Genomic DNA, 114785 nt, shown 5'->3' on the forward strand with positions numbered 1-114785 from the left:
ATGGCTCGGGTGATTGCCACCTGGCTGCCTCGGTGCCCCACCTGCCACCGCTCCAACACCCGGCAGCACCCCTCGCGCACCCCAGCTGGCCTCCCTGTTCACCCTTCGGGCCCCTGACGCAGTAGTGATAGGAGATCTTCCCCTTGAGCACGCCCGCCTCGGTGTTCTCCTCGCCCTGCACCTTGGCGATGCCGAAGTCGCTCAGCTTGATGGCGCCATCGAGCGAGATGAGGATGTTGTGGGGACTCACGTCGCGGTGCACCACCGGGTGGGGCACGCCGGCCGGGTCCACGTAGCTGTGCGCGTAGTGCAGGCCCGCGGCCGTCTCGGCGACGATGCGCAGCGCATGCTCGAGCGGCAGGGCGAGCCCCTTGCGCCGCAGCTCGTTCATCAACTTCTTGAGGTTCGGGCCGCGCACGTACTCCATGAGGAGGTATGCCACGCCGTCGTTCATGCCCACGTCGAACGTCTGCACGACGTTGGGGTGCGTGAGGCGCGCGTTGGCTCGCGCCTCGGCGAAGAGCATGTCGACGAACTCCGCATTCTCCGCGAACTGCGGGAGAATCTTCTTCATCACCACGAACTTCTCGAACCCCTTCACGCCCACCTGCTTGGCGAGGAACACCTCGGCCATGCCGCCCTGGCCCAACCGGCGGATGACCTGCAGCGTGGTGGCGCTGATGGAGTTGCTGATGTCCGAGCCGCTGCCCTTGTGGGTGCTCGGATCCACGTTGGAGGAGCCGAACAGGTACTGGCTGAGAGCCCTCGGCTCGAGCGCCTCGATGTCCTCCAGAGGCCGCTTCACCAGCGGCGAGCGGCTGAGCAGCGGCACCAGTTGGGGAATGGAGGGCAGGCGCGCGCTCCCGCCGCAGATCGGGCACTCGCGCTCGGGGCTGGCCTTGGCGCGCAGCCGGGCCAGGTACTCGGAGGCCAGGGCGCGCTCGTGGTGTTCGTGACCGCAGTTGCGGCACTCGCATGGCAACCACAACGTGCCGAGCTGCGCGGTGAGCAGTTGGGTGAAGCGGGCCAGCGCGTTGAGCACTGGCGGGGGCACCCGGCACAGCACCACCTTGGCGCCCTGCGCCGCCGTGGCCAGCATCTGCTCCAGCTTGGAAACCGCCTCGGGCTCCACCTGGATGACATGGGCGAAATCGAAGGCGACGCGCCCCTCCAGGCCCGAGGCCAGCCGCCGCACGTTCAGGCTTCCCTTCAGCTGGCTGGCGAGGGTGATGTACGTGATGTCGTCCTGGACGATCTTCAGGGGCGTGGTGAGCGAAAAAGGCGCGCTGGGCGTGGTGGCGCGCAGGTAGCGCATCACCACCGGATCCACCGTGCCGAACTGCTGGCGCTTGACGTAGTCGAAGAACTCGCTCGGCTGATCCGCGAGCTCCAGCTTGCCAGTGCACACCGGGCAGGAGTGCTCGGGGGCACGGCCCTCGGCGATGATGGCCGCCTCCGCCTGCAGGTCCACCAAGCGCAGCCGGTCCTCGCCGCAGGCGCGGCACGTGTAGGGCGCCAGCACCGACAGCACCCGCGCCATGCCGGCGAAACCCTCCACCATGTTGAACTGGTCCACCATCACCGGTGGCGCGTTGACCACGTAGAGCGAGATCCCCCCGGGAGGCAGCTTGCTGGCGAACTCGCTCCACCGCCGCACGCCGAAGGAGCTGATGCGCTCCACCCGGCCAAGGTCGACGATGATGAGCCCCCCGAGGTCTGGCGAGGAAGACGTCAGCGGGAACGTCTCATCGATGACACCAGCGATGCGCACGTGGTTGATGGCCCCCACGTGCACGCGGCTGATAGTGGCATTGGAACCTTGCTGCGTCTCCATCGTCCCGCTCCTCATTCCGCAGCGTCTACTTGATCATCGTCCCGTAGCCCATGATGACCTTGTCATCCCAGGCCATCGTGCGCCGGGTGACGCTGTCTGAGGACCTGCCGGAGTTGCCAGAGATGTACGTGATGTACTTCTTGCCGTTCTTCTCGAAAACCTTCTCCACGATGCCGACGTGGTCTGCTGGCGCCTTGGAGTTTCCCTTCCACTGGAAGGTGACCGCGTCGCCCTTCTTGGGATCGTGGCGTCCCTTCCACTGGCCCTTCGCCTTGAGCTGATCAGCAATCCCCTGCGCGAGGGAAGACTTCGGCTTCGACAGACCGGCCTGCTTGGCCGCCCAGCTCACGAAGTCCGCGCACCACGCCTGGCCATTCTTGCCGGCCATCTCCTTTGAAAACTTGTTGCTGTTGCCGCGCCCCTCCTTGTAGCCGATCTGCCCCTTGGCCGCGTCGACGAGCTTGTCGATCTTCTTGTCCTTGTCGCTGGAAGACTTGCTGGCCCCCTTGGGGCCGTCGACGAATGTGTCCCGGGTCGAGTGGCCCTTGGGCTTCTCCTCCGTCTTCGCTGGACGTGTCGTCGAGCTGGCGATGGAGGGTTGGAGTACCTTGACGGCAGTTTCATACTTCCTGGGCGCAATGGTGATATCCATGATGCTTCCTCGTGTGTGATTGAGTTGGTGGAGGCTCCAATCCAAGACAGGGCGAAAAACCACCCGTAACACCCTGGGCGCGGCGGGCGGCTCGGGCCCGGCCCACACGAGAGCTGGGCGGCAATCCGCCGGGGATGGAGGAACGGCGGGGCGAGGGATACCAGCGGGCTTCAAAAATCCAGGCAGGCTCATCTTCCACTCCGTGCGTGAGGCAACCAAAAGTCGTGCTCCCGGCTTTCGGGGGTAAAAGAGGAAATGGCTCGGCCCGCGTCCCAAAAAACCTTGGGCCGCTCGCGTGCCCCTCCTCTGACGCACTAGAAAACAAGAAATCCTCGCAAACCCCACCCCATGAAGGCGTGTCCCCAAGAAACGACGCTGAGCGACTTCCTGGCCGGGTTGCTCTCCGAGGAGCACAGAGGTCTCGTCCTGGCGCACGTGGAGCACTGTCCTGACTGCCAGTGGGTGCTGGCAGCGGGTGATGGCGCTCGGGCCCTTTCCAGCCCCTCGGTGGTTCTCACGGAGGAGCTCTCCCCACTGCCGCTGGCCCGCGGCACCACGGTCTCCCGGTACGTGGTACGGGAGCGCATCGGCTCCGGGGCCATGGGGGTGGTGTACGCGGCGGATGACCCGGAGCTGGGCCGCCGGGTGGCCCTCAAGGTGCTACGCCCCGAGGGCCACCAACGGGAGGAGTTGCAGCAGCGGCTGCTGCGCGAGGCGCAAGCGCTGGCCCGGCTCTCCCACTCCAACGTCGTCACCCTCTATGACGTGGGCACCTACGGGGACGGCATCTTCCTGGCCATGGAGCTGGTGGAAGGCACCACGCTGGCGGAGTGGATGAAGGAGCCGCATCCCTGGAAGGAGGTGCTGCGGGTCTTCCTGGAGGCCGGGCGGGGACTGGCGGCCGCGCACGCGGCGGGCCTGGTGCACCGCGACTTCAAGCCCGCCAACGCCCTCCTGGGGCGGAATGGCCGGGTGTACGTGACGGACTTCGGCATCGCCCGTCTGCTCCACCAGGAGGACGGCCCCTCGCCGCAGGTGAGCCCCGAGGCCCCTGCCCATCCCGTAGGACAGCTCACCCGGACAGGCCTCGTGCTGGGCACGCCCGCGTATCTCGCCCCGGAATTGCTGCGGGGCCAGCGCGCGGACGCGCGCTCGGACGAGTTCAGCTTCTGCGTGGCGCTCTACGAGGCCCTCTTTGGCGTGCGTCCCTTTCAGGGACGGACCCTGAGGGAGCTGGTCCTGGCCGTGCAGGAGGACCGGGTGACTGCGCCCGAACGCGAGGTGAAAGTCCCCGCCTGGGTACGGCGCGCGGTGCTCCGAGGGCTGCGAGCCGAGCCCGAAGAGCGCTTCCCAACCATGGAGGCCCTGCTGGCGACCCTCAACCCGCCCCGGCGGATGCTCGCGCGGGTGGTGGCCACGGCGACCGTGGCCGGCGTGCTGGGGGCCCTCGCGGCCTACGGGGTGACGCATCGGCGCGAGGCGCGCTGCGAGCAGGAGGTGGAGAAGCTCGCGGTGGCATGGAGCCCCGCGCGGCGCGAGCGGGTGCGTACAGCCTTCCTCGCCACGGGCACGCCCTACGCCGCGCCGGCCTGGGAGCGGCTCGCGGCGGTGCTGGACGCCTACGCCGCCCAGTGGCGGACGTTGCGTACCGAGGCCTGCATGGCCGCGGGCGGTGACACGGGGGATGGCGCCTCCTGGCAGACGGCCGCGTGCCTCGACGCGCGGCTCTGGCAGCTCGCCGCCACCACCGAGGTGCTGGAGAAGGCGGACGCGCTGATGGTGCAGAACGCGCCACAACTGATGGCCTCCCTCGAGGGGCTCGCCGGATGCCGGGACTCTCCCAGGCTCACCAACCGCCCTCAGCCCCCTGACAACCTCCGATCCCGGGTGGATGCGGCCCGACACAAGCTGGCGCAGGCCCGGGCCCACCTCGTGGCGCGCCGCTTCCCCGACGGCCTCGCGGTGACGTCGGCCCTCCTCGAGGAGCTGAAGGGGCTCGACTACAAGCCGCTGGAGGCGGAGGTACTCCTGGCCCACGGCGAGTTGCTCGGAGGGGGCAACAAGCCGAAGGAGGCGGAGGAGGTCCTCTACCAGGCCCTTTGGGCCGCCGAGGCCGGGCGTGACGACGAGACCGTGGCGCGCGCATGGCTGGAGCTCATCTATGTGGTGGGCGAGGAGCTGTCCCGCCCCGCGGACGCGGAGAAGCTCGTCCGGCACGCCCAGGCCGTTGTCGAGCGACTGGGGCGGGAGCGCTTCCCGGACATCACGACGGACCTGCACCTCCGCCTGGCTTCGCTGAGGGATCAGCAAGGCAAGCTCACCGAGGCGGAGCAAGAGGCGCTCCAGGGCCTGGAGTTCTCTCGCAGGAGGAATGGCCCGGACAGCCTCCGCACGGCCGATCTCCTCCACCAGCTCGGCCGGATCCGCCATGCCCAGCGCCGCTTCGCGGAGTCGCTGGAGTTCCACCTCCAGGCCCTCGAGCAGCGCAAGCGGCTGCTGGGCTCCGACAACCCGGCCCTCATTACTTCGTACAACCGAGTCGCCTCGGCCTACGGGATGCTGGGCCGGCGCACCGAGTCCATCGGCGCCTGGCGCACAGCCCTGGCCCTCCGGGAGTCGGCCGGCATCCCGGAAGACACCACCCTCGGGACCGCGCTCCTGAACCTCGCCGTGCCCCTGCGCGTCGACGGCCGGCTGGAGGAGGCGCGGTCCATGGTCGAGCGGGCGCGCGCCATCTTCGAGAAAGCCCGTGGACCCAACCACGGCACCGTCGTCCACACGCTCGTGGAGCTGGCGATCCTGTCCGACGAGTCAGGCCAGAACGACAAGGCGCTCGCCCTCTCCACCGAGGCCCTGGAGCGTCTCCAGCGTTCGATGGGCCCTGACACACCGCGCGCCGCCCTGCCACTGACGATCCGGGGGCAGGTGCACCTGAACGCGGGCCGCTACCCCGAGGCACGGCGCGACCTGCTGGAAGCGCTGAAGCGGCTGGAGAAGGAGCATGGCCCGGAGAGTGGGAGCACGATGTCAGTGCTGCTTCCCCTGGCCGAGCTGGCCCTGGCAACCCGAGCACCCAAGGAGGCGCTCGAGTACTGCGAGCGTGCGCGGAAGATCACCGAGAAGGCCCAGGGCCCGGAGTCCATGGACAATGCCAACACCCTGGCCTGTGCCGGGAAGGCGCACCTGGCGCTGGGCGCCGCGGACGAGGCCTTACCGCTGCTCGAGCGCGCCTGGCGCATACAAACCCGATGGGGCGAGCCCAGGGACCCGGCGACCGCCGGGGGAATCGCCTTCCTGTTGGCCCGGGCGCTCGTGGAAACGCGCTCCGCGCCAGACAGGGCGCGTGCGCTCGCGATGGCCGAGGAGGCCCGGGCGCGGCTGGAATCCGTGGGAGTCCGGGGCCGGCCGGAGCTCCAAGAGGTGCTGGCCTGGCAGAGGCGGCAGGGGAAGCGATGAGCGAGGAACAGAAGATGACAGACTCACTGGCGGCGCTGCTGCGGGAGCACGTGCCACTGGCGCAGCTCGCGGAGCTGGAGGCCGTGGAGGGGCTCGAGGCGCTGCTGCACAAGCACGTCGAAGCGGCCCGGGCCGCGTGGCCCACGTTGAAGCTCCCGGCCGAGGCCTTCGTGCGGCACATGGCCCGGCACCTGCCCGCGGGAAAAGCCTCGGAGGTGCTGCGCATCCTCCACGGCGCCGACCTGTACCTCGCGTGCGCCTGCGCCACCGGGGAGCCCTCGGCCCTCCGGGCCTTCGAGCAGAACATCCTCCGGTTCATCCCCTACCGGCTCGGGGCGTTGTCACCGAGCATGGTGGAGGAGGTGCTGCAGGTGCTCCGCGAGCGGCTGCTGGTGGGCACCGAGGAGGCGCCTCCCAAGATTGAGAGCTACGGAGGCCGGGGGCCGCTGCTGACCTGGGTGGGCATCACCGCCGGGCGCATTGCCGGCGAGCTGGTGCGCCGCAACGGGCGCGAGCTCCCCGTCACCGATCCCCCGGAGGAATTCGCGCGGATGCTGGCCTCGGGCAACCCGGAGCACGAGATACTCCGCGAGGATGCGCGCCAACTCCTCGTCGAGGTGGTCCGGAAGGCGGTGGCGGCGCTCCCCGAGCAGGAGCGCACCCTGCTGCGCCTGCACCACTTCGATGGCTTCACCATGGACCGGCTCGCGCTGATGTACGGCGACTCACGCTCCGGCGTGGCGCGCAAGGTCGCCAGTGCCCGCGAGCAACTGCTCGAGCGCGTCCACGCGGAGCTGGCCCACCAGCTGAAGCAGGACCACCTCGCGATGGAGAGCCTCCTGGGGCTGGTGCGCAGCCAGCTGGAGATCAGCCTCCAACGGATGCTGAGCTGACTCCATCACCTCGCCGCTCGCGGTAGTGCTCGCCACCGGGTGTTCTCGCTCCTGGTCATACCTGGAAGCGCTTGAACTCGCGATCCTCGCCCGTGAGCGGAGCCTGGACGGCGGGACGGGGAGCGGGAGCCTCGGGGCCGTGGGCGTTCGCCGCGGCCCGAAGCGCGTGCGCCGCGGACGAAGCCTGCCCATGGGGTGCTCCCCCTCGAGGAGCAGATTGCACGCGAGCGCCGCGCTGGTGGTCATCCACCACGCGGAAGTAGGACACCAGCTGGGTGAGCGCCTCCGCTTGGGCGGAGAGCTCCTCGGCGGTGGTGGACAGCTCCTCGGCGGACGAGGCGTTGCGCTGCGTCACCTGATCCACGTGCAGCATGGCCTTGTTCATCTGGACCACCCCGTCGGCCTGCTCGGTGGAGGCGGCCACCACCTCCTGCACCAGGTTCGCTGTCTTGCGGATGGAGGGTACCAGCTCCACCAGCAACTGCCCCGAGCGCGTGGCCACCTTCACGCTGCTCGTCGCCAGCCCGCCGATCTCCTGCGCCGCCGTCCGGCTGCGCTCGGCCAGCTTGCGCACCTCGGTGGCCACCACCGCGAAGCCCCTGCCGTGCTCGCCGGCGCGCGCCGCTTCGATCGCCGCGTTGAGCGCCAGCAGATTCGTCTGGTAGGCGATCTCCTCGATGATGGAGACCTTCTCCGCGATGGAGGCCATCGCCTCCACCGTCTCCTTCACCGCCCGGCCACTCTCCTCTGCGTCACTGGCTCCCTTCATGGCCATCTGCTCCATCTGCCGGCTGTTGTCCCGGTTCTGGGTGATGCTGGCCGTCATCTGCTCCAGGCTGGAGGTGGTCTCCTCCACGCTGCTGGCCTGCTCGCTGGTCCCCTGCGAGAGGCTCTGCGAGGAATCCGACACCTGCATGGAGGCCGCACTGAGCGTGGCGGCCCCCATACGGACCTCCGCGATCGTTTCGGAGAGCTTCCTCACCATCTCCTTCAGGGCGAAGAGAAGGCTCGTCCCGTCGTTCTCCTTCGTCTCCACCTTCACGGAGAGGTCTCCGTCCGCCACCCTGTGCACCAGCTCCGCCGCGTATCCCGGCTCCCCGCCGAGCTGCTGCGCGATCACCATCGTCGTGAGCAGTCCGCTCCCAAATGCGATGATGAAGGTGGCGAGGACGAAGCCCAGGACGAACCGCCTGAACTCCTCGTACGACGCGGTCGACTGCTCCACGAACCGTTCCATCGCCGCGAACTTGTGCGTCTCGAGCTCCTTGAGGACCTCCTCGATCTGGTTCTCGACCGCTCGGACATCCTTCACGCCCGCGTCGACGTAGAGATCCTTGCTCGTGGCAAGCATCCCGGGCAGCCGCCCGTCCGCCGCGAGTCGCAGGACGTCCTGCTGCTCGTTCTGGAGCTGAACCAGGAGCTGCTCCATCTGCGCGGCCTTGAGCTGCTGGACCGAATCCGAACCGGGGATCGTCTGTCGATAGGCCGCGAATGCCTTCTCGAACTGCTTCCGGTTCGCCTCGAGTTCCTCGGTCCGACTCGCGAGCCGCTGCGTGCCCACATCCAGCACCATGTTGCGAACGGTGCGGGACATGTGGAGCATGTACACGTCCGCCTCGAGCAGCTTCACGATGCCGAGCGCGTGTTGCTCGTGTATCTCCTTGAGGCTCTCGTCTGTCTGCGCCATGCCACGCAGACCCTGCACGCCGACGAGCAGGGCGAGCATCGTGAGCAGCCCGAATCCGAGCGTGAGCTTCGTGACAACCTTCAAGTTGCGAAACCAGTTCACAGTGACGTCACCCTTTGATTGGCGCGCAGGGGTTGCGTGGCAACGCGACCACCACTGTCGGCATCGACCCGAGGAGCCTTCATGGAACCCTGCTCATCCTGCATCAAGCATCATACGGGCCCCGCTCGATGAGAACACACCGGGCGCGCGGGTGACCTGCACTCCCGCTCCGACCTCCACTCGAACCGGACAGGCATATTCCCGAGGGGAGAATTGTCTGTGTGCCAAACAACGGGGGGAGTAGCTCCTGAGCGCCAGCCTGGCGAGTACCCGGGCGGCACCTGCTGCCGGCCGTGCCCGACGTCACGAGATGCTTGCCTCTTCGCCTGGCCGGCAGGCTGGACGGCTCGGCATGAGTTATCCCTTACAAGTTTTCTGACAGCCTGGGGCGGGCGCAGAAATTACGGCAGATGGCCCGCTTCGAGCTTGTGCTCGATACGGATCAACCGAACCCCCCGAGGCGTGTTCATCAAGGTGTCCCACCAGTTCGCCCCGGCGTACCAGTAGCGGAGCTGCACCCCGACGACCCGCCGCTCGCGGAGGGCCTCCAGGGCCTCGGTGAGCGGAACGGACTTCTCGGAGGCCATGGACAGGAGACCCCCCTTGAGCAGCACCTCGTCCAAGACAGCACAGTGCTGGATGTCACGAAACAACTGCGCCAGCGTCTCCTCGTCGAGAATCGCGTCCTGCAACTGGGGCAGTGGGGTGTTCTCGAGAGTGGCGTTCACGAGGCGGAGACCGGTCGTCATGGCGAGGAGACCTGCGGGCGGGAAGGAAGGAACTCGAGGGCATTGAGCGGAGCCGGGCAGACCTGGACGCAGAGGCCACAGCCGTTGCACCGCGATTCGTCGACGCGCGGGCGGCCCAGCTCGACGGAGATGGCGCCCTCGACGGGGCAGCGCTCGGAGCAGGTGCTGCAAAACGAGCCCTGCCAGGCGAGACAGAGCTGGGGCCGTACCCTCACGGCCATTCCCGCCACGGGAGCGGCGCTCCGGGCCGGTCCGGGAGCGGAAACACGCTCCGGGGTACAACGGGCCTCGGGAGTCTGGGCCACGATGGGAGGCTCGGACGGAGGAGCGATACCGAGCCGGCTGATGCCCTCCTGAGGAACGACGAGCCCCTCGCGCAGGGAAAAGACCGGGATGCTGATGCCCGTCGCCTCACCGGCCTGAGCTCGGGAGGAATAGAACGCCTCGAGCGAGAACCCACCACCGGGAGCGGACGCGGGCGCGGGAGCCGAAGCCTGAGCGGGCTCCACTGGAACCGGAGACCGGGGCTCCTCCTTCTTCCGAAGGAACCCCAGGAGCGCACGGCGGCTGAGCGTGGACTGGGAGCTCACGGGTGCACCTCGCTGGCCACGCCCGGAGGCGGGGTCTCTCCTGCCCCGAGAGACGGCTCGGGGAGCACCTGGACGCGCTGATCGAGCCGCGCCGAGGACGCATGGCACTGCTGGCAGTTCTGCCGCTCGGGGTGCGAGGTGCGCAGCCCGGGGAGACCCTTGGGCCCGTGGCAGCTCGCGCAGTCGTTCCGCATGAGCGTCGGGTGGGGCATGGTTGGCGGAGCCCCCTGCCAGGCCCGCTGGCCCGACCCGGCCGAGGCCAGCCCGACGAAGCCATTCCCCGGCATGTCCTTGTACGGAGCCAGCGGACGGGGCGAGACCCCCACCACATGGCACTGCGTGCAACTCTGATACGGCGGATGGCTGATCTTCGGGGCCTCGCGGTTGCCCAGCTTCATCCCCTCGCCGTGGCAGGCCAGACAGCCGGGGACCTCGCGCTGATCAATCTCATGCGGGATGGTGGGCGGTGCTCCGTCATAGGCGCGATGCGTCTTTCGCTGGGCCACGGCCTGAGCGCGCTGCTCGGGGGTGGCCATGGGCAGCGGCTTCACCGGGAACGTCCCCTCGGACAGCGAGGCGATGGCTCCCTCGTACATGCGCGCGTTGGCACCGCGCCGCAGCTCGCGCAGCTCGCCATAACTCGGAGCGCGCTCAGCCCGTTGCGCGTGCGGATCCGAGGCGACCGGACGCTCGGGCATCTCGGGGTCGCGGAGGCCCGCGAAGTAACCGGTGGCCGCGAACGCCACCGCCACGGCGGCGCCCACGTGGAGCCAGCGCGCCCCGAGCCCACTCCCCTGTTCGCCGCCGGTGCTCATCCCTGTTTCTCCGCGACCCGCTCGCGTCGGCGCACGCGCGCCGCGCACTTCTTGTAATCAGGCTGCTTGGAGAACGGATCGTGCTCGTCGAGCGTGAGCTCGTTGATGAGCAGGCGCTCGTCGAAGAACGGAACGAAGAGCGAGCCCTCGACGGGCTCACCGCGCCCGCCGAGCCACACCGGCAGGTCGAGCGACCCGCGCCGCGTCTCCACCGTCACCCAATCCCCGTTCTCCACCCCGAGCCGCCGCGCGTCGGCGCGGTTCATCTCCACATAGGCCTGGGGCATGGCGCGCTGGAGCTGCGGAATCCGCATGGTCACCGAGCCCGTATGCCAGTGCTCGATGACGCGGCCGGTGCACAGCCAGAAGGGGAAGTCGGCGTCGGGGGACTCGGGTGGGGGTTCGTAGGGTTGGAACCAGATCTGCGCCCGATCGTCGTGCGAGGGCGAGTGGTAGAACTGGATGGCGCGGCCCTTCTTCACATACGGGTCGTCGAAGCCGGAGAAGCGGAAGCGCGTCTCGCGCCAGCCGCCATCCGGCTGCTGCACCACGGGCCAGCGCAGGCCGCGCGCCTTCACGTACTCCTGATAGGGCGCCAGGTCCTTGTGCTTGATGCGAGTCGTCTTCCGGTACTCCTCGAAGAGGTGCTCGTCGACGTTGACGTCGTAGTAGTGGGCGAAGTCCCAGGTGGGGACGGGCTTGCCATCCTTGCCCTTCACCTCGAAGAGGAAGCGGCCGTCCTTGTCCTTCATGCCGGCGAAGCCGAGCTCGAGGAGCCGGTGGGCCACTGCCTGGAGCTGCCACCCATCGTCGCGGGCCTGCCCGGGCGGCTGCACCATCTTGAACCACTGCTGGGTGCGGCGCTCGGAGTTACCGACCATGCCATTCTTCTCGACCCACATGGCCGAGGGCAGCACGAGGTCGGCGATGCGCGTGGTGGCGGTCGGATAGACATCCGACACGATGAGGAACTTGTCCGCGAGCTTGCGGCTGGGGTCCACCAGCTTGTGTGTATTGGGAAGGCTCTGGGCGGGGTTGGTGACCTGGACCCAGATGGTGTGGATGTCGCCGCCCTTATCGGTGGGCGTGGAGAAGCGCTTCCACATCTCCACGGTGTGGTAGCCAATCTTGTCGGAGACGCGGCCTGTGGGTACGTTCCAGATCTCCTCCATCTGGGCGCGGTGCTCGGCCTTGGCGACCACGCGGCCACCGGGGAGCGCATGGGAGAGCGTGCCCACCTCACGCACGGTGCCGCACGCGGAGGGCTGGCCGGTGAGGCTGGTGGGCGCATCGCCCGGCTTGCCGAAGTGCCCGCTGAGCAGGTGCAACCCATGGAGCAGGCTGTTCATCGCCGTGCCCCGGGTGTGCTGGTTCGGACCCATGCACCACAAGCTGGTGATGCGGAGCTCCCTCCGGCCGAAGAGGTCGGCCAGCATCCGCAAGTCCTTGGCGGAGACACCCGAAAGCTGCTCCACCTTCTCCGGGGTGTAGGGTTTCAGCAGCTCGCGGTACTCCTCGAGGGAGATGGCCTTGCCCTCGAGCGTGGGAGGCGTGCTCGCGGCGCGGAAGGCGCAGTTGGCCTCGACGAATTCCTTGTCATAGGTGCCGTTCTCCATCAGCAGGTGGGCAATGCCACACGCGATGGCGAGGTCGGAGTTCGGCTTGAAGCGGAAGGAGTAATCACAGAAGCCGCTGGTGCGCGTCTTCCGGGTGCCGATGTCGATGAGGGTGACCTTCTCCCCGCGCGAGCGCCGGTCGATGACGCGCGAGAAGAGGACCGGGTGCATCTCCGCGGGGTTATTGCCCCACATGATGAGCACGTCGCAGGCATCGAGGTCGTCGTAGCAGCCGGCGGGCTCGTCCACACCGTAGGTGGCGAGGAAGCCCGTCACCGCCGAGGCCATGCACAGACGCGCGTTGGCGTCGATGTGGTGCGTACCCAGGCCCGCCTTTACGAACTTCGAGGCGGCATAGCCCTCGGGGATGGTCCACTGGCCGCTGCCATAGAGGCCGAAGCCCTTGGGGTCCTTCAGCACGCGGCGGGCGATGATGTCGATCGCCTCCTCCCAGCTGATGGGCACCTGCTTGTCACCCTTGCGCAGCAGCGGCGTGGTGAGCCGATCGCTCCCATACAGGGCGAGCCCCACGTGGTAGCCCTTCACGCACAGCAGGCCCTTGTTCACTGGGGCCTTCTGATCTCCGGCGATGGCCACCACCTTGCCGTGCTGCACGCCCACCTGCACGTGACAGCCGGTACCGCAGAAGCGGCAGGGCGCCTTGTTCCACTCCACGCCGTTGCCGTTGCGCGCGGCGATCGACGGCTCCACGGCCGCCTTGTCCTGCCCGTACGCGAGGCGGCTCGCGGCGAGCGTCGCCGCCGTCATGGCCGTGCCCTTGAGAAAGTCCCGGCGATCCATGGCTCAGCGCTCCTCCTCGGAGAAATCCACCATCACGACATCCACGAAGCTCACCCCGGGCAGTTCCCTCAGTGATTCGGCGAGTGCCTCACCTTCCGGGAGGCTGTCGGTCTCGGTCACCACCGGCAGCCAGCGCTCCTCCACCGGAGCGCCCACGGTGATGCGGGGATCTCGAGCGACTCCGGCGAGCGCGAGTGCCCGCCTGTCGGGCGAGGCATCGAGGGTGAGCACCAGGCTACTGATAGGCATGAGGGCTCCGTCCAATGGGGCATGGCCCCCCAGAGCAAGAGGCGGACCATCCCGGCCACGTGGGAGGAACCCACGTGCGGAGCGGCGACCGGACACGGACGTGGCGCAAAGACTGCGCATAACGTTGCCACTGCGATGCAGGGTTTTCGCGAGCGAGCGGGAGCTCCGGCCGTGCGCACGGGGACGAGCGGCGCTGGCACGGGCGCTGCTTTGCGCAACCGTCCGTGGAGAGCCCTCTCGACAGATTGATGCGCCCGGCACTCGCGGCCGTGCTGCTCGCGCTCGGCGGGTGCGGGAAGGACCAGCCCGCGCGCTTCCAACCGCCCCCGGGAGCACCGACCGGCAAGGAGACCATCCACCAACCGGCGAAGCTCACCTCCGTCGAGAGCGACCAGAAGGACGCGCTGGGCCGGCCGCTTCGCGTGGCGTGCGAGACATGCCATTCGATGCGTGAAACGAAGCCCATGCCCTCGAAGCCCGAGGAACTGAAGGAGTTCCACCAGGGCCTCCAGTTCCGCCATGGGGAGCTCGCCTGCACCTCGTGCCACCAGGCCCAGCAGCCCCGCTCGCTGCACCTGGCCACGGGCGAGCCGCTGCCGATGACGGAGGCGGTGACGCTGTGCGGGCAGTGCCACGGGCCGCAATACCGCGACTACAAGGCGGGGGCGCACGGCGGCATGACGGGCCACTGGGATTTGTCGCGGGGAGATCGCACGCGGAACAACTGCGTGAGCTGCCACGACCCGCACACGCCGAAGTACGCGGGCGCGCATCCGGTGATGCCTCCGCGCCACCCATCCGCTCAAGGCGAGCCGGATACCCAGGAGGCCCAGGGCCATGAGTGACACCGTCTCGCGCCGAACCGTGATGAAGGGCGTTGGAGCCACGCTCGGGGCCGCGGCCTTCGCTCACGCGATGGCCCCGCTCACCGAGTGGTCGCAGGACCTGAGCGTCGACCAGTTCCTGCAGAAGCACTACAAGGAACTGACGCGCGACGAGATGGCGCGAATCCTGGTCCACCTCAAGGCCGAGGCGAAACAGAAGTACGGCCGCGACGTGGACATCCGGGACCTGCCGCCGCAGGAGGGCGTGTCGTTCGGCTACGCGCTGAACCTGAGCATCTGCATCGGCTGCCGGAAATGCGCCGAGGCGTGCCACCAGGAGAACAACCACGACCGGCGGACGGGAAACTCCTACATCCGGGTGCTGGAGATGCAGCAGGGCAGCCTGGACCTGGAGCACGGGAACGCGAACTACGATCACCCGGTGCCAGCCGAGGGCAAATACTACCTGCCGGTGCAATGCCACCAGTGCGACAACGCGCCGTGCGTGAAGGTGTGCCCCGTCCAGGCGACGTGGAAGGAGCCGGACGGCATCGTGGTGGTGGACTACAACTGGTGCATCGGCTGCCGGTACTGCGAGGCGGCGTGCCCCTACCACGCGCGGCGCTTCAACTGGACGAAGCCGGAGATTCCTCCCGAGGAGCTCAACCCGGACCAGGGCTACCTCTCCAACCGGGTGCGTCCGCAGGGCGTGGTGGAGAAGTGTACCTTCTGCCTGCACCGCACGAGGGACGGGAGGCTGCCGGCGTGCCTGGAGGCGTGCCCCACGGGGGCGCGGGTGTTCGGCAACCTGTTGGATCCGAAGAGCCCCATCCGCTGGGTGCTCGAGAACAAGCGCGTCTTCGTGCTGAAGGAAGAGCTCGGGACGCGGCCTCGCTTCTTCTACTTCTTCGACAAGTGAGCCATGGCTGCTTCCCGTCACCTGCTCGACTACCCGCGGTTCCTGGGCCGGCTGCTCTGGATGAGCACCGACGGGACCTGGCGCTTCTACACGTGGATGACGGTGCTCACGGCGATCACGCTGGTGGGCGCCAATGCCTGGGCCCATCAGCTGGCCGACGGCATGGCCCTCACGGGGATGAGTGACCATGTCTCGTGGGGCCTGTACATCGCCAACTTCACCTTCGGGGTGGGACTCGCGGCGGGCGCGGTGATGATGGTCATCCCCGCCTACCTGTACCACGACCACGAGATGCACGACGTCACGCTCATCGGCGAGTTGCTCGCGGTGGCGGCGATCTTCATGTGTCTGTTGTTCATCGTGGTGGACATGGGGCGGCCGGACCGCTTCTGGCACATCATGCCGGGGCTCGGCCGGTTCAACTGGCCGGTGTCGATGCTCTCGTGGGACGTGGTGGTGCTCAACGGCTACCTGCTCATCAACCTCCACATCTGCGGCTACCTCATCTACATGAGGTTCCTCGGCCACAAGCCCCACAAGAAGTGGTACCTGCCGTTCGTCTTCCTTTCCATCTTCTGGGCCATCAGCATCCACAGCGTGACGGCGTTCCTCTACAGCGGGCTGGGCGGGAGACCGTTCTGGAACTCGGCGCTGCTGGCACCGCGGTTCATCGCGTCGGCGTTCATCACGGGCCCGGCATTCGTCATCGTGCTGCTGCAAGTCATCCGCCGCTTCACGGGACTGCCCATCGGCGAGGGCCCGCTGCGCACGCTGACGTCGGTGATGCGGGTGACGGTGCTGCTCAACCTGTTCATGCTGGGCTCGGAGCTGTTCACCGCGCTCTACACGGGAGGCTCGCACGCCACGGCGGTGCGCTACCTGTTCTTCGGCTCACATGGGCACCACGCGCTGGTGCCGTGGATCTGGACGGCGGTGGCGCTGAACCTCGCCTCGGCGGTGGTGGTGCACCTACCGGCCACGCGGCGCCACGTGGGGCTGCTGAATCTGGCGTGTGCGCTGGCCTTCGTGGGTGTCTGGATTGAAAAGGGAATGGGCCTCATCATCCCCGGCTTCGTCCCGAGCACCCTGCACGAGCTGGTGGAGTACGTGCCCACCCTGACCGAGTGGAAGATCACCGCGGGCATCTGGGCCTTCGGGCTGATGGTGCTGACGGTGGCGGTAAAGGTGGCGCTACCGGTGCTGAGCGGCCAGCTCGCGGCCTCGCACGCCGGGCACGGTGACGAGACCCCGAAGGCCCAGCAGGCCGCATAGCGCCGCACCGGTTCGAATCCCGCCGGGGACGAGGCGACTGGATGGACATCAGCGCCAGAGGCGCATGGCTTCGGAGCAGCGACGCACGCCTGGGCGCGGCTGACATGTCAACGGGCCGCGCTGACGTGTCAGCACCTCGAGCCGTCACTCCGTTCGCGGGCTCTCAGCGCCCCAACTACTGAATTGTGCTGCTCTCAGCCCCACCGGCACGCCGCGCTGGAGGCTGGCACATGGGTTGCTCCATGGCTCGCTCGCAGCGAGCGCTGACGTCACTGTCTGCCTGGCTGCTTTCAGCCTCGAAGGCCCCAGGAGCTCAACGACATGACACGGATGGGTTTCATTCTCCTCTGCACCCTGGCGACCGCGGCGACGGCGCAACCCGCGGCGCAGCTGAGCACGGACAAGGCCCGGGACAGCTATGCCCTCGGCCAGCAGACCGCGGACTCGATCAAGCTGCTCAACGCGGACCTGGACATCAATGCCTTGCTCCAGGGCATCCGGGACAACCTGGAGGCAAAGCCGTCCCTGCTGAGCGGTCCGGAGCTCACCAAGGCCCGGGACAGGGCCCGCGCTTCGATGGTCCAGAACCTCCAGAAGAAGCGCCAGGACGAGGGCGCGAAGTACGGCAAGGCGGGGCAGGCCTTCCTGGCGGCACACTCGAAGGAGAAGGGCGTGGTCACCACCCCGAGTGGCCTTCAGTATGTGCTCCTGAGCGCCTCTCCCTCGGGCCCCCGTCCCGGCCCCAAGAGCCGCGTGCTGTTCGAGTACAAGGCCTCGATCGCGGGAGGAGCGGAGTTCGACAGCACCGCCGCCCTGGGCAAGGCCGCCCTCATGGGCGTCAGTGATGGAATCAAAGGTCTGGCGGAGGCCTTCCAGCTCATGACGATCGGCAGCAAGTACCGCTTCGTCATCCCCCCGCAGCTGGCCTACGGCGCCGAGGGGTTCCCCAGCAAAATCCCGCCGAATGCCACGCTGATCTACGAGATCACGCTGCGCGAAGTCGTGCGCTGAGCCACCGGAGACCCACGATGAACTTCCTCCAGAACAGACAGGTGGGTCTGGTCGCCGTGCTCCTGCTGGTCAGCACGACGGCTGCCGCGCAGGTGACGTTCGACTGCCAGACGACCCAAGAGAAGATGCCCGCCACCGGCCTGGTGGCGAACCCGAAGGCGGTGGCCACGGTCCCCCTCGACAAGCAGCGCCAGGGCTACGTCCGGGTGGGCGGCGGGTGCGAGGTGTCGCGCATTGGCTTCGACTCCGTGCACGCCGCGGTAATGGTGCAGAACTCCCCTGACGGAGAGTACGGCTGGCGGTGCAAGGGGGCGGATCCGGCGCTCATCTCCAACCCGGCCTGGGCCAAGGCCTCTGTCATGTACTGCCGGGCCAGCGACCCGGCCGTGAGCAGCCTGCGCCTGCAGTGCACGACCCTCAGCAAGAAGGTGGGCCCTTCGCGCAACCCGTCCGCCGAGGTGACGCTCACCAAGGCCCTCTTCGATGACGGCTACACCGTCGTCTCCGGAGGCTGTGACAGCTCACACTTCCTCAATGGCTCCACCCATGCCGAGAACGTGGTGATCTCCCGGCCCTCCTCCAGTGGCCAGGGCTGGTTCTGTCAGGCGGCGGACCCGCCGAACCACGGCCAGGATGCCACGGTCGAGGCCTCGCTCGTCGCCTGCCGGGTGGCGATCGATCCCGCACAGGCGGCGACGCTCAACCCGAAGCCCGCCCTGCGTTGCACGGTGAGCCAGGGCCCGATGGCCTCGGGGGTGTCCTATCCCAAATCCATCTTCCAGGCGCCGGCGCAGGTGTTGGGGGGCGGGTGCGCGCTCTCCTATGCTGGCAATGGCTCCGCCCACGCCGAGTTCATGGTGCAGCAGGGTCCTCAGAATGGCTCGTGGGCCTGCCTGGCGGCGGATCCGCCCCTCATCCCCAACCCGGGCAGCGCGCAGGCCAGCGCGGTGTCCTGCAGCATCACCACGGCCCCCGCGCCGCCCCCCCCGGCGACGGCCCAGAAGAACCCGGTCCTCATCATCGGCGGAACCCTGGCGAGCGAGATCGTCTACTGGCTCCTGGAGGCCCGGCTCGTGGCGGACGGCTATCGTGTCGAGTTCTTCGAGCTCCCGGGGGGAGGCTTGGGCGACATGCGAGAGAGCGCGAGGCAGCTCAAATACAAGATCGCGGACATGCTGTTGCGGACCGGCGCGGAGAAGATCAACCTGATCGGCCACAGCCAAGGGGGCATCATTGCCCGGACCTATATCCACGACTTTGGCACCAGCACCGTCGAGAGCCTCATCAGCCTGGGCGCTCCCCACCAGGGTGCCATTCAAAGGACAGACCCCTTGTCGGCCCTGATTGGCGCGATCCTGTTCCAGTGCTACGTGGATCCGTCGCTCCCCTCCTCGCCGATGTGCACCCAGATGAAGCCTGACTCCCCGCTCATCCAGGAGATCAACCAGCGGGACCCGGCCGACCCCATCTTCTACACGAACATCAACAGCACGAACGACGTCTTCACGGACCCGAATTCGAACGGGAAGATGAGCAACTGTGATCGCACGAGCGCAGCGGGCGAGCTGCTGCAGTGCAACGTGACCGTGCAGGACTTCTGCCCGAACAACCTCGTCGAGCACGCCGGTCTGGCATCGAACGGCGCCGTCTACAGCGGCATCCGGCAGGCCCTGGCGCACAAGAAGATCGCCCTCAACTGCCTGGAGCTCTGATACCGGCCTGTCACGAAGTCGGGGACTCGAAGAAGAAAAAAGCCCGTTGCCCGGATTTTCCCCTCACGGGTCCAAGTCGATGTGCTCCCGCTCAGTTCACTCACCTGAGCGGCGGGCACGGCAGCTCCCGGTCTTCATTTCCCCACATGGAGCGGCCCCACCCCTATCGCAAGGAATGCCTGTCATGCGCAATGTCCGCACGTCCACTGTCGTGTCTCGCCCCATGATGCTGGGTCTCGCGGCGCTCCTCTGGAGTGGCTGTGGCGGTCTTCCGGAGGCCACGGACTCCGACTCCGAGCTCCAGTCGCAGCAGGCGGCCCTCGCTCCCGACCAGTGCGCTCCGGTGCCCGCGGCCCAGACCGCCGCCGGCGGCATCGTGTATCACCGCTACTCCACCGGCATGACCTGGGCGAACGCCAAGGCGGACTGCACGGCCATGGGCGGCCGGTTCGCCGTGCCCTTCAACTCCGCCAGCAACTCCGCCATCTACTCCATCATCGGGACGGACCTGACGTACATCGGCCTCAAGCAGGCCAGCGGGCAGTCGTCCACCTCCGCCGGTTGGCAGACCCCTGAGGGCAACCCCGCCCCCTACTTCAACTGGAGCTCGGGCGAGCCCAACGACATGGATGGCGTGGAGAACGACTTCCAGAACTGCGCCCGCATGTACACCACCGGCTACTGGGATGACGTGGCCTGCTCGCAGGTCAGCCCCTACGTGTGTGAGTTCGCGTTCGCGCCCCTGCAGTGCGCCGGTGGCTCCGCGTGCGCCCTGGGCACCGATTCGGTCTACCACTGCACCTGCCCCGCCGGTCAGCACTACGACGTGCAGCACAACGCTTGCGCCAACGGCCCCTGACACAGGGGGAGAGTACCCCTCGAATAACCTGCCTCGGTGCCCGCCGTGGCCTTGTCTCCGTTGAGATCGAAGTACGTCTTGTCGACGGTGTTCGGGTCGCGCGTGCCGAGGTTCCAGCTGCTGCCGGCCGGAAGGGACGGGTTGAGCATCGCGACTCCATCCGCGTCCAACTGGGGCGCCGAGGGCGTGGTCGCTCCGGCCTCGGAGGTCACCGTCCCGGAGCCCGAGGCGCCGGGCGCTTCCACGGCGGGAGTCCCGGCTCCGGGCGCTGCCTCGGCGGCTGGCGAGGCCGTTGCCTGCTCCGGCTCGGCGTCGTCTTCGCTCGCGTTGATCTCGGTATTGTTCGCCGGGGGCTGGCTGGTCTCCTGGCTACCACATCCCGCCAGGACCGAGCCCAAACATAGCATGCTTCCCATTCCCATGACGAGGAGTCACTTGTTTTTCATGCGCGCCCCAACCGTGCACGGCGCGCTCTCTTCCTGCGCCGTGGCCGGCGGGTCCGTTCCTGTCTGCCCGGCATGAGGTCCGCCAGGGAGCAAGCCCTCCCGCCTCACGCTCAGTGGACCATGCTCCCCTCCGTGAACCCCGTCTGGGAGAAGCCTGACGGCACATGGCTTTCGACGGTCCGATGCACTTGAATGTGTTCTGGCTCCCTGGTGGATGTCAGTCGCAGGCCGCTCGCGTGCTATCTCTCATGATCCGTCCAACAGATTCCCGCCCCACCCTCGCGCGCTCGACGCTCATCAACATGGCGGTGCGCATCGGGGTGGTCATCGCCCTGACTACCCTCGTCAGCTACATCCACATCCTCAACACCATGCGCGAGGAGAGCCTGGAGCACCTGGCGCGGCATGTCGAGGAGCGCGGCCAGCGAGAGCAGGCCATCTTCGTCTTCGCGCAGGACTCCCACGCCCTCCTCAAGAAGGCCTTCGAGGAACGGCTCCGCGAGCTGAGTCAGGAGGATCCCAACCCCCGTTTCGACAAGCTGTTCGAGCTCCGGCCCGACGGGACGATCCGCTGCCGGCGCCAGGGCTTCGATGGGACGCGGATGCCGGGCGTCTGGGTCGCCCCGGGCGTGAATGCCGATATCGGGTTCCGCCGCCGGCTCCTGGCCGCGTATGACGTGGTCGCCCAATATGGGCCCGCCTTCCGCACCCGCCTCATCGACACCTTCTTCATGCTGACGGAAGGGGTGAACGTGCTCTACTGGCCGGAGATCCCCAACTGGACCCAGGACGTCGGAGCCGACTTCCCGATACTCACCTTCGAGTACTTCCTCATCAGCCGGACCCAGGACAACCCCCTGCGGCAGATGGCCTGGACCCGCAGCTACAAGGACGACACCTCCGGGAAATGGCTGGTCTCGCCGGTCACCCCGGTGGACGTGGACGGCCACCATGTCGCGACGCTCGGCAACGACGTGCTCGTGGACGAGCTGCTCTCACGCACCCTCGTCGATCACCTGCCCGGCGCCTACAACCTCATCTTCCGCGATGATGGCGAGCTCATCGCCCATCCCGATGTGAAGCTGGATAGCGTCGCGGGCGGCTACAACGTCCTGACTCCCGTGAAAACGGAGGGCTCGCAGACAGGGCTCCCCACCGGGGAGCAGCAGGCCCATCTGCGGAGCATCTTCGAAGCGTTGAAGCGCCGTGCGCCCGGGCAGACCGTGGTGGAGCTGCCCGAGTACGGCGAGTACGTCGCCGTGGCGCGGCTGCGGGGCCCGGAATGGAACTTCATCACGGTGCTGCCCGAGAGCGTGGTGTCCTCGAAGGCCATCCAAGCCGCGCGCTATGTGCTGCTGTTCGGCCTCGCGTCGCTGGTCCTGGAGCTGATCATCATGTCCTGGGTGCTCAGGGATCAGATCTCCCGTCCGCTCCAGGCCTTCTCCCAGGCCACGGCACAGGTGGCGGCCGGCGACTTCGGGGTCTCCCTGGAGACCTCGCGCCAGGACGAGCTGGGGCAGCTGGCCCAGTCCTTCGAAAGTATGGTCCGGGAGGTCCGGCAGCGCGAGGAGGCCCTGCGGCAGGCCAACGAGGGCCTGGAGCACCGTGTCGAGGAGCGCACCCGGGAGCTGAAGGACGTCCACCAGCAGCTGGTGAAGACGGCGCGGCAGGCGGGCATGGCGGAGATCGCCACCAACGTGCTGCACAACGTGGGCAATGTCCTCAACAGCGTCTACACCTCGGCCCAGCTCGCCCGGGAGCGAATGAGCGGGATGAGGATCGCGCACGTGGGCCGGGTGGCCCACATGCTCCAGGTGCACCAGGGCGAGCTCGCGATCTTCCTCACCCAGGACGAGCACGGGCGGCACCTCGTCCCCTTCCTGGACAGGTTGGGGCAGAACCTGGTGGACGAGCGCGGGGAAATCCTCGAGCTGCTCGACGACATCGGCCGGTACACCGAGCACATCGGAGACATCGTCAAGGTGCAGCAGACCCACGCCCGGATGCCGCGGCTCCAGGAGCCGGTCAACCTGGCGGACCTGGTGGAGGACGCCCTGCGCATCAACGAGGCCGGTCTCTCCCGCCATCAGGTGAAGGTGGAGCGGCAACTGGCCCCGCTCCCTCCCGCGCTCACCGACAAGCACAAGGTGTTGATGATCCTCGTCAACCTGTTCAGCAACGCCAAATACGCCATGGATGGGGTGCCGCCGGAGGCGCGGAGGCTGGAGGTGAAGCTGGAGTCCTCCGCCGGCCGCGTCCGCATCGAGGTGCGAGACTCCGGCGTGGGAATCGCGCCGGAGCTGCTCACGCGCATCTTCCAGTACGGCTTCACCACGCGCCAGGACGGTCACGGCTTTGGCCTGCACTCCAGCGCGCTGGCCGCCCAGGAGCTGGGCGGCTCGCTGACGGTCCACAGCGAGGGGTTGGGGCACGGGGCCACCTTCCTGCTGGAGCTGCCCCTGACCTCCTCAGAGTGAGGTTGAGGTTCAGCCCCACCTCAAACCCTCGGTAGCCACACCGAGAAGATGCTTCCGCGACCGATTTCGGTGTGAACCTCGATGTGACCTCCGTGCGCCTCCACGAGCCCCTTGGTGATGTAGAGGCCGAGCCCGAGCCCGGTCTTCTTCTCACGCGCACGCTGCGACTGGTAGAAGCGATCGAAGAGCAGCGGCAGCTCATCCGGGAGGATTCCAGGACCCTGATCTTTCACCGAGATCATCGCGCCCGAACCCGCGGGGCAGATGTGGACGGAGATCGGGGCTCCCTCCTCCGAGTATTTCGCGGCGTTCTCGATGAGGTTCGTGAGGATCTGCTCCAGCCTCGTGGGGTCCGCACGCACGGGCGGTGGCGCGCGCTCGACCTGGACTTCGATGGGGTGATTTCCCAGCGTGGGTCGGATTCGAGCGATGAGCGCATTCACCGCCTCGGGTAGGGAGACCGCCTGGGGCCGCAATGACAAGCGTTCCGCCTCGATGCTTGTCGCATCCTGCAGATCGTCCACCATCTGCCCGATACGGTCTGTCCCGCGCTCCAGCCGCTCGAGTGTCGAAACGGGGACCTTCGCCTCGCCGTCGCGAGCATCCCGAAGGAGCGCCTGCACCTGGAGCAAGATGGCTTGCAGGGGGTTGCGCAGGCCATGGGCCACCACGGCCGCAAACTCGTCGCGCAGTTGCTTGAGGTGCTCCGCGGAGATGTGGAGGTTTTCTTCGCGGCGACCGAGCGCCCTGCCAAAGAGGCCGAAGACAATGGGCGTCGAGATGCCCATGTAGACCAACGCCAGGCCCTGGTCGGCCAGCGCCGAGGTCAGCCACCGGCGCCCGGGGCGTCTCCCCTGAAGGATGCGCTTGAGCGCGATGAAGCCGACAGGTGCCCCGAATCCGAGAAGCGCGCCGATGGCGATATAGGTCCTTGCGGAACGCCAGCGAGGCACCTCGCGACGCAGCGCGGCTGCCGCGATGGCGTCCGTTGGCCAGCCCCGTGGCTCGACTCCCTCATGTTGCTCCGTTTCAGGTCGCACGACGTGCCTCCTGCTGGGGAGCGACCGGTGGTGTGAAATGGAACGTCGTCTCCCCGGGCGCGCTCCCGGTCCGGATGCGCCTGCCTCCGGCACGCCCGAGGCGCGTTCACTACCCACGACGCGCCGACAGGAAGGTAGGTGCACCCACCTGCGCTGCAAGAGACACGACCCCGGAAGGCCGAGCGCACGTCGTGGCGTGAACAGGCACGATGGAGACGTGTTCGCCTGCTCCTGGCAGGTGTGGCGCGGGCGGAGCTCCCCACCAAGCAATCCAACGCGGGAGACATCATGTCCCAGGGCTCCGGCGCGGATGGGTGGCCCGGAGATCACCCGAAGCTGAGCTGGGTGCAAGGCACCTCCAGCAACGTCTACTCGGTGTTCATGCGGTCAGCTGCCCGAGCAGCCGCCGCGCCTGGCCCCGGCGCTGGGGCCACCGCAGCAGGAGCTCTGGGAGTAACTCTCGGCTGAGGGTTGCACCCTCTCGAGCTGCTCGCGGCAACCTCTCGCCCGCGCAAGGCAGACCCTCCAAGTCCTATGATGACTGTTGCCCTGACAGGCAAGAGCGGTCCAACCCGCAATGGACCATTCCACCGGTGGAACAATGGATCTGAACCTCCTCGGACTCTTCGTGGCCGTCGCGGAGACCGGCACCTTCTCGGAAGCGGCCCGCAAGCTCGGGCTGCCCAAGTCCTCCGTGAGCAGGGGCGTGGCGAGCCTCGAGGCGTCGGTGGGGACACAGTTGCTCCACCGCACCACCCGCCACGTGTCGCTGAGCACTGCTGGTGCCGCGCTGTACGAGCGGGCGGCTCCTCTGCTCGCCTCGCTGAAGGAAGCCGTCGGCACCCTGCCCGAGCGGGAGGAGGAGCCCTCCGGCGAACTCCGGCTCACCGCGCCGCATGACATGGGCGCAACCTTCCTGTCCGAGGTCATCGCCCGCTTCACCGCGCGCTACCCCTCGGTGCGGGTCGACTGCCGCCTCACGAACCGGAACGTGGACCTGGTGGCGGAGGGGTTCGATCTCGCACTGCGCGCCTCGGGAACGAAGCTGGCGGATTCGTCACTGATGGTCCGGAAGCTCGGGGCGCTCGACGTGCAGCTCTTCGCCTCGCCGACGTACCTCGCCCGCCGTGGGACCCCCCGCACACCCGAGGACCTGGCCCAACACGACTTCGTCGCGTTCCGGGGACTGAAACACCTCAACGAGCTGGGCCTCTCGGAGAGGCATGCGCACGTGCTCGCCGACGACATGCTCTTCATCCGCGAGACGGTGAAGGCAGGGGCGGGAATCGCGCCCCTCCCCACGTTCCTCGCCCAGACGGACGTGACGTCCGGGCAGCTCGTCCGCGTGCTGCCGCGCTACACGCAACCGTCGACCACGCTCGTGATGCTGCACCCGCGCACCCAGCATCTCCCGAGGAAGGTGTCCGCCTTCCGGGACTTCCTGCTCGAGTTCCTCAGAGGACGGCCGCTCTCGGCCCCCTCCGCCGGAGGCTGAATCAGCCGAAGAGCACCGAGCGCATCGACAGCGAGCCGAGATCGAATCCGCTCACCGGGAAGCGCACCGCATCGCGGCCCCCAAAAGACATGGGGAGATCATGCTCAGCGGGCCGTCGTTCCACCAGGGCCGCGCCGGACAAATCACCGTTCCCGGGGTGGAACGCGCTAATCGGCTCCTGCGTCGTTCTCCGTTCCAATCCAGCAACAGTGATGTGCTTCGAGGTCTTCTAGTTGTAGGAGAGCAACAACGGCATCTTGCCTTTCGACCAGCACGGAGCAGGGCCCGGCCCGGCGTGCTGCCCCCACGAAAGGAACGACCATGAAGACAAACAAGACCCCGCAGAAGTCCCGCCTGCCCCTCCGCACCTCGTTGGCCGCACTGGCGCTGCTGGGCTCCGCCGCCTGTGCCACCCCGGAGCAGGAATTGGAGCGGTACCAGGAGAACGAGCGACAGGTGGGCGAGCACCTCGTCACATTCGATGCGCTCGACTTCGACGTGTTCACGGGCCAGAAGTGGGACCAGCTCCACCACAGCCACTCGCAGGATGTCATCGTCCACTGGCCCGATGGGCATCAGACACAGGGCATCGACGTCCACATCGAGGACCTGAAGGCGATGTTCGTGTACGCACCGGATACGCGCATCCTGGTGCACCCCATCAAGTTCGGCACCGGCGAGTGGACCAGCGTCATCGGAGAGATGGAAGGCACCTTCACCCAGCCCATGCCGCTCCCCGATGGCTCGAGCATCGCCCCCACCGGAAAGCCCTTCAAGCTGGTGATGAATACCGTGGGCCGGTGGAAGGATGGCGTCATGGTCGAGGAGTACCTGTTCTGGGACAACCAGACGTTCATGAAGCAGCTCGGACTTGCGGAGTAGGCACGCCGCACCCTCCGGCAGGGGTTTCTTCACTTTGCGACTGGGCGGCTCGGAAGGCCGTGTTCAGGGCCCCAGGATCTCCAGACCTGGGGCCTTTTTCCTTATGAGTTATCCCTTACGAGTTGTCTGCCCCCTCGGGCGGACGAAGAAAAGAGCCGCGGGCTGCACGAAAAATCTGTAATCAATGCCAGTGCTGTTCGTCCTGGGTGCCGCACGCACTGTCGCGTGCATCACTCAAGGAAACACATGCGTCTGAGTTCTTTCTCTCGTACATGCCTCGCAACGATGGGTCTGGCCCTGGCGGCCTGTGGTGGTTCCGAGAAGAAGCCGGAGGAGCTCCAGCCCAAGGATTGCAACATGGAGACCGGCGTTACCCAGCTCGCCGACGGGTTCACGGGGAGCCTGAAGTACACCGTGACGTATGAGGTCACCGGAAGCGGGGAAGGGACGATCACGAAGATCTACTACTACGACGGTCCCTCGACCCCGAAGGTCGTGGAGAACCCAACCCTGCCGTGGACGAAGACCGTCTCCCTCTACTCCGACCAGAACGTGGGGATTGCGATGGAGGGCTCGGTGACCAACGGGCACTTCGAGGTGAAGTATAGCGGCGAGGGAAAATCCCTCTCTGGAGGGAGCAGCACCAGCGTCAAGGTGTCGAAGAACAATGTGTGTGAGCAATTGCAGAGCACGACCGTGAACTGACGAATCAAGACCGGACGTGCCGCCCGCGCTCTTCCTCCCGAACCGGGTGGCACACGGGCGAAACGAGTCCTGCGACAGACGCAGGAGAAAGGTGCCAGAAATGGAGACGGGCTGGAGACCCAGAAGTCCTCCAGCCCGTAACCGAATGATTCCGACTGCTTAGATGGTCGGGGAGACAGGATTTGAGCCTGTCTCCCCTTGGCCCTACTTCACCTCGCCGCTCGCGGTGGTGCTCGCCGCCGGGCTCACCAGGATGGGCGGGCGATCCTTGCCCTCCATCGCGCGCTGCAGTTCGATCTCCTGCAGCAGCACCGCCGGCGCCACCGTCGACACCGGCACGTTCCCGCTCTCCGCTCCGCAGAAACCGTTGAACACGCCCTGCTTGCGGCCCGTGCTCAAAATCCGGTTCACCGACGACAGCGGCGTCCCCACGATCTCCACTCCTCGCACCAGCGTCTCCTGCCCCGTCTTCACGTCCACCCGGTACACCATCCTCGGCACTCCCTTGAATGCCTGGTACCCGTAGCTCGACGTGTTCGTGTTCCCTCCCGTGATGTCCCGGATGATCAGCCCGTACGGCTTGCCCTGCCGCTTCGCCTCCGCGATGAGCTGCTTCTTCAGCTCCGCGTCATCCACCTGCTTCGTCGATTCGGCGATGAGGTTCGCCATGCGCGCCACCGGCTTGCGCGTGCCCTGGCTGCGCCCGTGTCCGTTCGACTGCAGGAAGCCCTCCAGCGGCCGCCTCGACACCAGGTAGCTCTTCAGCACGCCCTTCTCCACCAGCACCGTGCGCTGTCCCTTCACGCCCTCCTCGTCGTACTCGTAGAAGCCGTTGAGCGGCTCTCCCTGGAGCGAGCGCACGGTCGGATCGTCCACGATGCTGATGAACGTGGGCAGCACCTGCTTGCCCACCTGGCCCTTGAAGGTCTTCCCCTCCCCGTCTCCATCCTGCCGGTCTCCCTCCAGCCGGTGCCCCACCGCCTCGTGGAAGAGCACGCCCGCCGCCTCGGGCGCGAGGATCGCCGGCCCCGTGTACGGGTCGATCGCCGGCGCCTTGCGCAGCGCCAGCAGCTCCTCGATGACCTTGGAGGCGGCCTCGTTCACCGTCTTCTCGTCCGGCAGTCCCGCCTCGGTGGGTGCGTAGTAGTTGCGCGAGTCGTCCAGCAGCTGTCCGTCGTCCGCACGCGTCACCGCCGTCACGTGCAGCCCGTACATCGTCTCTTCCGTCACGATGCGGCCGCCCTCGGTGGACACGAACAGGCGCTTCACCCGGTCCGCCGTCACCCGCACCTCCGAGTCGAAGATCTCCGGGTGCGCCTTGAAGCGTGCGGACACCTCGCGCGCCACCCGGGTCCAGCGCTCATGGTCGAACGGGTAGGCCACCGGCGACTGCACGTACTTCACCGGCTTCTCCTTGGAGAAGGACGGGGCCTGCTTCGGATCCTCCACCGCGTAGACGTTGTCGCCCTTCTTCTTGAGGAACTGGGAGAGCGCGGCCTTGTACTTCTCGTCCGTCACCAGCCACAGCGCGGTGCGCAGCGCCAGGGGCGAGTCATCCAGGGGCGCGTCCTTGTTGGCGATGTAGCTGGAGCCCCTGCCTCCGCCGAAGAAGTCGTACTCCTCGGGGCCCGAGTTGTCGAAGTCGTACGAGCCCACCCGCACGTCCACGTACAGCTTGCGCTCGCGGGACGTGTCATCGAAGAAGATCGCCCCGTACCGGGCGACGATGCCTTGCTGCTCCGCATCCTTGAGCTGGTAGCTCATGAAGTACGGAGGCTCGTGGTTCTGCAGCTTGAGTTGCTGCTGGTTGCGCTGGAGCTCCTCCGCCATCGCGTCCAACAGGCTCACCCGCGGGTCCGGCGCGGGCGCGGCGGCGGTGAGGAGGACGGAAGCGGCGAGCAGCGGAAGGACTGGCCAGTTTCGGGTTCGCACGGCCCGACTCTACCTCGCCCGGATGGCTTGCGTCCCCGGGTCCTATCTGAGAGACCGCTGGCCCAGCGAGGAGGCATTCATGGACAAGAAGGTGGTGGTGATCACCGGAGCGAGCGCGGGCATCGGCGCCGCCCTGGCGGAACAGGCGGGCAGGAAGGGATGGCAGGTGGTGCTCGCCGCGCGGCGCGAACCCGAGCTGCGCCAGGTGGCGGCGCGCGTGGGGCCCGAGGCGCTGCCGGTCGTCGCCGACGTCTCCCGGCGTGAGGACGTCCAGCGCGTGATGGACGCGGCGCTCGCCCGCTTCGGACAGGTGGATGTCTGGGTGAACAACGCGGGGCGAGGCATCAGCAAGCTCGTCTCCGAGCTCACCGACGAGGACTTCGACGAGATGATGCGCGTCAACGTCAAGTCGGCGCTCTATGGCATCCAGGCCGTGCTACCGCACTTCCAGTCGCGCGGGCGCGGGCACATCATCAACGTGTCGTCCATGCTGGGGCGGGTGCCGTATGTCCCCGTGCGTTCGGCCTACAACGCGGCCAAGCACGCGCTCAACGCGCTCACGACCAACCTGCGCCAGGAGCTGCGCGAGCGCTACCCGGGCATCCACGTCACCACCTTCCTGCCGGGCGTGGTGGCCACCGAGTTCGGGGTGAACGCGCTCGGGGGCGGTATGGACTCGCGCAAGATTCCCGGCGCTCAGTCCGTCGAGGAGACCGCCTCCGTCCTCGTGGAGGTGATCGAGCGGCCCCGTCCCGACGTGTACTCGCGGCCGGAGTATCGCCAGCAGGTCATCGCGTACTACTCCTCCGAGGACCTAGCCATCCCCGAGCCCGGAGCACCGGGCGTCAAGCGCCCGTGAGACACAGGGAGGAGCGGCTCGTGCATCGCCGCCCCTCCCCGCTCGAAAAAACGGAGGCCCCGCCCCAGCGCCCCCCCTCCCTCCTGGCGCCTCGGCGGAGCCTCCTGCGTCACCGGACGGCAACCGGGCCGGCCGGCGTTACCTCAGGCCTTGGTGACCTTCTCGCGCCCCGGTCCCACGTTCTTGCAGGCGTTGCGCGTGTCGACGACGCACTTCGACTGCTTCACCACCATGTTGTAGTCGATGCTCGAGTGGTCCGTGAGGATGAGGACCGCGTCGTACTGGCCGATCGTCTCCGGGTGCAGCGGCACCGACTTCATCGCGTAGTGGAAGCCGTGACCCTCCTCGAGCCGGGGCACGTATGGGTCGTGGTAGTCGACCTCCGCGCCCTTCTCCTTGAGCAGCGAGATGACCCGCAGGCTCGGGCTCTCGCGCATGTCGTCGATGTCCTTCTTGTATGCCGCTCCCAGGCACAGCACCTTCGCCCCGTTGAGCGTCTTCTTGTTCTTGTTGAGCGCCTCCATGGTCCGGGTGACCACGTAGTACGGCATCTGCTGGTTCACCTCGCCGGCCAGCTCGATGAACTTGGTGTGGAACTCGTACTCGCGCGCCTTCCACGTCAGGTAGAAGGGATCGATGGGGATGCAGTGTCCGCCCAGGCCCGGGCCCGGGTAGAAGGGCATGAAGCCGAAGGGCTTCGTCCCCGCTGCCTGGATGACCTCCCACACGTCGATGTTCATCCGGTCGCAGAGCATCTTCATCTCGTTGACCATGGCGATGTTCACGCACCGGAAGATGTTCTCCAGCAGCTTGGCCAGCTCGGCCACCCGCGTGGAGGACACGGCCACCGTCTCCTTCAGTGCGCTGGCGTAGAGGGCCTGCGCCACCTCGAGGCACGCCGGCGTATGGCCGCCGACGATCTTCGGGATCGTCTTGGTGTTGAAGTTCTTGTTGCCCGGATCCTCGCGCTCGGGGCTGAAGGCCAGGTGGAAGTCCACGCCCGCCTTCAGACCGCTCTTCTCCAACAGCGGCTTGAGCACCTCGTCCGTGGTCCCCGGGTACGTGGTGGACTCCAGGATGAAGAGCTGCCCGGGCCGCACGTGGGGCGACAACATCTCGCCCGTCTTGACGATGTAGCTCATGTCCGGCTCACGCGACGCCGTGAGCGGCGTGGGCACACAGATGATGATGCAGTCCAGCTCCCGTGCCTTCGCGAAGTCCGTCGTCGCCTTGAGCTTGCCCTTGCTCGTCAGCTCCTTCAGCGGCTCGCTCGGGATGTGCTTGATGTAGCTCTCCCCCTTGCCGATGCTGTTGACCTTCCGCGTGTCCACGTCGAGACCCGTCACCGGGAAGCCTGCCTCCGCGAACGCCATCCCCAGCGGCAGCCCGACGTAGCCCATCCCCACCACACCCACCCTCGCCTCCCGCCGGCGGATCCGCTCCAGCAGCGGGCTCACCATCACGCGCATCTGACTTACCTCTCCTATGAAGGCATGCCGGGTCCCCCCGTCACGCCCCGTCCGTTGCCTTCACCTGAAGACGACCACCCACCTCAGCCACACCGGGGGCGACAGCCGCACCCCGAACACCACCACCTGCGACGGCACCACGAGGCCGTACCCCGGCGAGTACCGGGACGGTTCCAACCGCGGTTCCATGCCCGCCGCGAAGAGCACCAGCGCCACCGGTGTCTCCGCCGGGCCCAACTCCACGCCGAGCGGCTCGAAGCGCCGCGGAGCCTCGGGCACGCGCAGCGCCCGGGTCAGCTCCTCCGGCGTGGGCGCCCTCAGCCGCGCTTCGCGGTCCGGAAGGTGGAGCCGGCTCACGACGTCGTGAACCCCCACCCCCACCAGCGCGTCCGTCACCCCGAGCGCGCGCTCGCGCTTGTCCAACAGGAAGGTGCGCTCCACGCCCACGGGCGAGGCCAGCGTGCGGTAGCCGTCGTGCCGCACGGTGAGGCGATCCAGCTCCGGCCCCGGCTGGAACACCTGCACCCGTGCTCGCGCCGCCTCGGGCAGCGCGAACAGCCGGCCCGCCTCCAGCGGCACCTGCTCCCGGCCGTCCACCTGCAGCGTGTTGTGCGCGGCCGTGGAGCGGAACGCGTTGCGGACCTTGGGCTCGCGCGTGTACGTGCCCGTGCCCGGATCCACGATGATGGGGCGCCCGCCCAGGTGCAGCTCGAAGGAGAGCTTGTCGTTGTGGCTGTGCCCGCCCACCCCGCGCTGTCCCTGCGCACCGGCGCTCACCGTCACCACCGCCCCCGCCCCGCGCAGCACGTGGAAACCTCCCGCCGGGAAGCTCACCGACTCCACGGGCCTGGCGCGTGGCAGCGACTGGAAGCGCTCGAGCCCGGACAGTCCCAGCAGCCAGGCGGCCTCGTCCGGGAAGGGCCCCTCGGCCAGCTCCGCGGCACCGAAGAGCGCGGCCCCCAGGGGCGCCAGGTAGCCCTGGTCTCGCGAGTCCCGCTCCTGGAAGGGAAAGACCCGGCCCGAGTCGTTGTCCCCCACCTGCGGCGCCAGCCCCTGCTCGGAGCTCCAGGCGCGCGAGGCCGCGAACATGCGGCGCAGCCGTGTCTCGTACCGCACGCCCAGCTCCACGCCCAGGCCGCGCGCCACCACGAGCGCGAGCGTGAAGAGCTCCACCGCCAGCCGGTGGTACGGCACGGAGCCCTCGAAGGACGTGCCCTCCGCGTGCACCTGCGCCGCCATCTGCGCCCGCAGCCCCGCCACCGCTCGCGCCACCTGTCTCGGCGCGTCCGGCAGCTCCGGGAAGAGCAGGCCCGCCACCAGCAGGCCCACGTAGTTGGAGACGAGGTGGTTGTTGGGCACCGCCCCGTGGTCCTCCAGGTGCGCCTCCACCCACGCGGTGTGCTCGGCCAGCGACTCCAGCACCGGCACGAGGAACTCCGGCCTGTGCGCCTCGGGCGCGTCCGAGAACATCACCAGCGCCTGCGCCAGGTTGGCCGCTCGCAGCGCCACCTCCATGGCGCACGTCCAGTGCACCCCCTGCCCCACCGGGTTGGCCAGGAGGAAGTCCAGCGTCCGCGTCACGAAGGCCCGGGCGAATGTCCTCCGCGCCTCCTCGTCGTCCGCCACCCAGTACCCCTGACCGAGCGCCACCAGACAATCCAACCGGCCGAGCACCCAGGGGTACTTCGGATCCACTCCCGGCTGCGCCAGCCGCAGCCGCTCCACCGGGACGACCGGGTAGCGGTAGCCGCTCACCAGATCCCTCGACCAGTCCACCGGCCGGCCCTCGCCGAAGCACACGCGTGTGCCGAAGACGTCGAACTCGCCCCTCAGGGCCGCTCGCGCCCGCTCCAGGGCTCGCGCCCCGGCACCCGGCAGGGCCGCGAGCGCCTCCAGGACGGAGGCCCTCTGCCCCACCTCGCACCAGGCCAGACCGGGACGCGCCGACAAGACCCGCGCGGCCAGCTCGTCCGTCGTGGAGGCCCCGAAGGCCGCCAGCAGCCCCGGCTCATCGAGCCGCCCGCGCCTCCGGTAGAGGGCCTGCCGCGCCACCCCCTGGACCCGCCGCGCCACTCCTCGGGCGAGTCCTCCCGGCGCGAGCCGTGCGATCGTCGAGTAGTATCCCAGTGTTCCCATCGCGCTCCGTCCCATCCCGGACGTCAGCGATAGCAATTGGTCGGCCAGCGGCCCCCGAGGGAATTGCCGGTTTCGAGGCCTGGGAATCCCCGCAGTCCAGTAAAAAAGTTGGGTGGGTAGATGGAGGAATGGGAAAGGGTTTTCCGTCCGTCACGCCTCGGGTTCCCATGGAGGGCCGCGTTGCGCCCTGGGCCCACCGTGGCCATTCCTCCTGATGTGCAGGCGGGTGCTTGGAGTGGGTGGCGAGTGGGTAGGCGTGTCAGCGCCTCCGATGTGGAGCGAACAGTCTCGGCCGTGGCCGAGCGGGCGCTGCACCACGGGGCGAGGACGGGCCTGGATGTGCTCGTGGAGGCGGCGGTGCACCTCACGGAGACGAGCGGGGCCGCGCTGTACGCGGGCCGCTGTCGCGTGGCGATCGCGGGCCTGGCGCCTTCAGCGCTGGAGCATGCGCATCCGTTGCAGCTCGTGAAGGAGGGGCGCACCACGCTGGTGCTGGGCGAGCCCTGTGTGGACGCCTCGGATCGGCAGAGCCTCACCCGGCTGGCGGTGCTGGGCAGCGCGCTGCTGGCGTCCCTGTCCCGAGAGGACGAGGCCCGGTGCGAACGCACGCGGCTGCGCCAGGAGCGGGCACGGCTGATGGAGCAGCTGGCACACCGGGAGCGGGCCTGGTCCCGGGCGGCACACGACCTGCGCACGCCTCTGCTCGTGTTGCAGGGCTACATCGACATGATGACCAAGGGCATGGCGGGCGTGCTCACCCCGTCCATGCAGCGCTACCTCGAGCGCATGAGCCGGGCGGCGGGAGAGATGAATGTCCGCCTCCAGCAGAGGCCCACGGGCGAGGACGCGCCGGTGGAGGATCTGCGTCCGTTGTTGAGCGCCACCTTCGGGCCCGGGCGGCACCGCTCCGTGAGGTTGGAGCTGCCCTCGGAGCCGGTGCGCCTCCGCGCCTCCCGGACGGCGCTGGCCCTGCTGGTCCGGACCCTGGAGCGGCTGCTGTCGGGAGCGCGAGCCTCGGACGTGGAGCTGCGGGTGAACGTGCCGGAGGGGACACAGGGGTGGAGGGTGCTCGTCCAGGCCCGAGCGGAGCGTCCGTTGCCGGAGCGCGCGCGCGAGACCCTGGAGCGACTCGCGCGGAGATGCGAGGCCCGGCTCTCCGTGCAGGAGTCGCCCCGGCTCGAGCTGACCCTGCTGTTGCCGCGCCTCCTGGTTTGAGGCGTGGAGGTGAGCGGCGGGCTCAGGCGCTCGCGGGCAGGAGCTGACGCACGAGATCCAACAGCTTGCCGCGCTCCACCTCGCGCTTGACGAGGTAGCCATCCGCGCCCGCATCCAGACCGGCGGCCCGCTCCTGCGGACTGTCCAGCGACGTGCAGAGGATGACGGGGATGTGCGACAGCTTCGGATGGGCACGGATGCGGCGGGTGAGCCCGATGCCATCCAACCGGGGCATCTGCCAGTCACTCACCACGAGCTGGCAAGGCGTGCGCTCGAGGATGCCCAGCGCCTCCTCACCATCCCCAGCGGTGACCACCGAGTAGCCGGCGATCTCCAGCAGCGACTTGATGGCGAAGCGGGTGGTGAGCGCGTCGTCGCACACGAGGATGTGCGAGCGGCGCACCTCGGTGGTGGTACGCAGCATCATCGGAGCGGCGGCGACCCGGAGCAGCTCGGGCGCGTTGAGCACCGGCACCACGCTGCCGTCATCCAATACGGCGGCCCCGGCCAGGTGCGTCACGGTCTGCAGGTGCCGCCCCAGCGAGCGGACGACGATCTCCTGCTGCCCCACCACCGCGTCGATGGCGAACACCGCGCGCACGCCGCCGAGCGACAGCACCATCGCCGTCTGCGGTTTGCCCGACTCGAGCGCCAGCGGCAGGCGGGGCTGGCCGATGGCCACGGAGAGCGGATGGAAGGGAAGCTGCTCGCCCTCCACGTTGGACACCACGTGTCCGGCCACCGTGCCCACGTCCGACGGCGCCAGCCGGAGCACGCGCTCCACCGCGTCCGAAGGAATGGCCACCACCGCCGTGCCCGAGCGCACCAGCAGCCCCAGCGCGCCCGCGAGAATCAGCGGCAGATCGATGGTGAAGCGCGTGCCCTGGCCCTTCTCGAAGGAGATGTCCACCGCGCCCTGCATGCGCGTGGCCGTGGTCTGCACCACATCCAGACCCACGCCGCGGCCGGACGTCTCCGTCACCTGCTCGCGGGTGGAGAAGCCCGGCTCGAAGACGAGCCGCGCGGCCTGCGTGTCGGTGAGCTTGGCGGCATCCGTGTCGGTGAGCAGTCCGCGGCGCACGGCCGTGGCCCTCACATTCTCCGGTGACAGGCCGGTGCCGTCGTCCTCCACCACCACCGCCAGACGCGTCCCCCGAGGCTCTACCCGCACCGAGAGCAACCCCCGCGCGGTCTTGCCCGAGGCCACGCGCTCGGCCGCCGGTTCGATTCCGTGGTCCAGCGCGTTGCGCACCAGGTGCAGCAGCGGATCCTTCAGGATGTCCACGATGCGCCGGTCGATGCGCACGTCCCCACCGGCGAGCACCAGCTCCACGTCCTTGCCCAGCCGCGCGGCCAGCTCGCGCACCGTGCGCTTGAGCGGCTCCAGCATCTGAGAGGCCGGCACCATGCGCAGATCTCTCAGGTCGTCGCGCACCACCTGGGCCACCAGCGCGAGCTGCTCGCCCTCGCGGTGCACGTCCTTGGAGAGCTGCAACAGGCGCTTCTGCACGCCGCGCACCTGGCCCACACCGGCGCGGAGCGATTCCAGCGCCCCACCGCCTCCGGACAGCGCGAGCTGCTGGGCCGCGCGCTCCAACTGCAGCAGGGCCTGGTTCGTCTGCTCCATCAGCTCGCGGTGAGCCTCCGCGCGGCGCAGTTGCTGCGCCCGGCCCGCCGCGAGCTGCTCCACCTGCAGTGCCAGGGAGTCGAGCGTCCGCACGGACACGCGCACCGCCCGGTCCATGTCCTGCTGACGCCGGCCGGCCGCCGAGCGCGCCGTCACCTCGGGCTCGGCCTGGGGCATCGCGGGCTCAACCGGAGCCTCCTCTGCCAACGACTCCAGCGCACCGCGCAGCTGCACCAGGGCGCCCGCGATGTCCGAGGCCGCCACGCTGGCGCCGACACCCGACTCCTCCATGCGCGCGAAGCCAGCACGGATGGAGCTCGCCAGCGACTCCACGGCGGAGATGCCGACGGTGTTGGCCGCGGCCTTCAGCAGCTCGGCCAGGCCCACCGCCTCCCAGACGGCACCCGGACGGTCCTCCAGGCCCGGCGAGCACAGCCGGGTCAGCGACGACTCCAGCTTCTCCAGCGTCTGCAGCCCGTCGCGCCGGAAGTGCGCCGGCGCCTTGGGCTTGGACTCGGTGGCCTGCTCGAAACCACCCCGCCCGAGCGCGGACAGCAGCGGCCCCAAGCCCTCGATGGTCGGCATCTCACCGGCGTCCCCGCGATTGAGCGCGGACTCGATGGCCGACAGGCTCCGCAGCGTGCACTCCACCAGGCCCGGAGGCGGGACGTGGCCGGGAGCGCAGCGCGCCAGCCCATCCTCGATGGCGTGCACCAACTGCTCGATGTCCGACAGGCCCAGACTGGCCGCGGACCCCTTCAGACTGTGCACCTCCCGCTTGAGGGCGGTGAGCTGTTCAGAGGCCTGATCGGCCGTGCCCTGCTCCAACCCCAGCACGGCCGTGCCGATGGTCTGCAACTGCTCGCGCGTCTCCGCGGCGAAGATGGGCCAGAGGCTCCGCAGAACCCGAGGATCCATGCGTCCGAGTCCTATCCCCGCCCCACCACGGAGGGATCGCTGAGTTGCACGAGGTCGAGCACCATCAGCCGATTCCGGGTGAGGAACGTGAAAGGCCCTGGCGGAGGGTGAGACAGGTCCGCGCGAGGCAGCTCCTGCCGTCCGTCCACCTCTTCCGCCGCCAGACCAAAGAACTCCTCGGACACCTCCACGACGACGACGCGCGTCAGATCCGACACGCCTCCCTCGAGACCCAGCACCTGACGCAAGTCCAACACCGGCACCACCCTCGAGCGGGATACCAGCGCGCCCAGCACGTGCCGAGGCGCGCCCGGCAGCGGGCACAGGCCCTTGGACTCGAGCACGTGGTCCACCGCGTCGATGGGCACGGCGTAGCGCTCGCCGCCCACGCGGAAGGCGAGCACCGACACCGTCTCGCGGCGCTCCTCGTGACGTGACTCGGCCAGCGCGCGCGCACGCTCGGCGAGCACCTCGCGACGGCGCTCAGGACTGAGCACCTGCGCGCCCTCGAGCACGGCCTGCGCCTCGTCCAGCTTGCGGCGCAGTGCCGTGTAGTCGATCTTCCCGCTCGACTCGTCGCCGGCCATGACCCCTCGTCAGTACTTGCTGGCGGGAAGCTTCAGGATGCTGCGTACCTTCTCACGCAGATCATCCACCGCCACGGGCTTGTTGAGGAAAGCGCTTGCACCCACCAGCCGTCCGCGCTGCCGGCTCGCGTCGTCCTTGAGCGAGGTCAGCATCACGAAGGGCGTGGCGAAGAGGATGGGATCCGCGCGCACCGCCGCACACAGCGCGAAGCCATCCATCTCCGGCATCTGCACGTCCGAGATGACCAGGTCCGGTTTGATCTCCCGGGCGCGCGCCAGCCCCTGCACGCCATTGCTTGCTTCGAAGAACTCCAGTCCCCACCCCATCAGGTACACCTGGATGAGGTTGGTGATGGTCTTCGTGTCCTCGACGATGAGAACCTTCATACGGCCCATTCCTCCACGTACACGCCCCGGGTCATAGTTGGTACTTCCCGACGAGGTCGGAGAAGCGTTTGGAAAGATTGGAGAGGTTGCCCGCCACCTGCTCGATGCGCTTGGTCCCCTCCACGTTGTCCTGCATGGCGATGGTCAACTCATTCATCGCCGCGGCGATCTGCTCCACGCCGATGGTCTGCTGGCGGGTGTTGCCGGCGATCTGCCGGGCCGCCGACGAGGACTCGCGGATGAGGTCGGACAGGCCCTTGATGGCGGCACCCGCGCTCTGGGCCAGCTCCATGGCGGCCAGGGCCCGGCGGCTGCCCTCCTCGGTGGCCGTCACCGCGGCACGAGTCCCCTTCTGCACCTCGCCCAGCAGGGCTCGCACCTGGTTGGCGGCCATCTTCGACTGCTCGGCCAGGGTGCGCATCTCCATGGCCACCACCGCGAAGCCACGGCCCTGATCTCCCGCCTTGGCCGCCTCGATGGAGGCGTTGAGCGCCAGCAGGTTGGACTGTTCGGCCACGTCCTTCACCGTGGTGATGATGTCGCCGATCTGGAGCGTCTGCTCGTTGAGGTCGGTGATGGCCAGGGCGATGGCCTTCACCTGCTCGCTGAGCTTCTCCATGGCGGCCACGCTCTCGTCGACGACCTTCTGGCCCTCGGCGCTCAGGGCGTCCGAGCGGCTGGTGCCGCTGATGACGGTGTCCGCGAAGGAGGTGGCCTGCTTGGACGTCTGGGCGATCTCCGCCACCGTGGCGCCGGTCTCGTGGATGGCGGAGGCCTGCTCGTTGGCCATGGCGGACTGCTGCGAGGAGGTGCCGAGCACGTTGGTGGCCTCGCGTTCCATGTCCGCCGCGGCGCCGCGCAGGTCCTTGAGCAGGTTGGTGAGCATCTCCGCCATGGTGGCGAAGCTGCGCGCCAGGTCGCCCACCTCGTCGGTGCCGCTGGAATCAATCTGCTGCCGCAGGTCTCCCGAGGCCATGCCGGCCGCGGCGAGCGCCAGGCGCTCCAGGGGGATGATGAGCATGCGGCACAGCCAGGCCACCGCCACGAGGCAGCCGACGAGCGCCAGCAGGCCCAGGCCGAGCCCCCGCAGGGCCATGCGCGACACGGCCTGATTGAGGACGTCCAGCTCCAGGCCCACCTGCACGGAGCCCACCTGCAACTGAGCGCCGTCGGTCCGCGGAGCGCGCGGCTCGAAGAAGACGGGAGAGGACGTCTCCAGCACCGGCCGTCCGCCCACGTAGAGCTCTCGCTGGCTGGCCTGCGGAGCCAGGGCCGGCAGCAGCGCCGGGCTCACCAGACGCGCCACCGTGGCGTGGCCGAGGATGTCTCCCTGCCGATCACGCACCACCACGTAGGCCACGTCCGGGTTGTTGCGGAGCGTGGCGGCGGTGGCGAGCCGCAAGCCCTCCTCGTCCCGGGACCAGGTGGCGATGGCCAGGTGGTGGGCCAGCTCGTGGCTCGCCGCCGCGGCGCGCTTGGCGAACTCCGCCTTCAGCGAATCCCGCATCTGCAGCGAGAAGACGGCCACGAGGATGACCGTGACCAGCGCCCCCGACGCGCCGGTGATGGCCACCATCTTCGTCCGCAGACTGAGCCGACGCATGTCCAGCCTTTGGATGGTGGGCGGTCTCATGCCTTGGGCTTCCACAGGACCTCCCAGCTCCTACGAGCGCCGCTCATCGCGCACCCGACTTTCCCATCTTCGTTCCCGGCACGACGAGCGCGCTCCGCAGACCGCCCACCGTCATCGTCTCCACTCCGCGGAGCACGTGCTCGTCATCCAATCCTTCCATCGCACGAAGCGCATTGCGCCGGGCCCGCTCTGCCTCTTCGGGCTGACCCAACCGTCCGTACATCGCCACGAGCATGGCATGACCGATGGCCAGTTGTGGCTCCAGATAGAGCGCCTTGCGGACCGCGGCCACGGCCCCCTGCACGTCCCCCCGCCCTTCGTACATCATGGCCAGCAGCAGGTAGGCCTCGGGCGTCAGCTCGCGAGCGGCCATGAGGGCGAGCTCCTCGGCCAGATCGAACTGGCCGGCGCGCGCCGCGGCCGTCGCCTGCTCCATCACCTGGGGCACCGAGGGCCCGGCTGGCGGCTGGGCGGCCGGGATGGGAGACGCGGGTGGAGGCACCTGGGAGGCCGGGGCCACCGGGGCGGGCGTGGGCACCGGGGAGGAGATGGCCGGAGTCCCCCGGGCAGGAGACATCCGCCGCAACGGGCTCGAGGACCGCGCGACGACCCGGATGGGCCCGGAACGAGCGAAACGGGAGGAGGGCCGCTCGGGAATCCGCTCTCCCGGGAAGGGCTTGCGCAGCACGGGGAGCCCATCCACCTCGCGCTCCTCCAACCCCAGGCCCTTGGAGAAGGGCAGCTCGGCGGGAGAGAGGAAGAGCCACCCTCCAGGCGCGAGCGCCAGGACGAGCCGCTCCATCACCGTGGGGATGACCTCGGGCGGGAAGTAGATGAGGACGTTGCGGCAGAAGACGGCGTTCGCGCTGGAGACGGGCGGCGGATCCGTCACGAGGTTGTGACGCCGGAACTCCACCCGGGCGCGCACCTCGGCGGGCACGGTGACGGACTCCGGCTTGAGGGAGAGGAAGCGCTTCTCCAGCTCGGGCTCCATGCGCCGCACGGACCAGGGGGAGTACGTGGCCTGCCGGGCCTTCTCGAGCGCCCGGCCCGACACATCCGTCCCCACCACGCGGATGTGCTCGGGGGAGAGGCCGGCCTCCAACAGGGACATGGCGATGCTGTAGGGCTCCTCCCCGCTCGCGCAGCCGGCGCTCCACACCAGGAAGGAGCCCAGGTGGGTGGAGGCCAGACGCCCCAGCTCGCGCAGCTGCTCGGGGTGGCGGAAGAAGTACGTCTCGCCGATGACGGCGTAGCCGATGAATGACTCGACGGCTGAGGTGTCGCGCGCCAGCACCCGCTGGAGGAAGTCGGAGGTGGGTATCCCCTGGGACTCGGCGGCGCGCGTGAGGGCGGTGCCCAGCGAGCGGCGGACGCTGGGAGCCAGCACCATGCCGCACGCGGCACGCAGGACGGACTCGAGCCCGCCCAGCGTCGCCTCATCGAGGCGTTCCACGCGCACCGGATCCTTCACGGCTCCTCCGGAACGGCCAGGATGGCCGAGGCCCTGAGCAGTGGGCGGATGCCCTCGGGGGTACGACACAAGCCCGCCATCAACCCCGTCCTGTCCCAGGGGTTGGAGGTCTCGCCGGAGATCGAGCCCTCCACCAACACCGGGGACTCGACGAGGTCGCGCACCCGATCCACCAGCACCGCCACCGTGCGCGCGCCGCCACAGATGACCAGGTGCGCGTCCAGATCCGGCTCCCGCGGCACCCCGAGCAACGCGGCCAGGTCCACCACCACCGCGGGTGTACCCCGGTAGAGCATGGTGCCGCGCACATGGGGGAGGGCCGCCGGCAGGGGCTCGATGGCCACCAGCCGGACCACCTCCATCACCGCCTCCACGGGCAGCAGGGCGGTAGAGCCGGCCACTTCCACCGTGAGGTAGAGACCGGGCAACCGTTGATCCACGCCGAGCGTGGCCAACTCCCGGCGCAGCCGGACGATCTCCTCTTCCAGCAACGCCAGGCGTTTCTGTACCGACGCACGCCTCGCCTGGGCTTCAGCCATCATCGAAGGGGAATCGACCATCGCGAGCCCGCCTGAACAACGCCGCGGGAAGAATTGGACGGTAGTCCGACATTGCGGGACCCGTCAATGCGGGCATCACCCATCTGCCCGCTCCCCCAGCACACAGTGAAGGGGAGCGGACAGGTAGCGGGCAAGCGCCCATCTACCAAGTCGCGTGTTTCCGGGAGATGTGGTTTCATGGCGAACCTACGAATGGTTCCCACCCAGGCATGGACCGGGGGAGCAGAACGAACATGGTGACCGGCGACTCGCAGGGTCCGAGCGACAGCGGCTCGGATCCTCTCATCGGGCGGACGCTCAACGGCCGCTTCAGCATCCTCGAGCCGATCGGCGTGGGAGGAATGGGTCGGGTCTACCGGGCCCAGCAGGCCCCCCTGGATCGGGTGGTCGCACTCAAGGTGCTCAACCCCAACTTCCCCACCAGCAAGGACCCCGGTTTCCAGAAGCGCTTCCTGCGCGAGGCCTCGCTGACCTCCAAGCTCCGCCACCCCAACACGGTGACGGTGATCGACTACGGGCAGACGGACGACGGCATCTACTACATCGCCATGGAGTACCTGGAGGGGCGGACCCTCGGGCAGATCCTGGCGGAGTCGGGGTTTCTGCCCTGGGCGCGGGCGCTGAGCATCGCCCAGCAGATCTGCCGCTCGCTGCGCGAGGCCCACAACCAGGGCATCGTCCACAGAGATCTAAAGCCGGCCAACATCATGCTGCTCAACGAGGCCGATCAGGACCTCGTGAAGGTGCTGGATTTCGGACTGGTGAAGTCCATCGCCGCCGCGGACGACAGGCCCAGCCCGGAGATCACCCAGAGCGGCACCTTCCTGGGCTCGCCGGCCTACATGGCCCCCGAGCAGGCACGCAACGAGTCCGATGTGCGCAGCGACGTGTACTCGCTGGGCGTGGTGCTCTACCAGATGCTGGTGGGGCGGCCGCCGTTCATCTCCAAGGACCACATCGAGCTCATCTTCGCCCACCACAAGGAGCTGCCGCCCGCGTTCAGCTCCGTGAGGCCGGACGTGCCCGTGCCGCCGGAGATCGAATCGCTGGTGCGCAAGTGCCTGGAGAAGAATCCGGCGAACCGCTTCCAGACGATGGACGAGCTGCTGGAGGCGATGCGCGGGGCCAGCATGGCGGCGGGCGGCCACAGCGGCATCTTCAAGCGTCCGGGGGGACAGAACACCACGGGGCCGCACAAGACGCCGCTCTTCGCCGGCATCACGGGCGAGCCCCCGACGGAGAACAACACGATCGCGGTGGACATCAGCGTGGTCGTGCCGCCCGACATCCAGAAGGCGCGTCGGCGCACGCTGCTGCTCGGAGGCCTGGTGGGCGGAGGCATCGCCGTGGCCCTCACCGGCGGCCTGCTGCTGTCCTCGGGAGTCTTCTCCTCCGCGAAGCCCAAGCCGGAGCCGGTGGCCCCGATCACCCAGGTGGCGGCGCCCGCCGAGAAGTCCACGGCGGATCAGGTGGTGCGCTTCCGGCTGATGAGCCAGCCCACGGGCGCGCGCGTCGTCTACAAGGGCCAGGAGCGCGGCACGACGCCGCTGCTGCTGGAGATTCCCAAGGAGAAGGGCCAGGACACGGTCACCGCCGAGTTCACCTTCTCGCTCGACGGCTACCAGACGGAGACGGTGATCACCGGCGGCTCGGGTGAGGTGGTGTTCGCCCAGAAGCTGCAGCGTGCGCGCGGTGGCGGCTCCAGCCGGAGTGCATCCGCGAGCCGGGTGGAGCATGCCTCGGGCACCGCGGGCGAGTCCTCCACGGTGGCGGCCTCGGGCTCCATGTCGGCGCCGGTGATGCTGGAGTCGGATCCGCCGCCCGCGCCCGTACCGGCGTCGGCTCCGTCGCAGGTGGAGCAGAAGGCCGCGCCCGCGACCCCGGGCAGCCTGGCGGTGCCGGTGATGGCGCTGTCCAAGGGTGTGGCCCCCACGGGTGATGGTCCGGTGCCCTTCCAGGACGGCATGCCGCGCCCCGTGGAAGTCGAGGGCAAGGACATCGTCTACACGCGCGAGGCGCTCTCGGCCCGCGTGGAGGGGACGATGCTCGTCAGGTGCGTCATCACCAAGAAGGGCTCGGTGGAGAACTGCCGCGTCATCAAGGGCCTGCCGCACATGAACGAGGCGGTGGTGCAGGCCCTGCAATCGCGCACCTACAAGCCCATCACCCTGCAGGGCAAGACGGTGGCGGTGGACTACACCTTCAGCATCCGGCTGGTGGCCCCGCGCCGCCGCTGAGAGTCCCCTCCCCTTCCCTCCGCTCCCCCTGGGAGCGGAGCGGTGACGCCCAGCCCGAAGGAGCGTCCCTGAACGGTGTCGCGAGGTCCGCGCCGCGCGAGTGTCCGAACGTGCTCTCGCTGCGTCCGTTCGTGCGCGCCCGTTGAACACGCCCGCGACAGGTTTCCCCTCGAACTCTTTCACCCTCGAGGGGAGACCCCCATGTCGTTCCACGTCGTCGTCGGTGCCGGCCCGACCGGAATCGCCACCGCCCACCAGCTCGCCGGCTCAGGTGAGCGCGTCCTCCTGATCACCCGGCGCGGCAGCGGGCCAGAACACCCGCGGATCGAACGGGTCGCGGCCGACGCCACCGATGCCACCCGCATGACGGAGTTGACCCGGGGCGCGAGCACGCTGTTCAACTGCGCCATGCCGCCGTATGACCGGTGGCCCACCGAGTTTCCGCCGCTCGCCGCCGCATTGCTGACCGCGGCCGAGCGCACGGGCGCGGGCTACGTCATGCTGGGCAACCTCTACGGCTATGGGCCCGTCGACGGGCTCTACACCGAAGACCTGCCCATGGCACCGACCACCGAGAAGGGACGTGTCCGGGCGCGGATGTGGAACGACGCGCTCGCCGCCCACGAGGCCGGCCGGGTACGCGTCACCGAGGTGCGAGCCAGCGACTACATTGGCCGGGGAGCCGCATCGCTCTTCACCCTGATGGTGGCGCAGCAGGTGCTGGCTGGAGAACCCGCGAGCATCCCCGGCGACCTCGACGCGCCGCACAGCTGGACATACACCGGCGATGTGGCACGAACGCTCGTGGCGGCCAGCCGGAATGAGCAGGCGTGGGGCCGGGCGTGGCACGTCCCCTCCACCGCACGGCTCTCCATTCGCGAGCTGGCGACGCGGCTCGCCCACGTGACGGGCGCACCCGCCCCGAAGCTGAGTCGCATGTCCGCCGACGAGGTCGCCCTCCTGGGCCGCTCCGATTCCATCATGAGGGAGGTGTCGGAGATGCTGTACCTGAGCGAGCGTCCGTGCCTCCTGGACTCCACGCGCACCGAACGGACCCTGGGCCTCGAGCCCACGCCGCTCGACGACGCCTTGCGTGACATGGTCAGCGGCGCATCTCCGAGCCCATGAAGAAGGTAGACTCCGCCCATGCGCTTCCAGCCACCATGGGGCGGAGCCTTCCGCCTCCACACCTTCCATCACCACAAGCCCGAGGCCCTGCCCGAGGGCACCGTCGATGCCATCCGGTCGGCCATCCTGGGCTCCTCCCTGCTGGGTGAGACCAACCTGACCGACGCCTTCGCGGGCACCTATGGCTTCACCATCACGTTCCGGCGCGAAGGCCTCTCCAAGTTGACGGGGCACTTTCCCGCCTTCGTCCCCTTCCTCGAGAAGGCGCTCCTGCCGGACTGCAACGCCTTCCTGCTCAACCCGCTCCTGATTCAGAACGGACGCGGAGTGGAGCCCCACCTCGACCGGAGCATGGAGTTCTACGGGGAGGGCATCGGCAGTCCGCTCGCCGTGAGCGTGCTCTACGTCCACGTGCCGGAACACCTCGAGGGGGGAGAGTTGCGGCTGTATCACCGTGGCAGGAAGGTGGCGGCGGTGAAGCCCACGCCTCGCACGCTGGTGACGTTCCGGGGCGATCTCATGCACGAGGTCGTGGCGGTCCAGGCCGGAGCTCCGATGCTCTCGGCGGCGCGCGTCAGCCTGGTGGTCGAGCAGTACCGCGTGCCCCAGGCCCTGCTGGCGGGAGTGCCGCATTTCGAGTTGAGGACCCGCGACGGAGCGAGCGCATGAGCGAGTTGACGATGGACGTGTGGGTGGCCCAGCCCCCGGCCCAGGTCTTCGAAGCCATCAAGGAGCCCTTCCTCCTGCGGCGCTGGTATGGAGCCCCTCCGGGCGCCGTCCGTCTTGGGGAAAGCGGCGGAGAGGACGCGGGCGAGCCGTTCCGGGTGAACCTGCTCGATGAGCACGGCGTTCCCTTCGCACAGACCGGGCGTCTCCTCGAGGTGTATCCGGACGAGGGGCTCTTGCTGGAGCTGGCCTGGGACGGCGGGAACCTCGGCCGCGAGACGACCCGGGCTTCGCTCAAGCTCCGCCCCCACGACAACGGCACGCGCATCGAGCTTCGCCAGGGGCCGTTCTCGAGTTCTGAGACACAGCAAGCACACCGGGTGTACTGGGAAACCTGCCTGGGACGGCTGGCCCGCGTCGCGTCCGGAGAGGCCGTGCCCTGTTTCGAGGAGTTCTGGGAGGAGTCGAGCGGCTTCGCCGAACCGATCGGTCTGGCGGCCTACACGGTGCTCGTCGGCATGAGAGAGGCCGGAGCGGCACCGGAGACGCTCGCCCAGCTCGAGGAGATGCTCTACACCCACCTCGCCCGATTGCCCGAGGAGACCGCGAGGGTGCTCGGTGCGGTGCTTCGCGAGCGCCTGAAGGGAGGACTCCCGAAAGGCTGAGGCCCGCGCGGACGATGCCATCCGTGTCAAAGCCGGTGGTATGCGACTCGCGCACAGTGAGCGCTCCGAGAGCTGATCTGGTTTTGACACGAGTGGCAGGCATGCCTTGCGCCCGTCGTCTCGCCAGGCTGGGTGGGTGCTCCCCGCGCTGAGCTCCTTCGAAGCTTCGCGGGGTGCTTTTCGCGGAAAAGTGCAGGATGATCGTCGGTCGACTCACTCTCTTCGACACGAGGTCCTTGCATGAGAACAACGCCCACCCTGATCGCCCTGCTGGCCCTGGCAGCCACAGCCTGTCCTGGTACCACCGAGCCGCCGGACCCTGGCACGACGGACGCCTACGCACTGAGCCCCGTCCCGAAGGGGCAGGGGTTCCAGTTCGTCACGAATGAGACGCAGGTCCCCCAGGGCGTCGAGCAGCAGGACTGCTACTTCTTCAAGGCGGGGGAGATCGCCGCGGCCAACGGCATGCCGAACGAGCCCATCAACCTGCACCGCGTGCAGATCTCCCAGCGTGATGGCTCGCACCACATGAACATCTTCCGGGTGCGCACCATCACGGGGCTGGATCCAGCCAATGGCACCTTTCAGCCAAACGCCAACGGGTCCGGTCCCTGCTTCAACAGCGCCAACTGGGCGGATTGGCCTTTGCTGGCCAACACCCAGCAGGATGGAACCATCGACTGGACGTATCCGGAGGGGGTGGCCAACGTCATCCAACCGGATGAATGGCTGATGTTGCAGACGCACTTCGTCAACGCCTCCACCCAGAAGACGCCGCAGGACTACGGCAGGGTGTGGGTGAACTTCTGGAGCATCCCCAAGGAGGAGGTGAAGTACGAGCTGGGGACCATCTTCGCCACCAAGCAGTCCGTCCGGGTCTGCACGAAGAACCCCACCCCGACTTTCGACGGCACCTGCCACATCAACAACAAGACTCCCGTGCAGATCATCGGGGCCAACGGCCACTTCCACAGCCGGGGCAAGGAGTTCCGGATCTACGCCTGGGATGGCTCGAGCCTCGAGCGGCCCCCGGAGAGCGAGCGCTTCTACACCTCGGAGACGTGGGATGATCCGCCCATGAAGCGCTCGCCCGAGTTGGACCTCACGCTGCCCCCTGGCAGTGGCGTCTGGTACACGTGCTCCTACGAATGGCTGCCTCCGCCCGTGGGCTGCCAGGCCCTGAACGAGTTCGATAAAAAGAAGTACTCGACCCCCGACCGGTTGCTCGACTGCTGCTACACCTTCGGACCGCAGGTGGATCAGAACGAGCACTGCAATGCCTTCATCTATTACTACCCGAAGCAGGACGACGTGAACTGCTTCTGACGTGGCCGTCATGCGAATGCATTTCATGAAATACGTTCCGGTCGTCGTGCTGCTGTCGCTCTATCTGGCCATGAGCTGTGGGCCGGAGGGCGGCGATCCCTCCCATGACGCGGGCACGGTCCAGGACTCGGGCACGAGTCAGGACGCGGGTACGAAGCCTGACGCGGGCACGGGCAAGGATTCGGGTACGGACCAGGACTCGGGCACAATCCCTGACGCTGGCTCCTTGGAGGACGCGGGCACAACCCCCGACGCCGGCACGACCTCCGACGCGGGGACGGCCCCTGACGCCGGCACGACCTCCGACGCGGGGACGGCCCCTGACGCCGGCCCGGTCACCTCGTGCGGCATCCCCTACCTGGGAGACATCAATGGTCCTCTCGACTATACGCCCACGGCGCTGGGACCCGACTCGAAGTCCTCACCGATCGGCGCGGGAAGCACCGTCACGATCAAGGAGCCGCCCCAGGGCGGGCGTGTGTCGTTCATCGGGGTTCGCGACGCGATCAACATGGACCCCTGCAGTGCGACCCTGATCGGCTCGCTGAAGGACCCCAGCTCCGGCAAGCTCGTGGCCGACTATCGAACCACAACCCTGGAGCGGGGGACCGACGGCCGGGGGGCGAGCATCGACGAGGACATCTCCTCGTTCTCCAACGTGACGCTGTGCCCCAACAACTGGTCCAGCAAGGACATCTTCGACCAGGACTACGAGCTCACCATCATCCTCAAGGATGGCCGGGGCAAGGCCCTCCAGAAGGTCTTCACCGTCCGCCTCGCCTGCAACGTACCGGGGGAGGACGCGTACTGCCGGTGCATCTGCAAGCAGGGCTACAAGTTGGGAGATCCCTGCCCGCCGTAGCGCGGCGATGAGTGGCCCACCGCGTCCCAGGGCTCTCACCTGGGGCGCGGCATTCCTTCCGCACGCCGCGCACTCCGGCGCAGCAGGGCGAGCAGGAGCAGCGGGGCCATCCCCGCGCTCCCCGCCGCGGCACCACACCCCTCTGGCTTCGGAGGGGTCTCCTCATCAGGCGTTCCGGCATCCGGTTGCACGGGCGTGAGCGGTGCGCCGAGCTGCTGTGCGAGCTGGGGCCAGAGCGAAGAGCACTGCTCTCTCACGAGCGTGCCCGCCGGGCACTGGTGGACGCCCTGGACATCGCGGAGGCTGAAGAGCGGCTCCCACGAGGTGCCCTCGTCGGAGCTGCGCGCCAGGGCCCACTCGTGCAGCCAGGTGGAGCCACAGGCGTAGAGAGAGCCGCCCACGCGCGTCACGCACGCATTGCCCGTGGGCAGGGGCAACGACAGGAAGGACTCCCCCTCGCGTCCCCGGTAGAAGTGATTGTAGGTCGCCACCCAGGTGGTCCGGCCATCGGCCGAGACGTCCATGTTGACGAGCGGGTCGTCCTGCTCCAGCACGGACGTGAGCGTGCGGCCACCATCATCACTGCGCAGCACGGTGTAGAGGATGTTGCCGGCCGTGCCTCGCGAGGACACGCGCACCCACAGCACATCTGGATTGGCCGGGCTCACCGACAGCAACTTCAAGTCGAACGCGCCCTCGAGCCACCAGGGGAAGGATTGAGGCAGGTCCTGCCACGTCTCGCCCGCGTCGTCGCTGCGGAAGAGGTACATCGCATAGTCCACCCAGCCGCCGACATAGAGGCGCTTCGGGTCGGAAGGAGCCACGCGCACCGAGGAGAAGACGGCGTCGCGCTTCAGCGCGGTGGGCGTCCACGTCTCCCCGCCATCCTCCGAGCGGTACAGGAGATTGGTCACCGAGGGCCTTCCCGTGGCCACATAGAGAAGGCGGTCGTCCGTGGGGTGCTCGGCGAGGCTGGTGACCCAGGCGTCCCCGAACGCCGGGGAGGGGGCCCAGGAGCAACCCCCATCGCGCGAGCGCAACAGCACCTTGCCGGTGGCCGTGAGGATGTCCCCGCCCGGGAGCCACGCGTAGCTCTCGGGAACCCAACCTCCGTAGCCCATGGCCTCCGCGCATACCCAGCGCCAGGACCCACCACCATCGCGGGAGATGAGCGTGCCCCGGGTGATGCTCATCAACTGGTCTTCCGGATGCCCGCGGCGCTGGGTGTAGCTCTGGGTTTCCATCAAGCCACCGTGTGCATGCACGGAGGCAGCGGACAGCACGCCCACGCAGGCGAGGAGTCTCCAACTGGCCATGGAGTCGAGCTTCGGGAAAAGGGTGAGAGGCCCTCCGAGTCTACTTCACTTCGGGTGCTGCCTCGCCGGAGGGCCGCTGCCCGGGCAGGCGGGAATCTCCCTACTCGAGCACGGCGCCCTGTTGGATCCACCGCTCCAGCAGGTCGATGTCCTCCTGGGGAAGAGGCGTGCTGCGCTGGGGCATGCGCTCCCCACAGGCGTTCGGACCGCACGACAGGCCCGAGAAGTCACCCGTCACCTTCCGCAGCAGGAAGCTTCCCGAGGGATTTCCCGGATCCACCAGCGGCAACGAGGGCTCACGAACGCTCTTGGCCTTCAACCGCTCCAGGAGGGCGGCGGCGTCCCCCGAGCCGGTGATGAGTTGCACGTAGCCCGCCGGCTGGGCGGTGCCATGACACCCCGAACCGAAGCCGCACGAGCCCTGGAGGAGAGGAACCACGTCACGGCTGAAGGTGGGGCGCTCCTCGACGGGCTCCCCTCCCCCGCCACACCCCCACGCCATCATCAATCCGCCCAGGACAAACACCCAGCGCCGCACTCGCTTCTTCTCGGGCGGGAGTGAGGTCACCGCATCTCGTTCCGCATCGTTGAGCCGCATGCGACCCAACCTACCAGCCCAGCAACGACGATGGGGCCAGGTACTCACTCCGGCTTCATCCCGTCCAGCTCACGCGCGACAGTGAGCAAGGGCGTGGATGCCGGGCTCACTGCGAGGGAATGCCCAGCGCGGCGTCACCTCCACCGCTCGGCACGCCCCAGTCCACGACGGACCAACCGCGCCGCAGGGCCTCGCGCCGCAGGCGGCGATCCGGGTGGACGGCCACGGGGCGGCCCACCACCTCCAGGACCGGCAGGTCCGAGTACGAGTCCGTATAGAAGGCGCACTCGGACAGCGGGACGCCGGCCTCCGCGGCGTAGGCCTGCGCGTAGAAGCGCTTGCCCTCGCCGAAGCACACCTCGCCCAGGGGACGGCCGGTGTGAAGCCCCGAAGCATCCACCTCGAAGCGGTTGCAGAGCGCGGCATCCAGGCTCAGGTCCCGGGTCACCAGCTCGGACATGTAGCCCGAGGACGAAGTCAGCAGGACGAGCCTGTCCCCGGCCGAGCGGTGCTCCTCCACGGCGCGCAAGGCACCGGGCCGGAACTGCGAGCGGACCATCTCCGCGTAGAAACGCACGGTGCGCTCGCGCATGTGCTGCTCGCCCGTGCCCTGGAGATGGCGGATGGCCTCTCGCACCGCGTCCTGCATGGCGACGAAGCCCAGGTGGTAGCGAGCGAGCCACATGCTGGCGCGCAGGGCCTGCATCCGGGTGATGTGTCCCAGGGCGAGCTCGCGGCGGACCCACAAGGAGCCCGAGTTGACCGCGAGCAGCGTCTTGTCCAGATCGAAGAAGGCGATGGCCATGCGCCCTCCTCTCTCACTCACGCGAAGAGCGAGGCGTCGCGCGCCGCCGGCCGAGCGCCCACAGTCCCAGCAGCGCCGCCGCGGGGAAGAGGGCCTGGGGGGACGCACCACACCCCATCCCCGTTCCGGTCGACACCGCCTGGAAGTGGCGGCCGAGGTCGGGACTCTCGCCGCACTGGGTGGGCGGCAGGCCCCGAGGGTAGGCCTCGCAGAAGCCCGCGGCGCTGCCCGCGTCGATGATGCGCTTGTGCGTCTCGCCCGGGGGCGCGGTGGGCTCCATGGTGGAGCCGGGCTCGTTGACGTGATCCAACCCCACCACATGCCCGAGCTCGTGGGTCACCGTGTTCTGCACGTCCGTGAGGACGCAATCGGTGGACCGCCCGTCACATGGCGGCGAGTCGACGGTGGTGAAGTCGAAGCCCCTCCCGTCGCGGCTCGCGTTGAACTCGATGTCCGCGTCGAGGATGTAGCCGGTGCGGAAGCTGAAGGTGGTGGTGGTCAAGCCGATGGTGGCGGCACCGTGGTTCCAGCAGGCGTACTTGTTGCCGCAGGTGTCATCGTCGATGCACGGGTCCGCCGACGGGACGACGTCGTTGCAGTCCACCTCGCGGAAGGTGATGACGTTCTCGTTGTCCTTGCTGTCCTTCACGTACCCCACCTGGGGGTTCTGGATGTCCGGGCCCCGGGTGAAGGTGAAGTCGCTGCAGGTACTGGACACCGCGCGCCAGGAAGCCACCGCGGCATCGATGGCCGTGAACTCGGAGTCTCCGGGCGTGCGGCTACTGCCGGCCGCGTCCAACCGGTACGCGTAGTCGCGGATGGGCCAGACGACACAGAAGGGCCGGCCCGGCACCAGGGTGCGCTGGTACACCTGGGCCCCCACCTCGGGAGCGGCGAGGGCGAGCATCGAGCAGGCGAGCCACGACAGGGAGCGCCTCAAGACCGGGCCCCTCCGCGGCGGCGGCGCCAGGCGAGCAGGGCCCAGCCCGCCATCGCGAGCAACCCCGTCCCGGCGCCCGAGCTGGAACAACCCGTGGCCTGCTGCCCGAGCACCGCCGAGTTCCCGGTCGTGCTCAACGTCGGAGTGATGCAGCTCTGACTGGGCTGGCCCTTCGGGTACGCCAAACACACGAAGTCCCGCGAGCCATCGTCGATGTTGCGCTTGGACAACTCACCTGGCGGGGCCCTCGGGTACATGACGGAACCCGGCGCGAGCGTGTGGTCCAGACCGATCAGGTGGCCAATCTCGTGCGTCATGGTGTTCTGCACGTCCGTGGCCACGCAGTTGTTGGCGCTGCCAGAGGTCGTGGTGCAGGGCGGGGAGTCCACGGTGGTGAAGACGAAGCCGCTCGCGTTCAGCTGGATGTCCGAGTCGTAGATGATGCCGGACTTCTCATCGTAGGTGGTGAGCGTGAGGGCGATGGTGCGCGCGTCGCTGTCCCAGCAGTCGTAGGTGTTGCCGCAGGTGTCGTCGGTCCAGCACGCGTCGGAGGAGGGCGCCACGTCCGCGCAGCGCTTGGCTCGGAAGAGGACGATGTTGCGGTTGTCCCCCTTCACCTCGTAGCCCACCTTGCGGTCATCCACGAGGGCCCCCTCGGAGAAGCTGAGGTTGCCGCAAGCATCGAAGATCTTCTGCCAGCTCTGGAAGGAGCGGCGGATGGCGGCGAACTCGAGCTGCTTCTGGGACTCCAGGGCGGTGTTGGGGTTGCCCACGCTGCTGAGCTGCCAGGTGATGGTGGGCACCGTCCAGTAGAGGCACTGGGCGCTCGTGCTGCCCGCCACCACGCGGCTGCGGACGTAGGGATCCGACTGCCCGACAGCGAGCGCGACCAGCAACGAGGCGACAATCACGGCCGTTTCTCCTGGGCGCGAACGGAAGACTGCTGCTGGAGCGTGGTGCGGATGGACGCCTTGAGCTCCGACAGCGACAGGGTGCGATGCGAGGAGCTGGTGGCCTGCCGCGTGTCCGGGTCCAGCAGGAGCGTGTCACCGATGGGCTCGGGCACGGCCATGGCGCTCTTGCCGTCCTCCGAGCGCTGCACCTTGTACTTGCCCTGGGCCATGCCGGAGACGCGGAAGGACTGGGACCCGCGGCGCTCCAGGAAGACCACCACCTCTTCACCCGGGGAGAAGGAGGCCAGTCCGCTCACCACCTGTCCGATATCCCCCACCCGACCACCGGGCTGGGTGACGAGCACCGTGCCGCCCGCCTGCCCCTTGAGGGCCTCGGTGACCTGGATTTCCACATCGGTGACGATGCGGCGTCCATCTCCACTCCACCGGCTTTCCACGCGGCGCACCGTGCCATGAACAATGGCATCCGCTGTCTGGGTGAGCTCCGGCAGGTCTGCCCGCAGCATCGTGGTGGCGCTCGCGGGCATGCAGAGCAGGAGAACGGCCGGGAGGAGCGCGCGGAGCGCGATGGGAAATTTCATGCAAGAGCCCTCAGTGCGCGGCAGTTTAATGCATCGGCCGGGCCGCGGGCAGGGAACTCGGCCGCTCGTTGACCACCCAAGCCCGCTCCTGCTATCCGCGCCCTCTCTATATGGCTCCAGCTCCCCGCGTCCGTTTCGCGCCGTCTCCGACCGGCTATCTCCACATCGGTGGTGCTCGCACCGCCCTCTTCAACTACCTCTACGCGAAGCGCTACGGCGGCCACTTCATCCTGCGCGTCGAGGACACGGACCAGGAGCGTTCCACGCCCGAGTCCGTGAAGGCCATCCTCGACGGCCTCCAGTGGCTGGGCATCGACTGGGACGAGGGCCCGGGCAAGGAGGGCTCCGCGGCGCCCTACTTCCAGACGCAGCGCCTGGAGCTCTACAAGAAGTACGTGGAGCAGCTCATCGCCGAGCGCAAGGCGTACCGCTGCTACTGCACCCGTGAGGAGATCGACGCGCGCCGTGCCGCCGTGGAGAAGGCCACGGGCAAGCCGGGCACGTACAAGTACGAGGGCACCTGCCGCGACCGCAAGGACATCCCCGAGGGCCGCACCGCCGTGGTGCGCTTCCGGATGCCGGACGGCGAGGGCGAGGTGACGTTCAACGACAAGGTGCTCGGCCCCATCACCAAGGCGTACTCGGACCTGGACGACTGGGTGATGATGCGCGCGGATGGCATCCCCCTCTACAACTTCGGTTGCGTCATCGACGACCACACCATGGACATCAACCTGGTGGGGCGAGGCCAGGAGCACGTCAACTCCACCTTCCCGCAGCTGATGCTCTACAAGGCCTTCGGGTGGCAGCCGCCCGACTTCGCCCACTTCCCGCTCATCCTCGGGCCGGACCGCGAGAAGCTGTCCAAGCGCAAGCACCCCGAGGCGGACGTGATGCTGCACAAGCGCAACGGCGTGCAGCCGGAGGCGCTGCTCAACTACGTCATCCGCCTGGGCTGGAGCCACGGCAACGACGAGGTCATCAGCCGCGAGCAGATGATCGAGTGGTTCGACTTCGACCACGTGGGCAGCACGTCCGGCGTGTGGAGCCCGGACAAGCTGATGTGGCTCAACCAGCAGTGGCTGAAGCTGTTGCCTCCGGCGCTGGTGGCCGAGCGGCTGGTGGACTTCCTCGTGGCGAAGGGCGTGCAGATCCAGGCGGGAGACCCGCGGCTGGAGCGCGTGGTGCTGGCCTTCCGCGAGCGCGCCAAGACGCTGCAGGAGATGGCCGACACGGCGCTCAAGTACTTCCAGCACGGCGTGACGCTGGACGAGAAGGCCGCGGCCAAGCACCTCACCGCCGAGTCCAAGCCGCTGCTCACCCAGGTGCGTGAGCAGGTCGCCGCGCTGCCGCAGTGGAGCGCCGCCGCGCTGGACGAAGTGGTGAAGAAGGTGAGCGAGCAGGCCAGCGTAGGCATGGGCAAGGTGGCCCAGCCGGTGCGCGTGGCGGCGACGGGCGGCACGGTGAGCCCGGGCATCGGCGAGACGCTCGAGCTGCTGGGCCGCGAGGAGACGCTCCACCGTCTGGACGCGGCGCTCGCCCGGCCGTAGGCAACCAACGGGGCCCACAGGTTGGGGTGGACACCTCCACTCGCGGGCCCTATTCTCCCCCGCGATGACACGAGCGCTTGACAGCCTGATGGGCCTTTTCTATAAGCCGCGCCCGCTCGGGGCGGCGGTGGCAGCGGCGCTCTGGACGTCGGTGGCGATGGCGGAGGTGGTGAGCGGGGCGCAGGTCCCTGATGGCTCGCAGAAGGTCGGCGAGAACAGGTATCGGGCGCCGGGGGACTTCGACAAGACGCTGGAGTACTACAAGTCCGTCTACCCGGCGAGCGCCTTCCCTCGAAGGTCGATCGTCAACCAGCCGGGCGTGAAGGCGGTACACATCGTCAACCCCTCGGGGAAGAACTTCGAAGGCGTGAACATTTATGAGGCGAACGACGAGGTCCGTATCTACGTCGTCCCGCTTCAGTCGGTACCGGCGGCAGGCAAGCCGGTGAAGAAGACAGAGCCGACGAAGAAGTCAGAACCGAAGGGTGGGAAGAAGTCGCGGTAGCCCCGAGGTTCGAAAAAGGAAGTTGAAGTAGCAGGGCAGTTGCGGTAGTCAGAGAGCAGTTTTTGGGGAATCGTCTAACGGCAGGACAGCAGACTCTGACTCTGCTTATCTAGGTTCGAATCCTAGTTCCCCAGCTCGCAGTACCCGGTAGCAGCAAGCCGGCCCTGTCGTCTAGCGGTTAGGACGGTGCCCTCTCACGGCACAAACTCGGGTTCGAATCCCGGCAGGGTCACTCGCAGCAAAGGCATCCACCTTCTTCGGAAGGTGGGTGTTTTGTTTCCCGGCCCTGTCGTCTAGCGGTTAGGACGGTGCCCTCTCACGGCACAAACTCGGGTTCGAATCCCGGCAGGGTCACTGAGGCGCCCGCTTCTCACTGAGAAGCGGGCGCTTCGCTTTTGCGGGGCAAGCGCCCCGCCCCGCCGCTACCGCTACCGCACGAGGCTCTCGCGGAAGATGGTGAGGGCCGCCGCCAGGGAAGCCTGGGCGCGCTGCAGGCTGCGACGCATCAGCAGCATGCGCACCCGCTCCGGCAACGACTGCGGCGACGAGGTGCCAAAGCCCACCAGCTCCAGGCGCAGGGTGATGGCGTCCAGCAGATCTGCCAGGTCCGCGTGCGGACCGGCCAGCAGCACCACGTCCGGCGAGGCCGACTGGAGACGCTCGGCGAGCTCCCACCAGTGTGGCGCGCCCGTCTCCAGCACCACCACGGCCGCGCCCATCAGCGCTGGCGACTCCGGAGGCAGCGCCACGGCCTCGAGCCCCTCGCCCAGCAGGGCCCGCAACGCCTCGGGGCTGCCCACCACCGCCACCTGACCGCCCGGTGCCACGCGGCTGGCCTGCTCGTACGCGCGCAGCTGCGTCTCGAGTTGCTCGCGCGCCTCGACCGAGGCCTGTCCTCCCGCGTGCAGCAGCTCGGCCGCCTCACGCGCCACGCGCCGCGCCAGCTCGCGTCCCCGCACCCGCTCCGCCCGCCGCTCCAGCGCGGCGCGCACCTTGGCCCGCACCAGCCTCAAATCCTCGAAGGGCTTGAGGATGTAATCGCTCGCGCCCGCAGCGAAGGCCGCGATGACCGACTCCGAGCTGGAGTAGCCGGTGATCATCACCGCCTCCAGCGCCGGTTGCAGCGCGCGCGCCTCGGCGATCAGCTCCACGCCGCCCATGCCGGGGAGATTCTTGTCGGTGATGAGCACGTCGAAGCGCTGGGTGCGGAGCAGCGCCAGGGCCTCCTCGGCGTCCTCGGCCAGGCTCACCACCAGGTCCGGCTCACGCGCCAGCAGCCGGGCGCACACGTCGCGCACCACGGGCTCGTCGTCCACCACCAGCACGGTCGAGGCGAGGGTTCCCCCACCCTCCTCGCCCCCGCCGCCCTCATCCGTTTCGAAGGGGAGATCCATGCGTTCGAGAATCTCACAGCTCGCGTCGGACTTCGAGCAGCGCCACGGGGGACCTATGCTGGAAGACGTGGCGAGCTTCGCGGATGCGCTGGAGGAGAACCCCGCCCCGCGGCGGCTGGGAGACGTACGCCTGCGCTACGAGCCCGGACGCCTGCTGGGGGAGTCTCAACCGCCGTCCTTCTGGCGGCGGCAGCTCCCCGGCCTGTGTCTGCTGCTGGCGGCCCTGTGCGCGGCGGGCGCAGTGGTGGGGGTGTTGCTGGGCGGAGGTGGAGAACGGACGCCCCCCACCCCCATGGCCCTGGGTGCGGTGGCGGTGGCCCTGGTGGGCTTCGCGCTGCGGCTGGAGGCCCAGCTCGGCCGGCGCCGCTTCGTGCTCCACTTCCCCACCGAGCGCCTGCGGCTGGAGCGGCTGAGGTGGGCACCGGGGGCCACCCACGTGCAATGGGTGCCCTTCGACGAGGTGTCGGCGGTGGAGGTGGTGGAGCGCGCGCCCGGGCGCTACGCCCTGGTGGTGGTGTGGCGCCACGCCGGAGAGGAAGAGACGCGGCGCGAGGTGCTGGTGGAACACATCGGCGCCAGCGAGCAGGAGGCGCTCTTTCGCGTGTGGCGCCTCCTGCACAACGCCTTCGGACTCAGGGGAGCTGGACTCGCTTGAGGGTGAGCTCCACCTCCGTGCCCTCACCCTGCTTCGACGACAGCCGCACGCCGCCACCGGCCTGCGTCACCAGCTCCTTGCAGATGGACAGGCCCAGGCCCGTGCCAATCCCCACCGGCTTGGTGGTGAAGAGCGGCTGGAAGACCTTCTCCTGCAGCTCCGGCGAGATGCCGCAGCCGTTGTCCGCCACGGTGAGCAGCACCTCCTGCTCTCGCGACGTCCACCGCACCTCGATGCGGCCCGGCCGGCCCGTGCCCTCCATGGCCTGCGCGGCGTTGACGATGAGGTTGAGCAGCACCTGGCACAGCTTCACCGGGCCGAACGTCACCTTCACCGGCTCGCCCATGGTGGTGATGCGGGCCCGATCGCGCACCTCGGCGCGCGCCAGCTTCACCGCGAAGGACACCACTTCGGCCACGTCCGCCGCGGCCTCCATGTCCTCGCCGCGCGCCTGCGCCCTCAGGCCCAGCGCCACCCCACGCAGGTGATCCGCGCCCGTGGCCAGGTCCTGCAGCAGCGCCGGCAGATCCTCCAGGACACTCGCCACTTCCGGCGAGGGATCCGCCGCCAGGTGCTTGGAGGCGTACTGCACCACGGACTCGAGATCCCGCCGCAGCGAGGCCACGTTCTGGGACAGGTAGCCCACCGGGCCCATCAGCTCGTGCGCGATGCCGGCCGTCACCTGGCCCAACGTGGCCAGACGCTCGGCCTTCATCATCCGCCCTTCCACCTCGCGGATGCGCAGCTCCAACCGGGCGATCTTCAGGCCGTCCTCGAGCGCGGCCAGCACCTCGGCCCGGTCCCACGGCTTGACGAAGTAGCGGCTCACCTGGCCGCGGTTCACCGCGTCGATGACGGCCTGCATGTCCGAGTAGGCGGTGACGAGCATGCGCTTGGCGTCCGGAGCCAGCGTGCGCGCACGCTCCAGCAGCTCCACGCCCGTCATGCCCGGCATTCGCTGGTCCGAAAGGATGACGCCGATCTCGTTGCGCTTCTGCTCCAGCAGTGTCAGCGCCTCGGCCGGTGTCGAGCAGCGGAAGATGCGGAACTTCGAACCGAAGTTCGCCTCGAACACCCTCAGGTTGAGCGCGTCGTCGTCGACATAGAGGACGGCGGGGAGGTCAGACGGATTCATGGAATTCCTCTCCGGGCCAGGCCTACCCTCACACTCCCGCCCTGCCAACGCACTGCGCCCACGCCCCAAGAGATACCACGTCACGCGCAAAACCCGATGGGCCGTGTTTCAGCACACAAGAAGGCCCGAACGCACTGGCATGCCCGGCATACCCGGCGTCAAACGCCCCCCTGCCCGGTGCCACAGCGGCTCACCCGGAGCGCTCAGCGGTGCGTGGAATCCAGCGAGGGCTCGGTAGCCTCCTCGCCCGGCCCGGCCTGGGATTCCAGGAACTGCTGCACCGCGTCCAGCGACTCGAACTGCCGGCTCGGCAGGTTGCTCAGCAGGGACACGACGAGCGAGGGCGCCTCGTTCTCCCGGGCGAGCAGGACGAGTTGCTCCGTGGACAGAGGAAACACCGCCCCGAGCAGGGCCTGATGGAGGGGCTGTGCCAGCGGGGCGGGTCCGCCCATGCGCGTCTCCAGTTCCTTCATTCCCTCTTGGAGCCGGGTGCGTCTCGTGTCGTCGTCGTTCATCGGCGCAAAGTTAAACAGCTCACGAAAGAGTTGCGTGCCCTTTTCGACGCCTCCCCAGCAGGCAGGGGAGCAACCCACATGGAGCCGGGCCCGTTGGCCGTCTCCCACCTCGACCCCCACCGTATCCAAGCACCCCCATACGCCGAGGAGGAACGACATGGCGGAGACCAAGAACCCAGGCTACGCGGAACACATCGAGCACGTGGAGGCCACACACCCGGACCCGTGGCCCGGCATCAAGGGCCGCTCGGAAGAGCACGAAACGGAGCTGCCCACGGGCACCCGGCGCGAGGAGCAGGCCCGCGTCACCGAGGCCCAGCGCAAGCTCGAGCACGAGATGCACGGAGAGAAGGAGCCGACCCGGCAGTGACGGGCCGGACGTCCAAGGCGGGCCGCCCAGGAAGGCGGCCCGCCGGGGCGGCGGTGGCTAGAACAGCAGCCGCATCGGGTGCTCGAGCAGCGCCTTGAGCTCCCGCAGGTACTCGGCGCCGATGGCCCCGTCGATGACGCGGTGATCGCCCGAGAGCGTCACCGTCATCAGCTTGCGCACCACCATCTGCCCGTCGCGCACCACCACCTTGTCCGAGACGGAGCCCACCGCGAGGATGGCCGCCTGGGGCGGGTTGATGACGGCGATGAACGAGTCGATGCCGTACATGCCCAGGTTGGACACCGTCAGCGAGCCGCCGGTGTACTCGTGCGGCTTGAGGGCGCGCTTGCGGGCGCGCTCGGCCAGGTCACGCGCCTCGGCGGAGATGGCCGACAGCCCCTTCTTGTCCGCGTCGCGGATGATGGGGGTGATGAGACCGTCCTCGATGGCCACCGCGATGCCGACATCCACCGTCTCGAAGTGCAGGACGGTGTCACCCTGCAACGACACGTTGATCTTCGGGTAGCGGCGCAGCGCCATGGCCGACGCCTTCACGATGATGTCGTTGACGGAGACCTTGGACTCGAGCGCCTTGGCCTCCTCGCGGATCTTCAGCGCCGCGTCCATCTCCACGTCCACCGAGAGGTAGAAGTGCGGGACGCCGGGCTTCACCTCGGCCATGCGCTGACCGATGACCTTGCGCATGGTCGTCATGGGCACCGCCTTCGGCTCGGGACGCTCGCCCGGAGCCACCGCCGGCGCGGTGGGCGCCTTGCGCGCGACGGCCGGAGCGGGCGCCTGGGTGAGCGCCTTCTCGATGTCGCTCTTCACGATGCGGCCGAGCGGACCGGAGCCATGCACCTGGGACAGGTCCAGGCCGCGCTCGCGGGCCATGCGCTTCGCCAGCGGGCTGGCACGCAGACGGCCACCGGGAGTGGCAACGGGAGCAGCGGCCTTCGGCGCGGGAGCCGGAGCCGCGGCAGGTGCCGGAGCCGGAGCGGCGGCCTTCGGCGCGGGCGCCGCGGCAGGTGCCGGAGCGGCCTTGGCGCCACCCTTGCCCGCGAGGAACGCGATGGGCGCTCCCACCTTGGCCATCTCGCCTTCCTTCACCACGATGCGGGCCAGCACGCCGTCGTCGTAGGCCTCGACCTCGAGGTTGGACTTGTCCGTCTCCACCTCGGCGAGTGCCTGACCGGAGGAGATCTTGTCCCCCTCCTTCTTCAGCCACTTGACGAGCTTGCCCTCCGTCATCGTCGGAGAGAGCGCGGGCATCACCACGGGGATGCCCTCGCCCCCGGAGGGAGCGGCGGGTTGCGCGGCGGGCGCGGGAGCCGGAGCAGGCGCGGCGGCCTTGGGGGCCTCGGCCTTCGGAGCGGCGGGCGCGGCGGCCTTGGGGCCTCCGGCCTCGGCCTTCTCACCCTTCGCGCCCAGGAGGGCGATGGGCGCACCGACGGTGGCCATGTCCCCCTCGGGAATGACGATCTTCAGCAGGTAACCGTCGTCATAGGCTTCGACCTCGAGGTTGGACTTGTCCGTCTCCACCTCGGCGATCGCCTCGCCGGAGGAGATCTTGTCCCCCTCCTTCTTGAGCCACTTGACGATCTTGCCCTCCTTCATCGTCGGAGAGAGGGCAGGCATCTGGATGGGCGTGGCCATACGTTTCTCAGGCTCCCTCGCGGTAGAGGACCTTCTTCACGGCGGCGATGATCTTCGGCGCGTCCGGCTGGATCGCGTTCTCGAGGTTCGCCGCATAGGACATGTTCACGTCGAGACCGGTGACGCGCTGCACGGGAGCGTCCAGGTCGTCGAAGGCCTTGGACTGGATGATGTCCACCACCTGCGCGCCCACGCCGGCAAGAGGCCAGCCTTCCTCGACGATGACCACACGGTTCGTCTTGCGCACGGTGGCGAGGATGGCCTCCTCGTCCAGCGGGCGCAGCGTGCGCAGGTCGAGGATCTCCGCGGAGATGCCCTCGGCCTCCAGCTGCTTCGCGGCCTCCTCGGCGAAGTAGTACATGCGCGACCAGGTGATGATGCTGACGTCCTTGCCCTCGCGCTTCACGTCCGCCTTGCCGATGGGGACGATGTGCTCGCCCTCGGGCACCTCGCCCTTGAGGGCGTAGAGGCGCTCGCCCTCGATCATGATGACGGGGTTCTCATCCCGGATGGCGGACTTGAGCAGGCCCTTGGCATCGGCCGGGGTGGCCGGGGCAATCACCTTCAAGCCCGGGAAGTGGGCGTAGTTGGCCTCGAGCGCCTGGCTGTGCTGGCTGGAGAGCCGGCCGCCGGCACCACCCGGGCCGCGGAACACGATGGGGCAGCGCAGCTGGCCGCCGGACATGTGCCGCAGCTTCGCCGCGTTGTTGACGATCTGGTCCATCGCCAGGATGGCGAAGTTCCAGGTCATCATCTCCACCACCGGACGCAGGCCCACCATCGCCGCGCCCACGCCCAGGCCCGTGAAGCCCAGCTCGGAGATGGGCGCGTCGACGATGCGCGCGCTCCCGAACTTGTCCAGCAGCCCCTGCGACACCTTGAAGGCACCCTGGTAGCGAGCAACCTCCTCACCAATGAGGAACACGTTGGCGTCGCGCTCCATCTCCTCGGCGAGTGCCTGGTTCAGCGCCTCGCGATACATCAACTCGGCCATCGTTGGCTCCGAATGCGAAATCCGTAGGTTGTGGTCAGTGGAAGAGAATCAGCGCTTGAGGCCCGCGGCCTTGTCCGCCTTGTCGGCCTGCTCGCGGGGCTCCAGGTCCCAGGTCACCTTCAGCTCCTGGCCGGACGGGTACTTCGGCCACTTGGTCACCTTGACGCCCAGCACGCGCTCGCGGGGGCGCACGTCCTCCTCGCCCTCATCCACGATGGTGTCCTTCCACAGCTCATCCAGGCTCGGCTCGGGAGACTCGTCGGCGAACTTCACCGCCGCGTCCACCTGCTCCTTCACCTCGGCCTCGATGGCCTCGAACTCCTCTTCCTTCGCCAGCTTCTGCTTGATGGCGTAGTCCTTGATGCGCGGAATCGGGTCGTTCTTGCGCTCGTCCTCCACCTCCTGCTTGGTGCGGTAGGTGGCGGGGTCGGCCATGGAGTGGCCGCGGAAGCGGTAGGTGTTGGCCTCCATCAGCACCGGGCCGTTGCCCGCGCGGATGTACGCGGCCGCGTCCTTCACCGCCTCGTACATCTCCAGGGCGTCCATGCCGTCCACGGCCTCATGGCGGATGCCGAAGGCCTCGCCGCGCTTGTGGATCTCCGGCACCGCCGCGGTGCGCGCGATGGCCGTGCCCATGCCGTAGCGGTTGTTCTCGCAGATGTAGAGCACGGGCAGCTTCCACTTGGCCGCCATGTTGAGCGTCTCGTGGAAGATGCCCTGGTTGGCCGCCGCGTCACCGAAGTAGCACACGGTGATGCGGTCCTCGTTGCGGTAGCGGCTGGCGAAGGCCATGCCCGCGGCCAGACCGATCTGCGCGCCGACGATGCCGTAGCCGCCGTAGAAGTGGTTCTCGATGTCGAAGATGTGCATCGAGCCACCCTTGCCCTTGCTATAGCCGCCGGTGCGGCCGAAGAGCTCCGCCATGATCATGCCCGGGTCCGAGCCACGCGCCAGCGGCTGGGCATGGTCGCGGTAGCCCGAGAGCATGTAGTCATCCGGACGGATCGCCTCCTCGACGCCGACCGCCACGGCCTCCTGGCCAATGTACAGATGGCAGAAGCCGGCGATCTTCCCGAGACCGTACTGCTGGCCCGCTCGTTCCTCGAAGCGGCGCATGAGGTACATCTTCCGGTACATCGTCAACAGCAGGTCCTTCGAGTACTTGCTGGCCACCGCCAATGCCTCCGTACAGGTGAGAGACCGCCCCAGGGGATCAGGGGACGGCAGAAGACGCCGAGCGCCTCAATAGCGCGCGGAAAGGGGACTGCAAGGGCTTTCGTGCATTACCGGGCAGGCAAGGCTGGGTGCCCGCCCTTAAGGCGCAATGCGTCACAAATCGTGGGCGAAGTGCGGCACCGATACGATCTCGTCACGGAGCACCACCGGCCTACCTGAATGGTCGGTCGCGAGGTGAACGACCTTGGCCGCCGGGAAGCGGTGGAGGTAGTCGTTGGCGTGGGTGGGCTCGTTGTCGAAGGCGGCGATCACCGTTCCCAGCTCTCCCAGGCGGGCGTGGGCGGCGCGCTTGAAAGCATCGTCGTTGTCGCGCTCGGAGGGCTTCATCAGGAGGTGCACCCGCCCCTGGCCGGGCACGACCAGGCCGTTGCGGCGCATGCACTCCACGGTGCCCTCCCGCATGCCCTCGTGGCGGCCGGTGACGTAGGCCAGGTGGGCGCCGGTGGCCACCACCGCATGGGTGAAGGCCGCGGCTCCTTGAATGGCCACGTCGTCCACGCAGTAGTCACTGGTGAAGAAGCGCTCCAGCCAGAAGGCCCGCACCGCCGCGAAGAGGGCCTCCACCTCCTCCGCCGACAGGCCGCAGTTGCGCATCGCGCCACGCATGTCGAAGCCGCTCTCCCAGTGGTGCGGCTCGCAGGCCCCCAGCTTCGCCACCGCCCGCGCGAGGCCAAACTCCCGGAGGATGCGGGCCTGCCGGGGACGGTTGTCGAAAAGGGTGGAGTCGAGGTCGAAAGCGAGCACCGCCTGGGAGCCCAGCGAGCGTGCCTGCTCCAGGATGGTGCGCAGCGTGTGCTGCCAGCCGTCCCGGACGCGGATCTTGAGGTCCGAAGCCATGGCCCTTTCTATAGAGCACCCGGCGCCCGGAGCACGCGGAATTCAGCGGCTCAAGCAGCCGAGCGCAGGGGCTCGGGCCGGTGGGGCTGCTCCGGGTACAGGCGCAGCATCCGCTTGATGCCGTTGCGGTCCAGCACCAGCCGGACGAGCTGCAGCGACGTCCGCTCCTGGCCCGCCTCCTGGACGATGAAGCGGAAGGCCATGTCCACCTGGTAGCTCTTGGCCCCGCGCACCCGGCCCACGGAGAAGTCCTCCAGGTCCACGTACTCCAGCGCGTACTCGGGCTCGTCCATGTCGCGCAGGAAGCGCTCCACGTTGAGCCGGATGATGTCGGTGATGCCGCTCACCCCGCGCTCGGTGCGCGGCAGCAGCTCCACATCCAGCACCACCTGCTTCTGGTAGCGCAGCACCGTCTCCGTCAGCTCGCCCTGGGACACGGTGATGAAGTCGTCGAGCGAGCGCAACGCGGCCACCTCCTCGGGCACCCGCACCGCGCGTCCATAGTCCACCTTCTCCTCGCAGGTGCCCAGGCAGCGCTCCGTCACCGGATCCACGATGCGGGCGGTGCGGTCGTACAGGTGCCGCGCCGCGACCTGGCTGAACATGCGCCGCATCCCCTCCTTGATGCGGTCCTTCATCATGTAGCCCACCACCATGATGAGGAAGAAGTTGAGGCTCGCCTGCGTGAAGCGCACCTGCGCCCAGAAGGCCACCGCCGTGGCGAAGCTCATCGCCACACCCGCCGCGAGCGCGAACAGCACCTCCTCCCAGCCCTGGCGCTTCTGCGCCCGCCGCGCCGACAGGAAGAGGATGTTCATGCAGAACTTCTTCAGGAAACCGAACCGGTGCATGTACTCCTCGTTGTCACCGGTGGGGCTGATGACCGAGCGCAGCTGGTTGTCCTTGCGGTACTGCTCCTCGCGCAGCACCTCGTCCATCAGCTCCTTGCGCAGCTCGATGTAGACGCCCGAGCGAGGCAGCGCGTCCATGTCCGCCACGGCCTTGCGGAAGAACTGCTCCACCGTGAGGCTCAGGTACTCGTCCACCAAGCGGATGGAGGCGCGCGTCTTCTCCTGCAGCCGGTAGCGATTGGCCGAGCGCGCCCAGATGCGAAAGCGCTCCAGCACCCGCCGCGCTCCACTCGCCGCCGCCCGCGCATCCGTCTCCAGCCGCGAGCACACCACCTCGCCCGGTCCTTCGCACTGCTCGTCCACGCCGTTGGCGAAGCGCCGCAGCGCCCCCCGGAAGATGCAGGACAACAGCTTCGACTGGTAGACGAGGTCCGACTCGCTGACGAGCCCCGTGAGCAACCCCGCCTCCAGCCGCGCCAGGGGCGAGCCGTCCGCGGTGAGCATCTCCTCGAGGCTCATCACCGGCGTCTTGAAGCGCACGTAGTTGTGGATGTCCGCGTAGAAGCTCGCCCGCGGGTACGTCTCCGCGTCGATGTTCAAGCTCGCCGGGAGGAAGACGTACGTCTCGACGAGATAGCGCGTCTCGTCGTCCGCCCCGGAGGGCTGGTACTCGAGCTTGATCTCGAACTGCTTCCGGTCGTGGACATCGAGCCGGTTCTGCAGCAGGGGTGCGGGAGCCTGGGACACCCCCCGCACTCTAAGGTACGAGTCTGTCACACGATAGTGACCCGAGCGTCACGCTGGCGGCCATTGAACGTCGCGGTCCCGGCTGTCCGTCCGGCTCGAACCCCTTCCGGACTTCCCGATGCGGCCCACTCGTCGTCGACGACGAGCGCAGCCTCACAAATATGTGGGATAAAAACATCTTCACTCGTAGTCGACTACGAGTGAGCAGGCCCGACACCCACCTCGGGCGAGGGACGGGACATCAGCCCTGGGTGCCGGTCCGGGAGGAGTCGTGGGAGGGGGCGGCGGCGGGGAGCGGAGCCGCCGGAGCGGCCTGGGCCGAGTGCGCCTTGGGCCGGGCGTTCCACAGGGTGAGCATGAGGACGGCGCCAATGGCGGAGAAGCCGATCATGCTCGGCCCCCAGGCACCCCAACCGAAGTTGTCCAGCAGCCAGCCCATGCCGGCGCCCACCACGGAGCCGCCCACGTACTGCATGCCGTCGAACATGCCCGCCGCCGTGGCCGCGGCCTTCTTCCCGCCGAAGTCCATGGACGCGGTACCCGACAGCATGGAGTGCACGATGCTGATGGAGAAGGAGTTCACCACGAAGGCGGCGATGACCAGGTCGACGCTCGGCGCCTTCCAGATGATGGCCATGCACCCCACCTGCAGCACGTAGCCGATGAAGGCCACGGGCGGCCGGCGCGCCTTGAAGAGCAGGTCGGACATGAAACCCGCGGCGAACGCACCGGCGATGCCCGCGAGCACCACGCCCGTGGCGCCCTTCTGGAAGATGGGGCTGTCGAGCGGCAGCTTCTGGGCCTCCTGCATGTAGCGCGGGAACCACTGCTCGAAGCCGTGGCGCACGAAGCCGGTGCAGAACTCGGCCACCGCGATGGTGAGGGTGACGGGGTTGGTGAAGACCACCCTGGCCACGTATTTGAGGTCCACCTTGCCGGTGTAGCCGCTGGAGGCATCCGCCGTGTCCAGCGGGGGCAGGCCCGCCTCGTCCGGCGCGTCACGCACCCACAGGAAGGTGAGCACCGCCAGCGTCGTCATCACCAGCGCGGGCACGAAGAACACGAACTGCCAGGGCAGCGCCAGCACCAGCAGCGGCCCGACGAAGTAGATGAGCGCCCGGCCTCCTTGAATCATCGAGCCGAAGATGGCGGAGAACACCCCGCGCTCGCTGACGTGGAACCAGCCCGAGTTCACCTTGATGAGCGCCAGGGCCGAGTAGGACTGGAAGTACATGTTCAGCGACCAGACCGTGGCCAGGTAGCCGAGCAGCACCGTGCCCGTGCCCAGGAAGCCCAGGTACGCCCCCAGGCCGAAGGCGAGGTTGAACACCACCCCGCCACTGGCCCCCAGCAGCATGGCCTTGCGTCCGCCGATGCGATCCGCGAACGGACCATTGAAGATGGCGGAGATGCCGTAGATGAGGGTGGCCGCGCTGATGATCGCGCCCACCTGGGCCTTGCTCCAGCCGTACGTCTCCGACAGCCTCGCGTTGGCGAAGGAGAAGTTGTAGCGGCCCATGTACATGGCCGCGTACATGGTTCCGAGCGTGAGCCAGTTCTGGGCACGGCGGAAGCGGAAGGCCCGCGAATACTCCGGCCGCGGCGACGAGGACGAGGGGGCAGCGTCGTGCATGCGCCGGGCACCCTACCCGCCCGGCGCGCTCCCGACAATCAGACCCTCTCCTCCATCACCCCTGCTCGGCGAGCAACCGCAGGAGGGCGATCTCCGTCTTCGCGTCCGGCACGGCCCCGCTCCGGCACATGGCCAGCAGCTCGCGGATGGGCCTCCACTGCAGGTACGTGCCCTCCTCCAGGGGTGAACCGTCTCCGTGCGGCACGCCCTGCTCCTTGCCCGTCACGTCCACCGCCGCCGGGAAGACCTTCTCCGACAGGATGCCCGGCGCCAGGAAGAAGCCCGCCCCCAGCAGTTGGATCTCCTCCGGCTTCACGTCGAAGCCGGCCTCCTCGAGCACCTCCTCCGCCGCCCGGTGCCTCAGCCCCGCCTCCCCCTTGTCCTCCGGCTCCAGCAGCCCCGCGACAATCTCCTCCACCCGCAGGTAGGTGGCCCCATCCGGAACCGTCATCTCCTTGCCTCTCCGGAAATACGCCGCCGGCCGCAGGTTCATCCGCGTCAACACCTCCAGTCCCGACGCGCCGCGGCGAAACACCAGCACCGCCACCGCGTCCAGCCGCGGGCGATCCACCACGTCCACCCGGTACACCTTGGAGGCCGTCCCGTCCGCGCGCCGGTTCTGGCACCTCAGACGCCGCACTCGCAGAAAACCCTCGTCGCACTTCGCCGTCGACGAGAAATCCTCGATTACCTCGATATCCGTCACGGAAGACTGGCTGCTCGAACGCATGCGTTCTCCCTTACCCGAACACCCTGACGCCGGGACGTTGCTTGCTCAGTTCGAGATGATCTCGTACCTTGCGACGTCGTCTAGCATTCAAATTCTTCAAGCCCCCCGGATCCGCCCCCGATGCGACGTCTCCTGCTCGGACTCTTCTGTGTCCTGCTCTGCTCCTCGTGCATGCCCGTGATGGAGGGGCAGGATGTCGACCTCAGCGGTCAGGAAGTCCGGCTCACCATCCTGCATACCTCGGACATCCACTCGCGGCTCATCCCCTACGACTTCTCTCCGTTGAAGACGGATACGGACCTGGGAATCATCCCCGAGGCGGGTCCCTTCGGTGGGGCCACCCGCATGGCGGCCGTCCTCAAGCGCGAGCGCAAGCGCTCCGAGCGCCTGCTGCACCTGGACTCGGGCGACTGCTTCCAGGGCGCGCCCATCTTCAACGTCAACGGCGGTGAGGCCGAGTTCCGCTTCCTGTCCAAGATGCGGCTGGACGCGGCGGTGATCGGCAACCACGAGTTCGACGCCGGCCTGGCCAACTTCGTCCAGAAGGCGCGGGACTTCGCCACCTTCCCGCTGATGGCCGCCAACTACGCCTGGGACAGCCCCAAGGACCCCGGCAACGCCGAGGCCGCGCTCAACACCACCCCCTACGTCATCCGCAACGTCCAGGGCCTCAAGGTGGGCATCATCGGCATGGCGAACATCTCCTCGCTCAACTCGCTGACGGAGGGTGGCAACTCGCTGCAGGCCACCCCGCTGGAGCAGAACGAGGCGGCACGCGCCTATGTGGAGGTACTGCGCCCGGTGGTGGACCTCATCGTGGTGGTCAGCCACCTGGGCCTCACCGAGGACCAGGATCTCATCCGCGGCTACGAGGCCTACTACGAGTACGAGCGCGCCAAGCCCTTCATCGAGCGCGATCACGACCGCTGGCAGGTGCTCGAGTGGGCCGACCCCGACCTGGAGGGCAACCCCAAGGCGGTGGTGAAGGTGTTCATCCCCGGCGTGTCCGGCCTGGACGTGGTGCTGGGCGGCCACCTGCACGTGGTGCTCAACCCGCCGCAGGAGCTGGCCGACCCGAGCGGCCGCAAGGTGCTGCTGGCGCACTCGGGCGCCTTCGCCAAGTACGTGGGCCGGTTGGACCTGGTGGTGAAGGTGCCCAAGGATCAGGACCGCACGCAGGATGGCGCCGAGGTGGTCAGCCACACCTACCGCGTCTCCCCGCTGGACGGGCTGTGGTGCAATGACGCCATGCGCGCGTACTACCAGGACAACTTCTGGGACACGGGCCAGTTCATCAACGCCCCGGGCGTGCGCGAGGCCATCGCGGCGTGCCAGCAGCAGGAGGACCGGGAGACCACAGACCTGCTCCAGCCCTACCTGCTGGGCATGGACTTCAACCTGCAGCTCACGTCCATCTTCTCCTACGCGCCCAGTGACGTGTCGCGCCGCAACAACTCCACGGGCGGTGACTCGCCGCTGGGCAACATCACCGCAGACTCCATGCGCAAGCGCCGCGCAGTGGAGGCGGAGATGTCCCTCACCAACTCGCTCGGCATTCGCGACAGCCTCTATGCGGGCGTGGTGACGCAGGAGGCCATGTTCAACGTGTTCCCCTTCGAGAACACCATCAACATCATGTACCTGTCGGGCACGGAAATTCAGGAGATGCTCGACTTCGTGGCCGAGCGCTCCTCCGAGCGCGGCTGCGTCAGCCAGGCGCAGGTCTCCGGCGCGCGCTTCACCATGGACTGCGCCCAGGTGCAGATCAACGACCTGCGCATCCCGTGCGAGCCCTCGAAGAACGCCGAGGACTGCCCGAAGGAGGGCCGCGAGGGCCACGCGCCCTGGCAGTGCCTCCAGGATCTGGATGGCGACCGCTGCTATGCCCACCCCGCCACGGACGTCTCCATCAACGGCAGCCCCATCAACCCCAATGGCATGTACCGCGTGGCGGTGAACGACTACATCGCCAAGGGCGGCTCGGGCTTCAGCGTCCTCAAGCGCAACACCACGCGCGTGGAGACGGGCATCTCCCTGCGCGACTCGCTCATCGGCTACATGCAGGGCTTCTGCAACTGCGACGACATCAACGCGGGCCGGGAGACGTCCTCGACGGGCGAGCGCTGCGGTTCGCTCGTGGATGGCAAGTGGGTTGTGAGCTCGCAGGTCGTCAACTTCTGCAAGCAGACACAGGCCTTCGCGGACGCGCTCGCGGTCAAGGTGGGGGACTGCTCCTGCAAGGATCTCCTCTCGTTGCCCTCCGACGCGGCCGAGCGCTGCCACGTGGAGGGGCTCACGCCGGACAAGATCCGCAGCATGTGCAACGTGCCCCAGGGGCCCTATACCGGGCGCTGTTACTGTCGCGAGGCGTTGGCGGGCGCCCAGGAGTGCGGCTCGGTCACCCAGCAGCTCAGAAACTTCTGTGAGACTCCGACCAAGATGCCCGTCGCCAACGCCACCGAGGACGGCCGTATCGGCCGCAAGGTGAAGTGATGAAGAAGCACTGGCTCCTCATGGCCGCGACCGCGGCCTCCGTTTCCGGTTGCTACTCCGTGGAATCCCCCAGCAACTCCAACCTGGGTTCGTTCCGGGTGGTGGTGCAGAGCATCTCCGCGGTGAGCAGCAGCGACAGCCTCCAGCCGCTCTCCGTGGTCCCCTCCTGCATCAAGCAGTACGGCACCCGGCTGGATCAGGTCCCGCTCGACGTGCGCGGCAAGGAGGACTGCCGCTACATCGTCCCCAATGGCCAGGTGGAGCTGGTGGTGGACGTCACCGCCCTGGACAAGAGCGGCAAGGCGCTCGACTTCAACGGGCCGGTGGCTTTCAAGGTGGTGCCCGGCGACATCGCCGACGACAACTACACCTACACCTGGACGACGCTCGCCAAGGGCCGCGGTATCGGCAAGCTGCGGGCCCAGCACGTCTATGGAGAGGTGCGCGTCTGGGCGCTGGACGAGCCCGTCGAGCCCCGCTACGTCGACGGCGGCATCGCGGGGAATGTGAATCAGCTCCCGGTGGAGCCCGGCTCGCGCACCTACGCCGCCGGCACCTCCGCGACGCTCTTCTTCCAGGAGCCCACGCTGGCCGCCGTCCAGCAGCCGCAGGGCTACGAGAACCGCTATTCGCCCTTCACAGGACAGTTCGTCACCATCGGCCGCGCGCCCGAGTCCGGCTCCGTCCAGTACCAGAACTGCCCGGACATCGACCTGAACGGCGACGGCAAGGTGGACCCCCAGCCGGCCAAGCCCGTCACGCTGCTGGTGACGGGGACGGATCCCTCGGGATTCTTCGTCACGGACCTCACCTCCTGCCCCATCCCCGAGGACACCAGCTCGGCCGCGCAGGTGAACGTGCCCGAGCCCAGTGGCTACCTGCCCGGAACCTACGGTTCCATGTTCGTCTACAACTACAGCTTCCCCGAGGGGCTCAACGCGGGCGATCTGCTGTGGACACTGTCCGGCTCCCTCCAGGAGTTCACCTCCACCACGCAGCTCACCTTCCCCTCGTGGACGGTGCGCGAGCACGTGCGTGAGTTGCCGCCGGACCAGTGGAACAAGTACCTGAAGCTCAACCCGCCCGTGGAGCTCAACCTGCGCCACTGCGGGCATAAGAACCAGCTGGCGCCCCAGAGCGTCGATACGCTCTGCGGCTACTACAACAGCAACCTGAAGCTGGAGAGCATGGAGTCGGCGCTCGTGAAGCTGCGCCGCGTGCGCTTCCCGAAGTTCTTCAAGGACTGTGACCTCAACGGCGATGGCAAGGTGCCCTTCTTCTGCAGCAGCAGCGGTGCGTGGACCTTTTGCGGCACCACCGCTCCCCTGGACAACAACGAGGTCCAGTGCAACATCGAGTGCACCATCGGCACCGGCCCCTACCTGAACTCCGTCTGCACCGAGCGCACCCAGTACAACAGCTTCGGCCAGTTCGTGGTGGAGATGGCCGGGCCCGGGCCGCGCGCGGCCGGTCTGGATGACTCGCTGGCCGGCCGCTGGCAGGAAGTCCTCCTCTCCGATACCGCCTCCGCGAAGACCGCGACGAGCTACGACGACGGCACCGAGGTGAGCGTCTGGTGCGACCTGGATACGTACTTCCGGTTCGGCGGCAGCACCGTCACCGCGGCCAACACGGACGAGCTGCTGCCGGCGAAGACGCGCAAGGACGTCATCATCAGCGGCGGAAAGGGCACTGTGGCCTTCCTGGCGCAGAAGCTCCCGGCCGCGTCCACCCCTGCCCCGCGCTGCTACGTGTCTCGCAACACCCACAGCCGCGTGCTCGTCATGACACGGGACGCCGTGCCGGATTTGAGGGTGGACTGCGACGAGAACGACGCGAACGAGACTCGCGCGCTGCAGTGCCGCTACCTGCACGGGGCCACCTTCGACGTGGTGGGCCACCTGAAGCAGATCCAGGCGGCCCGGCCGCGCTGGATGGTGCTGCCGCGCGACGCGGACGACGTCTGTTGCTACCCGGGGCCCGGAATGCAGTGCCCGAGCCCCATCAAGCCTTGTGAGTGAAGTAGTGCCGTAACGAAGTGAGCGCCCCACTCCCCGGGGCGCAGGAAGGAGCGGCGCCCCCCGCCGCCCCTTGGAGGGACTTTGAGAACGCTGCGCACGCTGGCCCTGACCGGACTGATGACCCTCTCCGCACCCGCATGGGCCGGAGACTTCGTCGATACCCGCTTGTCGTTCGCCTTCGCGGACGACAACGTCTTCGCCAATGCGGGCGAGACGACTCCCAACAGTCCCACGGCCCGGTTCGGCGCGGGCATCCAGAACACCCAGTTCTACGACAACTTCAACACCCGGTTCTCCGGCTTCGAGACGCTGTCCAACATCGTCCTCTACAAGAAGATGCCGGCGTTCTTCGAGGGCCTCACCACCGAGGCCGCCCTCACCGTGCTGCTGCTGGAGCAGCCCTCGGGCAGCATCACCCTGCGCGACAACTCCAGCTACATCCGGCTCAACTACCGGCCTCCGGGCTGGGGTGAGAACGAGGGCCTGTCGCTCACCGGCTTCCCGGTGTCCGCGGATCGCTTCCGGCTGGGCTACGCCTACCGCATCTCCTGGGGCGGCAGCGGCATCTTCACCACCCGCTCCACCGCCGCGGGCGTGCCGGGCGCCAAGCTGCAGATCACCCGCGACAAGTGGTACGCGTTCGCGGGCGCCAAGACGGCGCTGGTGCTCAACGACATCATCAAGGAGCAGGAGACGCTCTACGGCTTCATGTTCGGCGCCGGGTGGGATCCGCTGGAGACGCTGCGCATCGAGGCGGGCGGCGGCTACTTCCAGAAGGGCATCGTCCCGGGCCTGGCCGCGCTGGGAGTCGAGGCGCCCGTGAACTCGGCGGGCGTGTCCGCGCAGGCCGTCTACCACGTGGGCGTGCCGGTGGGCACCAGCGTGGACTTCAAGCTGTACAAGAATGATCCGGACGTCTACCAGCGCTTCTTCGCTCCGGAGCAGTACCCGGGCGGCCTGTCGTTCTCGCTGTCGCTCGAGGGCAGCTACCTGGTGCAGACGCTGTCGGACCCGGACGTGTTCGGCCGCACGGTGCCGCAGGACGCCACCGCGGTGGCGGCGCAGGCGCGCTTCAAGTGGAACCAGTGGCGCTTCCACGTGCTGGGCCTCTACCGCAGCCTGTCCTTCATCCAGTTCGAGGTGCCCGGCCTGCCGCCCTTCAGCGACTTCCCGGATGGCACCGAGGTGAACCCGGAGATGTTCGTCGCCGCGGGCGCGGACTTCAACATCGCCTCGCTGCACCTGACCCCGGGCTTCATCTTCGGCGTGCAGCAGCCGGCGTCGTTCCGCAGCCCGGATCCGCTCTTCGGTGGCAACAACCCGCCGCCGGGGCTCACGGGCACGCGCACCGTGGTCGTGCGTGACGTCAACGTGCTGAGCATCCTCCCCACCACGTGCGGCAGTGACAACGACATCTGCCAGGCCCTCCCCATCATCTCGGCCAAGGGCACCTTCCGCTGGGACCTGTCCGAGACCGTCGCCGCCGTGGGCGAGGTCTATTACACCTACGACCGCAACCGGACGACCTTCCGGGATGACGTGCTCGGCGTCGCGCAGCCCAGCTTCGAGAAGCCCCACGCGCTGGGCTTCAACATGCTGCTGCAGGCGCGCTTCTAGACGCCCCGCCCGTTCATGACTCCAGGCCTCGGGTTCTCCGCGAACCCGGGGCCTTTTCATTTCCGCCTCCATCATTCCTCAATGCCCTGTCCCTACGGTGGGGGCCATGCGACTCCTCCTCCCCCCGCCTGGAGCCAGGACCTGGCTGCCAGGAGTGTTGTGCGCCCTCGCCGTCTCCGCCTGTACGGAGAAGCCCCGAGAGCCCTCCCCTCCCCTTCCAGACGTGTGTGCCGAGCCCAGCAGCTCGCAGCGTGAGGTGACGTACTACCGGGACGTGAAACCGGTGCTCGATGTGAAATGCGCCGGGTGTCACCAGAACGGAGGCATCGCCCCGTTCGCGTTGACGACGCCCCAGCAGGTCCAGGGCATGAAGGACGCCATCCTTCATTCGGTGTGTGAGCGCGCCATGCCTCCCTGGCCGCCCCACCGCGACTGCAACCAGTACGACCACGACCGCTCGCTCTCGGACGAACAGATCGCCCTCCTTCGGGACTGGGTACGTGCTGGTGCCCCGCTGGGCAACGAAAGCGACGCGCCCCAGGAGACCCCCACCGAGAGCCGGCTCACCCGGGTGGACCTCGAGCTGGTCATGCCGGAGCCCTACACGCCCCAGCTCGCTCCAGACGAGTACCGCTGCTTCCTCCTCGACTGGCCCGAGACCGAGGAGAAGTTCATCACCGGCCTCGGAGTGGTGCCGGGCCAGACGGAGCTTGTGCACCATGTCCTCATCGCGAGCGTGCCGCCCGAGGAGGTGGACACCTACGCACGGGCGGACGAGGCCGATCCGGGACCCGGCTTCTCGTGCCCCGGAGGCCCCACCCTTCCGAGTACTCCGAAGGGCACCCCCGTGGCCACGCTGGTGGGTGGCTGGGTGCCGGGCGGAGAAGGAGCGGACCTCGCCGCCGGCACGGGCGTGCGCATCCGCCCGGGCTCCAAGCTGGTGATGCAGATGCACTACAACACCTCGTCCGCCGCTCCCGTGCCGGACGTCTCCAAACTGCTGCTGAAGCTGGACGGCTCGGTGGAGCACGAGGCCTTCATGCTCCCCTTCACCGACCCGCGATGGGTCCGGGACAGGAGCATGTCCATCCCCAAGGGAGAGACCGACGTCGTCCACATCTTCTCCTACGACGCGCTCGAGGCGGCCTCGCGAGCGAGCAGGGAGAAGCTCCGGGACGATGCGGCCTTCACCATCTACGGGGCGGGGCTGCACATGCACCGGCGAGGCACGCGGGCGGTGCTCACCGTCGAGAAGTCGGGCAAGGAGAGCGCGTGCCTGCTGGAGGTTCCCGAGTGGGACTTCCACTGGCAGGGCGTGTACTCGTTGCAGCGGCCGGTGCGTGTCTCGCCCGGTGAGGACCTGCGCCTCGAGTGCCACTGGAACAACGCGGGCTTCCTCCCCCACCATGGAGCGCCGGTGCCCGCCGTGGCGGACCTGAACTGGGGCGAGGGCACGGACGACGAGATGTGCATCGCCTTCCTGTACGTCACCCAGGAGGGATGACGCTCCCCGCGCTCAATGGCCCTTCTGAAGCAGTCCATACCCGCAGTGTGACAGCTCCAGCAATCGGCTGTCTCCAGCACCGACTCCGCCGAGGAGCCCGTGCGCGGCGGAGGTGGCCTCGTGGTACAGACGGCGCCCATGGAAAGCGATCAGCTGTTGTCGTCCTTCGTGAAGGTGCTCGTGTCGGACGCCGAGCGATCGGCTCGGTTCTACGAGGCGCTCGGCTTCAAGCGGGTGAACGCGGATCCGCCCTTCATCCAGCTGCGCTGGGAGAACCAGGCGGAGGTGTATCTGGTCGCCGTGCCCCCGGCGCTCGGGCTTCAGGGCCCGCGAGGCGTGGGCGTGCTGCTGGGATTCCGCATTGGCGCCGTGGGCCTGGAGGAAGTGGCCTCGCGTGCTCGGGCGCAGGGCGCCACCGTCGATGGGCCGACCGTCCAACCGTGGTTCACACGGGAGATCGTCATCTCGGATCCCGACGGCTACCGCCTGAACTTCATCGAGCCCGCGTAGTTCCTGGACGTCTCCCCTCCCCGGCCAGCCCTTCGCCGGAGAGGGGGCGTCACCCCGCGGGACTACACGCCCGCGAACTGCACGCCCTCGAAGACGAGGGTGGGCGTGCGCAGCGCGCTGTAAGCGTAGGGATCGCTCCCCACCGCGACGAGCCGCTTCCAGAAGTCGAGCTGGTTGCCCGAGATGTTCATCTCACTGACCGGCTCGGCGATCTTCCCGCCCCGCACGCGGAAGCCCTGGATGCCGAGGGAGAAGTCACCGGTGACGGAGCTCGAGTTGCCACCGAGGAAGCCCGTCACGAGGATGCCCTCCTTCAGGTCCGCCAGGAGCGCGGGTTGACCCTTCGCCCCGAGCTTCCAGGCGAGGTTCGAGGCGCCCCCCGTCGTCGGACGCGTCTTCAGCTTCCGGCCGTAGTAGGTGTCGATGAAGTAGGAGCGGAGCGTGCCCCCCTCGAACAGGGGCAGCGACCGGGCCGTGATGCCCTCACCGTCGAACAGGCGCGAGCCAAGGCCCCGCTTCACGTGCGGCTCGTCGGTGAGCACGAGCAGATCGCTGCCCACCTTCTGGCCGAGCTTCCCGTCGAGGAACGAGCGCTTCTGTTGAATCGCCGAACCCGACATCGGCCCGAGGAGCATGGACACGAGCCGGCCCGCGGCCCGGTTGTCGACGGCCATCGGGAGCACGGCCGACGCGCCCTTGGTCGCACCGAGCCGCCCCAGGGCCCGCTCCCCGGCACGCCGGCCCAGGGTGCCCGCGTCGGGCAGATCCTCGAAGAAGCGCGCGACGGCGTAGTCGCTCTCCTCCGGCCGGCGCCCATCCGCGTCCTTGACGCTCACCTCGGCCGAGGCGACGAACTGCGTCCCACGGAGACCGCCCTCGAAGCCGTTGGAGCTGACCCGGAACATCTCCCGGAGCGAGTCCCCGAAGCCGGTGGTGACGGACAGGATCGCGCCCTTCGTGTCGGCCGAGCGGGCGGCCGCCTCGAGCTCGCGGGCGAAGCGCTGGCGCTCGTCGGCGGTGAGCTTCTCCTGGCGCGGATCCTCGATGGCCAGGTCCACCAGGGAGCGTCCCTCGTAGAGCTCGGGCTCCGGGAGCCGGCGGTACTCGTCACGCGCCAGCGCGCGCGTCATCGAGATGGAGTCGGAGATGAAGCGCTCCAGGGCCTCGGGGCGCAGGTCGCTCGTGGACACCGCGGAGTAGCGCCCGTCGACGTAGAGCTGCACCGAGAGGCCTCGCGTCGTGGCCTCGGAGACCTTGTCCAGCCGGCCATCGCGCCACTGCACCTCCACCTCGCGCGTGCGGCCCGCCGTGGCCGACGCCTCGGAGGCTCCCTTCTCGCGCGCCAGGGAGACTGCCTGCCGCGCAACATCCGCCAGGTTCGTGTTCGTCGTGCTCATGGTGGCCTCCTCCCTCACGAATTGCGTCCGCCCACGGTGATCGATGCGACCCGGACCGTGGGAATGCCCTGGGACACCGGAACGCCCTGGCCATCCTTGCCGCACGTCCAGCCGCCCTCGTCGATGACGAGGTCATCCGCCACCATGTCCACCTTCTCGAGCACCTTCGGCCCGTTGCCGATGATGTTCACGTCCTTGATGGGCCGGGTGAGCTTGCCGTCCTCGATGAGGTAGCCGTTCTTCACGTAGAAGGTGAAGTCACCCGCGCCGATGTTCACCTGCCCGTTGGTGAAGTTCGAGCAGTAGATGCCCTTCTTCACCGAGGCGATGATCTCGTCACGCTTGTGCGGGCCCGGGAGCATGTACGTCGAGCGCATGCGCGGCAGCGGCGCGAACCGGTAGCTCTCGCGCCGGCCGTTGCCCGTGGGCTTCACCTTGTAGTGCTTCGCGGAGATGGAGTCGTGGAGGTACGTGGTGAGGACGCCGTTCTCCACGAGCATCGTCTTGTCGGGCACGTTGCCCTCGTCGTCCACGTTGATGGCGCCACGCGCGTGCTCGTTCGTGCCGTCATCGACGATGTTCACGAAGGGGTGGGCAATCGGCTTGTTGATCTTGTCCGCGTAGATGGACGTGCCCTTGCGGTTGAAGTCCGCCTCCATGCCGTGGCCGATGGCCTCGTGCAGGAGGATTCCCGAGGAGCCCGCCGCGAGCACCACTGGCATCTCTCCGGCCGGCGGCTGCGTGGACTCGAAGAGGATGGTGGTGCGGTTCACCGCCTCGCGCACCACGCGGTCCAGCCGCTCTGGCGAGTAGAAGTCCAGCCCCGCGCGCCCGGCGACACCGTAGGTGTTCTGCTCGCGCTTGCCGTTCTGCTCGGCCACGCACGACAGGTAGAGGCTCGTCATGGGCTGCACGTCCTCGACGAGCCGCCCGTTGCTGTCGGCCACGAGGACGGCGCCGTGCTCGTCCATGAACGACAGCGTCACCTTGGAGACGCGCGGATCCGCCTTGAAGGCCGCCGCGTTCAGTCCCTCGAGGATGGGCAGCTTCTGCTCGGGGCGCACCGCGTCCCAGCCCAGCTTGAGCACGTAGCGCTGGGGAATGTCCTTGTAGAGGTGGAAGGACTGGGGGCCGGCCCGCGAGGGTCCATCCGCAATCGCCGCCGCCGTCCGGGCCGCGCTGCGCATGGCGTCGAGCGTGAGCTCCTCGGTGTAGGCGTAGCCCGTCTGGTCGCCCTTGACGACACGCACGCCCACGCCGAGCTCCACGGTGGTGAACGCCTTGTTCACCGCACCGTCCTCGAGCGCCATGGAGGTGGAGACGCGGTGCTGGAAGAACAGGTCGCTGTAGTCCCCGCCGCGCGACAGGGCGGCCATCAGGGTCTCGCGGATGAGGTTCTCGGTGACGCCGAAGCGGGCGAAGTACCCAATGGAGTTCGACGGCCCATCCGAGCCGCCTCCAGGCCCTCCCGGGCCCGCCCGCTGCGTCGTCGCACAGCCGGACAGCAACTCGCCCGCTCCCGCCACCGCCAGTGCCGTCGTGCCGTAGCCAATGAAGTCACGTCGCGTCATCCCGGTCTTTCCTCCCGCCATGACTCTTCCTCCCTCGAAGATCACCGCGCACTCGGAGAGTAACCGCACAGCCATGTCAGTATTCCGGAAATCCCCCGCCCCCCTGCATCCGTGGGCTACCCAACAGAGAAAGGACCGGGCGCCCGTGGGTCGTCCCGGCTCGTGGGGGCGAGGCTCAGGACACGGACGTCATGCGCACCACCTCGTCGAAGGAGGTGAGGCCCATGGCCAGCTTGCGCACCGCCGCCTCGCGCAGCGTCCGCGTCCCGCCTCGACGCGCCGAGTCCAACATCTGGTGGTGGTTGGCCCCGCGCGAGATGAGCTCGCGCAGCTCGTTGTTCAGGTTGACGATCTCGAAGGCGCCCGTGCGGCCCCAGTAACCGGTGCCACGGCAGCGCACGCACCCGGCGCCCTTGACGATGCGGACTCCGCCCGGCAGCAGCGGGATGGGAGCACCCAGCATGGCCAGCTCGTCCTGGGTGAGCGTCGTCGGCTGCGCGCAGTGCGGACACACCCGCCGCAACAGGCGCTGGGCCATCATCCCGATGAGGCTCTGCGCCAGCAGGAAGGGCGGCACCCCCAGGTCCTTCAGACGCGCCACCGCGCCGATGGCGTCGTTGGTGTGCAGCGTGGAGAGCACCAGGTGGCCCGTGAGCGCGGCCTGCACGGCGTTCTCCGCCGTCTCCGCGTCGCGGATCTCTCCCACCATGATGACGTCCGGGTCCTGGCGGAGGATGCTGCGCAGTGCGTTGGCGAAGTCCAGCCCCACCTTCGGCTGCACCTGCACCTGGTTGAAGCCGTCCCACACCATTTCGATCGGGTCTTCGATGGTGGTGACGTTGACGTCCGGACCTGCCACCGCCTTGAGCGCTGAGTAGAGCGTGGTCGTCTTGCCGCTGCCCGTGGGGCCGGTAACGAGGATGATGCCGTGGGGCTGGTCAATCCACGACTCGAAGACGCTCTTCTCGTCCGGATCGAAGCCGAGCTGGGCGATGTCCTGCACCAGCGTCTCCGGATCGAAAACACGGATGACCACCTTCTCGCCGAAGGCGGTGGGCAGCGTGGAGACGCGGAGCTCCACCTCGCGGCCATCGCGCTCGGTCTTGATGCGGCCGTCCTGCGGCTTGCGCTTCTCGGAGATGTCGATGCGCGAGAGCGTCTTCACGCGCGACACGATGGGCGGGTGCACACCGGCCGGCAGCGTGTACACGGGGTGCAGCACGCCGTCGATGCGCAGGCGCACCAGCGAGGTGTTGCGCTTGGGCTCGATGTGGATGTCCGAGGCGCGGTTGTCGAAGGCGTAGCGCAGCAGGTAGTCCACCGCCTGCACCACGGGCTGATCCGCCGCGTCCAGCTCCTGGCGGCCACTGAGCGAGACGAGCTGCTCGAAGTTGCCGATCTGCGGCGAGTTCTGGGGGTTGGTGTTGAAGTCATCCGCGGCGCGCGCCAGCGTGCGCTTGAAGCCGTAGATGTCCGCGATGGCCTTGAGGATGTCCGTCTTCGAGGAGAGCACCGGCTCGATGGGCATGCCGGTGAGCACGTGGATGCTCTCGAAGAGCTCCTTGTCGTAGGGGTTGGCCACCGCCACCACCAACCGGCCATCCTGGGCACGCTCGAGCGGCAGCAGCACGTGCTTCTGCGCGAAGGGACGGGACACGGTGCGCGTGGCCAGCGCCATGTCCAGCTTGAGCGGGTCCACCTTCTTGTAGGGGATGCCGGCGGCACGGGCGGCGAGCTCGGTGAGGCGATCCTCGTCGAGCACCCCGCGTCCATCCGCGAGGGGCACCTGGAAGGCGGCGACAATCTCCACCGGGGAGACCTCATAGCGCGCCGCGTCCTTGCCCACGACGCCCTGGTTCTTGAGGACACGAGCCCGTGCGGCCTGCTCGCGGGCGAGGATGTTCTGCGCCTGCTCGGCGGTGAGCACTCGCTGCGAGACGAGCGCCTCGAGGACGAAGGAGAGCGAGAAGTCGGTCTTGCTCCTGGAAGAGGGAGGAGCGGGCGGGGTCACGGGCGCTGGCAACGGCGTCTCCTTGCGGCCACGAAGAACAAAGCAAGAGCGCCGAGGAATCCCGGCGCGTTCACGGAAGAACCCTGGCAACCACACCCGGGGCCGGCCGTCCCTCCCGAGCCCGGCCCGGCGTCGGGAGCCGGGGTGATGGGGGTCGTGCCCGCATCGGACTCGGACGGGCCACACGACGAGCAGCCAGCATCCGTCGGGACGCTTCCACCCAGGCACTGCCCGTTGCCCCCGCAGGTGGCGCCCGCCGGGCAGTCCGCCTGGGTGCGGCACGGAGGCAGGCAACCGGTGGTTCCCCCGGGGAAGGGCGCGCACTGCAGCTTCGAATCACACGTGCCCCGGGAGCAGGTGCTGACGCACATGGAGGCCTTGGACGAGCCCACCTGCTGGCAGGTGGAGCCGTCGGGGCAGGACGAGCACGCCCCCGTCCCACAGGGCTGCGAGCAGATGCCTTGAGGGTGCCCATTCACCTTCAGGCACACCTGGCCCGTGCCGCACTGCGCGTCGTCGGTGCAGGCATCGCCGATGGACACGCCGGGGGTCTTCTTCGGGATGCACCTGCCATCACAGATGCGGCAGGTAAAACCCGACTGGCAGTCCGCCTCGTAGACGCAGGTGGGAATGCAGACGTTGCCAGCAGTCGCGTCGGGCTCGCAGATGTAGTCCTCGCGGCAGGCCGTCGCCACGTCGGGCTGGCACTGCTTCAGGCAGTAGGTACTGCCCCGCGTCGCGACGCAGGTGGAGCCCGAGGGACAGGCCGTCCCCCCGCTGCCACAGGGTACCGAGCAGTAGCCCCCCTCCCAACCCACGCTCCCCGAGGTCCGGACGATCTCCTGCAGGCAGATGCTCTCGTCGGCGTTGCAGTCGAGCGTCACGCTGCAGGGAGTGCCCACGAAGGGGACGCCGGCGTCACCACTGGCCAGCGCCAACGGGCCCCAGGCCAACACTCCGAGCACCCACGCGCTACACAGCAGACCGCGCCACATCGACGACTCCTGTTCCACGAGAGCGGCATCCCAAGAATGCCAGTCTATCCGCGAATCGCCTGGATGGTCGCCTCGACCAGCGCCTCGGGCGTGGGACGATCGGCCACGGCGGCCACCGGAAGCCCGAGCCGCGTCAGCGCCGCCGCCGTCGTGGGCCCGATGGCCACCAGCCGCGCCGCCCCCAACAGCTCACGCCCGGCCGCCTCCAAGAAGGCCTCCACCGTGCGCGGCGAGGCGAAGAGGGCCACGTGCGGCGGCGAGGCCTGGAGTTGCGCCTGGGCCTCGGGCGGCAGCGGCACGGACGCGGAGCGGTACGCCGTCACCCGCGTCACCCTCAACCCATGCTCTCGCAGTGCGTCCTCCAACTCGCGGCGTCCCTCCTCCGCGGCCGGCAACAGAACCTCGTCCTCCGGATCCAGCGCGGGGCGCATGGCTTCGTAGAGCCCCGCCCCGGTGCCCTCGGGGGACTCGACGAACACGTTCAGCCCGTAGCCCTCCACGGTGCGCGCGGTACGCGGCCCCACCGCGGCGATGCGCACCCGCGCCAGGAGCTCCGTCGTGCCAGCCTCTCGCAGCGCCTCCATCAGCGACTCCACCGCCGAGGGGCTCGCGAACACCACCCACTTGTAGCGCTGGATGGACTCCGCGGCCGCCATCAGCGGACGGGGATTCTCCGGAGGCAGCAGCTCCAACAGCGGTACATGCAGCACTTCCGCGCCCTCGTCCTCCAGGAGGAAACACAGCTCCTCCGAGCGTTCACGCGGGCGCGTCACCAAAACACGGATGCCTTCGAGTCGCCTTTCCACGGCCGGGCACTCTAGGACTCCGGCACGGGTGTGGGGCGACCAAAATCACGGAGGATCTCCGCCGCGCCGCGCGACAGCAGATCCTCGGCGAGCGCCTCACCCACCGCGAGCGCCGTCTCCACCGGGCCGCTGCGCTCTCCCTCCACCACCTTCGAGCCATCCGGCCGCCCCACCAGTCCACGCAGGTGGACGGTGTCACCCACCACCGTGGCATGTCCGGCCAATGGGACGGTGCACCCGCCCTCGAGCCGGGCCATGAAGGCGCGCTCGGCCGTCACCGCCACGCGCGTCGTCGCGTCCTCGAGCGGCGCCAGCAGGCCACGCACCTCGGCGTCCTCGGTACGGCATTGGATGGCGAGCACCCCCTGCCCCACCGCCGGCAGGCTGACGCTGGTGGGCAGCACCTCGGAGATCTCCGTCTCCAACCCCAGACGCTTGAGACCCGCGTAGGCGAGCACCGCGCCGTGCAGATCCAGCTCGCGCATGCGAGCCAGCCGGGTCTGCACGTTGCCGCGCAGGCTGATGATCTCCAGGTCCGGCCGCCGCGAGCGCAGGATGCAGCTGCGCCGCAGCGAGGACGTGCCCACGCGAGCCCCCTTGGGCAGCATGTCCAGCGAGAGCCCGGCGGGGCTGCAGAAGGCGTCGCGCGGATCCTCCCGCTTGGGCACCGACGCGAGCAGCAGGCCCGCGGGCAGCACGGACGTCATGTCCTTGAGGCTGTGCACGGCCAGGTCCGCGCGGCCATCGAGCAGCGACTGTTCAATCTCCTTCACGAACAGCCCCTTGCCCCCCACGGAGGACAGGGGCGCGGAGAGGAACCGGTCGCCCGCGGTGGTCATCTCCACGAAGGAGACCTGCAAACCCGGGTGCTGCTGGGCGAGCAGCGAGCCCACGTGACGGGCCTGCCAGAGCGCCAGCGGGCTCTGCCGGGTAGCGATGCGTACGGCCTTCATCCCTTGCCTCCGTTGACCACCACGTTGGGTCCGGCCGTTCCCGCGGGCGCGGGCACTTCGTCGAGCCCGAAGAGCTCGGCGGCGGCTCCGGCCAGCCGGTTGCCCTCGTGCTCGGGACCCACCGCCCTCAACCGGGCCGTGGGCTCGTGCAGCAGCTTGTTGACGATGGCGCGCGCCATGGCCTCGACGCTCTTGCGCTGCTTGTCGGTGAGGCCGTCACCAATGGAGGAGAGCGTGCGCTCCACCTCGGCGCGGGCGATGGCCTCACCGCGCTGGCGCAGCTGCGCGAGCACGGGCACGCCGTTGCGCACGGCCTTGTCACGCACGAAGCGAGCCACCTCCTGGGCCACCAGCACGCCCGCCTTCTGCGCCTCCTCGGCGCGGGCGGCGGCGTTGTCCGCCACGAACTTCTGGATGTCGTCCACGTCGTAGGCGTGCACCCAGTCCAGCTCCCCGACCTCGGGGGCGATGTCTCGCGGCACGGCCAGGTCCACCATGAAGAGGGTCCGGTACTTGCGAGCCTTGCCCACCGCGCCCACGTTCTCCTTCGTAAAGAGGGGCAGCGGCGACGCCGTGCTGCACACCACCACGTCCGCCGCGGTGAGCAGCGTGAACAGCTCCTCGAAGGGGCGCGCGGTGGCCCCCACTTCCGCCGCGAGCGACTCGGCGCGCGACAGCGTACGGTTGGCCACGAAGAGCCGGGTGGCGCCCGCCTGCTTCAGGTGACGCGCCGCCAGTTCCGCCATCTCGCCCGCGCCCACCAGCAGCACCGTCTTGTCCCGGAGCCCGTCGAACACCTTGCTCGCGAGCGCCACGGCCGCGCTGGCCATGGAAGTGGCGGCCCGGCCGATGGCGGTCTCCGTGCGCACCCGCTTGGCGCAGCCGAAGGCCGCGGCGCACACGCGCGTCAGCTCGCCCCGCACCGCGCCCGAGCCCTGGCCCCGCTCGAAGGCGTCCTTCACCTGGCCCAGGATTTGAGCCTCGCCCAGCACCATGGAGTCCAGGCTGGCCGACACCCGGAAGAGGTGGACGAGCGCGTCCTCGCCCCGGTGCTCGTAGAGGTGCTCCAGCGTCTCCGGGCCACCGAGCTGTTGCAGTGCGCCGCGGGCGCTCTCGCGCACCTGGTTCATGTCCGGCGCGGCCAGGTACAGCTCCACCCGGTTGCAGGTGGACACGAGCAGCGCCTCGTTGGGCGCCTGGGCCAGGTGCTGCAACAGCTCCACCTGCCGGTCCTCCGGCAACGCGAGCCGCTCACGAACGGACAGGGGCGCCGTCCGGTGCGACAGACCGATGCACAGGAACTCCATGGCTAGCGCCAACCTCCCCCGACGTGGGTGAAGTCATACGACGAGAGGAAGCACACCAGCAGCAAGGCGAACCCCGTCATGGTCAGCAGCGCGACACGCCGGCCTCGCCATCCTCCGAAGGAGCGGGCACTGACGAGCGCGGCGAAGACCCCCCAGGCCACCAGCGTGGCGATCTGCTTGGACTGCCAGGCCCAGACGAAGCCCGGTGCCCCGCTGGAGAAGAAGGCCCCGGTGACGAGCGTCACCGACAGCGCGATGAAGCCCAACACCACGAGCTGGCGGTTGAGGGTGTCGAGGAACTCCAACGAGGGCAGGCGCGCGAAGAGCAGGCCGAAGCGCTTGCCCTTCACCTGGCGCTCCATCAGCAAATACATCCCCGCCACTCCGGCGGCCACGGCCGAAGCGGCCACACCCAGCAGCGCGATGGAGATGTGCAGGGGAAGCAAGGGCCGCTGCACATCTGAGTGAAGCGGGTGCCCCCCGTCCAGCAGAACTCCCGGCAGCAGCACCGCCACCGCTAATGGCGTGATGAAGGCGCCAATCACCGGCTTGCGGTAGCGCACATCCACCACCAGGAAGATGGCGAGCAGCAGGAAGGCGAAGGTGGAGAAGCCCTGGGCCATGCCGACGGGACGGCCGCCCTGGGCCCCGAAGAGCCCGAAGAGGGCCACTCCATGCAGGGCCAGTCCCATGCCCACCAACATGCGGCCGGTGGTCGCGAACGCCCCCAACTGCCGGACGAGGTAGGCCAGATAGACCAGCGCCGCGACGACGTAGGCGTGGCAGGCGAGGGAGACCAGCGCGTGGTTCATGGCAGGACAACCCAACAGGCTGAGCGGCTCAGCCCATTTTGTTCAGAAGGAAGGCGGCGAGGAGATCCGTCTCGGAGCCCGGCTTGCCCTCCGCCGACGCGGCATCCGAGGGAGAGACGGGCACCTCGGCCAGATAACCGGGAACCACTTCGTATGCCGTGTCTCCGAGCAGCACCGAGTCGGCCATCTGCTCGGCTCCCAGGGTCTTGAGCTGATCCTCGGTCTTCACCTTGCTCACCAGACCGTTGGCGTCCTCGCCGGTGACGAGCTGCACGATGTGCACGGCCGGTGTCACCGGGTACACACCTTCCTCACCGGTCACCACCAGTACCCCGTCCTTCACGTCCGCTTTGTCCTCCAGTGCCCACTCCTCGAGCTGGGTCTGGGGAAGGAAGAGCCTCATCACGGCGCTAGCTTACACCTCTGCGCTCCGAGCCGAAGCGCCATCTGCCATTCCACCCTGAACGTCTTGCGACCCTCCCGCCCCGTCCGCATCTAAGCAGGCGAAGGGGCGGGAAGAATCCCGTCCTTGCAGGCCCGGCGGACGCGTACTAGAGCACGCGCCTCCTTGCTTACCTGCATGCCGGAGGAGACACATGGCAGGCGATGACGTGATGAACATCGGGGATGGGGATTTCGACAAGGAAGTGCTGAAGTCCGACCAGCCCGTACTGGTGGATTTCTGGGCGACGTGGTGTGCCCCGTGCCGGGCCATTGCCCCCGCCGTCGCGGAGCTGGCGACCCAGTACAAGGGCAAGGTGAAGGTGGCGAAGATCAACATCGACGACAACCAGGACACGCCGCAGCAGTACGGCATCCGCTCCATCCCCACCCTGCTCGTCTTCAAGGGCGGCAAGGTCGTGGAGCAGATCGTCGGCGCCGTGCCCAAGACGAAGCTCGAGGCCGCGCTCAAGAAGGTCATCTGAGCCGGACCTCGTCCCGCGCGGGAGGCCCGCTCCCGGGTCTCCGCGCGGTGACGCAGTGCGCAGGGCCTATTCGCCCCGCCACGTATCCGAGGGGTTGTTGGCCTTGAGGAGCTCCCACGCGGCGAGCGCGTCCACCACCCGCTCCAGCTCGTTGGGCAGGCCGCGCGCCCGGTTGGAGCGCAGGTATTCCTCGGCGAAGGTGCGCAGCCGCATGTCCAGGAAGAGGCGCGCCAGCGACACCTCCGTCTGTCCGTAGAACTCCTCGAAGCGGATGCCGAAGCCCGAGGTCTCTTCCTCGCGGCGGGCCCGCTGCTCACGCACGATGCGGGCGCGTGCCTCGACGGGCGCCCCACCCTGCTCCAGCGAGAAGCGCACCCGGAGCTCCGTGTCCAGGGGCAGGAAGAAGGTGCTCTCCACGAAGGCTCCCCCCACACTCACGTTGGCCGAGCGCAGGGTGGCGGTGAAGCGCCGGGCGCCTTCGCCATCGTCGATCCACAGCTCGAAGTTCGTGGCGAGCCGTGCGCGGGGAAAGTGCCGGTGCTCCACCTCTTCTTCGGGGGCCGTCTCGATGATGGGCGAGAAGAAGCTCCGCGGTGAGGAGGGTGACGCCGGGGAACGAGCAGGTAGCCCGGGTCTCGCAGGAGGCGGTGCCACGGGAGCCGTGCGGCGCAGAGGATCCACGCGCGGAGCGGGCGCGACGGGCGGCGTCACGCGAGCCGGCTCCATCCGGGGAGCCGGTGGAGGCTCCACTCGCGGGGCCGGCGGAGGAGCTGCCTGCGTACGCTCGGTGACCTCCGCCTGCTCGGCGGGTGCCTTCTTCCGGGAGCCCTTCCTGTCCATCTTCTCCTCCAGGGGAACGGACAGATTTCCATACCCCAACCGGCGCCTTTCATACACCATGCGCGCCCCCGTCCGCGCGCGGAGATTGCATGCTGGGAAACCTCCTGAAGCCCGAGTTCGACGCGCTCATCTCCGCCAAGGACTGGAACGCCCTGCGCGAGGCCTTCTCGGAAATGGATCCGGCGGACGTGGCCGAGGTCGTCGAGGATCTGCCCGAGGACGAGAGCGGCATCATCTTCCGGCTGCTGCCTCGCGACATGGCCGCGCTCGTCTTCGAGTACCTGCCGCCGCACCAGCAGACGGAGATCGTCGGGACCCTGGGCAAGGAGCAGCTGAAGAACCTGCTGGACGAGATGGCGCCGGACGATCGCACGCGCCTGCTCGAGGAGCTGCCGGCCGAGGTGACGAAGCGGCTGCTCACCACGCTGTCCCCGGAGGAGCTGAAGGTCGCCCGCAACCTGCTGGGCTACCCGGAGAAGAGCGCCGGCCGCTACATGACGCCGGAGTACCTCACCATCCCGGGGAACCTGACGGCGGGCGAGGCGCTCGAGTACGTGCGCGCCCACGGGCAGGGCCGCGAAACGCTGCACGTGCTCTATGTCGTGGACGAGAAGGGGCGGCTGCTGGACGACGTGCGGCTGGCCTCGCTGGTGCTGGCGGATCCGAAGTCGAAGGTGACGGACATCCATGACCGGCAGCTGGTGAGCATCCCGGCCACGGCGGATCGCGAGGAGTTCATCAGCCTGTTCGAGAAGTACGACCGGGTGGCGCTGCCCGTGACGGACTCGCGGGGCGTGCTGGTGGGCATCATCACGGTGGACGACGTGCTGGACGCGGCCGAGGAGGAGGCCACCGAGGACATCCAGCGCATCGGCGGTATGGAGGCCCTGGAGGCGCCCTACCTGGACATCGGAATCGCCGGGATGCTGCGCAAGCGCGTGGGCTGGCTGACGGTGCTCTTCGTGGGGCAGATGTTCACCGCCACCGCCATGGCCTACTACCAGGACGCCATCGCCCAGGCGGTGTTCCTCAGCGCCTTCGTGCCGCTGATCATCTCCTCGGGAGGCAACTCGGGCTCGCAGGCCACCTCGCTCATCATCCGCGCGCTGGCCGTGCGCGACGTGACGCTCAATGACTGGTGGAGGGTGGCCACTCGGGAGATCATCAGCGGCCTGGCGCTGGGCGTCTTCCTGGGGCTGCTGGGCCTCTTCCGGATCCTCATGTGGCCCCAGCGCGAGGTGCTCTACGGCCCCCACTTCGCCTGGGTGGGCGTGGCGGTGGGCCTGAGCGTGGTGGGCGTGGTGACGTTCGGCACGCTTTGCGGCTCGATGCTGCCCTTCCTGCTGCGGCGGCTCGGGTTGGATCCCGCCACCGCCTCGGCGCCCTTCGTGGCCACGCTGGTGGACGTCACCGGCGTGATCATCTACTTCACCGTGGTGACCCTCATCCTCACCGGCCGCGCGCTCTGAACCGGCCGCGCGCTCCGGGCCCTCGGGTGTGGCTCACCGCCCCGAGACGACGTTCTGGTCTCCGGCGGAGCCCCCACCCCGCTGCCCCCGGTACTCATTGTCCGGGACGTGGATGAGGACGACCTCCATCACCTTGTTGCGCCGGGTCTGGCTCGTCTCGGAGAGCACGTTGCCGCGCCACTGGTACGGATCCGCGGTGGCCGTGCGCGGAGCCTCGACCAGCTCCGTCTCCGCGAGCGACAGGCGACGGATGAGACACTCCGCCCGGAGCACCACCTGCAGATCATTGTCCTGGGTGGGATCTGGCGCCGCCGGAGGGAACTCGTCCACGTTGTCCGAGAGGGTGACGCGGAAGTCGGCGGGGTGGCTGCCGTCGACCACGCTTCCGTCGATGCGGCCGAAGGAGCCCTCGCCCCACTTGGTGGGGTCCATCTCCTCCGGGTTGTTGTAGCCGGTGGAGCCGGGCATCCCCGCCAGCATGTCGTTCCACCGGGGGTAGCGGTCGCCGTAGAACTTGCGGCCCCACTGCGCGGCGGACTCGGCACACGTCTGCGCGTCGATGTCGCGCACGGAACGGCCACTGCGCTCCCGCTCCGCTCCCGTGTAGGCGAGCACCCCGAAGATGATGAGGGCGAGCAACAGCGTCACGGCCAGGGCCGTCAGGAGGGTGGAACCACGTGGAGCACGGGACTTCATGTGACGCTCTCCTGCCATCAGATGCGCGGGGCGACGAGGTTCTTGAGCAACACCACGGTGCTGAGCACACGGCGACGGTACCCGCTGGAGGGGGGCCGCGTGCCCGCGCTGTCGAGATCGATTCCCCGCTCGAACGGGGTGTCTTCGTTCGTGACGAACGCGCCCTTGTCGTTCACCAGCGTGTTGCTGGTGCGCGCCGAGAGACTGACGCGGGCGAAGGAGAGCCCCGGGTCGAGCACAGGGCCGGTGGGTCCCTCGTCGGTGTAGGCGTTGGCGCCGCTGCCATCCGCCACCCCATCGTCGTTGCGGTCATATGCCCACTGCACCTGGAAGTCCTCGACGTTGCGCGCCAGCACCGTCTGCTGGAGCGGCGCGAGCGTCCGGGGATCCAACGTCTCCATCACCAGGTCGGCGCGCTCCGCGGCGGTCCCGGCCGGAGGCACGTACACCACGCGGTAGCGGATGACCTGGACCGGGAACACCGTGGCACCGGGCTCGATGGGAATCTGCGAGTCCTGCAGGGCGGTGGGATCGTTCGCGCCCACGTCCAGGTCCACGGACCTCAGCGCCCCGTTGAGGGTCTTGCGCGTGAAGGTCACGAGCATGGCGCGCTGGAAGTTGGTGACGAGCGCGCTCTCCCCGTTCAGGAAGACATCGCGCTGGACCCCGGGCGTCGTCGGCTGACGCCCATCCGGCGCCACGCTGAGCACGTGGGGCGTGAGCGCCCCCACCAGCACGGAGCGCCGATCCGCCGCGTAGCGCAGGAGCGTCAGCGAGTCGGGTTTCTGCGGCATGGTCGGCTCATGGAGGGCCACCGCGCCGTTGGTGAAGAGCACGGCCGGGCGCTGCTGCCGCGCGCCGGTCGCATCCATGAACGAAAACACGCCGCCCCCGGCGCCCGCGGAGGACATGGCCCGGGCCACGTGCCGCAGGGCCGTGCGGGCCTCCTCGTTGGCGTCCGACAGCAGCTGCTGGTTGCGCTGCATCCGCCCGGCGGCCAGCAGCACCGCCGCGGCCGCCGCGAGCATCAACACGCCGAGCGCCGCTCCGATGAGCAGCTCGATCAGGGTCAGGCCGCGCTCGGAGCGCCGCACCCGGGCTACCGGGTCAGGAGGGCACTGGTGACGACGCATTGGGAATCACCCTCGTTGAAGTCCTTGCACTCCCCATCCGACGCGTGGCTGACCGCGACGAAGATCCGCCAGAGGTCCCCCTGGGAGCCCGCGGCGGCGACCCGCTGGAAGCGCACATAGCGGCGGTACTGGCAGGTGGGGTGATGGCCCTCATCGACCGTCCCGGTGCGCCTGCAGGGACGGCCGTAGATGTCCACCCACCCCACCAGGGACGGCTGGCTCCCGTCACACAGCTCCGCCAGCGTGCTGCCAAAGTGCTCCTGGCAGTCCGCGGGAGTCCCATCGGGGAGGAAGCCCGCCGAGGCCGCCGCGCGCAGCTTCGTCTTCTGATCGCCGAGCGTCAGCCCGTCCAGCCGCTGCTGCGCCAGGCGCATGGCCACGTAATGGCGGTACGAGGCGCTGGAGGACCGGGCGGCGATGGTGTTGGCGGACACCAACGCCAGCGCCGCCACCGCCACCAGCGCCATGGCCACCATCACCTCGACGAGGGTCAGACCCCGTGGATGTCGCGTGCCGCGCATGGGCCACCTACTCCGAGAGCGCACGGCCCAGGTCCAGCCAGGAACCCACGCGCGCCGGGGTGCGCTTGCCACCCAGCCCCGTCGTCGGCACCGCGCCACCCAAGGCAGCGGGCGGAGTCCTCTGCAGACCCACCATGCTCTGGGTGATGATAGTGCCGTCGGGCAGCACGAGCCCACCCGCCGCCGCCTTGCCGCTCTCGCCCACCACCTTGTCCGCCGTGGCCTGACTCAGGTCGAGCACGTGGGTGCGTCCCTGCATGTCCGAGCTGAAGGGATCCGACTCGGTGGTGCCGTAGGCCGAGGTGAGCACGATCTTGCTGCCCACGAGCTTCGGCGAGCCCACGGCCCGCTCCTTCTCCGCCAGCTCGAGGTACAGGGCGGCCCCCGGCTTCGTGGTGCCCCGCAGACCCATCTGGGCGTCCAGCGACGACGAGACCTGGGTCTGCTTGTCATAGGAGAGCTGATCGCGGATGCGCAGATCCTCCGGGTTGGACGCCACCACGTACACCCGGCCCTTGATGGTGGGGTTGACCGCGAGCACCCAGTCCGGTCCTCCGGTGCCGAAGACGAGCGCCAGCTTGCCGGCGGCCGCGTTGCCCACGCCCAGGGAGGAGAACATGCCCCCCGCCAGGCTGTAGGGCAGCCGCATGATGGCGGGCACGGTGCTGATGGGGTGCTGCGCGTTGTTGGTGGTGAAGAGCGGGTAGCTGCCGGAGCCCGTGGTCACGCTGTCGAAGTAGTTGAGGTTGACGCCCGTGTGGATGGACAGCTCCCAGAGCCGGCCCTCCATGTCACCCACGTACACGCGGTCCATGCTGCCGTCGCCGTCCACGTCCAGCGTGGAGGTGCCTCCCGGCACGGAGTTGGAGGTGGTGGCGCCGTAGGGCCGCTCCCACTGCCAGAGCTTCTTGCCCGTGCCCGCGTCGAGCGCGAACACCTGCATCTGCTGCGCCCCGGTCCTCGCGCCGTTGGTGGAGACGATGAGCTGGAAGGTGGGCCGGTTGCCCCGGCGCACCGGAACCAGGTTCATGTCCAGCGAGTCCCCGAGGTCCGTGTAGTTGTAGGGGCCCGTGAGCGTCGCCGAGGACAGCTCCTTGTAGTTGGGCGTGGGGCCGCCCGCCTTGTCCGACCACAGGAAGGCCGTGTTGTTGACTGCAACGGGGTCATCCATGTGATCCACGCTCGCCGTCACGTCCCACAAGACGATGGGCTTGAGCGGATTGGTCACATCCAGCGCGAAGATCTCCCCGCCCAGCCGGCCGGAGCCGGAGACGAGCACCGTGCGCCAGCGGAAGATGCCGGTGTTGCGCTCGTCTGGAGAGAGCACACCATCCGCGTTCTTGTCCTCGTAGTCGACGTACACGTCGGACACCACGGGCGACACGTCCACCCGGGCGTTGTTGGTGAGCAGGCGGGAGAGCTGGCCCTTGGGGATGAAGGCCCACACCTCCGTGCCCTGAGCCGGCGGCGTGAAGTTGACCCCGGAGCCCCGCAGGTAGAGGGCGTGGAGCTGACCGTCGAGCCCTCCGATGTAGATCATCTCCGGCCGGGTGACCTTGATGTACTGGCTGGCGCCGACCACCGCCGCGCTCGCATGGTCCAGGCCGCCGAGCGTCGCGCGGACCTCGCCGAACTGGCGGTTGTCACAGTCGGAGATGGTGGGCGTCATCGTGTCCGTCCTGTTGCTGTCGGTGGTGTCGTGCGCCACGCAGTAACCGCGCACCCGCTGCAGGAAGTGCTGGCTCGTGTGGTTGAGCTCCGTGAGCTTCGAGGCCGGGACCGATGGGTCGATCTTCCCGTTGCCGTCCAGGTCCACCACGCTCACGCCCGCGGAGTTACGGTCCAGCGTGAGCGCCTCCTGGAGATCGCACATCCCCTCGATCTTCCCGGTGGTCTCCGTATCCAGACAGCTGGAGCCGAGCTGCGCCAGGTTGAAGGACACCCGCTTGAGCCCCTCCTGGTTGGAGCCCAGCACGGTGAAGATGTTGCGGCTGCCCGGGGCGGGCACGCGCTCGGAGGCCTCCCACTCGGCGTTCTTGCTGAAGCCCTGGCGGTTGGTGTCGATGTTGTCGGCCAGCAGCGAGCGGAACCGGCCCTCGATGTAGGGGAAGACCCAGTCCGCGGCCTTGTCCGCGCGGAAGTTGATGCGCTCGGGGAAGAGCGCCTGGGGCGGCGTGTGCAGGTAGGTGCCCGACAGGACGTGCACCTGATTCACCGAGCCGTCCGCCTTGTAGGTGACGTCGGCCACCGGCTCGGAGCGGCTGGTCTCCAGCGACTCGGGCTTGAAGGCCAGGTTGAGCAGCGTGTTGAGCACGATGCGGTTGCCGGCGGTCGCGGCCGAGAAGCTGTGGCCGGCCAGGTAGAGCACGTTCCCCTTCTGGCGGTTGTTGTCCTTGGGACGCGAGATGTAGATGTCCCAGCCGTCCTTGGCGGCGGTGCCCGACTTCGTGGAGATCATCTGCACGGTGCCCGTGCCGTAGTTCTTGCTCCTGCGCGGCCGGAAGCCCTCGACGGCACCGAAGGTGAGGGAGAACGGGTAGTCGCCCTTCTGGCTGAAGAGGTCCGCGTAGTTGCGGAAGATGTAGCAGTCACCCCGGACGCCCGGATCCGAGCAGTCCTGCCCGTTCGGCGCGAAGCCCGATTCGCCGACGAGCTGGTTGGTCGTCATGGTCTGCAGACCCACCCCCGGGTTGTTGTCCGTCGTCGACATGAACTGGGTGGGATCGTTGTCGTCGTAGAGCTCGCGGCTGGAGTCGTCCGCCTTGAAGCTGTCCTCGTACGTCGCGATCGACGCGCACTCGTTGAAGATGCTGTTCCCGAGGTCCACGAAGTGGGAGATGTTCGCCAGCGCGGCCTTGAGGTTCGCCTGCTGCGAGCGATCTCCCTCCCAGTGCGGAGACCACAGCACCTTGTAGTACGTCTTGTTCGGCGTGCTCGCGTTCGGCGCGTAGTTGATCTTCCCCTTGGGGAAGCTGGCGGTGGAGATCAGATCCCTGTCCTGATCGAGCACGTCGAAGATCTTCCCGTGGCTCTCGAAGGTGCCCTCGGCGCCCGCGAAGTTCAGGCCGGCGTTCTTGAGGTACTCGCGGAGGATCTCCACCGAACCGGCGTTCGACGTGTTGCGCCCCCGGACGAGCGCGATGGGGGGAGGAACCTCGTTCATGATGCGGGCGATGGGGGCCACGAAGGCGTTGTTGACCCGGTGCACGCGGACGTTGAAGTTCGAGCCCGGGGCGCAGTCGACGCCGCCTTCACTGCCGCGGAACAGCGCGAAGTCGGCGTGGTTCTTCAGCAGGTCCACCGCCTTGGCCGCATCGGTGGCGTCGATGAGGAAGGGCCCGCCCATGTAGCGCAGCCGCGCCTGGTTCCGGTCCACCTTGAAGGCGCCCTCCCCCGTGCCGTTGGGGTTGGAGCTCGTGTCGAAGGTGTCGAAGTCATCCTTGAAGGTGCCCCGGGCGTTCTCCAACAGGGACACCGGCCGGCCGCTCGCCTTGGCCACCTCGAAGTCACACCCGTCGATGTACACCGCCGGGGAGTCCACCTTGGTCTTGCACCGGTGGTGACTCGTCTTGTTGGGCTGTACCGCCCAGTACACGGTCACCCCCTGCTGCAACAGGCGGTAGACGAGCCCATAGGCCGACGTTGCCCCACACTGGGTCTGGTAGGCCTTCTGCATGGGGATGATGAGAGAGCCCTGCTCGAAACGAACGTCTGTGGCGCCCGCTGTCACGGGCAGCAACATCAGACACACGAGCAGCAACGGGCGGATGCGAAGCGCTGTCATCTTCGTCCTCCGAAAGGAGCGCGGGGGGAGTCCCGACCGGGGGGTCGGATCTGCGCCTACACTTTCGGTGGCGAACATACAGCAAGCCAGCCGGTAAAGAACATAGAGAACAGGTAAAACCGTGAGGGTATACCTGCCCCGTCATCCGACTAGAGCCTCCCTGAGAGGGAGGAAACCTACTCTGGGGAGCTCAAAACATATGGCGGCGCATGCTGATGTTCACCAGCAGACCAATGCTGAGCATCACGCTGAGCAGGGAGGAGCCGCCGTAGCTGAGCAGCGGCAGGGTGATGCCCGTCACGGGGAGCAGGCCGATGACCATGCCGATGTTCTCGAACACCTGCCAGAAGATCATCGACACCACGCCCACCGCCACGAAGGCGCCGAACCTGTCCCGGGCGTTGAAGCCCACACCCAACCCCAGGGTGAAGATGAGGCCGTAGAGCACCAGCAGGAGCACGCACATGAGGTAGCCGTGCTCCTCGGCCCACACGGAGAAGATGAAGTCCGTGTGCTGCTCGGGGAGGAAGGACAGGCCCGTCTGGGTCCCCTCCTTCCAGCCCTTGCCGTGCAGGCCGCCGGAGCCCACGGCGATCTTCGACTGGGCGGCGTGGTAGCCGCTGCCCCGCAGGTCCGACTCCGGATCCAACCACCCGGAGATGCGCTTGCTCTGGTGCGACTTGAGCATGTGCCGGACGATGGTGGTGCGCGGCTCGGGCACGTCCCGCACGTAGTCGTTCCAGATGATGATCGCCCCGGCGAGCAGGCCCACCACCATCACCGCCACCAGGTACCAGCGCACCTTGCCGAACAGGATGACGGTGAGCGAGGACAGGAAGATCATCAGCGCGGTGCCCAGGTCCGGCTGCACCAGCACCAGCACGAAGGGCACCATCACCACCAGCACCGGCTTCACCAGGCGCTTGAGGCCGTAGGAGCCGTCTCCAGGCTTGAAGTCGTCGTGGTAGACCTTGGCCAGCATGAGCAGCACGCCGATCTTCATGAACTCGGCGGGCTGGATGCGGATGGGGCCCAGCACGAACCAGCTCTCGGCGCCCTTGGCCTTGTGGCCGATGAGCCGCAGCGCGAGCAGCGCCAGGATGTTGAGCACGTAGATAGGCAGCGCCATCCGGTGCAGGAAGCGGTAGTCCACCAGGCACACGACGAGCCCGGCCACCAGGCTGACGCCCAGGTAGATGGCCTGGCTCGTCCACACGGGCGAGGCCTGCGCGCGCGAGGCCGAGGCCAGGTTGAAGATGCCCAGCCCCGACACCGCGAGGACACTGAAAATGAGTCCCCACGGGATGTGGGGCACCATCCGCCGCTCAATCCGCAGTTGCATCGTCCCCTCTTGACCCCGGGGCACCCCGGGTGAGCGCGACGTCGTCCAGGCTCGGCGCGTTGGGCAGCGTCGACACATAGGGCGTGTTCTGGCGCTGCGGCGGGTTGGCCGCGTCCTCCTTCTTCAGCTCGAAGTACTTCTGGATGACCGCCATGCCCGTGGGTCCGGCGTCCACACCACCGTGGCCACCGTGCTCGTTGATGACGACCACGGCGATCTCCGGATTGTCTGCGGGCGCGAGCGCGGCGAACCACGCATGGTCGCGCTGGAAGAAGTCCATCTGCTGCGTCTTGAGGCGCACCGCGCCGATCGTGGCCACCTGCGCGGTGCCCGTCTTGCCCGCCACCACGACGTCCTTCAGCCCGGCCTTGAAGGACTGGTAGGTCCTGTAGGCGGTGCCACCCGGCTCGTTCACCACCGACACGAGCGCATCCATCACCGCCTTGCGGTGCGCCTCGGGAATCTCCACCTTGCGCACCACCTGCGGATCGAACTGCTGGAGGACCTCGCCATCCAGGCCCTCGACGCGCTCGACGAGCTGCGGCTTGTACAGCGTGCCGCCGTTGCCGATGGCCGCGTACACCATGGCGAGCTGCAGCGGCGTGACGTTGACGTCGCCCTGGCCCATGGAGCTGTTGAGCGCCATGCCCTTGGTGTAGCCGCCTGGGGACAGTTTGTTGTGGTACTCGCTGGAGGGCATGATGCCCGGCACCTCGGCGAGCACGCCGATGCCCGTGGGAGCGCCCAGACCGAACGCCTTGCCCATCTCCGCGATCGGATCCAACCCGATGGTATCGGCCACCTTGTAGAACCAGGAGTCACACGAGTACTGCAGCGCCGTCTTGCCGTTCACCGGGCCGTGGCCGCTGTCCTTGTGGCAGCGCCAGGTGCGCGCGCCGAGCCGGTAGCCGCCCGTGCAGTTCACCGTCGTCTCCGGCCGGAAGAGGCCCGACTTGTAGGCCGCCAGCGCGGTAATCACCTTGAAGGTGGAGCCCGGGCTGAAGTGGTTGGCGGAGACGCGGTTGATCATCGGCTGGAGCGGATCCTTCGCCAGCGAGGCCATCTGCGCCGGAGTGACGCGGCCGGTGAGCAGGTTGGGGTCGAACCCGGGCCGAGACACCAGCGCGCGGATGAGGCCCGTCTTCACGTCCACGGCCACCACCGCGCCCGCCGCGCCCGGGAAGGCCCGCTCGGCCGCCTCCTGCAGGCGCATGTCGACGGACAGCACCAGGTTGTTGCCCGGCCGCGACGGCACCACCGCGTCCTTGCCCAGCTTGTCGCTGAACTCCTCGATGACCTTGCCGCGCGCGTTGACGACCTCCTTGCGCACGCCGTCCGTGCCGCGCAGCGTGGTCTCGAAGTAGCGCTCCAGGCCGCGCCGCCCGATGTAGTCGCCCAGCGCGTAGTGGCCCCCCTCCGATTTGAGCTTCTCGAGCTCTTCGGTGGTGATTTCGTTCATGTACCCGAGCACGTGCGAGAGCACGCTCGAGGTGCGGTAGTTGCGGTGTGGCACGGGCACCACTTCCACACCGTCCAGCATGTCGCGGCGGGCGTTGATGCGGTCGTACTCGTCGCGCGTCAGGTCGATGCGCACCGGCAGGGGCTGGAAGGGCGCCGTGCGGCGTGCCGCGCGGACCTGCTCGTCCACCCTCTTGCGCGAGGCCTCGTCCCACCCGAGCAGCTCGCCCAGGCGCGGCAGCACCTCCTCGGAGCAGTTGGTGCAGAAGGCCGGGGTGATGAAGGCGTCGAAGGAGGGACGGCTGTCCACCAGGATGGTGCCGCGCCGGTCCTTGATGAGGCCGCGGTCCGCGCGCAGGCGCACCTCCTTCACGAAGTTCGCCACGCTCTTGGCGGCGTACTCCTCGCCCTGGGTGATTTGAAGGCGGTAGAGCTGGACGGCGAGCGCCACCATCCCGGCCACCATGGCCAGTCCCACCCACACGAAACGGCGCTTGAGATCGCGCCCGGGAGTCGTCTCGGACAGCGTCGGAGGCGTCACCGCAGCAACCCCGCTGAAGAAGTACGGTCCTGCGAGGCCTCGAAGCGCTTCAGCAGGGGATAGAGGAACACGGCCGCCACGCCCGTGAGCGTCACCTGCAGGGGCAGGCCCGGCAGCGACGCCAGGGGAGTGCCTTCCTTCGTGGTGAGCCAGGTGAAGAAGCCCGCGAGCATGCCGTGGCCCACGTCCGCGCCCATGGCGAAGAGGGCGAAGGCCGCGCGGCCGCGCACCTCCACCAGGCTCACCACCAGCTTGCCCACCAGGAAGGTGAAGACGGCCAGGAAGGTGAAGAGGCCGGTGGGCTGCCCGCTCATCAGGTCGAGCAGGTAGCCCACCGCGAAGGAGGAGATGGCCCCCTCCTGGGTATTGGCGCGCATGGCCAGGAAGGCCACCAGCACCACCGTCACGTCGATGCGGCTGATGGCCAGGCCCAGCTGCTGCACCATCACCGACTCCAGGGTGAGCAGCAGCAACGCCAGTCCGATGGTGACCAGGAACTTCATCTAACGCTCACCTCCGGAACCACCCGCCGAGCCCTGCACCAGGGCGCCGAAGGGATTGCCTCGCACGAGCACCTCCTCCAGCCGCGTGGTGTCCACCGCGGGCTCCACGTCACCGCCCAGGAACATGCCGTGCTCCGTCTTCTCCAGGTTCGTCACCTTCCCCACCACCAGGCCCGGAGGGTACACGCCATCCGTGCCGGAGGTGATGATGAGATCGCCCACCTGGACATCCTCGGTGCGCAGCATGTTCTCCAGCCGCAGCGGGCCCTTGCCCTCGCCCGCCGCGGTGCCTCGCGCCCGCGAGCGCTGCACTCTGACACCCACCCGGCTCTGAGCGTCCGTCACCAGCGCCACATCCGCCCACCCGCCCGTGGTGCGCACCACCTGGCCGACGATACCGTCCGGAGTCACCACGGACATGCCGCGGAACACCCCGTCCGACTCGCCCCGGTTGATCCTCACCGACAGCAGCTTGGCCACCGGATTCACCCCTATGACCCGCGCGGCGATTTCCGGCCCCGGCGCCGCCTCGGCGTAGCCGAGCAGGCCTCGCAGCCGCTCGTTCTCCGTCCGCGTCTCGCCGAGCGCCTGCACGGCGGCCCGCAGCTGCAGGTTCTCCGCGCGCAGCTGCTCGTTCTCCTGCCGCACCTCGCGCAGGTCGATGTAGCCGAACACCACGGCCTTGACCCCGTCGATGAGGCCCACCAGTCCGCGCTGCAAGGGGGCGGTCAAGCCAATGACCGCCCGGTCCACGAAATTGGGGTCACGCCCGCGCCGGCCCGTCGTCAGGAAAGCCCCGAACGGGTAGAGCAGCAGCACGCCCACGATGAGAAGCGTCCGGTAGCGCTTGAGAAGCGACAGCACTTCGTGAAGGTCCGTGTAGGAGAGAGGGAGCGGCAGGAAGGACGGGGGGGCTCGCTAACTACTCTGAATCGCTTGCATTTTCTGGGGTGTTGCTCTAGGCAGTCAAGGTCTTCACGGAGGGTGGCGTTTCATCGTCCACCATCCGACCGGGCACCCAACACACGCGCGTCGCGAATCCTTCCACCGGGTGGAATCAATCGGCGCGTCTCAAGGCATGGAAACGGTCACGGCATCATGAAGGACACTCTCGAGCCGCGAAAGGTCGTCGTCTCGCTCATCATCATCGCGATCGCGGTGGTGTTCACTGTGCAGTTTGGCCCAGGCAGCTCGGGCTTCGGCCGGGCGAACCAGGCAGGCACCACACATACGGCCGCCGCCACGGTCAACGGCAAGGAGATTCCGGCCCTGGAGTTCCGCCGCGAGTACGCGAACCAGCTCCAGTACCTCCGCCAGCAGGGCAGCCCCGTCACCGAGGCGGTCGCCCGCCAGTTCGGCCTCCCCCAGCAGGTGCTGGAGCGGATGGTGAACACGGAGCTGCTGGCCCAGGCAGGTGAGAAGCATGGAATCCAGGCCTCGGACGAGGAGATCCTGAAGATCCTCGAGCACAGCCCCGAGTTCCAGAAGGAGGGCCAGTTCGACTACGCCACGTACCAGCAGGTGCTGCGCGACTACTTCCGGCAGACGCCCGCGGACTACGAGGCGGACCTGCGCAAGCGGCTGACGGCGCAGAAGATGCTGGAGGTGGTGCAGAACGGCGCGGTCGTCTCCGACGACGAGGTGCGCACGCGCTTCGAGAAGGAGGGCAACCAGGCGCGCATCGTGTTCGCCCGCTTCCTGCCCTCCATGTACGCCGAGAAGGTGCCCGCCCCGAGCGCGGCGGACCTGGGCACCTACAAGCAGGCGCATGAGAAGGACATCAAGGACTACTACGAGGCCAACCGCTTCGTGTACCAGCAGCCCGAGCGCATCCACGCGCGGCAGATCCTCCTGAAGCTGGCCCCCAACGCCACGCCGGAGCAGAAGGCCAAGGCGATGGAGCGCGCCCAGGCGCTGCGCAAGGAGATCGAGGGCGGCAAGGACTTCGGCGAGGTGGCCAGGGCCAGCAGCGAGGACCCGGGCACCAAGGCCAACGGCGGAGACCTGGGCTGGGTGGAGCGCGGCAACTGGGACCCCGCGCTGGCCAACGCGGCCTTCACGCTCGAGGCCGGCCAGGTGACGCAGCCCGTCGAGACGAAGTTCGGCGTCCACCTGGTGAAGGTGGAGGAGAAGAAGCCGCCCCAGGACAAGAAGCTGGAGGAGGTCCAGGACGAGATCGCCACCACGCTCTACAAGCGTGACAAGGCCAAGGAGCAGGCCAAGGCCGAGGCGGACAAGGCGCTGGCCGAGGTGAAGGGTGGCAAGGCGATCACCGCGCTCTTCCCGCCGGAGAAGGAGCAGCCGGCGCTGCTGCGCTTCGAGACGGAGACGCGTCCGGAGGCGGTGCAGACGGACACCTTCAACGCCGCCAGCACCAGCGTGCCGCACCTCGGCCCCGCGCCGGACCTGCTCACCGCCGTGTTCGCCAGCAAGGGCCCGCAGGCGCTCGATCAGGTCTTCCCCGTGGGCGAGGGCTACGTGGTGGCCCAGGTGACCGAGCGCCAGCTGCCGGATGACGCGAAGTTCGCCGAGAAGAAGGAGGAGCTGCGCAAGCAGGCCCTGAAGGCCAAGGAGTACGAGGTGGCCGACTCCTTCCTCAAGTCGCTGAAGAAGACCGGCAAGGTGGAGACGCACACCAGCGTCATCGACCAGGTGGCCGGCGGGTAGTCGTCACGAGAGGCCCGGCCTCTCGCGCAGGGGGCGTCACCCTTCGGGGCGGCGCCCCCTTCTTCATTTCCGGCCGGGCTTCATCGCCACGCCACCCGGCATGTCCCCGTGGGGCACGGCGACGCAGACGTCATCGCGGCCTCGCGCCTTGGCGGCGTACATGGCGAAGTCCGCCGCCCGCACCAGGTCCACCGAGGACAGCGCGTGCTCCGGGTAGGTGGCCACCCCGAGGCTCGCCGTCACCTGCAGGTCCAGCCCCTGCGCCTGCTGGAAGTGCCGGGTGCGGAAGACATCGCGGATGCGCGTGGCGCTCGTCATCGCCCCGTCCGTGCCCGTCTCCACCAGCAGCAGGGCGAACTCGTCCCCGCCATAGCGGAAGACGTAGTCCAGCTGCCGGCAGCAGGAGACGAGCAGCTCGCCCACCTCCTTCAGCACGGCGCTGCCCACCAGGTGCCCATGGGCATCGTTGATGGACTTGAACCGGTCCAGGTCCAGGAAGATGAGCGACACCGGGTGGTGGAAGCGCTGCGAGCGCCGCACCTCGTGCTCCAGCTGCGCGCGCAGGTGCCGGGCATTGAAGACGCCCGTGTGCTCGTCGGTGATGGTGAGCTCCTGCACCCGCCGGAAGTTGCGCGCGTTCTCGATGGCGATGGCCGCGAAATCCGAGATGGCCGTGAGCGCCATCAGGTCATCCTGGGTGAAGGGCCGGTCCGCCACGCCATTCACCAGCTCGATGACGCCCAGCACCTGCCCCCGCGCGATGAGCGGCACCGCCACGATGGAGCGGGTGTGGAAGGCCGACGCATCATCGAAGCGCGAGGCGAAGGCGGGATCCCTCGACACGTCCTCCACCAGCCGGGCCGTCCCCGTGGAGAAGACGGTGCCGGCGATGCCCTCGCCCGAGGCCAGTTGCAGCCCCTTGAGCGCCTCGGCCCCATCCCCCACGGCGATCTCGAAGTAGAGCTTGCCCGTGCGCTCATCCACCAACAGCAGCGACCAGTTGCGGGGTCTGAGAAGGCTGCGCACCTTCTCCATCATCAGGTTCAGCACCTCTCGCAGCTCGAGCGTCGAGGTGAGCGCCTTGGCGATGTCGTTATAGGCGGCCAACTGCTCCACCGTGCGCGTCATGGCCGCGAGCAGGTCCGCGGGATTCATCCAGAGTCCACTCCAGGGCGCAGTTCTGCTAGAGGCGAGCCGTAACATGCACACATCAGTGGGTCAAACCCGGCTCGTTCTCGCATCCGCTTCGCCGCGTCGGCGCGAGCTGCTCGGCCAGCTCGGACTGTCCTTCGAGGTGTCCGCGGCGGACATCGACGAAACCCCCCACCAGGGCGAGGCAGCGCAAGCCTACGTGCTGAGGCTGGCCCGGGAAAAGGCCCGTGTGGTGGCGGCCCGCAATCCCGGGGCCTGGGTCCTGGCGGCGGACACCACCGTCGTCCTCGGGGACGAGCTGCTCGGCAAGCCCCACGACGCGGCCGAGGTCCGGGAGATGATGGGCCGGCTGTCAGGTAGGACACACGAGGTCCAGACGGGCGTGGCGCTCGCCGGCCCCACGGCCGAGCACTCCCTGGTGGTGCGCACCCGGGTGACCTTCCGGGCGCTGAGCGCGGGGGAGATCGCCTGGTACGCCAGCACGGGCGAGTCCCTGGACAAGGCGGGCGGCTATGCCATCCAGGGCAAGGGCGGCTTCCTGGTGGCGGCCGTGGAGGGCAGCCCCACCAACGTCATCGGCCTGCCCCTGGGTGAGACGCTCGAGTTGCTCACCCGGGCCGGCGTTCCCCTTCCCTGGAGCAAGCCATGAGCGGTGTCGCCGAGCGGCTGGCGGAGATACGGGCGCGAGTGGAGAAGGCGTGTGCCCGCGCGGGCCGGGAGCCCGGGTCCGTCACCCTGGTGGCCGTGTCCAAGCTGAAGCCGGCGGCCCTCATCCGCGAGGCGTATGCGGCGGGGCAGCGGGACTTCGGGGAGAACTACGCGCAGGAGCTGCGGGACAAGGCCGCGGAGCTGGCGAACCTGGAGGGCCTGCGCTGGCACGCCATCGGGCCGCTGCAGACGAACAAGGTGAAGTATGTGGCGAAGGCCGCGCTCGCCTTCCACGCGCTGGACAGGCTGGAGGTGGCGCAGGAGCTGTCCCGCCGCCGGCAGGACTCGCCCATTCCCTGTTACGTCGAGGTGAACGTGGGCGGCGAGGCCAGCAAGAGCGGGCTGGCGCCGGAGGCACTCGGGCCCTTCCTGGAGTCCGTGCGTGCGCTGCCAGGGTTGCGGGTGGAGGGCCTCATGTCGCTGCCCCCGCCCACCGAGGACGAGCAGGTGGCGCGCGGCTACTTCCGCACGCTGCGGGAGTTGGCCCGGCAACACGGGCTGACGGGCCTGTCCATGGGCACCACCCATGACTTCGAGCTGGCCATCGAAGAAGGAGCCACCCTGGTCCGGGTGGGCACCGCCATCTTCGGCGAGCGGACCTGAGGGACGGCTCCCCGAGCCCTGCCCGGGGAGCTCACAGCTCCTTGAACTTGAAGCGGCCGTTGTCCTGGGCCTTCACCAAGAACTCGCAGCCGCAGTAGTTGCAGAGCACCTCCTGGCCGTCCGCGAGCGCGTCCTCGAGCGGATTGTTGGCATTGCACTCGGGGCAGTCGAAGTCCTTGCGGGCCCCCTTCGCACCCGAGTCCTTCTCGTCCTCGTCCACGTAGTAGTCCAACGGCATCGCGTCCCTCCTCTGGGCCAGGAAACGGCTCCGGCACACCGGCCGGCCGCGCCCAGGCTAGCAGCCTCGTGGGGGGAGCGGCTCTTCTACCCCACCTGGAGTGAGAGGCGCCTGGCCGCATGCAGGACGGCCGGGCCCCGCCCGCCATCCACCCGGGCGGGCATGAATGGCGGAATCCACGGTTGAATGCGCCCACCGGCGATTCGTCCACGAAGATGCAGCCGGGGGGTTGCGGTCTGGCGGAGGAGTTGGCGCGCCAGGATGCGGCTGCCTACCTTCCGCACCTGCCAACTGGCCAGGTCGCGGAGCACCGAGCCAGGAGCCATCGATGCGCGAGCAGTGCAAGGGAGTGTTCACCGGATTGCTGTTCAGCCTCCTGCTGTCGGGGGCGGCCCTCGCCCAGGGAGAGGCGCGGTCCGCCTTCGGCCCGGGTGAGCAGGCGCGCTATCGCGTCCAGTTCCTGGGGGTGACGGCGGGCTCGGCGCAGGTGACGGTGGGTGCGCCCATGAAGCAGTGGGGCAAGGACGTGTGGCCCATCGTGGCGGTGGCGAAGTCGGAGGCGGTGGCGGGGGTGTGGCCCATCAAGGACAAGTTCGTCTCCTACTGGGAGCACGGGGCGCAGCGGGTGCTGGGCTCGGACATGCTCGAGGACGAGAACCACCAGCGCCGCCGCATGCGCGTGAAGCAGAGCGAGGACGGCAGGTCCGCCGTGGTGGTGAAGCAGAAGGGGGGCGAGACGCCCCGCGAGTACAACCACGAGCTGGCCGAGGGCACCCTCGACGTGGCCGGGGCGACGTTCGCGCTGCGCAACCGCGCGCTGGAGGTGGGCAAGGAGTACACCTACCCCGTCTTCACCGGCACGAAGAGCTTCACGATGAAGGCGAAGGTGGAGGCGAAGGAGACCCTGAAGACGGAGCTGGGGAAGCAGGAGGTGTACCGGCTGCGCGTGTACACCGAGTTCTCCGGCAACCTGGCCTCCAAGCGCGACCTGGTGGCCTGGCTGACGGCGGACGCTCGGCACCTGCCGGTGCGCATCGAGGCGGAGCTCGCCCTGGGCTCCATCGTCGCGGAGTTGACGGAGTACGAGCAGGGCAAGGTCCTCGCGCCGGCTCCGGCGGCGACGGCCCGGAACGAAACCTAGAGCGGCGCCGTGCGGTAGGCGCGGAACGGGGGGCAGCATGGGGGCGGGTTGGGTGGCGGAGTGGGTGCTCGCGGGGATGCTGGCCGCGGCGCCCGAGCCTCGGGTGGTATCCGCGCTGGAGAAGGTGCGGCCGGGAGTCACGCTGAAGGGCGAGAAGGAGGCCCGGTTGAGCCTCGCCCGCGGTGAGTGCGAGGGCGCCCAGGTGGTGCTGCCGCCGGGGACCTCGCGCGTGAAGGTGAAGCCCCTGACGCTGCGCGGGCCGGGCAAGGCCCTGGAGGCCTCGGTGTGGCGCGAGGCCTACCTGGACGTGAAGACGCCCTCCAACTCGCAGGGAGGCACGGGGCCGTGGCCGGACCCGCTCGTGCCGGTGGAGGCCCCGCCCGGCGCGCGGGAAGTCCCCGCAGTCCTCTACGTGGAGCTGTGCACGCTGGAGGCCCAGGCGCCGGGCACGTACCAGGGCGCGCTGAGCGTGGAGGCGGATGGCAAGCCGCTCGCGCCCGTCCCCTTCACCGCGGAGGTGCAGCCCTTCGTCCTGCCGGCCACGTCCTCACTGCCCAACAGCTTCGGCATCTCGCTCTACAGCATCGCCCGGGGCCACGGGTTGAAGCCCGAGTCCCCCGAGGCCCGCGAGCTCCTGCATGACTACGCTCGCGAGCTGCTGGCCCACCGCATCAGCGCCCACGGCATGAGCATGCAACCCCCGCCGGTGCGCTTCGAAGGCGGCAAGCCCGTGGTGGACTTCCGCGCCTACGACGCGGAGCTGGCGCCCTTCCTCGAGGGGACGGCGCTGCCCTCGGGGGCCCGCTTCACCACCACCGACGTGCGCGACAGCCCGGCGGCCCGCACCGACGCGGAGAAGGCCGCGTACTACCGCGCCTTCGCCGAGCACTTCCACGACAAGGGCTGGCGCACGCAGCTCTTCTTCTACGCCAAGGACGAGCCGAAGCCGGAGGACGTGCCACTCGTTCGCGCCCAGGCGCTCCGGGTGCGCGCCGCCAACAAGGACGTGCCGGTGCTCGTCACCGCCCCGCTGGATGACGCGCTGCGTGGCTCGGCGGACATCCTCACGCCCACCCTCAACTGCTTCTTCCCCCGCCCCGGGCCCCAGACGTGCCGCAACGTCCTCTCCCCGCAGACGCTGCGCGGCAGGCTCGATCCCCGTGTGAAGGTGTGGTGGTACCAGAGCTGCAACTCGCACGGCTGCACCGGTGGCCCCGCCGAGGACCCCGCGGTCGAGAAGGCCTACAGCGGCTGGGCCTCCTACATGGTGGACCACCCCGCCCCGCTCAACCGGGCCATGGGCCCGCTGGCCTTCCTCGCCGGAGTCGACGGCGAGCTCTATTTCGACACCGTCTACGCCTACAACACGAAGGACCCCTGGCAGGACGTCTTCGAGTTCGGCGGCAACGGCGACGGCACCCTCTTCTACCCGGGCACTCCGGCCCGGCCCGGATTCAGCCGCCACCAGCCCGTGACATCCTTGCGCCTCAAACACATCCGAGACGGGCTCGAGGACTACGAGTACCTCCGGCTGCTCGAGGCGCTCGGCGAGCGGACATTCGCCCGGGAGGCCGCGCGGCGGCTCGCCCGCTCGGGCTATGAAGTGGAGACGGATGCCCGGCAGTGGGAGCAGGTGCGCCGGGAGATGACCACGCGGCTGAGGAAGCGCTGGGAAGCGTCCGAATACGCGAAGCGTTCGGGCGTCCGTCCGAAGTGACGTGGAGACTTCTCACCTGGAATCAAGGATGAACGCCATGCGCACAGCCCTCGCGGCCCTCCTGTTCAGCCTCACCTCCACCGCCTGGGCCCAGCTGCCGGACGCGGACGGGCCCGAGGAACACAAGGCTCCGCCGCCCACCCAGGCACCGGCACCAGCTCCGACCCCCGTGCCTCCGTGCGCCCAGAAGCTGCCCACCCTTCGCAGCCCGCTGGCCTTCGCTCCGGGCGAGATTCTCGAGTTCGACCTCGACGCGATGGGCGCCACCGCCGGCAAGATGACGATGCAGGTGCAGAAGAAGCAGGACGGCTCGCTCCCGGTGCAGGTGCGAGTGCAGACCAACTCCTTCTTCTCCAAGGTGCGCCGCGTAGACGCCACCGCGGTGAGCTACATGCACCCGAAGACGCTGCGGCCCTCGCGCTACACCGAGGACGCCACGGAGAACGAGCAGCGCCGCACGGTGGACGTGGCCTTCAACGCCAAGAACCGCAGCGTCCGGGTGGACTACGTCCAGAGGGGCAAGCCGGGCCACAACGACTACACCTACCAGCACGAGGGCATGGACGTGGCCGGCACCGTCTACATGATGCGCCAGCTCCCCATGAAGGAGGGCCTGCCCCTGTGCTTCGACGTCTACGGCGTGCGCCGCATGTGGCGGATGACGGGCAGCGTGCTCAAGCGCGAGCACGTGTCCACGCCCCTCGGCGAGTTCGAGGCCTGGCACCTGGTCGGCACCGCGGTGCGCCTGGACAAGCCCTCGATGACGCGCGAGGTGCACGTGTGGATCTCCGACGACGATCGCCGGTTGCCGCTCGCGGCCGTGGGCGCCATCGACCTCGGAGCCGTGCGCGCCACCCTCACCTCGTTCTCCCGCCCGGGCGAGAAGGCTCAGCAGGCCCAGGGCAAGGAGCACCTCAAGTGGTAGACGTCTGACGCATCAGCCCCGCCGCCTGCGACAGCCGGCGGCGCACGCGCGTCACCACGTCGATCAGCAGCTCCAGCCGCTGCAGCACGAGGTAGTCGTCCCCGGCCTGGAGCAGCGACAGCGAGGACAGCATGCCCGGCTGGAGGGCCTCGAGCACGTCGGCGAAGTGCGCCTCGACGTCGCCGAGCGCCTCCAGGCCCTCGCGCAGATCATCCTCCAGGAAGTCCAGCAGCACGGTGGAATCGGCGCGCTCGGGCAGCGAGTGGCCGAGGTGCTCCACCGCCTGGCGGAGCGGATCGGCCCCCGCGCGGCGCAGCGTCGCGGGAGCGGCAACGAGGGCGGCAGCGGGTGTCGTCATGTGCGACAAGCTACAGGCCAGTAGCAGAGGGTCAATTTTTCGCCCCGGCCCCACCCTCGCCCGGAGGGAGCTCAGGGCGAGGGCACGGCACCCGGAGGAGGCGCACTCGTGGGCTGCGGGGCTGTCGTCGCCGTGTTGGGAGAGGACACCAGGCCCGGCACCGTGGACGTGCTCGGAGCCGCCGCCGACGCCGGGGTGCCAGGCAACGTGGCGGAGATGGGCTGCGAGTTGAGCGGCGGCGGCGAGGCGACGAGCGGCACCGCGGGCTGCCCGTTGAGCGGCAGCGGGTTGGACACGAGCGGCACGGGCGGCTGGGAGTTGAGGGGCGCCGGAGTGGAAACGAGCGGCACGGCGGGCGTCGCCACCTGCGCGGGGCTCGGCGTGCGCACCAGCCCGGACGTCACCCGCGTGCCACCGAAGGCGAGCTCCGGCCCGGCCACTCCGGGCACCAGCGGCACCACGGAGAAGGTGCCCCGGGTGGACAGCGACGTGGACTGCGGAGCGGCCGTCAATGGCACGAACCCGCCCGCCGTGGCCGGGCTGGGGTTCGTCACCCGCGCGGGGTTCTGGAAGGCATCCGGGACGACGGGCGACGTCGGAGTGGTGGGAAGCTGCTCCCCGAGCTGACCGACCGGCGCGGGCTCGCTCGCGCTGAGCGCGACGCGTCCCTCGTTGTTCTGGGTCAGGAAGGCATCCGGGACGATGGGTGTGGTCGTCAAGCCGGGCGTCTGCACCGCGGGCTGGGTGCCGGTCTGCGTGGAGATCGCCACCCGGCCCGGGTTCAGGAAGGGCTCGGTCACCCCGCCCAACTGACTGGCGGGTCCCGGCAGGGTCGTATCCGCCTGGGGTGCCACCTGCTCCGTCTTCACCGGGTCCGACAGACCATCCGTGGCCACGGGAGTGGCTTCAGCCTGCACGCCCCCCACGGTCGTGGGAGTGGTTGTAGGCGTGGTCGAGGGAGGGGTCGTGGGAGTGGTCGTGGCCGTTCCCACCGGCGTGCCCGCCTGGCCGGCGCCCCCTACCGCCTGCTGGACCGCCGCGGTGTTGGGAACGGCGCCCAGCGAGGCCCCATCCGGCACCGGAGAGGCCGGGGGCGCCACCCCCGCGTAGACCCCCGCCGTGGGCACCACCGCGACCGAGGGCACCTCCACCCCCGCCACGGTGATGGCCACGTCGTCGAAGTCGAACTGGATGAAGCCGCGCGGCTCGAGTTCGCGAGGCAGGTTCCACACCAGCACGTCCAGCTCGGTGTCCCCCGGACGAGCCACCGGCAACACCCGGAAGGTGTCGTCATCCGCGTGCGCCCCCCACGCCAGCGCGGCGGCGTGGATGACGGCCGAGTCCGTGAGCAGCTCCCCGTTGCGCCAGACGCGGCCCACGCCCCAAACGGCCGCCGCCGCCCGCTCGCGCGACATGTTGGAGAAGCCGAGCGGTGCACCCCCATGCAGGTCCTGGTTCAGCACCACCCCGCCCGCGATGGCCTGGGCTGGAGGGGAGACCGACCCGGGCGGGAAGCCCGCCTGATCCAGCTCCACCCGGTACAAAACCCCCGCGAGCTCGAACGTGGCCACCAGGCGCCCGACGTCACCGTACGTCGCCCGGGGGTCCGCGATGCGATCCTGCACGGACAGCTCGGCCGAGCCGCGTCCCCGCTCGAAGAGGTCCGTGAAGGGCACCGGGCCCTGTGTGAAGAACCCGACGTTTCCCACCGTCCGCGCGGTGGCCTCGGGACCATCGAAGGTGAAACCGACCGGACCGGCCGCGAGCAGCCCGGTGAGCACGAAGCTGGAGAGAATCCCCGCCATCGACGCTGCCTCCTCCCGGAGAGGGTAGGCAGCGGAGGCGCCGGATGACGGCTTGAAGCAACTGGGCGGGCAGGGGCCCGCTCCAGCCGCCTAGATGAGACCGCGAGCGCGGCGGATCTGCTCCACCGTCTTGTTGTACTCGATGTCGAAGGCGCTGGTGCCCTCCTGCAGATGCTTCAGGCGGGAGCGAGCCTCCTTGTCGATCTCCTCGTCCACGTCCAGGTGCTTCTTCATCACCCCGTGGATCTTCTGCCGCAGGATGTTATCGGCGGCGTAGACCTCCTCGACGTTCCGGCTGATGAGGAGGAACTCGATCATCTGGTTGATGACGTATTCGATTCCCTCGTCGCCCATCTTGAAGCCGCGAACGTCGGCCATCTCACGCTTGACCTGATTGAACTTGGAGTAGTCATAGCCGCGCCGCTCCAGAGCCTCGCGCGTGGCCTGATTCACCCGCTCCTCGTTCGCCAGGTACTCTCGCATGATGGCGGACAGGTCCATCTCGGCGTCAGCCACGCGCATCGGCTCCACCTCGATATCCCCGTCCTGCATCAGCCTCTGGACGACCTCCCGGGAGATGATCGGGATCACCTTTGGATAGAGCCTCATGTCGGTCCCTCGCCCCTTGAAGACGTCTCGACTGGACCAGTTCGCTATAAATCAGCGCGGAGCCCAGCCGCAATGAAAAACCCCAGGAACATCGCGGATTCAGCGGCTTTTGCCGACCCGCTTTCGAGCGGAAATTAATCACGGCGAGCCGGGTGGCGACCCTTCTTCTGACTTTTCGTCCACCAGGGCACCCGCATCCGCCAGGGAGGCTTCCCGGATGGGATCCTCTGGGTCGTCCTCGGGATGACCGTGGAGCGCCGCGTGGACCCGCTCGGCCAGTGTGGGTCCGAGCACCTCGGCGAGCTCCTCGATGGTGGCCTCGCGCACCTTCTTGAGCGAGCCGAAGTGGCGCAGGAGCGTCTTCTTGCGCACCTCCCCCACTCCCGGAATCTCCTCCAGGACGGAGTGGAAGTTGCCCTTGCGCATGCTCTTCTGTTGGAAGGTGATCGCGAAGCGGTGGGCCTCATCGCGCAGGCGGGTGAGCAGGTAGAGCTCCGCCGAGTTCTGCCGCAGGACGATGGGATCCTTGCGGTGGGGGATGAAGACGCGCTCGGGGCTGCGGGCGCTCTCCTCGTCGCGGTCGTGGACATCCAGGTCCCGGCTCTTGGCCAGGGAGATGATGTCCACCCCTTCCACGCCCAGGTCCTTGGCGGCGGCGAGCGCGCTGGCGAGCTGTCCCTTGCCGCCGTCGATGACCAGCAGATCGGGCAGGTCCCCATCCTCCTGGCCGCGCTTGAGCCTGCGGGTGATGATCTCATGCATGCTGGCGAAATCGTCCTGCTTCTCCAGCGTCTTGACGTGGTAGCGGCGGTAGCGCGACTTGTCGATCTCCCCGTCGGTGGCGGCCACCTGCGAGGCGACGATGCTGGAGCCCTGGAAGTGCGAGATGTCGAAGCACTCCATGCGGCGCGGCAGGTGGCGCAGGTGGAGCCGCTCCTGGAGCCGGCGCAGCACCCCTTCCGTCTCGTCCTTGGTGCGGCGGCGCTCGAGCACGGCCTGCTCGGCGTTCTTGCGCGCCATGTCCACCAGGTCGCGCTTCTCACCGCGCTTGGGCACCATCACGCGGACCTTCTCGTCCTTGCGCTCGGAGAGCAGCGCCTCCAGGCCCTCGCGTTCCTCGATGTCCAACGGGAGCAGGACCTCCTCCGGCACGAAGTTGCCCTGGTCGTAGTAGAGGTTGACGAAGGACGGGAGCAGTTCCTCGTCGGGGAACTCCTGGCTGCCCAACGGGAAGGCCTGGCCGCCGTTGAGCCGGCCCTGGCGCACGTAGAGGACGTAGACGAGTAGCCGGTCTCCCTCGCGGTGGAAGGCGAAGACGTCCTGGTCCTTGAAGTCGGTGGTGGCCACCTTCTGGCGCTCGAGGCTGCGCTCGATGGCGAGCAACTGGTCGCGGATGCGCGCGGCCTCCTCGAACTTGAGCTCGCCCGAGGCCTGCTTCATGCGGGCGCGCAGCCCTTCCACCAGCTCTCCCGCCCTGCCCTCGAGGAAGAGGACCACTTCGTCCACGCTCTTGCGGTACGCCTCCTCGGGAACGGGGTAGACGCAGGGCGCGGGGCAGCGGCCGATCTGATGCAGCAGACAGGGCCGCTTGCGGTTGGCGAGCACGTGGTCCGTGCAGGTGCGCAGGTGGAAGTAGCGGTTGATGATGCGCAGCGTCTCGCGGATGGCGCTCGCGCTGGAGTACGGGCCGAAGTAGCGCGCACCGTCCTTCTGGTACTTCCGGACCACCTCCAGCCGCGGATAGGGCTGGGTCCGGTCGAGCCGCAGCGAGATGTACTGCTTGTCGTCCTTGAGGAGGACGTTGAAGCGCGGCTTGTGCTTCTTGATGAGCTCGTTCTCGAGGAGGAGCGCTTCCTTCTCGTTGTGGACGAGCACCGTCTCGATGTCGCCGAGGAACTGGTCCAACAGCGACACGAAGGCGCGCGTGTCTCCGGTGCGGGTGAAGTACGAGCGCACCCGGTTGCGCAGATTGACCGCCTTGCCCACGTAGATGATGTCGCCCCGGCGGTCCTTCATCAGGTACACGCCGGGCTCGGTGGGGAGGGCGTCCAGCTTCGCTTCGAGCTTCGCGTCCATACGGGGCTAGCGGCTCCTCCTCGGCCCAATGCCCGTCTTGCCGTGAGGCGGGCCACTCCCACCCCCGCCGCCGCCCTTGCCTCGTGACGGGGCTCCGCGCTTGCCGCGAGGACCGGGCGTCCCGGGCTTCTTCTCATCCGCTGCCTTGGCCGGGGCCTTGAGCAGCGAACGGCTGGGCGGCTTGAGCCCCAGCTCCATGTCCTTGAGCAGCAGGATGCGGTCGCGGATCTCCGCGGCCTTCTCGAACTGCATCTCGTCGGCGTAGTGCTGCATGTCCTTGGTGAACTCGCCGATGAGGCGCTTGATCTCCTTGGGCTCCAGCACGTCGCTGGCCGAGTCGGCGGCCATGGGCAGCGCGGACGGATCCGCGTCGTACAGGTGCTCGGACAGGTCGAGGATGTTGCTCTTCACCGCCTTGGGCGTGATCCCGTGCTGCTCGTTGAAGGCGCGCTGCACCTCACGGCGACGGTTGGTCTCCTCGATGGCCAGCTTCATCGAGTCCGTCATGCCCTCCGCGTACATGATGACGCGGCCATTGAGGTTGCGCGCGGCGCGGCCGATGGTCTGGATGAGGGACACGTGGCTGCGCAGGAAGCCCTCCTTGTCCGCGTCGAAGATGGCCACCAGGGACACCTCGGGGATGTCGAGGCCCTCGCGCAGCAGGTTGATGCCCACCAGCACGTCGAACTCGCCCTTGCGCAGGTCGCGGATGATGGCGGTGCGCTCGATGGCACCGATGTCCGAGTGCAGGTAGCGCACCTTCACGCCCACGTCGGCGAGGTACTCGGTGAGGTCCTCCGCCATGCGCTTGGTGAGGGTGGTGACGAGCACGCGCTCGTTCTTCGCC

At 68.5% G+C, this 114785-nt stretch carries 97 protein-coding genes and 3 tRNA genes (1 of these 100 running past the window's edge); 40 read left to right on the forward strand and 60 right to left on the reverse strand.

Features of this window, described 5'->3' with window-relative positions:
* Window positions 1-1834, reverse strand: a 1834-nt coding sequence (locus DAT35_RS43880; protein ID WP_199243178.1) for a serine/threonine-protein kinase, incomplete at its 3' end; no start/stop codon positions are given.
* Window positions 1835-1859: 25 nt separating this feature from the next.
* Window positions 1860-2486: a CHAP domain-containing protein gene (locus tag DAT35_RS43885; RefSeq protein WP_158502134.1), complete on the reverse strand. Its 627-nt coding sequence runs from the start codon at window positions 2484-2486 to the stop codon at window positions 1860-1862.
* A gap of 348 nt (window positions 2487-2834) precedes the next feature.
* On the opposite strand from DAT35_RS43885, the gene DAT35_RS43890 reads away from it, so the two are divergent.
* Window positions 2835-5942, forward strand: coding sequence for a tetratricopeptide repeat protein (locus DAT35_RS43890; protein ID WP_108075302.1), 3108 nt, complete (start codon window positions 2835-2837; stop codon window positions 5940-5942).
* A complete protein-coding gene (locus DAT35_RS43895; RefSeq protein WP_108075303.1) occupies window positions 5939-6835 on the forward strand; it encodes an RNA polymerase subunit sigma-70 in 897 nt (298 codons plus the stop codon). Before DAT35_RS43890 ends, DAT35_RS43895 begins: the two co-directional genes overlap by 4 nt.
* Before the next feature lie 55 nt (window positions 6836-6890).
* Here the strand turns inward: DAT35_RS43895 and DAT35_RS43900 are convergent, their stop codons facing one another.
* The 6 genes from DAT35_RS43900 to DAT35_RS43925 all read right to left on the reverse strand — a co-directional run bounded on the left by DAT35_RS43900 (window position 6891) and on the right by DAT35_RS43925 (window position 13444).
* On the reverse strand, window positions 6891-8606 hold the full coding sequence (locus DAT35_RS43900; protein WP_233262064.1) for a methyl-accepting chemotaxis protein: 1716 nt from the start codon (window positions 8604-8606) through the stop codon (window positions 6891-6893).
* A gap of 419 nt (window positions 8607-9025) precedes the next feature.
* Window positions 9026-9373 carry a hypothetical protein gene (locus DAT35_RS43905; RefSeq protein ID WP_108075305.1) on the reverse strand — a complete coding sequence of 116 codons (348 nt, stop codon included), beginning with the start codon at window positions 9371-9373 and terminating at the stop codon, window positions 9026-9028.
* Complete coding sequence (locus tag DAT35_RS43910) at window positions 9370-9963, reverse strand: 4Fe-4S binding protein (RefSeq protein WP_108075306.1); 594 nt, start codon at window positions 9961-9963, stop codon at window positions 9370-9372. Before DAT35_RS43910 ends, DAT35_RS43905 begins: the two co-directional genes overlap by 4 nt.
* Entirely contained in the window at window positions 9960-10778 is an 819-nt protein-coding gene (locus tag DAT35_RS43915; RefSeq protein ID WP_108075307.1) for a nitrate reductase cytochrome c-type subunit, read from the reverse strand. The genes DAT35_RS43910 and DAT35_RS43915 overlap by 4 nt, the downstream gene beginning before the upstream one ends.
* Window positions 10775-13195, reverse strand: a complete 2421-nt coding sequence (locus DAT35_RS43920; protein ID WP_108075308.1) for a molybdopterin-dependent oxidoreductase — start codon at window positions 13193-13195, stop codon at window positions 10775-10777. The genes DAT35_RS43915 and DAT35_RS43920 overlap by 4 nt, the downstream gene beginning before the upstream one ends.
* Window positions 13196-13198: 3 nt before the next feature.
* Window positions 13199-13444, reverse strand: a complete 246-nt coding sequence (locus DAT35_RS43925; RefSeq protein ID WP_108075309.1) for a hypothetical protein — start codon at window positions 13442-13444, stop codon at window positions 13199-13201.
* Between the two features lie 245 nt (window positions 13445-13689).
* Between DAT35_RS43925 and DAT35_RS43930 the strand changes: the two genes are divergently transcribed.
* The 6 genes from DAT35_RS43930 (at window position 13690) to DAT35_RS43955 (ending at window position 20041) form a co-directional block, all read left to right on the forward strand.
* Window positions 13690-14289 (forward strand): cytochrome c3 family protein, encoded by a 600-nt coding sequence (locus DAT35_RS43930; RefSeq protein WP_158502135.1) that lies wholly within the window; start codon window positions 13690-13692, stop codon window positions 14287-14289.
* The gene (locus tag DAT35_RS43935) at window positions 14282-15187 is read left to right on the forward strand and encodes a 4Fe-4S dicluster domain-containing protein (protein WP_108075311.1); all 906 of its coding nucleotides are present in this window, start codon (window positions 14282-14284) and stop codon (window positions 15185-15187) included. The genes DAT35_RS43930 and DAT35_RS43935 overlap by 8 nt, the downstream gene beginning before the upstream one ends.
* A 3-nt stretch (window positions 15188-15190) precedes the next feature.
* Window positions 15191-16459 (forward strand): sulfate reduction electron transfer complex DsrMKJOP subunit DsrP, encoded by a 1269-nt coding sequence (gene dsrP, locus DAT35_RS43940; protein WP_199243179.1) that lies wholly within the window; start codon window positions 15191-15193, stop codon window positions 16457-16459.
* Between the two features lie 321 nt (window positions 16460-16780).
* Entirely contained in the window at window positions 16781-17470 is a 690-nt protein-coding gene (locus tag DAT35_RS43945) for an FKBP-type peptidyl-prolyl cis-trans isomerase N-terminal domain-containing protein (RefSeq protein ID WP_108075312.1), read from the forward strand.
* Between the two features lie 17 nt (window positions 17471-17487).
* Entirely contained in the window at window positions 17488-19182 is a 1695-nt protein-coding gene (locus DAT35_RS43950) for an alpha/beta fold hydrolase (RefSeq protein WP_108075313.1), read from the forward strand.
* A gap of 184 nt (window positions 19183-19366) precedes the next feature.
* The gene (locus DAT35_RS43955) at window positions 19367-20041 is read left to right on the forward strand and encodes a lectin-like protein (RefSeq protein WP_158502136.1); all 675 of its coding nucleotides are present in this window, start codon (window positions 19367-19369) and stop codon (window positions 20039-20041) included.
* Here the strand turns inward: DAT35_RS43955 and DAT35_RS43960 are convergent.
* Complete coding sequence (locus DAT35_RS43960) at window positions 20002-20448, reverse strand: hypothetical protein (protein ID WP_158502137.1); 447 nt, start codon at window positions 20446-20448, stop codon at window positions 20002-20004. The genes DAT35_RS43955 and DAT35_RS43960 overlap by 40 nt on opposite strands.
* Before the next feature lie 287 nt (window positions 20449-20735).
* On the opposite strand from DAT35_RS43960, the gene DAT35_RS43965 reads away from it, so the two are divergent.
* Entirely contained in the window at window positions 20736-22964 is a 2229-nt protein-coding gene (locus tag DAT35_RS43965; RefSeq protein WP_233262065.1) for a PAS domain-containing sensor histidine kinase, read from the forward strand.
* Between the two features lie 20 nt (window positions 22965-22984).
* On the opposite strand, the gene DAT35_RS43970 is transcribed toward DAT35_RS43965, so the two are convergent.
* Window positions 22985-24004 (reverse strand): sensor histidine kinase KdpD, encoded by a 1020-nt coding sequence (locus tag DAT35_RS43970; protein ID WP_108075316.1) that lies wholly within the window; start codon window positions 24002-24004, stop codon window positions 22985-22987.
* A gap of 601 nt (window positions 24005-24605) precedes the next feature.
* Between DAT35_RS43970 and DAT35_RS43975 the strand changes: the two genes are divergently transcribed.
* The 3 genes from DAT35_RS43975 (at window position 24606) to DAT35_RS43985 (ending at window position 27086) form a co-directional block, all read left to right on the forward strand.
* Window positions 24606-25499: a LysR family transcriptional regulator gene (locus DAT35_RS43975; RefSeq protein ID WP_108075317.1), complete on the forward strand. Its 894-nt coding sequence runs from the start codon at window positions 24606-24608 to the stop codon at window positions 25497-25499.
* A 321-nt stretch (window positions 25500-25820) separates the two neighbouring features.
* On the forward strand, window positions 25821-26381 hold the full coding sequence (locus DAT35_RS43980) for an ester cyclase (protein WP_108075318.1): 561 nt from the start codon (window positions 25821-25823) through the stop codon (window positions 26379-26381).
* A 246-nt stretch (window positions 26382-26627) separates the two neighbouring features.
* The gene (locus tag DAT35_RS43985) at window positions 26628-27086 is read left to right on the forward strand and encodes an MmpS family transport accessory protein (RefSeq protein WP_199243180.1); all 459 of its coding nucleotides are present in this window, start codon (window positions 26628-26630) and stop codon (window positions 27084-27086) included.
* Between the two features lie 204 nt (window positions 27087-27290).
* Here DAT35_RS43985 and DAT35_RS43990 read toward each other — a convergent pair whose 3' ends face one another.
* Window positions 27291-29018, reverse strand: coding sequence for a TldD/PmbA family protein (locus DAT35_RS43990; protein WP_108075320.1), 1728 nt, complete (start codon window positions 29016-29018; stop codon window positions 27291-27293).
* Window positions 29019-29097: 79 nt separating this feature from the next.
* On the opposite strand from DAT35_RS43990, the gene DAT35_RS43995 reads away from it, so the two are divergent.
* Window positions 29098-29877, forward strand: coding sequence for an SDR family oxidoreductase (locus DAT35_RS43995; RefSeq protein WP_108075321.1), 780 nt, complete (start codon window positions 29098-29100; stop codon window positions 29875-29877).
* 143 nt (window positions 29878-30020) lie between these two features.
* On the opposite strand, the gene DAT35_RS44000 is transcribed toward DAT35_RS43995, so the two are convergent.
* Window positions 30021-31346, reverse strand: coding sequence for a nucleotide sugar dehydrogenase (locus DAT35_RS44000; RefSeq protein WP_199243181.1), 1326 nt, complete (start codon window positions 31344-31346; stop codon window positions 30021-30023).
* A 60-nt stretch (window positions 31347-31406) separates the two neighbouring features.
* Window positions 31407-33482: an alginate lyase family protein gene (locus DAT35_RS44005; protein WP_199243182.1), complete on the reverse strand. Its 2076-nt coding sequence runs from the start codon at window positions 33480-33482 to the stop codon at window positions 31407-31409.
* Between the two features lie 246 nt (window positions 33483-33728).
* On the opposite strand from DAT35_RS44005, the gene DAT35_RS44010 reads away from it, so the two are divergent.
* Window positions 33729-34697, forward strand: coding sequence for a histidine kinase dimerization/phospho-acceptor domain-containing protein (locus DAT35_RS44010; RefSeq protein WP_158502138.1), 969 nt, complete (start codon window positions 33729-33731; stop codon window positions 34695-34697).
* 22 nt (window positions 34698-34719) lie between these two features.
* Here DAT35_RS44010 and DAT35_RS44015 read toward each other — a convergent pair whose 3' ends face one another.
* Genes DAT35_RS44015 through DAT35_RS44040 form a run of 6 tightly spaced genes read right to left on the reverse strand, consistent with a single transcriptional unit; the run spans window position 34720 to window position 41883 of the window.
* A complete protein-coding gene (locus DAT35_RS44015; protein ID WP_108075323.1) occupies window positions 34720-37242 on the reverse strand; it encodes a response regulator in 2523 nt (840 codons plus the stop codon).
* Between the two features lie 11 nt (window positions 37243-37253).
* A complete protein-coding gene (locus tag DAT35_RS44020) occupies window positions 37254-37829 on the reverse strand; it encodes a chemotaxis protein CheW (protein WP_108075324.1) in 576 nt (191 codons plus the stop codon).
* A 9-nt stretch (window positions 37830-37838) separates the two neighbouring features.
* The gene (locus tag DAT35_RS44025) at window positions 37839-38216 is read right to left on the reverse strand and encodes a two-component system response regulator (protein ID WP_108075325.1); all 378 of its coding nucleotides are present in this window, start codon (window positions 38214-38216) and stop codon (window positions 37839-37841) included.
* A gap of 31 nt (window positions 38217-38247) precedes the next feature.
* Window positions 38248-39849, reverse strand: coding sequence for a methyl-accepting chemotaxis protein (locus DAT35_RS44030; RefSeq protein ID WP_108075326.1), 1602 nt, complete (start codon window positions 39847-39849; stop codon window positions 38248-38250).
* A 43-nt stretch (window positions 39850-39892) separates the two neighbouring features.
* Complete coding sequence (locus DAT35_RS44035; RefSeq protein WP_233262066.1) at window positions 39893-41305, reverse strand: CheR family methyltransferase; 1413 nt, start codon at window positions 41303-41305, stop codon at window positions 39893-39895.
* A gap of 14 nt (window positions 41306-41319) precedes the next feature.
* On the reverse strand, window positions 41320-41883 hold the full coding sequence (locus DAT35_RS44040) for a chemotaxis protein CheW (protein WP_108075328.1): 564 nt from the start codon (window positions 41881-41883) through the stop codon (window positions 41320-41322).
* Between the two features lie 233 nt (window positions 41884-42116).
* Here DAT35_RS44040 and DAT35_RS44045 point away from each other — a divergent pair, with 233 nt between their 5' ends.
* From DAT35_RS44045 to DAT35_RS44070, 6 genes are all read left to right on the forward strand, one after another.
* Window positions 42117-44120 carry a TonB family protein gene (locus DAT35_RS44045; protein WP_108075329.1) on the forward strand — a complete coding sequence of 668 codons (2004 nt, stop codon included), beginning with the start codon at window positions 42117-42119 and terminating at the stop codon, window positions 44118-44120.
* 201 nt (window positions 44121-44321) lie between these two features.
* Window positions 44322-45248: an NAD-dependent epimerase/dehydratase family protein gene (locus DAT35_RS44050; protein WP_108075330.1), complete on the forward strand. Its 927-nt coding sequence runs from the start codon at window positions 44322-44324 to the stop codon at window positions 45246-45248.
* A gap of 18 nt (window positions 45249-45266) precedes the next feature.
* On the forward strand, window positions 45267-45917 hold the full coding sequence (locus DAT35_RS44055) for a 2OG-Fe(II) oxygenase (RefSeq protein ID WP_108075331.1): 651 nt from the start codon (window positions 45267-45269) through the stop codon (window positions 45915-45917).
* Entirely contained in the window at window positions 45914-46579 is a 666-nt protein-coding gene (locus DAT35_RS44060; RefSeq protein ID WP_108075332.1) for an SRPBCC domain-containing protein, read from the forward strand. Before DAT35_RS44055 ends, DAT35_RS44060 begins: the two co-directional genes overlap by 4 nt.
* 240 nt (window positions 46580-46819) lie before the next feature.
* The gene (locus tag DAT35_RS44065; RefSeq protein ID WP_233262067.1) at window positions 46820-47905 is read left to right on the forward strand and encodes a hypothetical protein; all 1086 of its coding nucleotides are present in this window, start codon (window positions 46820-46822) and stop codon (window positions 47903-47905) included.
* Between the two features lie 25 nt (window positions 47906-47930).
* A complete protein-coding gene (locus DAT35_RS44070) occupies window positions 47931-48767 on the forward strand; it encodes a hypothetical protein (protein ID WP_146210128.1) in 837 nt (278 codons plus the stop codon).
* A 35-nt stretch (window positions 48768-48802) separates the two neighbouring features.
* Here DAT35_RS44070 and DAT35_RS44075 read toward each other — a convergent pair whose 3' ends face one another.
* The 6 genes from DAT35_RS44075 to DAT35_RS44100 form a co-directional block, all read right to left on the reverse strand.
* Window positions 48803-50083 (reverse strand): hypothetical protein, encoded by a 1281-nt coding sequence (locus tag DAT35_RS44075; protein ID WP_108075334.1) that lies wholly within the window; start codon window positions 50081-50083, stop codon window positions 48803-48805.
* A gap of 100 nt (window positions 50084-50183) precedes the next feature.
* Entirely contained in the window at window positions 50184-50681 is a 498-nt protein-coding gene (locus DAT35_RS44080; RefSeq protein WP_108075335.1) for a hypothetical protein, read from the reverse strand.
* Window positions 50682-50787: 106 nt separating this feature from the next.
* Entirely contained in the window at window positions 50788-51486 is a 699-nt protein-coding gene (locus DAT35_RS44085) for an HAD family phosphatase (RefSeq protein ID WP_108075336.1), read from the reverse strand.
* 13 nt (window positions 51487-51499) lie between these two features.
* On the reverse strand, window positions 51500-52426 hold the full coding sequence (locus DAT35_RS44090; protein ID WP_233262068.1) for a myxosortase-dependent metalloprotease, MXAN_2677/MXAN_2678 family: 927 nt from the start codon (window positions 52424-52426) through the stop codon (window positions 51500-51502).
* Window positions 52423-53337, reverse strand: coding sequence for a myxosortase-dependent metalloprotease, MXAN_2677/MXAN_2678 family (locus DAT35_RS44095; RefSeq protein WP_108075338.1), 915 nt, complete (start codon window positions 53335-53337; stop codon window positions 52423-52425). Before DAT35_RS44095 ends, DAT35_RS44090 begins: the two co-directional genes overlap by 4 nt.
* Window positions 53334-53921, reverse strand: coding sequence for a hypothetical protein (locus DAT35_RS44100; protein ID WP_108075339.1), 588 nt, complete (start codon window positions 53919-53921; stop codon window positions 53334-53336). The genes DAT35_RS44095 and DAT35_RS44100 overlap by 4 nt, the downstream gene beginning before the upstream one ends.
* 110 nt (window positions 53922-54031) lie before the next feature.
* Here DAT35_RS44100 and gltX point away from each other — a divergent pair, with 110 nt between their 5' ends.
* The 5 genes from gltX (at window position 54032) to DAT35_RS44125 (ending at window position 56330) form a co-directional block, all read left to right on the forward strand.
* The gene (gltX, locus tag DAT35_RS44105) at window positions 54032-55471 is read left to right on the forward strand and encodes a glutamate--tRNA ligase (protein ID WP_108075467.1); all 1440 of its coding nucleotides are present in this window, start codon (window positions 54032-54034) and stop codon (window positions 55469-55471) included.
* 88 nt (window positions 55472-55559) lie between these two features.
* Complete coding sequence (locus DAT35_RS44110) at window positions 55560-55976, forward strand: hypothetical protein (protein ID WP_233262069.1); 417 nt, start codon at window positions 55560-55562, stop codon at window positions 55974-55976.
* Between the two features lie 63 nt (window positions 55977-56039).
* A tRNA-Gln gene (locus tag DAT35_RS44115) sits at window positions 56040-56110 on the forward strand.
* A gap of 26 nt (window positions 56111-56136) precedes the next feature.
* Window positions 56137-56208, forward strand: a tRNA-Glu gene (locus DAT35_RS44120).
* Window positions 56209-56258: 50 nt separating this feature from the next.
* Window positions 56259-56330 (forward strand) — tRNA-Glu (locus tag DAT35_RS44125).
* 74 nt (window positions 56331-56404) lie between these two features.
* Here the strand turns inward: DAT35_RS44125 and DAT35_RS44130 are convergent.
* Entirely contained in the window at window positions 56405-57370 is a 966-nt protein-coding gene (locus tag DAT35_RS44130; protein ID WP_108075341.1) for a response regulator, read from the reverse strand.
* A gap of 55 nt (window positions 57371-57425) precedes the next feature.
* Between DAT35_RS44130 and DAT35_RS44135 the strand changes: the two genes are divergently transcribed.
* Entirely contained in the window at window positions 57426-58025 is a 600-nt protein-coding gene (locus DAT35_RS44135) for a hypothetical protein (protein WP_199243192.1), read from the forward strand.
* Here DAT35_RS44135 and DAT35_RS44140 read toward each other — a convergent pair.
* Both DAT35_RS44140 and DAT35_RS44145 read right to left on the reverse strand, forming a co-directional pair.
* Complete coding sequence (locus DAT35_RS44140; protein WP_108075342.1) at window positions 58003-59160, reverse strand: sensor histidine kinase; 1158 nt, start codon at window positions 59158-59160, stop codon at window positions 58003-58005. The two genes, DAT35_RS44135 and DAT35_RS44140, sit on opposite strands and share 23 nt — an antisense overlap.
* A 203-nt stretch (window positions 59161-59363) precedes the next feature.
* A complete protein-coding gene (locus DAT35_RS44145; RefSeq protein ID WP_233262070.1) occupies window positions 59364-59612 on the reverse strand; it encodes a DUF2795 domain-containing protein in 249 nt (82 codons plus the stop codon).
* A gap of 220 nt (window positions 59613-59832) precedes the next feature.
* Here DAT35_RS44145 and DAT35_RS44150 point away from each other — a divergent pair, with 220 nt between their 5' ends.
* A complete protein-coding gene (locus DAT35_RS44150) occupies window positions 59833-60045 on the forward strand; it encodes a hypothetical protein (RefSeq protein ID WP_108075344.1) in 213 nt (70 codons plus the stop codon).
* Window positions 60046-60102: 57 nt separating this feature from the next.
* Here DAT35_RS44150 and DAT35_RS44155 read toward each other — a convergent pair whose 3' ends face one another.
* The 7 genes from DAT35_RS44155 to DAT35_RS44185 all read right to left on the reverse strand — a co-directional run bounded on the left by DAT35_RS44155 (window position 60103) and on the right by DAT35_RS44185 (window position 68729).
* Window positions 60103-61701 (reverse strand): pyruvate dehydrogenase complex dihydrolipoamide acetyltransferase, encoded by a 1599-nt coding sequence (locus tag DAT35_RS44155; RefSeq protein ID WP_108075345.1) that lies wholly within the window; start codon window positions 61699-61701, stop codon window positions 60103-60105.
* Window positions 61702-61708: 7 nt separating this feature from the next.
* On the reverse strand, window positions 61709-62695 hold the full coding sequence (locus DAT35_RS44160; RefSeq protein WP_108075346.1) for a pyruvate dehydrogenase complex E1 component subunit beta: 987 nt from the start codon (window positions 62693-62695) through the stop codon (window positions 61709-61711).
* A 48-nt stretch (window positions 62696-62743) separates the two neighbouring features.
* Window positions 62744-63868, reverse strand: coding sequence for a pyruvate dehydrogenase (acetyl-transferring) E1 component subunit alpha (gene pdhA, locus DAT35_RS44165; RefSeq protein WP_199243183.1), 1125 nt, complete (start codon window positions 63866-63868; stop codon window positions 62744-62746).
* A 156-nt stretch (window positions 63869-64024) separates the two neighbouring features.
* Entirely contained in the window at window positions 64025-64768 is a 744-nt protein-coding gene (locus DAT35_RS44170) for a hypothetical protein (protein WP_108075347.1), read from the reverse strand.
* Between the two features lie 50 nt (window positions 64769-64818).
* Window positions 64819-66366 carry a hypothetical protein gene (locus DAT35_RS44175; protein WP_108075348.1) on the reverse strand — a complete coding sequence of 516 codons (1548 nt, stop codon included), beginning with the start codon at window positions 66364-66366 and terminating at the stop codon, window positions 64819-64821.
* A 241-nt stretch (window positions 66367-66607) separates the two neighbouring features.
* A complete protein-coding gene (locus DAT35_RS44180; RefSeq protein WP_108075349.1) occupies window positions 66608-67999 on the reverse strand; it encodes an MFS transporter in 1392 nt (463 codons plus the stop codon).
* A 55-nt stretch (window positions 68000-68054) separates the two neighbouring features.
* On the reverse strand, window positions 68055-68729 hold the full coding sequence (locus tag DAT35_RS44185; RefSeq protein WP_108075350.1) for an NUDIX hydrolase: 675 nt from the start codon (window positions 68727-68729) through the stop codon (window positions 68055-68057).
* A 120-nt stretch (window positions 68730-68849) separates the two neighbouring features.
* Here DAT35_RS44185 and DAT35_RS44190 point away from each other — a divergent pair, with 120 nt between their 5' ends.
* The 5 genes from DAT35_RS44190 (at window position 68850) to DAT35_RS44210 (ending at window position 76874) form a co-directional block, all read left to right on the forward strand.
* Complete coding sequence (locus DAT35_RS44190) at window positions 68850-71222, forward strand: bifunctional UDP-sugar hydrolase/5'-nucleotidase (RefSeq protein ID WP_108075351.1); 2373 nt, start codon at window positions 68850-68852, stop codon at window positions 71220-71222.
* On the forward strand, window positions 71222-73243 hold the full coding sequence (locus DAT35_RS44195; protein WP_108075352.1) for a hypothetical protein: 2022 nt from the start codon (window positions 71222-71224) through the stop codon (window positions 73241-73243). Before DAT35_RS44190 ends, DAT35_RS44195 begins: the two co-directional genes overlap by 1 nt.
* Before the next feature lie 81 nt (window positions 73244-73324).
* Window positions 73325-74860 (forward strand): hypothetical protein, encoded by a 1536-nt coding sequence (locus DAT35_RS44200; protein WP_199243184.1) that lies wholly within the window; start codon window positions 73325-73327, stop codon window positions 74858-74860.
* 106 nt (window positions 74861-74966) lie between these two features.
* Window positions 74967-76364 (forward strand): hypothetical protein, encoded by a 1398-nt coding sequence (locus tag DAT35_RS44205; protein WP_108075353.1) that lies wholly within the window; start codon window positions 74967-74969, stop codon window positions 76362-76364.
* A gap of 138 nt (window positions 76365-76502) precedes the next feature.
* Window positions 76503-76874, forward strand: a complete 372-nt coding sequence (locus DAT35_RS44210) for a VOC family protein (RefSeq protein WP_108075471.1) — start codon at window positions 76503-76505, stop codon at window positions 76872-76874.
* 62 nt (window positions 76875-76936) lie between these two features.
* Here DAT35_RS44210 and DAT35_RS44215 read toward each other — a convergent pair whose 3' ends face one another.
* The 9 genes from DAT35_RS44215 to DAT35_RS44255 all read right to left on the reverse strand — a co-directional run bounded on the left by DAT35_RS44215 (window position 76937) and on the right by DAT35_RS44255 (window position 87129).
* The gene (locus DAT35_RS44215; RefSeq protein WP_108075354.1) at window positions 76937-78271 is read right to left on the reverse strand and encodes a TldD/PmbA family protein; all 1335 of its coding nucleotides are present in this window, start codon (window positions 78269-78271) and stop codon (window positions 76937-76939) included.
* 14 nt (window positions 78272-78285) lie between these two features.
* Window positions 78286-79842: a TldD/PmbA family protein gene (locus tag DAT35_RS44220; protein WP_108075355.1), complete on the reverse strand. Its 1557-nt coding sequence runs from the start codon at window positions 79840-79842 to the stop codon at window positions 78286-78288.
* Between the two features lie 175 nt (window positions 79843-80017).
* Window positions 80018-81865, reverse strand: coding sequence for a GspE/PulE family protein (locus DAT35_RS44225; RefSeq protein ID WP_108075356.1), 1848 nt, complete (start codon window positions 81863-81865; stop codon window positions 80018-80020).
* Window positions 81850-82848: an MYXO-CTERM sorting domain-containing protein gene (locus DAT35_RS44230; RefSeq protein ID WP_108075357.1), complete on the reverse strand. Its 999-nt coding sequence runs from the start codon at window positions 82846-82848 to the stop codon at window positions 81850-81852. The genes DAT35_RS44225 and DAT35_RS44230 overlap by 16 nt, the downstream gene beginning before the upstream one ends.
* A 44-nt stretch (window positions 82849-82892) precedes the next feature.
* Complete coding sequence (locus DAT35_RS44235) at window positions 82893-83654, reverse strand: uroporphyrinogen-III synthase (protein ID WP_108075358.1); 762 nt, start codon at window positions 83652-83654, stop codon at window positions 82893-82895.
* A gap of 11 nt (window positions 83655-83665) precedes the next feature.
* Window positions 83666-84607 carry a hydroxymethylbilane synthase gene (hemC, locus tag DAT35_RS44240; protein WP_108075359.1) on the reverse strand — a complete coding sequence of 314 codons (942 nt, stop codon included), beginning with the start codon at window positions 84605-84607 and terminating at the stop codon, window positions 83666-83668.
* Complete coding sequence (gene hemA / locus DAT35_RS44245; protein ID WP_108075360.1) at window positions 84604-85914, reverse strand: glutamyl-tRNA reductase; 1311 nt, start codon at window positions 85912-85914, stop codon at window positions 84604-84606. Before hemA ends, hemC begins: the two co-directional genes overlap by 4 nt.
* A 2-nt stretch (window positions 85915-85916) precedes the next feature.
* Window positions 85917-86726, reverse strand: a complete 810-nt coding sequence (locus tag DAT35_RS44250; RefSeq protein WP_108075361.1) for an inner membrane protein YpjD — start codon at window positions 86724-86726, stop codon at window positions 85917-85919.
* Window positions 86727-86754: 28 nt separating this feature from the next.
* Window positions 86755-87129 carry a hypothetical protein gene (locus tag DAT35_RS44255; RefSeq protein WP_108075362.1) on the reverse strand — a complete coding sequence of 125 codons (375 nt, stop codon included), beginning with the start codon at window positions 87127-87129 and terminating at the stop codon, window positions 86755-86757.
* A gap of 193 nt (window positions 87130-87322) precedes the next feature.
* Here DAT35_RS44255 and trxA point away from each other — a divergent pair, with 193 nt between their 5' ends.
* Entirely contained in the window at window positions 87323-87652 is a 330-nt protein-coding gene (gene trxA, locus DAT35_RS44260; protein ID WP_108075363.1) for a thioredoxin, read from the forward strand.
* A 66-nt stretch (window positions 87653-87718) separates the two neighbouring features.
* Here trxA and DAT35_RS44265 read toward each other — a convergent pair whose 3' ends face one another.
* A complete protein-coding gene (locus DAT35_RS44265) occupies window positions 87719-88492 on the reverse strand; it encodes a PilZ domain-containing protein (protein ID WP_108075472.1) in 774 nt (257 codons plus the stop codon).
* An 89-nt stretch (window positions 88493-88581) separates the two neighbouring features.
* On the opposite strand from DAT35_RS44265, the gene mgtE reads away from it, so the two are divergent.
* Window positions 88582-89961 (forward strand): magnesium transporter, encoded by a 1380-nt coding sequence (gene mgtE, locus DAT35_RS44270; RefSeq protein ID WP_108075364.1) that lies wholly within the window; start codon window positions 88582-88584, stop codon window positions 89959-89961.
* 33 nt (window positions 89962-89994) lie between these two features.
* On the opposite strand, the gene DAT35_RS44275 is transcribed toward mgtE, so the two are convergent.
* The 8 genes from DAT35_RS44275 to mreC all read right to left on the reverse strand — a co-directional run bounded on the left by DAT35_RS44275 (window position 89995) and on the right by mreC (window position 100803).
* Window positions 89995-90657, reverse strand: coding sequence for a hypothetical protein (locus tag DAT35_RS44275; RefSeq protein WP_108075365.1), 663 nt, complete (start codon window positions 90655-90657; stop codon window positions 89995-89997).
* 17 nt (window positions 90658-90674) lie between these two features.
* Entirely contained in the window at window positions 90675-91790 is a 1116-nt protein-coding gene (locus DAT35_RS44280) for a prepilin-type N-terminal cleavage/methylation domain-containing protein (RefSeq protein WP_108075366.1), read from the reverse strand.
* Complete coding sequence (locus DAT35_RS44285) at window positions 91757-92311, reverse strand: prepilin-type N-terminal cleavage/methylation domain-containing protein (protein WP_108075367.1); 555 nt, start codon at window positions 92309-92311, stop codon at window positions 91757-91759. Before DAT35_RS44285 ends, DAT35_RS44280 begins: the two co-directional genes overlap by 34 nt.
* A 7-nt stretch (window positions 92312-92318) precedes the next feature.
* Complete coding sequence (locus DAT35_RS44290) at window positions 92319-96095, reverse strand: hypothetical protein (protein ID WP_108075368.1); 3777 nt, start codon at window positions 96093-96095, stop codon at window positions 92319-92321.
* A 190-nt stretch (window positions 96096-96285) separates the two neighbouring features.
* On the reverse strand, window positions 96286-97437 hold the full coding sequence (gene rodA / locus DAT35_RS44295) for a rod shape-determining protein RodA (RefSeq protein ID WP_108075369.1): 1152 nt from the start codon (window positions 97435-97437) through the stop codon (window positions 96286-96288).
* Window positions 97421-99436, reverse strand: coding sequence for a penicillin-binding protein 2 (mrdA, locus tag DAT35_RS44300; RefSeq protein WP_108075370.1), 2016 nt, complete (start codon window positions 99434-99436; stop codon window positions 97421-97423). Before mrdA ends, rodA begins: the two co-directional genes overlap by 17 nt.
* On the reverse strand, window positions 99433-99939 hold the full coding sequence (locus DAT35_RS44305) for a hypothetical protein (RefSeq protein ID WP_108075371.1): 507 nt from the start codon (window positions 99937-99939) through the stop codon (window positions 99433-99435). Before DAT35_RS44305 ends, mrdA begins: the two co-directional genes overlap by 4 nt.
* Window positions 99940-100803, reverse strand: a complete 864-nt coding sequence (gene mreC / locus DAT35_RS44310) for a rod shape-determining protein MreC (RefSeq protein WP_108075372.1) — start codon at window positions 100801-100803, stop codon at window positions 99940-99942.
* A 234-nt stretch (window positions 100804-101037) separates the two neighbouring features.
* Between mreC and DAT35_RS44315 the strand changes: the two genes are divergently transcribed.
* The gene (locus DAT35_RS44315; RefSeq protein WP_108075373.1) at window positions 101038-102606 is read left to right on the forward strand and encodes a peptidylprolyl isomerase; all 1569 of its coding nucleotides are present in this window, start codon (window positions 101038-101040) and stop codon (window positions 102604-102606) included.
* A gap of 63 nt (window positions 102607-102669) precedes the next feature.
* Here DAT35_RS44315 and DAT35_RS44320 read toward each other — a convergent pair whose 3' ends face one another.
* Entirely contained in the window at window positions 102670-103761 is a 1092-nt protein-coding gene (locus DAT35_RS44320; RefSeq protein ID WP_108075374.1) for a diguanylate cyclase, read from the reverse strand.
* 46 nt (window positions 103762-103807) lie between these two features.
* Between DAT35_RS44320 and DAT35_RS44325 the strand changes: the two genes are divergently transcribed.
* A complete protein-coding gene (locus DAT35_RS44325; protein WP_108075375.1) occupies window positions 103808-104407 on the forward strand; it encodes a nucleoside triphosphate pyrophosphatase in 600 nt (199 codons plus the stop codon).
* Window positions 104404-105069, forward strand: coding sequence for a YggS family pyridoxal phosphate-dependent enzyme (locus tag DAT35_RS44330; RefSeq protein ID WP_108075376.1), 666 nt, complete (start codon window positions 104404-104406; stop codon window positions 105067-105069). The genes DAT35_RS44325 and DAT35_RS44330 overlap by 4 nt, the downstream gene beginning before the upstream one ends.
* 31 nt (window positions 105070-105100) lie before the next feature.
* Here the strand turns inward: DAT35_RS44330 and DAT35_RS44335 are convergent, their stop codons facing one another.
* Complete coding sequence (locus DAT35_RS44335) at window positions 105101-105307, reverse strand: hypothetical protein (RefSeq protein WP_108075377.1); 207 nt, start codon at window positions 105305-105307, stop codon at window positions 105101-105103.
* 328 nt (window positions 105308-105635) lie between these two features.
* Here DAT35_RS44335 and DAT35_RS44340 point away from each other — a divergent pair, with 328 nt between their 5' ends.
* Genes DAT35_RS44340 through DAT35_RS44350 form a run of 3 tightly spaced genes read left to right on the forward strand, consistent with a single transcriptional unit; the run spans window position 105636 to window position 109090 of the window.
* Entirely contained in the window at window positions 105636-106448 is an 813-nt protein-coding gene (locus DAT35_RS44340) for a DUF3108 domain-containing protein (RefSeq protein ID WP_108075378.1), read from the forward strand.
* 37 nt (window positions 106449-106485) lie between these two features.
* Window positions 106486-108165, forward strand: a complete 1680-nt coding sequence (locus DAT35_RS44345) for a DUF4091 domain-containing protein (RefSeq protein ID WP_108075379.1) — start codon at window positions 106486-106488, stop codon at window positions 108163-108165.
* Window positions 108166-108193: 28 nt separating this feature from the next.
* Entirely contained in the window at window positions 108194-109090 is an 897-nt protein-coding gene (locus DAT35_RS44350) for a DUF3108 domain-containing protein (RefSeq protein ID WP_108075380.1), read from the forward strand.
* Here the strand turns inward: DAT35_RS44350 and DAT35_RS44355 are convergent.
* From DAT35_RS44355 to uvrB, 5 genes are all read right to left on the reverse strand, one after another.
* Complete coding sequence (locus DAT35_RS44355; protein ID WP_199243185.1) at window positions 109080-109448, reverse strand: hypothetical protein; 369 nt, start codon at window positions 109446-109448, stop codon at window positions 109080-109082. The two genes, DAT35_RS44350 and DAT35_RS44355, sit on opposite strands and share 11 nt — an antisense overlap.
* 71 nt (window positions 109449-109519) lie before the next feature.
* Window positions 109520-111253: a hypothetical protein gene (locus DAT35_RS44360; protein WP_199243186.1), complete on the reverse strand. Its 1734-nt coding sequence runs from the start codon at window positions 111251-111253 to the stop codon at window positions 109520-109522.
* A 90-nt stretch (window positions 111254-111343) separates the two neighbouring features.
* Complete coding sequence (locus DAT35_RS44365) at window positions 111344-111862, reverse strand: DUF507 family protein (protein WP_108075381.1); 519 nt, start codon at window positions 111860-111862, stop codon at window positions 111344-111346.
* A 138-nt stretch (window positions 111863-112000) separates the two neighbouring features.
* Window positions 112001-113938: an excinuclease ABC subunit UvrC gene (gene uvrC / locus DAT35_RS44370; protein ID WP_108075382.1), complete on the reverse strand. Its 1938-nt coding sequence runs from the start codon at window positions 113936-113938 to the stop codon at window positions 112001-112003.
* A 6-nt stretch (window positions 113939-113944) separates the two neighbouring features.
* A protein-coding gene (gene uvrB, locus DAT35_RS44375; RefSeq protein WP_108075383.1) for an excinuclease ABC subunit UvrB crosses the window boundary here: on the reverse strand, window positions 113945-114785 show its 3' end. Its footprint extends 1325 nt past the window's final position; only the last 841 of its 2166 coding nucleotides appear in the window; the start codon falls outside the window, past its right edge — the gene reads right to left on this strand; its stop codon occupies window positions 113945-113947.

Source organism: Vitiosangium sp. GDMCC 1.1324 (assembly GCF_003044305.1).
In the GTDB taxonomy this organism is placed as follows: Bacteria; Myxococcota; Myxococcia; order Myxococcales; family Myxococcaceae; genus Archangium.

Bases quoted from the DNA above. Each gene is read 5' to 3' on its own strand.
- DAT35_RS43890 (WP_108075302.1), top strand. From the start codon at position 2,835: ATGAAGGCGTGTCCCCAAGAAACGACGCTGAGCGACTTCCTGGCCGGG.
- DAT35_RS44135 (WP_199243192.1), top strand. From the start codon at position 57,426: ATGCTGGAAGACGTGGCGAGCTTCGCGGATGCGCTGGAGGAGAACCCC.
- DAT35_RS43950 (WP_108075313.1), top strand. From the start codon at position 17,488: ATGAACTTCCTCCAGAACAGACAGGTGGGTCTGGTCGCCGTGCTCCTG.
- DAT35_RS44025 (WP_108075325.1), bottom strand. From the start codon at position 38,216: ATGAAGGTTCTCATCGTCGAGGACACGAAGACCATCACCAACCTCATC.
- DAT35_RS44230 (WP_108075357.1), bottom strand. From the start codon at position 82,848: ATGTGGCGCGGTCTGCTGTGTAGCGCGTGGGTGCTCGGAGTGTTGGCC.
- DAT35_RS44005 (WP_199243182.1), bottom strand. From the start codon at position 33,482: ATGGGAACACTGGGATACTACTCGACGATCGCACGGCTCGCGCCGGGA.
- DAT35_RS44275 (WP_108075365.1), bottom strand. From the start codon at position 90,657: ATGAAGTCCCGTGCTCCACGTGGTTCCACCCTCCTGACGGCCCTGGCC.
- DAT35_RS43975 (WP_108075317.1), top strand. From the start codon at position 24,606: ATGGATCTGAACCTCCTCGGACTCTTCGTGGCCGTCGCGGAGACCGGC.
- DAT35_RS44210 (WP_108075471.1), top strand. From the start codon at position 76,503: ATGGAAAGCGATCAGCTGTTGTCGTCCTTCGTGAAGGTGCTCGTGTCG.
- DAT35_RS43885 (WP_158502134.1), bottom strand. From the start codon at position 2,486: ATGGATATCACCATTGCGCCCAGGAAGTATGAAACTGCCGTCAAGGTA.
- hemA (WP_108075360.1), bottom strand. From the start codon at position 85,914: ATGGAGTTCCTGTGCATCGGTCTGTCGCACCGGACGGCGCCCCTGTCC.
- DAT35_RS44255 (WP_108075362.1), bottom strand. From the start codon at position 87,129: ATGAGGCTCTTCCTTCCCCAGACCCAGCTCGAGGAGTGGGCACTGGAG.
- mgtE (WP_108075364.1), top strand. From the start codon at position 88,582: ATGCTGGGAAACCTCCTGAAGCCCGAGTTCGACGCGCTCATCTCCGCC.
- DAT35_RS44355 (WP_199243185.1), bottom strand. From the start codon at position 109,448: ATGACGACACCCGCTGCCGCCCTCGTTGCCGCTCCCGCGACGCTGCGC.
- DAT35_RS44360 (WP_199243186.1), bottom strand. From the start codon at position 111,253: ATGGCGGGGATTCTCTCCAGCTTCGTGCTCACCGGGCTGCTCGCGGCC.
- DAT35_RS44325 (WP_108075375.1), top strand. From the start codon at position 103,808: ATGCACACATCAGTGGGTCAAACCCGGCTCGTTCTCGCATCCGCTTCG.
- DAT35_RS43925 (WP_108075309.1), bottom strand. From the start codon at position 13,444: ATGCCTATCAGTAGCCTGGTGCTCACCCTCGATGCCTCGCCCGACAGG.
- DAT35_RS43980 (WP_108075318.1), top strand. From the start codon at position 25,821: ATGAAGACAAACAAGACCCCGCAGAAGTCCCGCCTGCCCCTCCGCACC.
- DAT35_RS44305 (WP_108075371.1), bottom strand. From the start codon at position 99,939: ATGAAGTTCCTGGTCACCATCGGACTGGCGTTGCTGCTGCTCACCCTG.
- DAT35_RS44020 (WP_108075324.1), bottom strand. From the start codon at position 37,829: ATGGCCGGCGACGAGTCGAGCGGGAAGATCGACTACACGGCACTGCGC.
- uvrC (WP_108075382.1), bottom strand. From the start codon at position 113,938: ATGGACGCGAAGCTCGAAGCGAAGCTGGACGCCCTCCCCACCGAGCCC.
- DAT35_RS44320 (WP_108075374.1), bottom strand. From the start codon at position 103,761: ATGAATCCCGCGGACCTGCTCGCGGCCATGACGCGCACGGTGGAGCAG.
- gltX (WP_108075467.1), top strand. From the start codon at position 54,032: ATGGCTCCAGCTCCCCGCGTCCGTTTCGCGCCGTCTCCGACCGGCTAT.
- DAT35_RS44250 (WP_108075361.1), bottom strand. From the start codon at position 86,726: ATGAACCACGCGCTGGTCTCCCTCGCCTGCCACGCCTACGTCGTCGCG.
- DAT35_RS43945 (WP_108075312.1), top strand. From the start codon at position 16,781: ATGACACGGATGGGTTTCATTCTCCTCTGCACCCTGGCGACCGCGGCG.
- DAT35_RS44130 (WP_108075341.1), bottom strand. From the start codon at position 57,370: ATGGATCTCCCCTTCGAAACGGATGAGGGCGGCGGGGGCGAGGAGGGT.
- DAT35_RS44220 (WP_108075355.1), bottom strand. From the start codon at position 79,842: ATGACGCGACGTGACTTCATTGGCTACGGCACGACGGCACTGGCGGTG.
- DAT35_RS43935 (WP_108075311.1), top strand. From the start codon at position 14,282: ATGAGTGACACCGTCTCGCGCCGAACCGTGATGAAGGGCGTTGGAGCC.
- DAT35_RS44110 (WP_233262069.1), top strand. From the start codon at position 55,560: ATGGGCCTTTTCTATAAGCCGCGCCCGCTCGGGGCGGCGGTGGCAGCG.
- DAT35_RS43960 (WP_158502137.1), bottom strand. From the start codon at position 20,448: ATGCTATGTTTGGGCTCGGTCCTGGCGGGATGTGGTAGCCAGGAGACC.
- DAT35_RS44140 (WP_108075342.1), bottom strand. From the start codon at position 59,160: ATGAATCCGTCTGACCTCCCCGCCGTCCTCTATGTCGACGACGACGCG.
- DAT35_RS44060 (WP_108075332.1), top strand. From the start codon at position 45,914: ATGAGCGAGTTGACGATGGACGTGTGGGTGGCCCAGCCCCCGGCCCAG.
- DAT35_RS44070 (WP_146210128.1), top strand. From the start codon at position 47,931: ATGAAATACGTTCCGGTCGTCGTGCTGCTGTCGCTCTATCTGGCCATG.
- DAT35_RS44195 (WP_108075352.1), top strand. From the start codon at position 71,222: ATGAAGAAGCACTGGCTCCTCATGGCCGCGACCGCGGCCTCCGTTTCC.
- DAT35_RS44290 (WP_108075368.1), bottom strand. From the start codon at position 96,095: ATGACAGCGCTTCGCATCCGCCCGTTGCTGCTCGTGTGTCTGATGTTG.
- DAT35_RS44100 (WP_108075339.1), bottom strand. From the start codon at position 53,921: ATGAAATTTCCCATCGCGCTCCGCGCGCTCCTCCCGGCCGTTCTCCTG.
- DAT35_RS44180 (WP_108075349.1), bottom strand. From the start codon at position 67,999: ATGCACGACGCTGCCCCCTCGTCCTCGTCGCCGCGGCCGGAGTATTCG.
- DAT35_RS44030 (WP_108075326.1), bottom strand. From the start codon at position 39,849: ATGAGACCGCCCACCATCCAAAGGCTGGACATGCGTCGGCTCAGTCTG.
- DAT35_RS44015 (WP_108075323.1), bottom strand. From the start codon at position 37,242: ATGGATCCTCGGGTTCTGCGGAGCCTCTGGCCCATCTTCGCCGCGGAG.
- DAT35_RS44350 (WP_108075380.1), top strand. From the start codon at position 108,194: ATGAACGCCATGCGCACAGCCCTCGCGGCCCTCCTGTTCAGCCTCACC.
- DAT35_RS44155 (WP_108075345.1), bottom strand. From the start codon at position 61,701: ATGGCCACGCCCATCCAGATGCCTGCCCTCTCTCCGACGATGAAGGAG.
- DAT35_RS43905 (WP_108075305.1), bottom strand. From the start codon at position 9,373: ATGACGACCGGTCTCCGCCTCGTGAACGCCACTCTCGAGAACACCCCA.
- DAT35_RS44265 (WP_108075472.1), bottom strand. From the start codon at position 88,492: ATGGACAGGAAGGGCTCCCGGAAGAAGGCACCCGCCGAGCAGGCGGAG.
- hemC (WP_108075359.1), bottom strand. From the start codon at position 84,607: ATGAAGGCCGTACGCATCGCTACCCGGCAGAGCCCGCTGGCGCTCTGG.
- DAT35_RS43995 (WP_108075321.1), top strand. From the start codon at position 29,098: ATGGACAAGAAGGTGGTGGTGATCACCGGAGCGAGCGCGGGCATCGGC.
- DAT35_RS44330 (WP_108075376.1), top strand. From the start codon at position 104,404: ATGAGCGGTGTCGCCGAGCGGCTGGCGGAGATACGGGCGCGAGTGGAG.
- DAT35_RS44080 (WP_108075335.1), bottom strand. From the start codon at position 50,681: ATGCGGCTCAACGATGCGGAACGAGATGCGGTGACCTCACTCCCGCCC.
- DAT35_RS44145 (WP_233262070.1), bottom strand. From the start codon at position 59,612: ATGGGCGGACCCGCCCCGCTGGCACAGCCCCTCCATCAGGCCCTGCTC.
- DAT35_RS44055 (WP_108075331.1), top strand. From the start codon at position 45,267: ATGCGCTTCCAGCCACCATGGGGCGGAGCCTTCCGCCTCCACACCTTC.
- rodA (WP_108075369.1), bottom strand. From the start codon at position 97,437: ATGCAACTGCGGATTGAGCGGCGGATGGTGCCCCACATCCCGTGGGGA.
- DAT35_RS43955 (WP_158502136.1), top strand. From the start codon at position 19,367: ATGCGCAATGTCCGCACGTCCACTGTCGTGTCTCGCCCCATGATGCTG.
- DAT35_RS44170 (WP_108075347.1), bottom strand. From the start codon at position 64,768: ATGGCTTCGGACCTCAAGATCCGCGTCCGGGACGGCTGGCAGCACACG.
- dsrP (WP_199243179.1), top strand. From the start codon at position 15,191: ATGGCTGCTTCCCGTCACCTGCTCGACTACCCGCGGTTCCTGGGCCGG.
- DAT35_RS44045 (WP_108075329.1), top strand. From the start codon at position 42,117: ATGGTGACCGGCGACTCGCAGGGTCCGAGCGACAGCGGCTCGGATCCT.
- DAT35_RS44365 (WP_108075381.1), bottom strand. From the start codon at position 111,862: ATGAGGCTCTATCCAAAGGTGATCCCGATCATCTCCCGGGAGGTCGTC.
- DAT35_RS44040 (WP_108075328.1), bottom strand. From the start codon at position 41,883: ATGGTCGATTCCCCTTCGATGATGGCTGAAGCCCAGGCGAGGCGTGCG.
- DAT35_RS44335 (WP_108075377.1), bottom strand. From the start codon at position 105,307: ATGCCGTTGGACTACTACGTGGACGAGGACGAGAAGGACTCGGGTGCG.
- DAT35_RS44315 (WP_108075373.1), top strand. From the start codon at position 101,038: ATGAAGGACACTCTCGAGCCGCGAAAGGTCGTCGTCTCGCTCATCATC.
- DAT35_RS44085 (WP_108075336.1), bottom strand. From the start codon at position 51,486: ATGGCCATCGCCTTCTTCGATCTGGACAAGACGCTGCTCGCGGTCAAC.
- DAT35_RS44345 (WP_108075379.1), top strand. From the start codon at position 106,486: ATGGGGGCGGGTTGGGTGGCGGAGTGGGTGCTCGCGGGGATGCTGGCC.
- DAT35_RS44215 (WP_108075354.1), bottom strand. From the start codon at position 78,271: ATGAGCACGACGAACACGAACCTGGCGGATGTTGCGCGGCAGGCAGTC.
- DAT35_RS44190 (WP_108075351.1), top strand. From the start codon at position 68,850: ATGCGACGTCTCCTGCTCGGACTCTTCTGTGTCCTGCTCTGCTCCTCG.
- DAT35_RS43965 (WP_233262065.1), top strand. From the start codon at position 20,736: ATGATCCGTCCAACAGATTCCCGCCCCACCCTCGCGCGCTCGACGCTC.
- DAT35_RS44050 (WP_108075330.1), top strand. From the start codon at position 44,322: ATGTCGTTCCACGTCGTCGTCGGTGCCGGCCCGACCGGAATCGCCACC.
- DAT35_RS44280 (WP_108075366.1), bottom strand. From the start codon at position 91,790: ATGCGTCGTCACCAGTGCCCTCCTGACCCGGTAGCCCGGGTGCGGCGC.
- DAT35_RS44285 (WP_108075367.1), bottom strand. From the start codon at position 92,311: ATGCGCGGCACGCGACATCCACGGGGTCTGACCCTCGTCGAGGTGATG.
- DAT35_RS44205 (WP_108075353.1), top strand. From the start codon at position 74,967: ATGCGACTCCTCCTCCCCCCGCCTGGAGCCAGGACCTGGCTGCCAGGA.
- DAT35_RS43915 (WP_108075307.1), bottom strand. From the start codon at position 10,778: ATGAGCACCGGCGGCGAACAGGGGAGTGGGCTCGGGGCGCGCTGGCTC.
- DAT35_RS44000 (WP_199243181.1), bottom strand. From the start codon at position 31,346: ATGCGCGTGATGGTGAGCCCGCTGCTGGAGCGGATCCGCCGGCGGGAG.
- DAT35_RS43985 (WP_199243180.1), top strand. From the start codon at position 26,628: ATGCGTCTGAGTTCTTTCTCTCGTACATGCCTCGCAACGATGGGTCTG.
- DAT35_RS44150 (WP_108075344.1), top strand. From the start codon at position 59,833: ATGGCGGAGACCAAGAACCCAGGCTACGCGGAACACATCGAGCACGTG.
- DAT35_RS43895 (WP_108075303.1), top strand. From the start codon at position 5,939: ATGAGCGAGGAACAGAAGATGACAGACTCACTGGCGGCGCTGCTGCGG.
- DAT35_RS44340 (WP_108075378.1), top strand. From the start codon at position 105,636: ATGCGCGAGCAGTGCAAGGGAGTGTTCACCGGATTGCTGTTCAGCCTC.
- DAT35_RS44065 (WP_233262067.1), top strand. From the start codon at position 46,820: ATGAGAACAACGCCCACCCTGATCGCCCTGCTGGCCCTGGCAGCCACA.
- DAT35_RS44185 (WP_108075350.1), bottom strand. From the start codon at position 68,729: ATGCGTTCGAGCAGCCAGTCTTCCGTGACGGATATCGAGGTAATCGAG.
- trxA (WP_108075363.1), top strand. From the start codon at position 87,323: ATGGCAGGCGATGACGTGATGAACATCGGGGATGGGGATTTCGACAAG.
- DAT35_RS44160 (WP_108075346.1), bottom strand. From the start codon at position 62,695: ATGGCCGAGTTGATGTATCGCGAGGCGCTGAACCAGGCACTCGCCGAG.
- DAT35_RS43920 (WP_108075308.1), bottom strand. From the start codon at position 13,195: ATGGATCGCCGGGACTTTCTCAAGGGCACGGCCATGACGGCGGCGACG.
- DAT35_RS44075 (WP_108075334.1), bottom strand. From the start codon at position 50,083: ATGGCCAGTTGGAGACTCCTCGCCTGCGTGGGCGTGCTGTCCGCTGCC.